This is a genomic window from Clostridium sp. C8-1-8 (assembly GCF_009928445.1).
Lineage (GTDB): Bacteria > Bacillota > Clostridia > Clostridiales > Clostridiaceae > Clostridium_AR.
This window is the reverse complement of sequence record NZ_JAABNO010000005.1, coordinates 1-115,343: the sequence shown is the minus strand read 5'-3', so window position 1 is coordinate 115,343 and position 115,343 is coordinate 1. Positions and strand designations below refer to the sequence as shown.

At 30.9% G+C, this 115,343-nt stretch carries 102 protein-coding genes, 4 pseudogenes, 1 riboswitch and 1 other annotated feature (1 of these 108 running past the window's edge); of the genes and pseudogenes, 20 read left to right on the top strand and 86 right to left on the bottom strand.

The window, feature by feature from the left end:
* The 4 genes from GXK57_RS07470 to GXK57_RS07455 all read right to left on the bottom strand — a co-directional run.
* Positions 1 to 702 carry the 5' portion of an ABC transporter ATP-binding protein gene (locus GXK57_RS07470; protein WP_160674142.1) on the bottom strand. The gene continues 1,188 nt to the left of window position 1, outside the view, so 702 of the gene's 1,890 nt are visible here — the first part of the coding sequence; its start codon is at positions 700 to 702; its stop codon lies beyond the left edge, outside the window.
* Between the two features lie 16 nt (positions 703 to 718).
* On the bottom strand, positions 719 to 2,458 hold the full coding sequence (locus GXK57_RS07465; RefSeq protein WP_160673801.1) for an ABC transporter ATP-binding protein: 1,740 nt from the start codon (positions 2,456 to 2,458) through the stop codon (positions 719 to 721).
* A 168-nt stretch (positions 2,459 to 2,626) separates the two neighbouring features.
* On the bottom strand, positions 2,627 to 3,058 hold the full coding sequence (locus GXK57_RS07460) for a MarR family transcriptional regulator (RefSeq protein WP_160673798.1): 432 nt from the start codon (positions 3,056 to 3,058) through the stop codon (positions 2,627 to 2,629).
* A gap of 372 nt (positions 3,059 to 3,430) precedes the next feature.
* Positions 3,431 to 4,381, bottom strand: a complete 951-nt coding sequence (locus GXK57_RS07455) for an alpha/beta hydrolase (protein WP_160673795.1) — start codon at positions 4,379 to 4,381, stop codon at positions 3,431 to 3,433.
* 414 nt (positions 4,382 to 4,795) lie between these two features.
* Between GXK57_RS07455 and GXK57_RS07450 the strand changes: the two genes are divergently transcribed.
* A complete protein-coding gene (locus tag GXK57_RS07450; RefSeq protein WP_160673792.1) occupies positions 4,796 to 5,653 on the top strand; it encodes a cation diffusion facilitator family transporter in 858 nt (285 codons plus the stop codon).
* A 99-nt stretch (positions 5,654 to 5,752) separates the two neighbouring features.
* Here GXK57_RS07450 and GXK57_RS07445 read toward each other — a convergent pair whose 3' ends face one another.
* From GXK57_RS07445 to GXK57_RS07385, 13 genes are all read right to left on the bottom strand, one after another.
* Positions 5,753 to 6,934: a serine/threonine-protein kinase gene (locus GXK57_RS07445; RefSeq protein WP_160673789.1), complete on the bottom strand. Its 1,182-nt coding sequence runs from the start codon at positions 6,932 to 6,934 to the stop codon at positions 5,753 to 5,755.
* Between the two features lie 385 nt (positions 6,935 to 7,319).
* Positions 7,320 to 8,315: an oligopeptide/dipeptide ABC transporter ATP-binding protein gene (locus GXK57_RS07440; protein WP_160673786.1), complete on the bottom strand. Its 996-nt coding sequence runs from the start codon at positions 8,313 to 8,315 to the stop codon at positions 7,320 to 7,322.
* 29 nt (positions 8,316 to 8,344) lie between these two features.
* Complete coding sequence (locus GXK57_RS07435; RefSeq protein WP_160673783.1) at positions 8,345 to 9,316, bottom strand: ABC transporter ATP-binding protein; 972 nt, start codon at positions 9,314 to 9,316, stop codon at positions 8,345 to 8,347.
* 4 nt (positions 9,317 to 9,320) lie between these two features.
* Positions 9,321 to 10,172, bottom strand: a complete 852-nt coding sequence (locus GXK57_RS07430) for an ABC transporter permease (protein WP_160673780.1) — start codon at positions 10,170 to 10,172, stop codon at positions 9,321 to 9,323.
* 5 nt (positions 10,173 to 10,177) lie between these two features.
* A complete protein-coding gene (locus GXK57_RS07425; RefSeq protein WP_160673777.1) occupies positions 10,178 to 11,131 on the bottom strand; it encodes an ABC transporter permease in 954 nt (317 codons plus the stop codon).
* A gap of 72 nt (positions 11,132 to 11,203) precedes the next feature.
* Complete coding sequence (locus GXK57_RS07420) at positions 11,204 to 12,778, bottom strand: ABC transporter substrate-binding protein (RefSeq protein ID WP_160673774.1); 1,575 nt, start codon at positions 12,776 to 12,778, stop codon at positions 11,204 to 11,206.
* A 676-nt stretch (positions 12,779 to 13,454) separates the two neighbouring features.
* A complete protein-coding gene (locus tag GXK57_RS07415; RefSeq protein ID WP_160673771.1) occupies positions 13,455 to 14,258 on the bottom strand; it encodes a response regulator in 804 nt (267 codons plus the stop codon).
* A 4-nt stretch (positions 14,259 to 14,262) separates the two neighbouring features.
* Entirely contained in the window at positions 14,263 to 16,059 is a 1,797-nt protein-coding gene (locus tag GXK57_RS07410) for a sensor histidine kinase (protein ID WP_160673768.1), read from the bottom strand.
* Positions 16,060 to 16,063: 4 nt separating this feature from the next.
* Positions 16,064 to 17,338, bottom strand: coding sequence for an extracellular solute-binding protein (locus GXK57_RS07405; RefSeq protein WP_160673765.1), 1,275 nt, complete (start codon positions 17,336 to 17,338; stop codon positions 16,064 to 16,066).
* A gap of 178 nt (positions 17,339 to 17,516) precedes the next feature.
* A complete protein-coding gene (locus GXK57_RS07400; RefSeq protein WP_160673763.1) occupies positions 17,517 to 19,103 on the bottom strand; it encodes a glycoside hydrolase family 43 protein in 1,587 nt (528 codons plus the stop codon).
* Positions 19,104 to 19,330: 227 nt separating this feature from the next.
* Positions 19,331 to 20,356, bottom strand: coding sequence for a sugar ABC transporter substrate-binding protein (locus GXK57_RS07395; RefSeq protein ID WP_160673760.1), 1,026 nt, complete (start codon positions 20,354 to 20,356; stop codon positions 19,331 to 19,333).
* Between the two features lie 94 nt (positions 20,357 to 20,450).
* Positions 20,451 to 21,458: an ABC transporter permease gene (locus GXK57_RS07390; protein ID WP_160673757.1), complete on the bottom strand. Its 1,008-nt coding sequence runs from the start codon at positions 21,456 to 21,458 to the stop codon at positions 20,451 to 20,453.
* A gap of 2 nt (positions 21,459 to 21,460) precedes the next feature.
* Complete coding sequence (locus GXK57_RS07385; RefSeq protein ID WP_160673754.1) at positions 21,461 to 22,954, bottom strand: sugar ABC transporter ATP-binding protein; 1,494 nt, start codon at positions 22,952 to 22,954, stop codon at positions 21,461 to 21,463.
* A gap of 446 nt (positions 22,955 to 23,400) precedes the next feature.
* Here GXK57_RS07385 and GXK57_RS07380 point away from each other — a divergent pair.
* Positions 23,401 to 24,804, top strand: a pseudogene (locus GXK57_RS07380) (glycoside hydrolase family 5 protein); the annotation flags it as partial.
* Between the two features lie 169 nt (positions 24,805 to 24,973).
* Here the strand turns inward: GXK57_RS07380 and GXK57_RS07375 are convergent.
* The 14 genes from GXK57_RS07375 to GXK57_RS07310 all read right to left on the bottom strand — a co-directional run bounded on the left by GXK57_RS07375 (position 24,974) and on the right by GXK57_RS07310 (position 39,462).
* The gene (locus tag GXK57_RS07375; RefSeq protein ID WP_160673748.1) at positions 24,974 to 25,240 is read right to left on the bottom strand and encodes a hypothetical protein; all 267 of its coding nucleotides are present in this window, start codon (positions 25,238 to 25,240) and stop codon (positions 24,974 to 24,976) included.
* 333 nt (positions 25,241 to 25,573) lie between these two features.
* Positions 25,574 to 26,074, bottom strand: coding sequence for a GNAT family N-acetyltransferase (locus tag GXK57_RS07370; protein ID WP_160673745.1), 501 nt, complete (start codon positions 26,072 to 26,074; stop codon positions 25,574 to 25,576).
* Between the two features lie 134 nt (positions 26,075 to 26,208).
* A complete protein-coding gene (locus GXK57_RS07365; RefSeq protein WP_160673742.1) occupies positions 26,209 to 26,832 on the bottom strand; it encodes a class I SAM-dependent methyltransferase in 624 nt (207 codons plus the stop codon).
* 16 nt (positions 26,833 to 26,848) lie between these two features.
* Positions 26,849 to 27,295 (bottom strand): MarR family transcriptional regulator, encoded by a 447-nt coding sequence (locus GXK57_RS07360; protein WP_160673739.1) that lies wholly within the window; start codon positions 27,293 to 27,295, stop codon positions 26,849 to 26,851.
* Positions 27,296 to 27,491: 196 nt separating this feature from the next.
* Positions 27,492 to 28,535, bottom strand: coding sequence for an ACR3 family arsenite efflux transporter (gene arsB / locus GXK57_RS07355; RefSeq protein ID WP_160673736.1), 1,044 nt, complete (start codon positions 28,533 to 28,535; stop codon positions 27,492 to 27,494).
* Positions 28,532 to 30,277: an arsenical pump-driving ATPase gene (arsA, locus tag GXK57_RS07350; RefSeq protein ID WP_160673733.1), complete on the bottom strand. Its 1,746-nt coding sequence runs from the start codon at positions 30,275 to 30,277 to the stop codon at positions 28,532 to 28,534. The genes arsB and arsA (GXK57_RS07350) overlap by 4 nt, the downstream gene beginning before the upstream one ends.
* Before the next feature lie 99 nt (positions 30,278 to 30,376).
* The gene (gene arsD, locus GXK57_RS07345) at positions 30,377 to 30,715 is read right to left on the bottom strand and encodes an arsenite efflux transporter metallochaperone ArsD (protein ID WP_160673730.1); all 339 of its coding nucleotides are present in this window, start codon (positions 30,713 to 30,715) and stop codon (positions 30,377 to 30,379) included.
* A 15-nt stretch (positions 30,716 to 30,730) separates the two neighbouring features.
* Positions 30,731 to 31,054, bottom strand: a complete 324-nt coding sequence (locus GXK57_RS07340) for a metalloregulator ArsR/SmtB family transcription factor (RefSeq protein WP_160673727.1) — start codon at positions 31,052 to 31,054, stop codon at positions 30,731 to 30,733.
* Between the two features lie 441 nt (positions 31,055 to 31,495).
* Positions 31,496 to 32,170: a hypothetical protein gene (locus tag GXK57_RS07335; RefSeq protein ID WP_160673724.1), complete on the bottom strand. Its 675-nt coding sequence runs from the start codon at positions 32,168 to 32,170 to the stop codon at positions 31,496 to 31,498.
* A gap of 92 nt (positions 32,171 to 32,262) precedes the next feature.
* On the bottom strand, positions 32,263 to 33,435 hold the full coding sequence (locus tag GXK57_RS07330; RefSeq protein ID WP_160673721.1) for a phosphoribosylaminoimidazolecarboxamide formyltransferase: 1,173 nt from the start codon (positions 33,433 to 33,435) through the stop codon (positions 32,263 to 32,265).
* Between the two features lie 132 nt (positions 33,436 to 33,567).
* A riboswitch (ZMP/ZTP riboswitch) is annotated at positions 33,568 to 33,647 on the bottom strand.
* A 632-nt stretch (positions 33,648 to 34,279) separates the two neighbouring features.
* On the bottom strand, positions 34,280 to 36,655 hold the full coding sequence (locus tag GXK57_RS07325; RefSeq protein WP_160673719.1) for a phosphoketolase family protein: 2,376 nt from the start codon (positions 36,653 to 36,655) through the stop codon (positions 34,280 to 34,282).
* A gap of 657 nt (positions 36,656 to 37,312) precedes the next feature.
* On the bottom strand, positions 37,313 to 38,383 hold the full coding sequence (gene buk, locus GXK57_RS07320) for a butyrate kinase (RefSeq protein ID WP_160673716.1): 1,071 nt from the start codon (positions 38,381 to 38,383) through the stop codon (positions 37,313 to 37,315).
* A gap of 407 nt (positions 38,384 to 38,790) precedes the next feature.
* Positions 38,791 to 39,000: a helix-turn-helix transcriptional regulator gene (locus GXK57_RS07315; protein ID WP_128213737.1), complete on the bottom strand. Its 210-nt coding sequence runs from the start codon at positions 38,998 to 39,000 to the stop codon at positions 38,791 to 38,793.
* A gap of 9 nt (positions 39,001 to 39,009) precedes the next feature.
* Positions 39,010 to 39,462, bottom strand: a complete 453-nt coding sequence (locus tag GXK57_RS07310) for a DUF2975 domain-containing protein (RefSeq protein WP_160673713.1) — start codon at positions 39,460 to 39,462, stop codon at positions 39,010 to 39,012.
* 420 nt (positions 39,463 to 39,882) lie between these two features.
* Here GXK57_RS07310 and GXK57_RS07305 point away from each other — a divergent pair, with 420 nt between their 5' ends.
* Positions 39,883 to 41,295, top strand: coding sequence for an MATE family efflux transporter (locus GXK57_RS07305; RefSeq protein WP_160673710.1), 1,413 nt, complete (start codon positions 39,883 to 39,885; stop codon positions 41,293 to 41,295).
* A 296-nt stretch (positions 41,296 to 41,591) separates the two neighbouring features.
* Here the strand turns inward: GXK57_RS07305 and GXK57_RS07300 are convergent.
* The 6 genes and pseudogenes from GXK57_RS07300 to GXK57_RS07275 form a co-directional block, all read right to left on the bottom strand.
* Positions 41,592 to 42,044: pseudogene (locus GXK57_RS07300) on the bottom strand (suppressor of fused domain protein); the annotation flags it as partial.
* 268 nt (positions 42,045 to 42,312) lie between these two features.
* Positions 42,313 to 42,465 carry a hypothetical protein gene (locus tag GXK57_RS07295; protein WP_160673707.1) on the bottom strand — a complete coding sequence of 51 codons (153 nt, stop codon included), beginning with the start codon at positions 42,463 to 42,465 and terminating at the stop codon, positions 42,313 to 42,315.
* 192 nt (positions 42,466 to 42,657) lie between these two features.
* Positions 42,658 to 43,722, bottom strand: coding sequence for a hypothetical protein (locus tag GXK57_RS07290; protein WP_160673704.1), 1,065 nt, complete (start codon positions 43,720 to 43,722; stop codon positions 42,658 to 42,660).
* Entirely contained in the window at positions 43,719 to 45,857 is a 2,139-nt protein-coding gene (locus tag GXK57_RS07285; protein WP_160673701.1) for a hypothetical protein, read from the bottom strand. Before GXK57_RS07285 ends, GXK57_RS07290 begins: the two co-directional genes overlap by 4 nt.
* Before the next feature lie 14 nt (positions 45,858 to 45,871).
* The gene (locus GXK57_RS07280; protein ID WP_160673698.1) at positions 45,872 to 48,652 is read right to left on the bottom strand and encodes a tubulin-like doman-containing protein; all 2,781 of its coding nucleotides are present in this window, start codon (positions 48,650 to 48,652) and stop codon (positions 45,872 to 45,874) included.
* Positions 48,653 to 48,678: 26 nt separating this feature from the next.
* Positions 48,679 to 50,982: a vWA domain-containing protein gene (locus tag GXK57_RS07275; RefSeq protein WP_160673695.1), complete on the bottom strand. Its 2,304-nt coding sequence runs from the start codon at positions 50,980 to 50,982 to the stop codon at positions 48,679 to 48,681.
* 333 nt (positions 50,983 to 51,315) lie between these two features.
* Between GXK57_RS07275 and GXK57_RS07270 the strand changes: the two genes are divergently transcribed.
* Positions 51,316 to 53,112 (top strand): DUF2207 domain-containing protein, encoded by a 1,797-nt coding sequence (locus GXK57_RS07270; protein WP_160673692.1) that lies wholly within the window; start codon positions 51,316 to 51,318, stop codon positions 53,110 to 53,112.
* 275 nt (positions 53,113 to 53,387) lie between these two features.
* On the opposite strand, the gene GXK57_RS07265 is transcribed toward GXK57_RS07270, so the two are convergent.
* The 6 genes from GXK57_RS07265 to GXK57_RS07240 form a co-directional block, all read right to left on the bottom strand.
* Positions 53,388 to 54,260 carry a CPBP family intramembrane glutamic endopeptidase gene (locus GXK57_RS07265; protein ID WP_160673689.1) on the bottom strand — a complete coding sequence of 291 codons (873 nt, stop codon included), beginning with the start codon at positions 54,258 to 54,260 and terminating at the stop codon, positions 53,388 to 53,390.
* A 96-nt stretch (positions 54,261 to 54,356) separates the two neighbouring features.
* On the bottom strand, positions 54,357 to 55,049 hold the full coding sequence (locus GXK57_RS07260; protein ID WP_160673686.1) for a GNAT family N-acetyltransferase: 693 nt from the start codon (positions 55,047 to 55,049) through the stop codon (positions 54,357 to 54,359).
* A 163-nt stretch (positions 55,050 to 55,212) separates the two neighbouring features.
* Positions 55,213 to 55,509, bottom strand: a complete 297-nt coding sequence (locus tag GXK57_RS07255; RefSeq protein WP_160673683.1) for a hypothetical protein — start codon at positions 55,507 to 55,509, stop codon at positions 55,213 to 55,215.
* A gap of 294 nt (positions 55,510 to 55,803) precedes the next feature.
* Entirely contained in the window at positions 55,804 to 56,196 is a 393-nt protein-coding gene (locus tag GXK57_RS07250) for a cytidine deaminase (RefSeq protein WP_160673680.1), read from the bottom strand.
* Between the two features lie 89 nt (positions 56,197 to 56,285).
* Complete coding sequence (locus GXK57_RS07245) at positions 56,286 to 56,783, bottom strand: hypothetical protein (RefSeq protein WP_160673677.1); 498 nt, start codon at positions 56,781 to 56,783, stop codon at positions 56,286 to 56,288.
* A gap of 458 nt (positions 56,784 to 57,241) precedes the next feature.
* Entirely contained in the window at positions 57,242 to 57,634 is a 393-nt protein-coding gene (locus GXK57_RS07240) for a GNAT family N-acetyltransferase (RefSeq protein WP_160673674.1), read from the bottom strand.
* 345 nt (positions 57,635 to 57,979) lie between these two features.
* On the opposite strand from GXK57_RS07240, the gene GXK57_RS07235 reads away from it, so the two are divergent.
* On the top strand, positions 57,980 to 58,984 hold the full coding sequence (locus GXK57_RS07235; RefSeq protein ID WP_160673671.1) for a phosphotransferase: 1,005 nt from the start codon (positions 57,980 to 57,982) through the stop codon (positions 58,982 to 58,984).
* Positions 58,985 to 59,267: 283 nt separating this feature from the next.
* Here the strand turns inward: GXK57_RS07235 and GXK57_RS07230 are convergent, their stop codons facing one another.
* The 6 genes from GXK57_RS07230 to GXK57_RS07205 form a co-directional block, all read right to left on the bottom strand.
* Entirely contained in the window at positions 59,268 to 59,696 is a 429-nt protein-coding gene (locus tag GXK57_RS07230; RefSeq protein ID WP_160673668.1) for an NUDIX domain-containing protein, read from the bottom strand.
* 339 nt (positions 59,697 to 60,035) lie between these two features.
* Positions 60,036 to 60,500 carry an NUDIX domain-containing protein gene (locus tag GXK57_RS07225; RefSeq protein WP_160673665.1) on the bottom strand — a complete coding sequence of 155 codons (465 nt, stop codon included), beginning with the start codon at positions 60,498 to 60,500 and terminating at the stop codon, positions 60,036 to 60,038.
* A 71-nt stretch (positions 60,501 to 60,571) separates the two neighbouring features.
* Positions 60,572 to 61,060 carry an NUDIX hydrolase gene (locus tag GXK57_RS07220; RefSeq protein ID WP_160673662.1) on the bottom strand — a complete coding sequence of 163 codons (489 nt, stop codon included), beginning with the start codon at positions 61,058 to 61,060 and terminating at the stop codon, positions 60,572 to 60,574.
* Between the two features lie 506 nt (positions 61,061 to 61,566).
* The gene (locus GXK57_RS07215) at positions 61,567 to 62,574 is read right to left on the bottom strand and encodes a DUF2628 domain-containing protein (protein WP_160673659.1); all 1,008 of its coding nucleotides are present in this window, start codon (positions 62,572 to 62,574) and stop codon (positions 61,567 to 61,569) included.
* A gap of 268 nt (positions 62,575 to 62,842) precedes the next feature.
* Positions 62,843 to 63,607, bottom strand: coding sequence for a phage replisome organizer N-terminal domain-containing protein (locus tag GXK57_RS07210; protein WP_160673656.1), 765 nt, complete (start codon positions 63,605 to 63,607; stop codon positions 62,843 to 62,845).
* A 983-nt stretch (positions 63,608 to 64,590) separates the two neighbouring features.
* A complete protein-coding gene (locus tag GXK57_RS07205) occupies positions 64,591 to 64,869 on the bottom strand; it encodes a hypothetical protein (protein WP_160673653.1) in 279 nt (92 codons plus the stop codon).
* 373 nt (positions 64,870 to 65,242) lie between these two features.
* Between GXK57_RS07205 and GXK57_RS07200 the strand changes: the two genes are divergently transcribed.
* Positions 65,243 to 65,662: a hypothetical protein gene (locus GXK57_RS07200; RefSeq protein ID WP_160673650.1), complete on the top strand. Its 420-nt coding sequence runs from the start codon at positions 65,243 to 65,245 to the stop codon at positions 65,660 to 65,662.
* 171 nt (positions 65,663 to 65,833) lie between these two features.
* On the opposite strand, the gene GXK57_RS07195 is transcribed toward GXK57_RS07200, so the two are convergent.
* On the bottom strand, positions 65,834 to 66,673 hold the full coding sequence (locus GXK57_RS07195; protein ID WP_160673647.1) for a class I SAM-dependent methyltransferase: 840 nt from the start codon (positions 66,671 to 66,673) through the stop codon (positions 65,834 to 65,836).
* Positions 66,674 to 67,213: 540 nt separating this feature from the next.
* On the bottom strand, positions 67,214 to 67,945 hold the full coding sequence (locus GXK57_RS07190) for an HAD-IA family hydrolase (RefSeq protein WP_160673644.1): 732 nt from the start codon (positions 67,943 to 67,945) through the stop codon (positions 67,214 to 67,216).
* 347 nt (positions 67,946 to 68,292) lie between these two features.
* On the opposite strand from GXK57_RS07190, the gene GXK57_RS07185 reads away from it, so the two are divergent.
* Positions 68,293 to 69,114 carry an FtsX-like permease family protein gene (locus GXK57_RS07185; RefSeq protein WP_160673641.1) on the top strand — a complete coding sequence of 274 codons (822 nt, stop codon included), beginning with the start codon at positions 68,293 to 68,295 and terminating at the stop codon, positions 69,112 to 69,114.
* Between the two features lie 38 nt (positions 69,115 to 69,152).
* On the opposite strand, the gene GXK57_RS07180 is transcribed toward GXK57_RS07185, so the two are convergent.
* The 4 genes from GXK57_RS07180 to GXK57_RS26995 all read right to left on the bottom strand — a co-directional run bounded on the left by GXK57_RS07180 (position 69,153) and on the right by GXK57_RS26995 (position 74,255).
* Complete coding sequence (locus GXK57_RS07180) at positions 69,153 to 71,552, bottom strand: valine--tRNA ligase (protein ID WP_160673638.1); 2,400 nt, start codon at positions 71,550 to 71,552, stop codon at positions 69,153 to 69,155.
* Positions 71,553 to 71,880: 328 nt separating this feature from the next.
* Positions 71,881 to 72,173 (bottom strand) — a binding site (T-box leader).
* Positions 72,174 to 72,513: 340 nt separating this feature from the next.
* The gene (locus tag GXK57_RS07175; RefSeq protein WP_160673635.1) at positions 72,514 to 72,840 is read right to left on the bottom strand and encodes an HIT domain-containing protein; all 327 of its coding nucleotides are present in this window, start codon (positions 72,838 to 72,840) and stop codon (positions 72,514 to 72,516) included.
* A gap of 51 nt (positions 72,841 to 72,891) precedes the next feature.
* Entirely contained in the window at positions 72,892 to 73,848 is a 957-nt protein-coding gene (locus GXK57_RS07170) for an aminoglycoside phosphotransferase family protein (protein WP_160673632.1), read from the bottom strand.
* Between the two features lie 221 nt (positions 73,849 to 74,069).
* Complete coding sequence (locus tag GXK57_RS26995) at positions 74,070 to 74,255, bottom strand: hypothetical protein (protein WP_347709084.1); 186 nt, start codon at positions 74,253 to 74,255, stop codon at positions 74,070 to 74,072.
* A 622-nt stretch (positions 74,256 to 74,877) separates the two neighbouring features.
* On the opposite strand from GXK57_RS26995, the gene GXK57_RS07160 reads away from it, so the two are divergent.
* From GXK57_RS07160 to GXK57_RS07150, 3 genes are all read left to right on the top strand, one after another.
* Positions 74,878 to 75,246, top strand: coding sequence for a GNAT family N-acetyltransferase (locus GXK57_RS07160; RefSeq protein WP_160673629.1), 369 nt, complete (start codon positions 74,878 to 74,880; stop codon positions 75,244 to 75,246).
* A 295-nt stretch (positions 75,247 to 75,541) separates the two neighbouring features.
* A complete protein-coding gene (locus GXK57_RS07155; protein ID WP_160673626.1) occupies positions 75,542 to 77,392 on the top strand; it encodes an APC family permease in 1,851 nt (616 codons plus the stop codon).
* Positions 77,393 to 77,529: 137 nt separating this feature from the next.
* Positions 77,530 to 78,012, top strand: a complete 483-nt coding sequence (locus GXK57_RS07150; protein WP_160673624.1) for a YfhO family protein — start codon at positions 77,530 to 77,532, stop codon at positions 78,010 to 78,012.
* A gap of 26 nt (positions 78,013 to 78,038) precedes the next feature.
* On the opposite strand, the gene GXK57_RS07145 is transcribed toward GXK57_RS07150, so the two are convergent.
* The 12 genes from GXK57_RS07145 to GXK57_RS07095 all read right to left on the bottom strand — a co-directional run bounded on the left by GXK57_RS07145 (position 78,039) and on the right by GXK57_RS07095 (position 88,019).
* A complete protein-coding gene (locus tag GXK57_RS07145) occupies positions 78,039 to 78,896 on the bottom strand; it encodes a hypothetical protein (protein WP_160673622.1) in 858 nt (285 codons plus the stop codon).
* Between the two features lie 465 nt (positions 78,897 to 79,361).
* A complete protein-coding gene (locus GXK57_RS07140; RefSeq protein ID WP_160673619.1) occupies positions 79,362 to 80,546 on the bottom strand; it encodes an ABC transporter permease subunit in 1,185 nt (394 codons plus the stop codon).
* Positions 80,547 to 80,548: 2 nt separating this feature from the next.
* Positions 80,549 to 81,451: an ABC transporter ATP-binding protein gene (locus GXK57_RS07135; RefSeq protein WP_160673616.1), complete on the bottom strand. Its 903-nt coding sequence runs from the start codon at positions 81,449 to 81,451 to the stop codon at positions 80,549 to 80,551.
* Between the two features lie 103 nt (positions 81,452 to 81,554).
* Positions 81,555 to 81,725 carry a cyclic-phosphate processing receiver domain-containing protein gene (locus GXK57_RS26335; RefSeq protein ID WP_202127695.1) on the bottom strand — a complete coding sequence of 57 codons (171 nt, stop codon included), beginning with the start codon at positions 81,723 to 81,725 and terminating at the stop codon, positions 81,555 to 81,557.
* A gap of 69 nt (positions 81,726 to 81,794) precedes the next feature.
* On the bottom strand, positions 81,795 to 82,211 hold the full coding sequence (locus GXK57_RS07130) for an NUDIX domain-containing protein (protein WP_160673613.1): 417 nt from the start codon (positions 82,209 to 82,211) through the stop codon (positions 81,795 to 81,797).
* A 333-nt stretch (positions 82,212 to 82,544) separates the two neighbouring features.
* Positions 82,545 to 83,168 carry a class I SAM-dependent methyltransferase gene (locus GXK57_RS07125; RefSeq protein ID WP_160673610.1) on the bottom strand — a complete coding sequence of 208 codons (624 nt, stop codon included), beginning with the start codon at positions 83,166 to 83,168 and terminating at the stop codon, positions 82,545 to 82,547.
* A gap of 22 nt (positions 83,169 to 83,190) precedes the next feature.
* Positions 83,191 to 83,328 (bottom strand): hypothetical protein, encoded by a 138-nt coding sequence (locus GXK57_RS07120; RefSeq protein WP_160673607.1) that lies wholly within the window; start codon positions 83,326 to 83,328, stop codon positions 83,191 to 83,193.
* A gap of 13 nt (positions 83,329 to 83,341) precedes the next feature.
* On the bottom strand, positions 83,342 to 84,154 hold the full coding sequence (arsM, locus tag GXK57_RS07115) for an arsenite methyltransferase (protein ID WP_160673604.1): 813 nt from the start codon (positions 84,152 to 84,154) through the stop codon (positions 83,342 to 83,344).
* A gap of 26 nt (positions 84,155 to 84,180) precedes the next feature.
* Entirely contained in the window at positions 84,181 to 84,618 is a 438-nt protein-coding gene (locus tag GXK57_RS07110) for a MarR family transcriptional regulator (protein WP_160673601.1), read from the bottom strand.
* Positions 84,619 to 84,758: 140 nt separating this feature from the next.
* Complete coding sequence (locus tag GXK57_RS07105; RefSeq protein ID WP_160673598.1) at positions 84,759 to 85,478, bottom strand: MIP/aquaporin family protein; 720 nt, start codon at positions 85,476 to 85,478, stop codon at positions 84,759 to 84,761.
* A gap of 27 nt (positions 85,479 to 85,505) precedes the next feature.
* Positions 85,506 to 86,591, bottom strand: a complete 1,086-nt coding sequence (locus GXK57_RS07100) for a hypothetical protein (RefSeq protein ID WP_160673595.1) — start codon at positions 86,589 to 86,591, stop codon at positions 85,506 to 85,508.
* Between the two features lie 135 nt (positions 86,592 to 86,726).
* Complete coding sequence (locus GXK57_RS07095; protein ID WP_160673592.1) at positions 86,727 to 88,019, bottom strand: RCCLKC-tail radical SAM protein; 1,293 nt, start codon at positions 88,017 to 88,019, stop codon at positions 86,727 to 86,729.
* A 296-nt stretch (positions 88,020 to 88,315) separates the two neighbouring features.
* Between GXK57_RS07095 and GXK57_RS07090 the strand changes: the two genes are divergently transcribed.
* The 6 genes from GXK57_RS07090 to GXK57_RS07065 all read left to right on the top strand — a co-directional run bounded on the left by GXK57_RS07090 (position 88,316) and on the right by GXK57_RS07065 (position 93,949).
* Positions 88,316 to 88,606 carry a metalloregulator ArsR/SmtB family transcription factor gene (locus GXK57_RS07090; protein WP_160673589.1) on the top strand — a complete coding sequence of 97 codons (291 nt, stop codon included), beginning with the start codon at positions 88,316 to 88,318 and terminating at the stop codon, positions 88,604 to 88,606.
* A gap of 221 nt (positions 88,607 to 88,827) precedes the next feature.
* The gene (locus GXK57_RS07085; protein WP_160673586.1) at positions 88,828 to 89,172 is read left to right on the top strand and encodes an arsenic metallochaperone ArsD family protein; all 345 of its coding nucleotides are present in this window, start codon (positions 88,828 to 88,830) and stop codon (positions 89,170 to 89,172) included.
* 24 nt (positions 89,173 to 89,196) lie between these two features.
* On the top strand, positions 89,197 to 90,942 hold the full coding sequence (gene arsA, locus GXK57_RS07080; protein WP_160673583.1) for an arsenical pump-driving ATPase: 1,746 nt from the start codon (positions 89,197 to 89,199) through the stop codon (positions 90,940 to 90,942).
* A gap of 36 nt (positions 90,943 to 90,978) precedes the next feature.
* On the top strand, positions 90,979 to 92,208 hold the full coding sequence (locus GXK57_RS07075; protein WP_160673580.1) for an ATP-grasp domain-containing protein: 1,230 nt from the start codon (positions 90,979 to 90,981) through the stop codon (positions 92,206 to 92,208).
* Positions 92,209 to 92,228: 20 nt separating this feature from the next.
* Positions 92,229 to 92,501: a hypothetical protein gene (locus tag GXK57_RS07070; protein WP_160673577.1), complete on the top strand. Its 273-nt coding sequence runs from the start codon at positions 92,229 to 92,231 to the stop codon at positions 92,499 to 92,501.
* A 134-nt stretch (positions 92,502 to 92,635) separates the two neighbouring features.
* Positions 92,636 to 93,949, top strand: a complete 1,314-nt coding sequence (locus tag GXK57_RS07065) for an MFS transporter (RefSeq protein ID WP_160673574.1) — start codon at positions 92,636 to 92,638, stop codon at positions 93,947 to 93,949.
* A gap of 235 nt (positions 93,950 to 94,184) precedes the next feature.
* On the opposite strand, the gene GXK57_RS07060 is transcribed toward GXK57_RS07065, so the two are convergent.
* The 3 genes from GXK57_RS07060 to GXK57_RS07050 form a co-directional block, all read right to left on the bottom strand.
* Positions 94,185 to 94,415: a hypothetical protein gene (locus GXK57_RS07060; RefSeq protein WP_160673571.1), complete on the bottom strand. Its 231-nt coding sequence runs from the start codon at positions 94,413 to 94,415 to the stop codon at positions 94,185 to 94,187.
* A 292-nt stretch (positions 94,416 to 94,707) separates the two neighbouring features.
* A complete protein-coding gene (locus GXK57_RS07055; protein WP_160673568.1) occupies positions 94,708 to 96,549 on the bottom strand; it encodes an ABC transporter ATP-binding protein in 1,842 nt (613 codons plus the stop codon).
* 2 nt (positions 96,550 to 96,551) lie between these two features.
* The gene (locus tag GXK57_RS07050; protein ID WP_160673565.1) at positions 96,552 to 98,387 is read right to left on the bottom strand and encodes an ABC transporter ATP-binding protein; all 1,836 of its coding nucleotides are present in this window, start codon (positions 98,385 to 98,387) and stop codon (positions 96,552 to 96,554) included.
* 589 nt (positions 98,388 to 98,976) lie between these two features.
* Between GXK57_RS07050 and GXK57_RS07045 the strand changes: the two genes are divergently transcribed.
* A complete protein-coding gene (locus tag GXK57_RS07045; protein WP_160673562.1) occupies positions 98,977 to 99,144 on the top strand; it encodes a hypothetical protein in 168 nt (55 codons plus the stop codon).
* Between the two features lie 308 nt (positions 99,145 to 99,452).
* Here GXK57_RS07045 and GXK57_RS07040 read toward each other — a convergent pair whose 3' ends face one another.
* The 9 genes and pseudogenes from GXK57_RS07040 to GXK57_RS06995 all read right to left on the bottom strand — a co-directional run bounded on the left by GXK57_RS07040 (position 99,453) and on the right by GXK57_RS06995 (position 108,230).
* Positions 99,453 to 100,232, bottom strand: a complete 780-nt coding sequence (locus GXK57_RS07040) for a nucleotidyltransferase domain-containing protein (RefSeq protein WP_160673559.1) — start codon at positions 100,230 to 100,232, stop codon at positions 99,453 to 99,455.
* Positions 100,233 to 100,237: 5 nt separating this feature from the next.
* Positions 100,238 to 101,470, bottom strand: a complete 1,233-nt coding sequence (locus GXK57_RS07035; RefSeq protein ID WP_160673556.1) for a crosslink repair DNA glycosylase YcaQ family protein — start codon at positions 101,468 to 101,470, stop codon at positions 100,238 to 100,240.
* A gap of 451 nt (positions 101,471 to 101,921) precedes the next feature.
* Complete coding sequence (locus GXK57_RS07030; protein ID WP_160673553.1) at positions 101,922 to 102,464, bottom strand: hypothetical protein; 543 nt, start codon at positions 102,462 to 102,464, stop codon at positions 101,922 to 101,924.
* A 47-nt stretch (positions 102,465 to 102,511) separates the two neighbouring features.
* Positions 102,512 to 102,964 carry a hypothetical protein gene (locus GXK57_RS07025; protein WP_160673550.1) on the bottom strand — a complete coding sequence of 151 codons (453 nt, stop codon included), beginning with the start codon at positions 102,962 to 102,964 and terminating at the stop codon, positions 102,512 to 102,514.
* Positions 102,965 to 103,105: 141 nt separating this feature from the next.
* Complete coding sequence (locus GXK57_RS07020) at positions 103,106 to 103,516, bottom strand: peptide deformylase (protein ID WP_160673547.1); 411 nt, start codon at positions 103,514 to 103,516, stop codon at positions 103,106 to 103,108.
* A gap of 342 nt (positions 103,517 to 103,858) precedes the next feature.
* Positions 103,859 to 104,025: pseudogene (locus GXK57_RS07015) on the bottom strand (IS3 family transposase); the annotation flags it as partial.
* Positions 104,026 to 105,060: 1,035 nt separating this feature from the next.
* Entirely contained in the window at positions 105,061 to 106,545 is a 1,485-nt protein-coding gene (locus GXK57_RS07005) for a hypothetical protein (RefSeq protein ID WP_160674136.1), read from the bottom strand.
* A gap of 302 nt (positions 106,546 to 106,847) precedes the next feature.
* Entirely contained in the window at positions 106,848 to 107,525 is a 678-nt protein-coding gene (locus tag GXK57_RS07000; RefSeq protein ID WP_160673544.1) for a hypothetical protein, read from the bottom strand.
* Positions 107,526 to 107,585: 60 nt separating this feature from the next.
* The gene (locus GXK57_RS06995) at positions 107,586 to 108,230 is read right to left on the bottom strand and encodes a hypothetical protein (protein WP_160673541.1); all 645 of its coding nucleotides are present in this window, start codon (positions 108,228 to 108,230) and stop codon (positions 107,586 to 107,588) included.
* 457 nt (positions 108,231 to 108,687) lie between these two features.
* Here GXK57_RS06995 and GXK57_RS06990 point away from each other — a divergent pair, with 457 nt between their 5' ends.
* On the top strand, positions 108,688 to 109,155 hold the full coding sequence (locus GXK57_RS06990) for a transposase (protein ID WP_347709085.1): 468 nt from the start codon (positions 108,688 to 108,690) through the stop codon (positions 109,153 to 109,155).
* A gap of 76 nt (positions 109,156 to 109,231) precedes the next feature.
* On the opposite strand, the gene GXK57_RS06985 is transcribed toward GXK57_RS06990, so the two are convergent.
* The 4 genes from GXK57_RS06985 to GXK57_RS06970 form a co-directional block, all read right to left on the bottom strand.
* Positions 109,232 to 110,356 (bottom strand): S8 family serine peptidase, encoded by a 1,125-nt coding sequence (locus GXK57_RS06985; RefSeq protein ID WP_160673538.1) that lies wholly within the window; start codon positions 110,354 to 110,356, stop codon positions 109,232 to 109,234.
* 161 nt (positions 110,357 to 110,517) lie between these two features.
* Complete coding sequence (locus tag GXK57_RS06980; RefSeq protein WP_160673535.1) at positions 110,518 to 110,715, bottom strand: ACP S-malonyltransferase; 198 nt, start codon at positions 110,713 to 110,715, stop codon at positions 110,518 to 110,520.
* A gap of 76 nt (positions 110,716 to 110,791) precedes the next feature.
* The gene (locus tag GXK57_RS06975; RefSeq protein ID WP_279285482.1) at positions 110,792 to 111,544 is read right to left on the bottom strand and encodes an acyltransferase domain-containing protein; all 753 of its coding nucleotides are present in this window, start codon (positions 111,542 to 111,544) and stop codon (positions 110,792 to 110,794) included.
* 68 nt (positions 111,545 to 111,612) lie between these two features.
* Positions 111,613 to 111,909 carry a hypothetical protein gene (locus GXK57_RS06970; protein WP_160673529.1) on the bottom strand — a complete coding sequence of 99 codons (297 nt, stop codon included), beginning with the start codon at positions 111,907 to 111,909 and terminating at the stop codon, positions 111,613 to 111,615.
* Positions 111,910 to 112,134: 225 nt separating this feature from the next.
* On the opposite strand from GXK57_RS06970, the pseudogene GXK57_RS06960 reads away from it, so the two are divergent.
* Positions 112,135 to 112,917: pseudogene (locus tag GXK57_RS06960) on the top strand (IS256 family transposase); the annotation flags it as partial.
* 84 nt (positions 112,918 to 113,001) lie between these two features.
* Here GXK57_RS06960 and GXK57_RS06955 read toward each other — a convergent pair.
* Genes GXK57_RS06955 through GXK57_RS06945 form a run of 3 tightly spaced genes read right to left on the bottom strand, consistent with a single transcriptional unit; the run spans position 113,002 to position 114,591 of the window.
* Entirely contained in the window at positions 113,002 to 113,181 is a 180-nt protein-coding gene (locus GXK57_RS06955; RefSeq protein WP_160674133.1) for a transposase, read from the bottom strand.
* Between the two features lie 15 nt (positions 113,182 to 113,196).
* Positions 113,197 to 113,481 (bottom strand): hypothetical protein, encoded by a 285-nt coding sequence (locus GXK57_RS06950; protein WP_160673527.1) that lies wholly within the window; start codon positions 113,479 to 113,481, stop codon positions 113,197 to 113,199.
* A 24-nt stretch (positions 113,482 to 113,505) separates the two neighbouring features.
* Entirely contained in the window at positions 113,506 to 114,591 is a 1,086-nt protein-coding gene (locus GXK57_RS06945; protein WP_160673524.1) for an ISL3 family transposase, read from the bottom strand.
* A gap of 436 nt (positions 114,592 to 115,027) precedes the next feature.
* On the opposite strand from GXK57_RS06945, the gene GXK57_RS26520 reads away from it, so the two are divergent.
* On the top strand, positions 115,028 to 115,165 hold the full coding sequence (locus GXK57_RS26520) for a hypothetical protein (protein WP_243156382.1): 138 nt from the start codon (positions 115,028 to 115,030) through the stop codon (positions 115,163 to 115,165).
* The last annotated feature ends 178 nt before the right edge of the window (positions 115,166 to 115,343 follow it).

The window sequence follows — 115,343 nt, the reverse complement described above, 5'->3', positions numbered from 1 at the left end:
GTGGCAAAATACTTTTACTACCTTTTGTCCTTCCATCATCTCTTCGATATATCCATTTACGGCACCTAAATCCTTCTGCTGAAGTCCAAAATACTTTCCACTTTTTGCTCCAATAATCTTTGTAGCATAAACTATTGCTATTATAGTTAGTATTTCGATAAAGGTAAGCGGTATGCTTATAAAAATCATAGAAAAGAATATGCTTACAACGGTTATAAAGGCTGATAAAAGTTGAGGAATACCTTGACTTATCATTTGCCTTAAGGCATCAGTGTCATTTGTATATAAGCTCATAATATCTCCATGGGCATGGGTATCAAAAAACTTTATAGGCAAAGTTTCCATATGGTCAAACATATCATCTCTTAGCTTTTTCAATGATCCCTGAGATATAATAATCATCATACGGCTATATGCGTAAGTGGATATAACTCCTATACCATAAATTGCCGCCATTGTGATAATTGCTTTTAGCAGCGGTCCAAAATCTCTTCCTGAGCTTTTAAGTAATGGTGCAATATAATCATCAATTAAACTTCTCAAGAATAAGGTTCCAACTACATTTGAGATAGAACTAATTATAATTGCTACGGTTACTAAGGAGAATAAAACTTTATATTCCTTAAGCACATAAACTAGTAATCTCTTTAGGGTTTTCAGAGAAATTCCTCTTTTTTTAATTTTTGTATGGCTACTTTTAATATCTTTTATTTCATTATTATTTTGACTCAACTGTCTCAGCTCCTTTCACTTGAGATTCATATACTTCACGGTATATGTTGTTGGATAAAATCAACTCTTCATGAGTTCCTATACCGTCAATCTTCCCATCATTAAGCACAATTATCTTATCAGCTTCTTGTATTGAAGAAATTCTCTGTGCAATAATTATTTTAGTGGTATTAGGAATAGTTTCTTTGAAAGCTTTTCTTATAAGGGCATCGGTTTTAGTATCCACAGCACTAGTAGAATCATCTAAAATAAGTATCTTGGGCTTCTTTAATAAAGCTCTTGCAATACACAATCTTTGTTTTTGTCCTCCTGAAACATTTGTACCACCTTGTTCAATGAAGGTATCATACTTATTAGGAAGAGCTTCTATGAATTCTTCTGCTTGTGCTTGCCTGCAAGCTTCTATCACTTCTTCCTCTGTAGCATTTTTATTTCCCCATCTCAAGTTCTCCTTTATAGTTCCAGAGAAAAGCACATTTTTCTGAAGCACCATAGAGACTTTATCTCTTAAGGTTTCTATATCATAGTTTCTTACGTCGACTCCACCAACTAGAACTGTCCCTCCTGTTACATCATATAGTCTTGGTACAAGTTGAACTAAAGTTGATTTAGCACTACCAGTTCCGCCGATTATACCTATGGTTTCACCTGAATTAATAGAAAGATTTATGTTTTCTAGCACTAGGTTATTAACGTCACTGTTGTAACTGAAGCTAACATTCTTAAAGACTATTGATCCATCTTTAACTTCATAAATAGGACTTTCACAGTTTCTTAGATCACTTTTCTCTTCTAAAACTTCTAATATTCTTTCTGCAGAAGACTTAGACATTATTACCATAACAAAAACCATAGATATTATCATAAGACTCATCAATATGCTAGTGGTATAAGTAAATAAGCTCATAAGCTCCCCAGTAGTCATAGACTTAGAAACTATCATCTTCGCTCCAAGCCATGAAAGTAAGAGAATACAGGCATATACAGAAAACTGCATTGCAGGAGCGTTAAGAATAATAACCTTTTCTGCTCTCATAAAATACTTATATAAAGTTTCTGATGCCTTATAAAATTTATTTACCTCATGCTCTTCTCTCACATAAGCTTTTACAGCACGTATACCAGTTAAATTTTCCTGAACACTAGCATTTAAAGCATCATACTTTTTAAATACCTGTAAAAAATAAGGATGTGCCTTAGTCATAATAAAGTATAGTAATATTCCTAAAAAAACTATGGCCCCTAAGAATATTAAAGAAAGCTTAGAATTGATATAAAAACACATAAACATTGCTGAAAAAAGCATAATTGGAGCTCTAGCAAACATTCTTATTACCATTTGGTATGCATTTTGCACATTGGTCACATCTGTAGTTAATCTAGTAACTAAACCTGCAGTAGAATACTTGTCTATGTTGGAAAATGAATAATCCTGAATATTGTAATACATTGCTTTTCTCAAATTTCTTGCAAAACCTGTAGAAGCACTGGCTCCATACTTTCCAGATAGAAAACCAAAGGTTAAGGCTAAAAAGGATGCTACTATCATTACTGTACCAATAATGCAAACGTAGCTTATATCGCTTTTCCCAAGTCCCCTATCTATTATCCAAGACATAAGTAATGGAATTATTACTTCCATAGCAACCTCTAAGGTTACAAAGAGAGGTGTCAAAATAGAATCTTTTTTGAATTCACCTACATACCTAACTAATTTTTTTATCATGTTTATCCCTCCTATTGTTAGAATTCTAACTATTACTCTAAAAAAAAGAAAACTTATGTTTTCTGCTATGCCTTTATCATATACATCTTGAAAGGTAGATGCGAAAAAAAGCTCGCTGAAGAAGATCGCTTCAGCGACTTTTTACTGTGACTTTTTTATATTATAATTTTAGTCTGCTATTTTATCTGATAATCTGTTTAAAAGTCCAATTAATATCTCAGCCTCATCATCATTTAACTCATCTCTTAAAGACTTTTCGAATTTGAGTATAAAATTATAGACATTTTCTTGAATCTCTAATCCCTTTTCAGTTAGAACTATCTTCTTTAATCTAGCATCCTCTTCAACGCTTACTCTTTTTATATATCCGTCCTTCTCCATTAGTTGTAGTATACTTGTTACAGAAGAACGTCTTATATTCAACTCTTCCTCTAAATCTTTCTGAAAGATATCCCTATTTTTTGATTCATGGTATAAAAAGCCTAATATTCTTCCCTGAGATCCTGTTATACCAAACTTCGAAGCCTCACTACCTATTCGTCTATTGATTCTGTTTGCAAAAATAGTAACTATTCTTCCGATATGTTCATCTCTATTCATAATCATTCTCCTAAGATTTAGTTAGATACCTAACTAATTTCAGTATAAGTAAAATTTATTTAATTGTCAATATATCAAATCTATATATCAGTTTAACTTTTTCCACTAATCCCCCACTATATTTAATATTATCTTTTATACTTAAATATATAATTTTAATATAGAAGGAGGTGATATCTATGGTAAAAAACTGCATAAACTGCAACATAAAAATTAAAAAAGCTTCTATAAATACTGGTTTAGAAAAAAATCATGCATATAAGTGTATACTTCATCCCATGAGAATGTAATGTTAATACACTTACTATGCATGATTTTTTAACATTTAAGGTATGTTTAAGAATACTATCAAAATTACTAACTTCCCCACTGCTATTTTATATATTTGCTCACGAACTCTTCTACCTTCTTTTTATAAGTGTACGGATCTTTAGCTAAAGATGCAGCATGAGTCGCACCATCAATTATAAGAAGGTCTTTATCAGTCTTGCAAGCATCATATACCTTGTGAACCATTTCTGTAGGTACAAAAGTGTCATTTCCTCCATGTATAAAAAGCATTGGAACTTTAGTCTTTTCTACTTGCTTTATTGCAGAAGCATCACTAAAGTTATATCCGGCTTTTATCTGAGTTAATAAACTAGTGGATGGAATGATAGGAAATGCAGGAAGCTTGTACATTCTTTTAAGCTCATATTCTAGCTGATCTTTAACAGAGGTATATCCGCAATCTTCAACTATAACCTTTACTTGCTCAGGAAGATTTTCTCCACTTACCATCATTACTGTTGCTCCGCCCATAGACACTCCATGAAGCAGAATTTCAGCATTACTTCCAACCTTTTCAATCATTAAGTTTATCCATTTTAAGTAATCCTTACGATCAGGCCAACCAAATCCTATGTATTTTCCTTCACTGGCACCATGTCCACGATCGTCTGGCATTAAAACATTATAACCTAAATCATAGTATATCTTAGCGTAATCACCCATACCCTTACCTCTAGAGCCATAACCATGAGCTATGATGGCAGTTTTATTGGTAGTAGTCTTAGCTTTTATATAATATCCTACAAGATTAAGTCCATCATCTGTCTTAATACCTACAGTCTCATACCCAGTATTATTAATCCATTGTTCTCCGCTGCTTACCTTAGGCTTTGCTCCTGTATTGGAAGCTGGCAAATCACTACTTTTGTTAAGAAAATCCTTACTGTTCCTTCCTATGGCTAAGTTATAAAAAAAGAAACTAGCAAAAATATCTGCTCCCAAAAGCAATACAACTATAATAGACGTTATTATAATTATGTGTTTTTTCTTCATTTAATTTGTCCACCTACTTTCATTGTCTCAATATGAAGTAATAACTTATAATGATATCTTAGATATTAATAAATTAGTTACTTATTTATTATAAGCTATAGATATGTCTAACTCCAAACAAAATATTAATAAAGATGAAATAAATCATTGCCAAATCTTTATGATTTTAATGTAATATAAGTTTGCTCATGCAAGAATTATTGCCAATTAAAGTATTTATTAAATAGCTGTAAATACTTAGTACAAATATAGTAGTTATTAGTGATTCACATTCTATATCAATAATACAGCTCATTATCAATTGATAACAACTAATAGTACTTAATCATTGATTTTTACTGATATATGGTATATTATGTAGTTAATGAATTTATCATTTGATAAGATTATTAACTATATTTGGAGGTATCTCAAATGAACAATAAAGTAAAAGTAGCTAGGTTATCTCTTATGTCAAATTCAATTTTAATAATCCTAAAATTAACTGTTGGAATTTTTACTGGTTCTGTAAGTATAATTTCTGAGGCTATACATTCAACTATGGATTTGCTTGCTGCAGTTATAGCTTTCTTTTCTGTAAAAATTTCTGATAAACCAGCAGATGAACTTCATCCTTACGGACATGGTAAAGTTGAAAATATTTCAGGAGTAATAGAAGCATTACTTATTTTTGGTGCAGCAATTATGATAATAGTTGAATCAATAAAAAAACTGATTCATTACAAAGATATTGATAATGTTGGAATTGGATTCTTAGTTATGTTTCTCGCTTCAATTATAAACTTTATTGTATCAAAAAAACTTTATAAAGTTGCAAAAGAAGAGGACTCAATTGCATTAGAGGCTGATGCTCTTCATCTACGAACTGATGTATACACTTCCTTAGGTGTGGGCATTGGACTACTTTTTATTTGGATAACTAAATTGAATTACTTAGACCCGATAGTTGCCATTCTAGTTGCATTGTTTATATTAAAAGAAGCTTTTGCTTTACTAATTGCTGCATTTAATCCTCTTTTAGATGTAAAACTATCAAATGAAGAAATTGAAGTTATCAAAAATATTATAAATAAATATTCATCTTTGTTTTGTAATTATCATGATCTTAAAACAAGAAAAGCCGGAAGAATAAAATATGTAGAAATGCATTTAGTTTTTGACGACAATACGTCAGTAAAAGCTGCCCACGATATATGCAATAAAATTGAACATGATATAGAACAATCATTAAGATATACTCAAATTATGATTCATTTAGAATCTCCAGAATAAGAGTTATACTTTATAAACCTTAAACACCTATGTATAAAGAGGAAACAAAAGTTAAAAATGGTAGATATAGAAAAAGTTCACTAAAGAATAGTGAACTTTTTATTTTTTCTTTTTACTATGCCCCTTCCCTTTCTGAGTATTAGAAAGGACTTGGGAATTATTCGAGTTGTGCTGATCTGTAACACTTGTATTCCCATCTTTTTTTTGGTAATCAGTATTAACTTCTGACTTATTTGATGCACTATCAGTCACTTGCTCTTTAGGATCTCTAGCTTCCTGAGCTTTGTTATTAGAATTATCAACACTTGTGGCATTATCTATAAGCTTAGAGTTATTAAGTTCATTTTCCTGTTGGTTCAGAAAATATAGCGATGTTAAAACTAATATCACTAATAATGGAATAGCTATAATGAATTTATTTATTTTCTTTGATTTAATATCTTTTGCTTCTTCAATTTTAGTAGTATCATTGTTAAGCAAAATTGAGGTCTTTTCATAGTAGTTATCATTAGATAGTTGTATTAACTCATTTCTTAGCTCTACCACAGAAGAATATCTATCCTTAATATTTACCTGAACACACTTTTGTATTATTTTAATTAGCTTTTGATCCACAGCTTTTCCGTAATTTTCATCAATTAAAGGTTCTGCACCACTAAAAGGCACCTTTTTTGTAACCATAAAATACATTACCATGCCAATCCCATAGATATCCGTTTGTATACAAGATTGCATTGCTCCATGTTGTTCAGGTGCCGCATACCCACTTGACCCCATTGAAACAGTGTCCGTATCCTTGTCAAATTTATAAATCCTTGAAATTCCGAAATCAATTAAGATAATACTATTTTCTTTTGTAATCATAATATTTGAAGGCTTTAGGTCTCTATATATAATAGCTGGCGTGAAACTATGCAAATATTTTATTATATCACATACCTGAAGAATTATAGCTATAATACTTTCTAGGTCACTTACGTCATTGCTATTTATATAATCAAATAATGTCTGGCCTTCCACATAATCTTCCACCATATAGATGAAATCCTGTTCATAAAATACGTCTATAACTCTAGGAATCCCTGGATTATTAAGTTTTTTAAGTATATTAGCTTCTGATATAAGATTCATATCTAATTTATCATTTCTCTTCGTTTCTTTAATGGCCCAAAGGTTATTAAGTCGTATGTTCTCGCATAAATAAACAGTCCCCATACCTCCTTTACCAAGAACTTTTATTATCTTATATTTATTATCTAAAACATATCCTGCAGCTAGCATAGTTTCCCCCGTACGAAATTCTTATTATAGTATAAATTAATTCTAAAAATATTAGCTAAACTTAGGTACTGCTACAAAAATGAATTTATCTATATACCTTTGTAGTATACTAATTTAACTTTGAATTTATTAACATATAATTAGAATATTTTTATCACTTATATAGTGTACGTATACAATTAGTATTTTTTAGGGGGTAATATATTTGTTATTTAATGAATTACATTCTAGACTAAGCATTCTTAGATTTTTTTAATAAGTATATAGGATGAAAATTTGTATCTCCTAGCAAAATTTCTTACCTATGTTTAGAAAATGCTGATACGCAAAAAACTTCGCTAAATAAAAACGCTTTAGCGAAGTTTTTACAATTAGTACAGTTCTACTAATTATTATTATTCAAATATAGGTGACATGCTACAGAGTGTCCCTTTTCAATCTCTATCATTTCAGGGGATACCTCTTTACATATAGGCTTAGCATAAGGACATCTAGTGTGGAATCTACAGCCTGATGGTATGTCCATTGGACTTGGGATGTCTCCTTCAATTATTTGTCTTTCTGATAACTTTGCTTTTTTAGGGTCAGCTACTGGTATTGCTGATAGAAGCGCTTTAGTGTATGGATGCAGCGGATTATTGTAAAGATTATTACTTTCCGATATCTCCACTATATTTCCTAAGTACATCACACCAATTCTATCAGATATATGTCTTACCATAGATAAGTCATGAGCTACGAATAGATATGTAAGACCCATCTCTTTCTGTAAATCCTCCAGCATATTAACTACCTGAGCTTGAATAGAAACATCCAAAGCAGAAATTGGTTCATCACAAAGTATAAAGTCTGGCTCAGTAGATATAGCTCTAGCTATACCTATTCTTTGACACTGACCACCACTAAATTCATGAGGGAACTTCTCCATATCACTTTTCTTAAGTCCAACCATTTCAAGTAACTTTTCAATCTTCTTTGTTCTCTCTTCTTTATTAAGGTTAGTATGTAAAATTAGTGGCTCACTGATTAGTTCTTCAACATTCATATTGGGATTAAGTGAAGAGTATGGATCTTGAAAAATAATCTGCATCCTTTTACGGTATTCCTTCATATCTTTCTTGTTAAGCTTTGATATATTATTGCCTTCAAAGAATATATCTCCAGCTGTTATATCATATAGTCTGGTTATGGACCTTCCGAGGGTAGATTTACCACATCCTGACTCCCCTACTAGTCCAAAGGTCTCCCCTTTTTTTATTTGAAAAGAAACTCCATCAACAGCCTTTACAACTTTTTTACTGCCTCCTATAAGACCGCTTTTTACAGGAAAATATTTTTTTAAATCTTTTACTTCTATTAATATTTCTTCAGAGTTATTCACTTTAATCCTCCTTACTATACTAAGAAAACTTATTCTGACAAAAAGCACATAGATCTATGGGTTTTTGAGTGGTTCTTATAACTTGGCATTGCATTAAAACATCTTTCCTCGGCATACTGACATCTTTCTGCAAAAGGACATCCTTTAGGTGGATTTAGTAAAGAAGGAGCTGATCCTTGAATAGGTTTAAGGCGTATCTTTTCTTCACCTTCTACCTTAGGTATTGAATTTAATAAAGCCTTTGTATATGGGTGCTTAGTTTCATAAAATATTTCTTCTGTAAGCCCTTCTTCCATTATTAAACCACCGTACATTACAGCAATTCTATTGCAGATATTAGCTACTACTCCAAGATCATGAGTTATAAGTATTATGGACATATCATTATCTTCTTTAAGTGCTTTTAAAAGCTCTAGTATTTGAGCTTGGATAGTAACATCTAAAGCAGTAGTAGGTTCGTCTGCAATTAACAGCTTTGGCTTACAAGCAAGTGCCATTGCTATCAACACTCTTTGTCTCATACCACCACTAAACTCATGAGGATATTGAGTTATTCTCTTTTCAGGCATAGGAATTCCTACAGCTTTTAATAGTTCAACAGCCAATTCCTTGGCTTCTTTTTTACTTACACCTTTATGTCTAACTAGTATTTCAACTATATGTTCTCCAACTTTTTTTAATGGGTTTAAGGCCGTCATAGGGTCCTGAAAGATCATAGCCATCTCTTTCCCATTGATCTTTCTCATCTCTTTACGAGATAGTTTTAGTATATCTTTTCCTTCAAAGTTGATTTCACCAGAATCTACTTTAGCATTTTCTTGAAGAATATTCATTACAGATCTCATAAGAACACTTTTCCCGCTGCCTGATTCTCCAACAATGCCGAGTATATCACCAGTATTAACCTGAAAGCTTACTCCTCTTACTGCTTGTATCTTTTTATCTTTGTTATAAAAAGTAGTTTTTAAGTTTTCAACCTTAAGAAGCTTTTCTTCATTCATAATGCTATTTTCCACCTCCTGAAGTTCTTGGCTCTGCAAATACTCTTAATACATTTCCTAATTTATTAAAGGAGTATATGGTTAAAATTATAAGTATTCCTGGCAAGATTGCCATGTATGGCGCACTCTGTAGATTAGTTTGAGCATTTTGTAGTAAGTTTCCCCAAGAAGACATTGGTTGCTGAATTCCTAAACCTAAAAAGCTTAGAGAAGATTCAGTCATTATGGCATTTGCGATACTTGAAGTTGAAGCTATTATTATTGTAGGAAATACACTTGGTATAATGTGTCTAAAAATTATATTTCTAGAGGATTCACCGATAGAATTTGCATATAGTACATACTCTCTTTGCTTTACAGAAAGAGTCTCTGCACGTACTAGTCTTGCAGTCTCCATCCATGAGAACAAGCCAATTACTATGATTATTGCTTGTAGACCAGGTTTTAAAAATATACTTACTACAGTAACAAGTATCATCCAAGGAATTGAGGATATTATATCAACAAATCTCATCAATAAGTTATCTATCTTACCTCCAAAATAGCCACTTATTGTACCAACTCCAATACCAATACTTGTAGAGATGATCATTGCAAGAATTCCGACAATAAGAGATACTCTACCACCATATATAGTTCTCGCTAAATAATCTCTCCCAAGTTCGTCAGTTCCAAAGATATGACTTGAGCTAGGAGTTTGTAATATAATTGCAGTATTTGTTGCATCAGGGTCCATTGGTAGTAAAAATGCGAATATAGAAATCAATATTATAAAAGCTAGAAAAGCTACTGAAAACAAAGCACTTTTATTACCTTTTAACTCATCTATAACGTTCTTTAATCTTATGCTTTTCATAGATCTTACTCCATTTCTTTTATTCTAGGGTCAACAATTGAATATAATATATCTGACAGTAAATTACCTATTATAACCATAGAAGAAGATAAAACTAAAATTGCCATAATAACTGGATAGTCTAGTCCGCGAACTGCTGTAACAAAATATGGTCCAACCCCTGGCCAACCAAATACAGTCTCAGTAATCATCGCTCCAGTTACAAGCATAGGCAATGCCATCCCTACCTTCGTAATAATTGGTAATAATACATTTTTACATATATGCTTAAATAATATTTCTTTTTTACTAGCTCCAAAGGCATTTTGTACCATTACATAACCTTCAGAAGTTTGTCCAATCGTTGAAGATCTTACATATCTTATAAGTCCTGGAGTATATGCAATTACTAAAACCAAACATGGCATTATATAATGAAGTAAAAAGTCACCAGCTGAGCCTTCGACTCCTATAGTATTCATACCTAATATAGGTAATAAAGCAAGCTTATACCCAAATATATAAATTAAAATCATTGCAAACCAAAAGGTTGGAGTAGCTATGCTTATAGAACAGAAACCATCTACAATCTTGTCTACAAATTTATTTTTGTTTGCTCCAGCAACTAACCCAAGAACTATGGATACCACTAGGGCAATCAAATAAGCTGGTAATACTAATATCATAGTAGCTGGAAGCCTTGCAGCTAAGTCATTTGATATTGCTTCATGCGTTACTATAGAATATCCAAACTGGCCTGTAACCATGCCTTTAAGCCATAAAAAATACTGAACATAGGCAGGTTTGTCAAAACCGTACTTGGCTTTTATTAGATTGACTGTTTCTTGAGGCATTTTTGGTGTTGTCATTGCATCAACAGCGTTGTATGGTGCTAATTGAATTAATGTAAAACATATTATAGTAATTATTAAAAGTAGCGGAATAGCCTGAAGAATTCTTTTAAGTATGTATTTTGCCACTTTATTCTCACTTCCTTAATTAATAAATTATACATGGAGAATATACATCCCCATGTATTGAAATTAAAACTCTTATTTATAGTAAAGCTTAGACATATCCTCAAAAGTATATACTGGTACTAATTGAGCATCCTTGATTCCATCTAAGTTAGAACTCATTGTAACTATTCTCTTGTTCTCAAGTATTGGATAGAAATAAGCATTGGCTTGTAATTTCTTTTGAACTTGATCATAGATATCTTTTCTCTTTGCTTCATCAGTCTCCACTCTACCAGCATTAAATAAGTCATCAATTTGCTTATCGTTATAGTGGCTGTAATTGTGTGAACTATCAGATATAAATAATGAGTTGAAAGTGTCAGGATCTATCCCCATGATGTATCCGCCAAGGAACATATCGTAGTTGCTCTTAGGATCCTTCATTTGCTTGCTTATAGCAGCATCTTCACCAGCAGCAAGTTCAACATCAATTCCAACAGCCTTTAAGTTTTGTTGAATTATAGCAGCTTCCTTTTGGTAAGGTACATTACTTCCTGGGTATCCAAGTTTAAGCTTTAAGCCTGATACTCCAGCTTTAGATAAAAGTTCCTTTGCTTTAGCTTGGTTAAATTCATACTTTTCTACATCATCAGTGTGATACTTACTTTCGTTTGGTAGGAAGGAATAAGCCTTTTTAGCATATTCTTCAGATCCAAAAGAAGCATTTATTAAATCAGTTCTGTTTAGAGCATAGAATATAGCTTGTCTTACACTTGCATCCTTAAGTTTTTCAGCGTTAGAATTAAGCACCATGTAAGCTATTCTACCTTCGTCATACTTGTAAGGTGTAAGGTTACTTCCCTTTAGAAGGCTATCTAAATCTCTTGACTGAACAGCTAGTGCATTTATTTCACCTTTTTGTAGAGAAAGCTTAGCTGTATTTGCATCAGGAATTACTCTAAATACAACATTTTGAATCTTAGCTTTACCTAAGAAGTAGTCATCGTTTCTAACCATCTTAACGTATTGACCAGCCTTGTACTCTTGTAGCTTATAAGGACCTGTACCTACAGGTTTAGCATTTTTCGCACTGTTTTCAAAGTTTGTTTCACCTTCATATACATGTTTAGGCATTATGAAGATGTTACCTAAAAGTTCCATGCCTGGAGCACTAACTTCAGGAAGTGTAAAGTTAACTGTGTAGTCATCTACTTTTGTAACTTGAACTGGCTTTCCGTTGAATATAAGCTGGCTATATGCCCAACCTGCATTTTTTTCGTTCAACATCTCATTATATGTAAACACAACGTCGTCAGCGGTAAACTTAACTCCATCGCTCCACTTAACATCTTTTCTAAGCTTTGCAGTGTAAGTTTTCTTATCTGCTGATTGTGTCATACTTTCAGCTAGGAAGTAATTAACTCCATCTACATTGTACATATATAATGGAGAATATAATGCCTTTATCTCCATAAGCCCATAACGATCGCTTGTAGTAATTACATTTACAGAATTACCTGGATCTCCATCAATACCATATACAAAGGTATCTGTTTTTGTTGCTGTAGTTGCTGCATTAGAAGCATTTTTTGTTGTGCCACAAGCAGTCATTAATAAAGCTGCTGTAGTTAACGCTGTAAGTAGCATTGATACTTTTTTAAGTTTCATTTGTTTTCTTCCCCCTTGATAAATTAAGTCAATACAACAAAACCTTAGATTAATTTCTTTAACATATAGATTTATAATTAATGAAGAAGTATTTTCTTTTTTACTGTATAACTTAACAAGTTTTTTAACCTATTAGATTACTAGGTTTAGCTAACATAATAGTTCAAAACTTCCCTAACAGCAAAAAATCCCCGTCTCCTTTTCAGAGACGAGGTTATAAACTTCGTTATCCACTCTGATTTATATAATAATACATAAAATCTAGTTAATGTATTGGTACAAACATACCGCAACGCTATATCGGGCGTTCCCGCTGAAGTCTACTTACTTTCAATTCAGAACTCAGAGATGCACTTCTTCTAAGCTTCCTCTAAAACCTCTTCCAGCCAAGGAGGTTTCTCTCTTCAGAATACTCTTAAATTACTCTTCTCTTCATCGTTTAAAACCTATATTTCTTATCTGTTTTGTATGAATTAATATTAATCCATAATCTTCTTAATGTCAACTATTATTGGATATTTTTTTAAATTAGTTATATAACAGTTAAAAAAGAGAGTTTCATCAACAAAAATATAATCGGTTTCAGTCGAAAAAATATACTCTTTTAAATATTACTAACATATCCATATACCATTTTATCTAAAATTAATTTCCCTAGAGAACAAAAAACTGATTCCTATAGAATCAGTTTTTTATATTCCTTTATTGAAAAGCCCGTATATTTTTTAAAACAAGTACTAAAATAATTTGGATCATGTATACCTATTTTTCTACCAATCTCAGAGGATTTTAAATCTGAATTTTTCAGCATATCCATAGCAATTTTCATCTTTACACTTATTATATATTCGGAAAAATTCATACCTGTTTTCGTCTTAAAAATTCTACTTAGATAACTAGAATTTACATAAAAAAATTCTGATACTAACTTTAAAGAAAGCTCATCATTTGAAATATTTTTAAGTATAAACTTTTTTATTTCTTCTATATTTAGAGATTTGTCTTCACAGTTATAATTTTCTTTTAAATCAACAATGGACCCGAAAGTGCTTATTCGATCCTTAATTTGATTATAATCCCTTTCTTTAATTCTCTCACTCAATATAGTATTTTTTAGTTTCAATATAGTACTTTTTAGCTCGTCATCATTTATCGGTTTAAGGATAAAATCACTTACCCCCACTTTTATTGCACGCTTTGCATACTCAAACTCATCGTAACCTGTAATTACAACAACTCTAACCTTATTATATCTTTCTAGAATATATCTACTCATGTCCAATCCATCTGTAGAAGGCATACAGATATCTGTCAGAATTATATCTGGAGTATTATTCTCAATCAAATTTATTGCTTCTTCTGCATTTGATGCCTCACCGATTATATCTATTCCGATTTCCTCCCAAGAAATACAGTTTTTAATAAGATTTCTAATCAAATATTCATCATCCACTGTGATTAACTTTAATATATCATTCATACTATTACTCCACTTCCTTCTGAGGTAAAGTTATAACTATATTAGTACCAATATTTTTTTCACTGGTGATAGAAAAGCTACATTCATCTCCATAGAAAACTTTTAGCCTTTCTCTGGTAGCTCTAACTCCAATACCAGAAGATGAACTTTCCAAAACATCTTTTAATTTTTCTGCATCAATGCCACAGCCATTATCTTCTACCGATAATTGAATAAAATCTAGTTTCAATTTACTAGAAATTTTAATAATTCCCTGCTCTTTTTTGTTTCTTAACCCATGATAAATTGCATTTTCAACTAAAGGCTGCAAAACTAATTTTATTATCTTAAATTCACTACAGCTTGGATCCAAATCATATATCACTTCAAATTTATCTCTATATCTTACTTTTTGGATCATCAAATAACTTTTAATGGTTTTTATTTCTTCATCGATGGTGATGATATCCTTGCCATTACTTAAACTTGTTCTATAAAATGTACCTAATGCCTTTATAACTTCATATACATTTCTATTCTCTCCAGATAGAGCTAATGAACTTATGGTATCGAAAGTATTATATAAAAAATGAGGTTTTATTTGTGACATTAGCACATCTAGCTCTGCCTTTCTTTTAAACTTCTCATCGTCTCTGATTTTATTTAAAAGAAACTTAATATGAAAAACCATTAAATTATATACGTCCTTAACCGCTCCAACTTCATCATTATAGGTTTCTATGTCCACAGTGTTGAACTCTCCATCCTTAACTGCCTTCATGGATGAATGTAGTTTTCTTAAAGGCTTAGTAATCATTCTGGATATTCCCAGTGCCCCAAAGGCAATTAAAAGTATATTTATAACTATAAATAATATAACAAAGTATTTCACATAGTTAGATTGCTCTCTCAGTTGACTATACTCACTTACACTAACCAGATTCCAATTGTTATTAGACATCTTTATGCTTGATATAATATAGTCTTTATTTTTTAATCTTTTAATAACAAACCCCTTATTTTCTGCATAAACCTTCTCTTTTTCTGCCTCATGCAATACTTGTCCATCAATATCAGGCTTAGTTATTATGTTGTTATTCTCATCTTCAATAATTAATTTCGTACCATACTTATTACTTACGCTTACTATAGAATCATAAAAGGCTTTTTCATTTATATTAATTATGAGAACTCCAATCTTTTCTTGAGTATTGATGTCGTTAATTATTCTTATAAAGGATACATAGGATTCGTAACTTCCTTCTTTATTGTGAAATAAACCTCCCCCATTTAGCTTTAATACAAAGCCTCCATGCTTGTCTAATACCTCCTTATACCACTTCATATTGTTTATATCATCCACACTAAAGGTTTTAAAGGTATTATTTTCAGAATAATACTTATTATTGTAGTTATCTAATATATAAATAGAGGCTATATTAGGATTAAAATTAGTGAACTGGGTTAGGTATTTATTTAGATTATACTGTGTCTCTAAATCGCTTTGTATATCTATGTTTTTCAAGTTATTCTGAATATCATCACTAGACACTATCATTTTCGATGCATTCGAAACATTATCAATTATTAAATTTGTACTTGCTTCAGTTGTATCTAGAGCTTCGAAGGAACTTTGCTTTAATTTCTCAGTGTTATAAGTTCTATTTATATGTTCATAAATAAAAGTAAGAGCAAAAATAGCAACTATAAAAAGTATTGAAAAATATATAGCTATTTTTAAACTTATCTTTGAATTTAAATATTTACTCTTTATATTATCTAATATGAAACCAAAGCTAAACCTAATTGACTTATCTCTCATAATCTTAATGTTTTTCCTCCAAGTTTTTCATCTCATTGGCAAATTGCTCGGGACTTATCTTTTTTTGAAATAACTTATAGACAAGTTCCTTATGTTTATTGCCTTTCTCCTCTCCTAAATAGATATCCCAGTATAGAAGGTATTTTCCACTTGCAGTAAGGTTTCTTAGTTGTTTTGAAAGCTTATTTACATTGGTTTCATCACCAGTATATTTCCAAGCAGGTAAGCCCGATCCAAACTCATAGTACCTATCTGAAATAGTCTTACATAGATATTCCAATGCCTTTACAGCCTGTTCCTTGTATTTAGTTTCACTGTTTACCATTAAAAAATCTGCTGGACCTCCAAGAAAATCATCTTCTCCTTCTGCACTTTTGTTCATCAATGGAAATGTCTTGACTATTACTTTATCTTTGATTGGAGAGTTATCAGCCTGTATTTCACCTGCAAGCCAATTTCCAGTATAATACATAGGTACTTTTCCTTGCTTAAACAGTAGCTCTGATTCATCCCTCATCGCCTTTAAGCTAAATTCATCAAAAGCTCCAAGGTCAACTAACTGCTTTAATCTCTGTGCAGCTTTTAAATATAAATTGTTAGTATCACCGCTGGATAAAGCTTTTTTACAACCTTCCATACCACCTTCTCTTAGGGCTAGAATATCGTAATATAACATGCCTGTCCATTTGTCCTGTTCACCTACTAACAATGGCGTAATTCCATCATTTCTAAAAGCGTTAACTGCCTCTAGAAGTTCATCATAATCGTTAGGTATTTTTATATTAGCTTTCTTAAATAATTCTTCATTTAAATAAAAGGTACCAACAGAAAAAGTTAGTGGTAACCCATAAACTTTATTCTTATAGGTAACATTGTCTAGCATATTTTCATTAAGTTGATTTGTGATATCCTTATCTAAAAACTTATTAAGCGCCAGAACTCTTCCAGAATCAATCATAGGTTCAGAAAAGCCTCCACCCCAAGAATAAAAAATATCTGGTAGCTCATTAGTAGCTGATGCTGTTTTTAACTTTGTCTTATATTTTTCACTTTCCACACTCTCAACTTCTATTTGTACCTTAGGGTTATCTTTGTTCCATTTATTTATTACATCTTCGATAATAATCGAGTTATTATCCTGAGATTTTTGAGCCCAGATATGCCATAATTTCAAAGTAATCTTTTGAGTCTTATTTAAATCGTTTACTTTTTCCTTATCACAACCTATAAAGATACTTGTAAATATAAATATCAAGAAAACTGAAAGTAACTTTCTCATACATCACCTCTAGGATAATTTTTTATTTTCCTATATAAATAATACCATATTACAGATATATCACTTCATATTAAAATTTATATTTTCGAATTGCTACACTTAATTAACAAAAATCTCATGTTTCAATAAAGCAGATAATGGCAAGGATTTTAGTAAAAATTCCCTGCCACGTCTATTATCAATAAATTTCTTTATAAGTAAAGTAGTCAAAATCTGCTTCAAGATTCTGTCCAGTAGCATCTTGACAACACATTCCAACAAAAGCACCAGTAAAGAAGCCTTCGCCTCTAATATAGTCATCTGACAACTTGTTAGAATCAAAATATATTGGAATATCTGTCCAGTGCTTTTCATCAAAGGAATATAAGAATCTATACTTTTCCCGTCTAACCTCTACTTTAAAATGAACTGTTTCCACATTCTGAGGTACCACTATCTTATCCTGTTTTAATGGTTCAGAAAATTTAAAGTTGTCACATTCTATTAAATTAATTACCTTTCCAAGTTCTTCATCCATTGTGATATTTATATATACCCAGTTTTCAGTGTTGTAATAGCATACAAGACCAGCCATTTGCTGAAAACTTGATGGATTAAATTGCAACCCAGTTATAGCATCAAAATTGAAGCTTTGCCATCTTCTAGCTACATGTGCTTGGAGGAATTTCGAGGTTAAAGACTGCTTCCCTCTTAGTCTTAGATAGCCTTTTCTTTCTTTTAAGGTCATTACAAACTGGTCTAACGGAACTCTCAAAGTTTGAAAATTAATATTTAGTTCTTCCTCATCAAAATCATCCCTTATAGGATAATTAGGTTCCCATTTAACTTCTTCTATTCTAGGTGCCTCTACATATAAAGAAGGTTCTCTTCCGTTAGATACATATGGCCATCCATCTTGCCATTCAATTTTTTCAATGGCTGTTTCTCTTCCCAAAGGACAGCAGCCTCTTTCTGTTAAAGGCCTTCCTACTAGGTGAGCCAAGTACCATTCATCGCTGTGAGTATGAACTAAAGAAGCATGGCCAGCCTTTTGCAAAGGGTTAGTTGGAGAATTCCAGGAAGTTAAAATTGGATTTTCTGGATGTAATTCATATGGTCCATCAATATTTTTCGATCTAGCAATTGTTACTGCATGTTCATACTTAGTGCCGCCTTCTGCTACCATCAAGTAATAATATCCATTTATCTTATAGATATGTGGCCCTTCAGTAAGCTTAATTTCTGTACCTTTAAATATAAGCTTAGGTTTCCCTATTAGTTTTTTCTCTTCTACACTATACTCTTGAAGGACTATACCATAAAATTGATGATTTCCTTCTCTATGATCCCAAACCATATTGAGTAAGTATTTCCTTCCGTCATCATCGTGAAATAATGATGGGTCAAACCCAGAACTATTTAGAAAAATAGGCTCACTCCACTGTCCAGTTATGCTATCACTAGTAACTAAGTAATTTAGTGAGTCCTTCCATATTCCTGATAACTGCTTAACATCAGTATATATTAGCCAAAACTTATTATCATAGTATGATAGGCACGGTGCCCAGATACCACCAGAATCAGGATCTCCACTCATGTTTAACTGGCTCAATCTATCCAAAGGTCTTTTTATCAAATTCCAATTTTTTAAATCCTTAGAATGATGTATCTGCACCCCCGGAAACCATTCAAAGGTCGAAGTAGCTATATAATAGTCCTCCCCACATCTACATACTGATGGGTCTGGGTTGAATCCTTTAAGAATAGGATTACTTATTTTATTCATATTAAAACCTCCTTTTCATATCTCCTGTACTTAATTGTACAACTATTGATTTTATTTTATCTAGTCTATATATTGGCTATGTTTAATAATATTGCTGAAATTCAGTAGTTATGAGATATATGCTATATGAGCATGCAATTATCCAAAATTCATCAAAATATCATATGATTGACCACTGAATTTCAACAGGGTATTTTAACAAAATCTAAATGATAAATATAGTTATATTATTTTGTTTCTGTGGTGAACTGTTTTTGCTTCTCTTTACCATAGTCAACAATTTTGTCTGCTGGTACCCATTTAACTGATACAGGGTAATTTTCGTCAACCTTTTCTCCCTTTATCTTCTTATCTAACACATCAATTACAGTCTTTCCGATAGAATAAGAGTCTTGGTCTACTATTCCTGTTATTAAGCCAGTAGATATACCATTTTCCCAAGTTGGAGTATAATCAAATCCAAAGTGATATATTTTACCAGCTTTATTCTGTGATTTGATAGCTTCCATAACTCCAGTATCAGGACCTTCAGAACCTAAAGAGAACACCGCAACCATATCCTGATTAGCAGTTATCTGTCCTTCTAGCTGCTTTTTTGACTCTGCAGCTTGATCATTGTCTTGAATTGGTTCTAACCAGGTAAAGCTCTTAGCGTCATCTCCCATAATCTTTTCAAAACCAGACTTAATGCCTGCTTGTCTATATGTCATAGTAGTTTGAGTCAAATTTACTGCAGCCATAGCTATCTTACCGCTTTTAATGCCTTTATCTTTGAGGTATTGAGCCCCTTGCTTTCCTAATTCTTCTCCAGCTAATTTGTTATCTGTACCAACATAAGAAGTTCTATTACCTTTAGTCTTAACATCAGCATCAAAGGTTACTACTGGTATATTAGCATCCTTTACTTCTTTGATTTTCTTATCAAACATATCTGGATCCATTGGAGCTACAGCAATACCTGCTGCACTATTTTGTATGGCTTCATCTACGAAACCTAAATGCTTTTCATTTTTTTGTGGTTCATTGGAAGGTGAAGTTTTAAAAACCAACTCATACCCCAAAGCTTTCGCTTCATCTTGAGCAGCCTTCTTCATTGGTGACCAATATGCTCCTGTATCTACTATCGGAACAAAATAAAGTGTCTTTCCTTTTCCTGCTGAAGCTGAAGAAGCTTTATCCTTTTGTCCACATCCTGCCAATACACTTCCGGTAACTAATAGCGCTGCAACCACAGCAATAACTTTCTTTTTCATTATAATTTCCCCCTCATATAATTCTTAATTATTTAAATAAATGGCTAACTTAGCCAAATAAATTAATAGCTTAGCTTAAAGGATTTGTAAGTTACTATCCTTTTGCCTTAAAGGTACTTCTTTTTCTGTAAAAGTCTATAATTACCGCAACCACTATAATAGCTCCAGTTACAGCCTTTTGTATAAAGGTATTAACACCTAAGATAGCAAGCCCATTTTGGAACACCTGAATAGTTAGTATACCAACCATTGCTCCACCTATAGTACCAATACCGCCTCCAAACTGAGCACCTCCAATGATTGCTGCTGCCATTGCAAATAAATCTATACCATCTGCTTCACTTGGAGCGCCTACATTTAAGCTTGACATAAGCAACAAACCTGCAAGAGCTGCAAAGATACCTTCAATTACATATACCTTTATAAAGTGCTTATCCACATTTATACCTGACAATCTAGCCGCTTCTTTATTTGATCCAACGGCATAACTATATCGGCCAAATCTAGTATTCTTCATTACAAAAGCCATAATCACTGCTAGGATTATAAAGATAACTGTATTAGAATGTACTATTCTAGCTCCAACCGTTGTGTTTGCAAGGCTATAAAACCAATCTGGTACACCTTTAATATAAATTCCGTTTGTGAAGAATAATATTAAACCTCTTATCAAGTAGCTTGTACCCATAGTTAAAATAAAAGGCTCCAGTTTAAACTTGGTTATAAGAAATCCATTGAACAATCCCCATAAGCCACCTATAGCTAAGGAAAGTATAATAACAATTACTGGATTTAATCCCTGTAGTGACAGATAGGCTGCGGCAGTACCAGAAAATGCTGCGATTGCACCAATAGAAAGATCTACACCTCCAGTTATTAACACCATGGTTATTGCCACAGTTATTATGCCAACTGTAGGTATTTGTCTTAAAAAGTTTCCAATGTTTGCAGTACTTAAGAACTTGGGACTAATGCCTGAAAAGGCTATGATTAACACAACTAAAACTAAGTAAATAGAGTATTTTAGAAGTAATTCTCTTGCATTCAAATTGGATGATTTCTTTGTTAATAAATTTGATTTTGAACTAACTTTTTGATCCATATTTAATTAGCACCTCCAACTGTAGCTAATGCCATGATTTTTTCTTGACTAGCTTCTTCTCTGTTAAGTTCACCAGTAACTTTTCCTTCACACATTACATAAATTCTATCTGACATACCTAATAATTCTGGAAGCTCCGAGGATATCATTATTACTACCTTACCTTTTCTAACTAAATCATTCATTATATGATATATTTCAGCTTTAGCACCTACATCTATCCCCTTAGTAGGCTCATCAAAAATAAATATTTCTGAATTAGTATTTAGCCACTTAGCTAGTACTATTTTCTGTTGATTTCCACCAGAAAGAGTTCCAGCCAGAGCATCAAGATTTGAAGTCTTTATAAGTAGCGCTTCTCTAAATTTCTCTCCGGTCTGTCTTAATGCCTTATGATTTAATAAAAAGCTTTTTAAATTGGTAATATTGATGTTATCATTTACACTCATAACTAGAGATAAGCCTTGCTTTTTTCTATCCTCAGTAAGCAAACATACACCATGCCTAATAGCATCTTCCGGTGACTTTAGCTTTACAAGCTTACCATTTATCTTAACGTGTCCTTTTCCAATCTTATCCGCTCCAAAGATCAGCCTCATAACTTCTGTACGTCCAGAACCTACTAAACCAGCAAACCCTAAGATTTCACCTTTTCTAGCCTTTATGCTAATGTTCTTTATTCTCCCAGTAGTATCGCATAAGTCCTTAGTCTCTAGAACTACAGGCCCTTGAGGGAAAATCTCTTTTGGAAATAGATTACTTAAGGATCTACCAACCATCATGTTTATCAGCTCATCTTGACTTATGTCCTTCACCTCAGCACTCCCTATATAAGTACCATCTCTAAGCACAGTTACTCTATCACAAATATCAAAGATTTCCTTCAATCTATGTGATATGTAGATAGCAGATACCCCTTGACTCTTTAAATGATTAATAACATTAAATAAGCTAGTAACATCTTTATTAGAAAGTGATGTAGTGGGCTCATCAAAGATGATTATCTTAGCATTTAAGCTTATAGCTTTAGCTATTTCTACCATCTGCTTTTTTGCGGTCTCCAAATCTGAAACAAGATCTGTTGCCTTTATATTAATGCCTAATCTCTCTAATATAAGCTCTGTATCTGAATATAGTTTTTTATAATTCACAATCCCAAGAGCCTTGTTCTTGTAAGGCAATCTGCCCATAAACACATTTTCAGCTACTGTTAAAGCTTCTGACAGGTTTAATTCCTGATGTACAAATCCAATTCCAAGCTCTGCTGCCTTACTTGGAGTGATGAAACCACAATCATTATCCTCAACATAAATTTTTCCTTCGTCTTGTCCATGTACTCCACCTAATACCTTCATCAGTGTAGATTTACCTGCTCCATTTTCTCCTAAAAGACCATGAACCTCCCCCTTTCTAACCTCTAGGTTTATTCCCTTTAAAGCATAAACTCCAGGAAATTTTTTGTGTATGTTTTCCATCCTTAAAAAAATCTCACTCACAAATTACCACCTCATCCCTCTACAAAACGTTTTCACAAGCTAATTTTAATGCATTGAAAACGTTAAATATATATAATAACTTTACTTCTACCTTTAAAATCTTTACTTCTTAAAGTCATATTAAAAAGTGTACTTATAGACATAGTGGCCTTATATATCACTTCCATTTTTAATTGTATATTCTTAAAAATCTTTTTGTAAAAATTTTACTTATTAATGTTGCAATTTTATACTAGCGGTGTTAATATGTAATTAATTCCAAATATTATAAGCATTTTTTGTATAAATCCATCATTTTATATAAAGAGTTTAATTAAAGGCTTTAATCAGGAGTATTGTTGAAATTAAGTGGTTAATAAGGAGATGCATCGGATGACTGACCACTTAATTTCAACACGATATTTTAATAAAGCCTAATTAAAATTTATTTAAGGGGGAAAAGTTTAATGAAAAGATTGAAAAAGTTCATTTCTCTAATCGCTGTTGTTTCAACAATTGTAACAACCTGCTCCTTTAGTAATGTGCAAAAAGTAAAAGCTGCTGACAACAATAATGACGACTGGCTTCATTGTGTTGGTAACAAGATTTATGATGCCAATGGCCATGAGGTTTGGCTTACTGGCGCCAATTGGTTTGGTTTTAACTGTACAGAAAACGTATTCCATGGTGCTTGGTATGATGTTAAGGATACCTTGACCAACATTGCTAACAGAGGTATCGGATTCTTGAGAGTACCAATTTCTTCTGAGCTACTCTACAGCTGGATGATTGGAAAACCTAACCCTGTGTCTAGTGTTACTGCTGCGAATAATCCTCCATATTATGTGTGCAATCCCGATTTTTACGATCCAACTACCAAGGGTGTTAAAAACAGCATGGAGATATTTGACATAATAATGACCTACTGTAAGCAGTTAGGTATTAAGGTTATGGTAGATGTCCATAGCCCAGATTCAAACAATTCAGGGCAAAACTATCCTCTTTGGTATGGAAAGACTACAACTACCGCTGGTGAAATAACTACAGATAAATGGATAGACACATTAGCTTGGCTTGCAAATAAATATAAAAATGATGATACAATTCTTGCTTTTGATCTTAAAAATGAACCTCACGGCAAAAGAGGCTACAGTGCAACTGCACCTACAGATATAGCTAAATGGGACAACTCCACTGATGAAAACAATTGGAAGTATGCCGCTGAGAAATGCTCAAAAGCTGTACTAGCTGCAAATCCTAAGGTTCTAATTATGATAGAAGGAATTGAGCAATACCCAAAGACTGAAAAAGGTTATACTTACAATACCCCAGATATTTGGGGGGCTAGTGCTGAGCAATCTCCTTGGTATGGTGCTTGGTGGGGAGGAAACCTAAGAGGAGTAAAGGACTATCCTATAAATGTTGGTGCCTTAAACAGTCAAATAGTTTATTCTCCACATGATTATGGTCCTTCAGTTGCAAGTCAAAGTTGGTTTGATAAAGACTTCACTACCCAAACCTTACTAGATGATTACTGGTATAACAGTTGGGCATATATAAATGACAAAGGAATTGCTCCACTTCTAATTGGTGAGTGGGGAGGCATCATGGATGGAGGAAAGAATCAGAAGTGGATGACTCTTCTTAGAGATTATATTGTTAGCAAGCATATAAATCATACCTTCTGGTGTATAAATCCAAACTCTGGAGATACTGGCGGACTATTAAGCTATGACTGGAAGACCTGGGATGAAGCTAAGTATGCGCTATTAAAGCCAGCATTGTGGCAAACCTCCACTGGAAAATTCATAGGTCTTGATCATCAGATACCTCTTGGAGCTAACGGAGTATCTCTTAGTCAGTATTACGGAAATAAGTAGTTATGATAAATAAAAGAGATGATAAAAAAAGATGGTTACTTAATATACTTAGCTAAAATTTTATCTGTGGCTCATCTTTAGTTTTCTAAATAATAAAATAACCTGACACTAATAAGAATTTAATGTCAGGTTATTTTACCTTATGAGAATATATATAGTTCTATGCATTTATTTTATTTAGAAACCACATGCAGGTATCTTTTATATACTTAAGCTCTATATCTTTTTCTGTATTGTTAATTGTGCTTTTGCAGTTGAATAAAATTACATTCTCCATATTACTCTTTGTTTCATCAACTCTCAATATCTTGTTTACTGTAAAAACAGTATAGCTTTCATCCTCTGAAAACACTCTAAATCTCACTGGTATAACCTTTCCATCCTTATTAAAGGCTGCCACCATTTCTATGCTCTTATTTAATATCATATTTCTCACCTCAAACTCTAATCAATAATATTATATAAGAACACACGTTCTAGCGTCAATATGTTCTATAAATTTTTCCTGTTGACAACTCGAATCTAGAATATAGATATGAGAAGTTATACCGAAAACATTGGCAAAGTATTACTGTTAGGCTCTATTAAAGTAACGTATAGAGATTAAACATATCTTATTTTTTTATTATGGATGTAAGTTTTTGCTCTTTGACATGTTTAAATCCTATTATCTTGGTTATAATATAAAAAGCCTAGCAAACACACAAAAACACCCATGAAAAAATTAAGTAAAATTAATTGTTTCATGGGTGTTTCCATTTTAATCAATTCCTGTAACTTTGCTTCTCCTCTCCATAAGCATTACATCATGCCACTTTCCGCTTGGCATCTTAGCAACGTTTTCTCTTACTCCAATTTCTCTAAAACCACATTTCTTATGGAGGCTTATACTTTTAGTATTATCTCTGATGATTCCAGAATGTAGTGTCCAAATGCCATTTTCTTCAGACTGTTTTACTGCCTCCATCAATAAAGCAGTTCCGAGTCCACTTCCTCTGCTGCTTTCACTAATGTAAATACTCAGTTCTGCAACTCCAGAATAGCATGGCCTGCTAGAAGTTGGACTTATAGCTACCCAGCCTAACACTTCATTGTTAAGACGAGCCACTAACCTACAAAATTTATGATGTGCTTTATCCCATTCTTCATAAGTAGGCACTCCGCTTTGAAATGTAGCTATTCCTGTCCTTATACCTTCTAAATATATTTCCTTCACTTGCTCCCAATCTGATGGTTGCATTTCATCTATTTCATATTCCATTTTAATACTCCTTCTTAAATAAATTTACTAAGAGCACAACTTACATTTCAAAGCATACTTAAGCTTTAGAATAAGTTCTGAAAATGCTAAAATATAGTTTTTTAAGCATAGTAATTATATAAATTATATATACTTTACTTTTCACCATAAGCCACAAAAATACTTATACTAGCTTTTTCGCAGCCACAGCTTGAAGCAGCACAGCAATTTCCTCCAACACAATCCACAAAAACATTTTTTAATCCTGCTTCTATGAACCAATTTTCTATAGCTTTGCGATCAAACCCCATCCATCTATCGTGCTGTTCAGTTACTAAGAAGTCAAATTTATGTTCGTCTAAATCAGTGACTACTAACTTTCCACCTGGTCTAATTATTCTTACCATCTCTTTTATTGTTGCTAGAGGTTCTTCTACATGATGTAAAAACATATTTGCCATGGCATAGTCAACTGCTTCACTTTCAACTGGTAGTTTTTCAGCTTCTCCCTGACGGCATTCAACGTCTCCAAAAGAATTAAACTTTTTCTTAATCTCTTCCAGCATTTCTTCTGACCTGTCTACTGCTATAACCTTTAGTCCCTTCTTTAGCAAGCCTTCTGTGATAAACCCAGTTCCAGCCCCTATATCTGCTGCAAGCTCACCATTTTTTACTTCTGCAACTTCATATGCTTTATCTCTAACTTCTTCGGTAAAGAATTCTTCTCTCATATTATCCCATTGGTTAGCTACTTCTTTAAAGTACAACTTACTATCCATATACCCATCTCCTTTACTATTCACAACATTCGCTTTTATCTATGGCAGTTAAAATCATCTCAATGCTTTCTAATACCTGATCCTTTTTACCTTCTGGAAGATTATCATAGATTTTTTTAAAATATAAATTCATATCCTCTTCGATTTCTTCATATAGCTTCTGCCCTTTATCTGTAAGTGATATAGTTAGATACCTTCTATCTTGTGGATCGATATCTCTTTTAGCTAAGTCATTTGAAACAAGATTGTTCACAGTTCTGCTCATTGTACTATTCTCAAGATTTAATACTTCTGCTAATTTGTTTAAGGAAATACTATTAGCGCGTCCTATTTCAACCAAAGCATGACATTGAGATATACTTATACTACAGCAAGAAAAACCATTATCCTCTAAAATTCCAAGTTTCCTCTCTAGTCCTCTTATAAGTTCTCGTAGCTGATTTGAATTATTTGTCAAGTTCATAAATAATTACCTCCTGTAATCATTGTACTATGCAATAGTTGCAAGTTGCAACTATTTTTGATAATTTTTACAGCAACTTTTATCTAGGCGATCTTTTTACAGGAATCAAGCGCAATGCAAGTTAAAAGTACTCTCCTAAATTTAAAAAACGCAAAAATTTAAGGAAAGTTATACAACTTCCCTTAAATTAATTATACTAAGACCTATTAAAATATCTTTTTCTCCAATATAATGCCACGTTAACAAGACCAATCATAACAGGCACCTCTACAAGTGGACCTATAACTGCAGTGAAAGCTTCTTTCGATTCAATACCAAATACAGCAACGGCTACAGCAATAGCAAGTTCGAAATTGTTACTTGCAGCGGTAAATGCTAAGGTTGTAGTTTTCTTATAATCTATACCAGATTTATAACTTATAAAGAAGGATGCAGAAAACATGATTACAAAGTATATCAAAAGTGGAACTGCTACTTTTAAAACTTCTAATGGTAGCTGTACAATATACTGACCTTTATAAGTAAACATAACTATGATTGTAAATAATAACGCAATCAATGCCAATGGACTGATTTTTGGTATAAACTTCTTCGTATACCACTCTGATCCCATCATTGGTTCTAATATTAATCTAGTCAGCATTCCTAAAGCAAAAGGAATTCCTAGGTAGACCGCCACAGATCTAGCAACTTCACCCATGGAGATACTAACTTTGTACCCATTGAGTCCAAATACCGGTGGCAATACAGTAACAAAGATATAGGCGAAAACTGAATAGAATATGACCTGAAATATTGAGTTAAAAGCAACTAATGCTGCTGCATATTCACTGTCTCCATCAGCTAAACTATTCCAGACTATAACCATTGCTATACATCTTGCAAGTCCTATCAGTATTAATCCAGTCATTAAAGCTGAATCCGATCTTAGAAAAACCATAGCAAGTATGAACATCAACACAGGTCCTATAATCCAATTTTGAACTAAAGATAAGCCTAATACTTTTGGATTTTTGAATACCTTTCCTAGTTCTTTATAATTTACCTTTGCCAGTGGTGGATACATCATAATTATTAATCCAACTGCGATAGGTATTGAAGTACTTCCAACAGATAGATTTGATAACACTTTTGATAATTCCGGTACTGCCCAGCCTAAGGTAATCCCTAAAGCCATGGCAAGAAAAATCCATAATGTAAGATATCTATCAAGCAACGATAGTTTTAATTTACTTTTCAAATAAACTCACCCTTTTTAACAATGTTTTTTATTTCTTCACTTTTCCATTCTATAACTGCATATTTACCATTGGAGATATCATTTACTTTATTAATCCAATGGACTTCATTATTTGCTTTTACCCTTAAGATATCATTGGTTGTATTTGCAGCATACAAACTTGAGTTGACAGCCCACCATTTGCTGCTTATTCCAGCACGACTTAAGTCTTCTTCTAGTCTCATTGCTTCATAAACTGGTGTAGGTTCTGCCAAAGTTACAATCACAACTTCGGTTTTACTTGAATCTCTAAGCTTAGGTAATAGTTTTTTAACAGCTTCAGGAGTATCCCCTTGTGATCTAGATATTTCTTTATTATAGCTTTCTGTAGAATCTAAAAGCAGAAGAGTATGCCCTGTTGGAGCAGTATCTATAACCACTACCTCATCTTCAGATCTTTCAACTATCTCAGCAAAAGCTCTAAAAACAGCTATTTCTTGTGTACATGGCGATCTTAAATCTTCTTCAATATACTCTATATCTTCCTCAGTCATAGTTTCTCTAGCTTTACTTAATACTTCTTCTCTATACTTTTCAAGCTCTTTCTTCTCATCTATGTTGCTCAAGGTTAATCCTTCGCTGCCATCTACAACAAATTTAAGATGCGCTGCAGGATCAGTAGTGGTAAGATGAACTTTTTTACCTTTTTTAGCTAGGCCTAATGCAATAGAAGCTGCAATAGTAGTCTTACCTACACCTCCCTTTCCCATGGTAAAGATAACTTTCTTATCTGAAGTATCTAAATCATCAATTATATCTTTTAAAGCTAGCATCTTATCTGCTTTAAGCTTTTCTTTATTCAGCTCAATTTTATCTTCCACCAAAAAAGCTCTTACATTGTCTAATCCAGTAATATTGTAAGGTCTTAGAGGAATTTCATAGGTCTTAAGATTTTTTAACCCTGTTGGGATATTCTTAATAGCCTGTTGTTGTTTTATATATATACTATTTGATAAAGTATCATCTACATGTTTAAGAACTCCATTTATGATTAATACTTGATTGTTAACACCTATTTCTTTGAGCTCACTGGCTGCTCTTTCTGCTTCCATCAAAGGAGTGTTCTCTGGTCTTGTTACTAATATAAGCGCAGTTAATTTACCATCAGACAGTGTTTTTACTGCATCTTTATACACTTCTTTCTTATCTTCTAAGCCTGCCAATTGACCAAGACAAGAGGCACCATGGTTACTTTCACTTATGAAATTGCTCCAAGCAGAAGGAAGCTGAAGCATTCTTAAAGTATGTCCTGTTGGCGCTGTATCAAATATTATATGATCAAATTCTCTTTGTATATTTTCATCAGTTATAAAGTTTGTAAATTCATTAAAGGCAGCAATTTCAACAGTGCAGGAACCAGAAAGCTGCTCCTCCATATTTTTTATAACCACCTCTGGAAGTTTACCTCTATATGGACCAACAACACTTTCCTTGTATTCATTTGCAGCATCAATAGGATTAAAATTTGCCACCATAAGATTAGGCACTTCTTCTATCTTAACCCCTTTATTGTTTAATTCTCTATTAAAAACATCCTGAAGATTTGATGCAGGGTCTGTGCTAACTAACATAACTTTCTTTCCTTGATCTGCTAAAAGCATAGCAGTAGCACAAGCTGTTGAGGTTTTACCAACTCCACCCTTGCCAGTAAAAAACATATATTTAGTTAATTCTATCTCTTTTGGATTAAATAGCTGTGACATATTTAATCCTCCTTTCCTTTTTTAAAAAATATTTTATTATGGTTTATATTAACGATTTATGTGCATGCATAAATCGTTAGTTAAACAACAACTATTAAACTATCTCTTTTTAATTTGGAGTTTTAGATAATTTTCAGGAATATCTAGCATTTCACAAAATTCTTCATTAGTTGGATAAGCCTTGGTTTTTACAACTGCTCCATCAACCATTGTAACAGGTAAAATATCTATACCATCACTATTTAACATCTCATTAATTTCTTTATTATCTACAAAAGCTTGAGGGTTATTAGTAAGATTATATCTCTCCACTATAATACCTCTGCTCTTTAAGTTGTTAAGTACAGTAGCTACTCTCAAAAGCTCTGGATCAATACTTGGGCCACATACTCCTGTTGAACAACACATAGCTGGATCAAAAATAACCATTTTTTTCATAACATCTATCTCCTTTTATTTACACTGGCATTTAGCCTTGTCTTTACATACACAATCATCAGTATCAGTTATTAGGTTCATAATAAATAACATCAATTTATTACAATTCTTATTATTTAAAGAATAATGATTCCATTGGCCTTCCTTACGACTATTAATTAGACCACAATCTATCAGCACTTTCATATGATGAGAAAGTGTTGGCTGGGTAAGATCAAAATGTTCAAGTATATCACAAGCACATTTCTCACCACAGGATAAAATATCGATTATTTTTAACCTGTTTGGATCTGAAAGTGCCTTAATTATCTTTGCATTTTCATTGTAATCAAGCTTCAATTTATCACCTCATATATTGATATTCATCTATATATTGATATTCATCTATATATTGATATTCATCTATATACTAATATATATATTATTCATAAACATGTCAATTGTTCAGTTATAAAAACATATCTAAAAAACGAATTGATATATATCTATATATAGCATTATTTTATTCAAAGGTTACAAATTAATTTAGGTAGTATTTTAGAAGTTTTCAATGTTATTATGTTTACATATAAAAATGTACGATTGGTGACAAAACTTTCATTTCATACTATTACTAATAAGCAGAACAACCCTTAAGCACTTCATCTATATCATTAAAAAAAGGTTAAAAAAATAAAATTCCTATTAGAAAATAGATGTAAGTTATTTGTAGCAATTATATATACTAGTCATAAAATATAAGGACTATATTTCTTATAAATAAGAGATATAGTCCTTATATTATTCATTTTGGCAATTTATAGTGTCCCATACTATCTGTTGGATAAACTCAGCTTCTTTTTTAGGAATATCATAAAGCACCTTGTCATTTAACTTAATTTCATTTGGTAAACCTATAGGGCTGCTTTGTAATATTACACTGTAAAATGTGCAAGCTATCAAGTAGGAACCAGTAGGATTAGCATGTTGTCCATCAATATCGTATAATTCAAGCTCTGGCTTTGAAGCTAGAGCCTTCTGCCAAGCTATGCCAGCTGGACAAAGCAAACCATTAATTTCTTTAGCAAATTCTATATATGCTTCTGTCATTATCTTTTGATTTTCCGGTTTAGCCTTTTCAGCCCATGTCATGTAAGCAATAGGAGTAGCTTCAGTTTTATTAATGAATTCATAAATTGCTTTTCCATCTCGAAGTAATGTCTCCTTCCCACCTTCAAAAGGATGTGCTACTTGCTGCATAACTACAAAATCATAATTACCATAAAGAATATTAAATCTTATTTCTGGCTCATCCTTATGCTCTCCTAAACTTTTTCCTGGTTGAGCAATCATCACTGGTTCAATCCTATGACTTGAATCCGATTGCTCTGATAGATATTTAACCATATAAGCCATATCATTATAATAGGTATGGCTATTGCCAATAAAGAGCACCTTGTAAGTATCTTTATTCATAATATTACCTCCAAAACTTATATTCAGACTTTACTGAAAATGGAATTCCTACAGCAACTATAGTTAATTTCAACAACTTTTTTAAACATAGCCTAATGATGAAATAATCTTACATTAGTAAATGCCATCGCTATATTGTATTTATCACAGGTTTCTATAACATTGTCATCTCTTATTGATCCACCAGTTTGTGCAATATAAGCTACACCGCTTTTTACTGCACGTTCTATATTATCTCCAAAAGGGAAAAATGCATCTGAGCCTAAAGCTACCTCCTTTAAATTCTGTAACCATTCTTTCTTCTCTTCTTTAGTTAATACATCAGGCTTCTCTGTAAAAATATTCTGCCAGGTTTTATCTGATAATATATCCATATAATCCTCTGAAATATAGATATCTATGGCATTGTCTCTGTCTGCCCTTTTTATACCTGGTTTAAAAGGAAGATTTAAAACCTTAGGATTTTGTCTTAAGAACCAGGTATCAGCCTTATTACCTGCCAATCTAGTACAATGAATTCTAGATTGCTGCCCTGCTCCAATACCAATTGCCTGACCATCTTTTACATAACAAACAGAGTTAGATTGAGTGTATTTCAAAGTTATAAGAGCTATAATCAAATCTCTCTTTGCATTGCTTGGCAATAGCTTATTTTGAGTAGGCAGATTTGTTAATAAATCCTCTGATATTTTTACATCATTTCGTTTTTGCTCAAAAGTCACTCCATATACCTCTTTTGTTTCAATTTCTTTAGGTTCATAGTTTTCATCAATCTGTATTATTAGATAATTACCTTTACGCTTGCTTTTTAATACATCTAATGCAGCATTAGAATATGCTGGAGCAATAACCCCATCTGAAACTTCAGTGGATAAAAATCTTGCTGTCTGCTCATCGCATTCATCAGATAAAGCAACAAAGTCACCATAAGAAGACATTCTATCAGCACCTCTTGCCCTAACATATGCAGTAGCAATATCAGATAACTCTGTTTCATCAACAAAATAAGCTTTTCTTAATACTTCTGGAAGTCTTACCGCTACCCCAACTCCAGCTGGACTAACATGCTTAAAAGAAACTGCAGCTGCAAGTCCAGTAGCTACTTTTAATTCCTTTACTAACTGCCATCCATTCAAAGCATCTAATAAATTAATGTACCCAGCATTACCATTGATTATTTTTATAGGAAGGTCTCCTTCCTTAGCAAATATTCTAGCTGGTTTTTGATTAGGATTACATCCGTACTTTAACTTTAATCCCTTCATCTCTAACATACACTCCTTTTCTTACATTTTTTTATGTTTATCCTAACTAGCTTTTATAAAACCTTGATATTGCTAGATTTAGATAACAAAAATTTATACTTTATTAAACAATAAAAAAGCCCACTATCCGGACTTTTCTGCCCAGACGGTCGGCTTTTTAGTTGTTATACTTCATGTGGTTTATTCCACTTCCGTCAGTCGTATAACCTATATGTAAAAAATATCATTATATTATAAAAATGTCAAACTGCTCTCATTTATTCTTTTAGGTATACTTAGGTTCTATTACTAATAATTTTATTTTGCAATCTAGCTTCAAACAATATATAAAAAGCTTAGTTTAGACACTTTCCGTATTTATTCCTATGCAACCTACTAAAACATAGGAATACATTATAATTAATTATCCAGTATTTCCCAGAAAATATATATTATAAAATCCATTTGTTTAGTTTTCTAAAGTCCTTCATTTTCTATTTTAATATTTATATACCTAAATTTCCATACCTGACTGAACTCCCAAAATTAAAAATACCAATGGTATGCTCTTCAATTACCTTAAAACTATAGCTTTCAAGGTAAAAAATATTTTCACATAAAAAAACACGCTACACTGCCTTACACAATAAAACATTCGCTGAAGTGGCCCTTTTAGGCGAGTCACTTTAACATCTGTTTTTTAATGGATATGAAGAAAATATAGCAGACGAATTTAACCTAGAAATCTGCTCTAACTTCTTTTATTCATAGGTTTAATTAATATTTTTTATACTTTCATTAACAACAAAAAGGCGCTGACGAACACAATGTTCATCAACACCTCTTTTTACTTTAAAGCTCTATATTATTTAAGACCTTTCCATGTCCAGTTAGCTATTTCTGGAAGATCTATTCCATTTGCATGTACAAACTTAGTATGAGTGTCTAATTTTTCGTTCATTTCTTGTATAATGTAAGCTCCCTTGTTACCTAATTGTGGTAAGTGGTAGATTGCATCCTTAACAAGGTTGAAACGGTCTAATTGGTTCATAACACGCATATCGAAGCCAGTTGTGATTTCACCCTTATCTCTGTAACCATGAACAGAAACATTGTGGTTAGCACGCTTGAAGAATAAAGTATCTACTAAGTTTTCATAACCGTGGAAACCGAATATTATTGGCTTATCTTTTGTAAAGATCATATCGAACTCTGCATCAGATATACCATGTTCATAAGTTTCTGGAGATTGTAGCTTTAATAAGTCAACTATATTTACAAATCTTATCTTTAATTCTGGAAGATAATCATGTAATAATTGAACAGCAGCTAAACCTTCAAGAGTTGGAGTATCACCAGCTGTTGCAAATATGATGTCAGGTTCTTGACCCTTGTCAGTACTTGCCCATTCTACTATTCCTAAACCGTTGTTAACTAGATATTCAGCTTCATCAATAGTAAACCATTGTTGTCTTGGGTGCTTTGAAGCTGTTAATATGTTAACTTGGTTAGTGCTTCTTAGAGATTTATCAAATGCTACAAGTAAAGAGTTAGCATCTGCTGGTAAGTATTCATGGATTAATCCAGAATTCTTGTCAGCTAAGTGTCCTAACATACCTGGATCTTGGTGAGTATAACCATTATGGTCTTGTTGCCAGATATGAGAAGTCATTATTAAGTTTAATGATGCTATCTTAGTTCTCCAAGAAATTTCTTCACATTGGTTTAACCATTTAAAGTGTTGTGTAACCATTGAATCTACAACACGTAGGAATGATTCGTAGCTGTGTATGAAACCATGACGACCAGTTAATAAGTATGCTTCTAAAGCACCTTCAGCTATATGCTCACTTAACATAGAATCTAATACACGTCCATCTGGAGCTAAGAATTCATCATAAGGTTCGTTGATTTCTCCAACCCATTGACGGCTTGTTTCTTCAAACATTGCATATAAACGGTTTGAAGCAGCTTCGTCTGGACTGAATACTCTGAAGTTACGTTCCTTTTTGTTTAATTTCATTACGTCACGTACATAGTTACCTAAAACTAGCATATCTTGTGCAACGTTCTTGCCTTTTTCTGAGTTGTCTATAGCATACTCACGGTAGTTTGGTAAACGTAAGTCTTTCATTATGTTTCCGCCGTTCGCAGCAGGGTTGCAAGCCATACGTCTGTTACCCTTAGGCATGATTTCTGCTATTTCATCTACTAACTTACCATCTTCAGTGAATAATTCTTCTGGACGGTAACTGTTCATCCAAGCAGCGAAATCATCTGCATATTCCATATGCTTTCTGTCAAAAGGAATTGGAACTTGGTGAGCACGGAATGAACCTTCGATTGGGCTTCCGTTTAATTCCTTAGGACCTGTCCATCCTTTAGGTGTTCTGTTAAGTATAACTGGCCACTTAGGTCTAGACATATCATTGTTTTCAATTGCATTTTTCTTTATAGTTAATATCTTTTCGATAGCTTCATCCATCTTTTCAGCCATTATACCATGAGTTAATTCAGGATCTGTACCTTCAACAAATATTGGATCCCATCCTAAACCTTCAAAGTACTTTTGTAATTCTTCATCAGTCATTTTAGCCATTATTGTAGGGTTACTGATTTTGAATCCGTTTAAGTATAGTATTGGTAAAACAACACCATCTGTAGCAGGGTTTATAAATTTGTTTAATTGCCATGATGCAGCTAATGGACCTGTTTCAGCTTCACCATCACCAACAACTACTGCAGCTATTAGATCAGGATTGTCTAATATAGCTCCATAACCATGAACTAATGAATAACCTAGTTCTCCACCTTCATGTATTGAACCTGGAGCTTGAGGAGTTGCATGTGATCCAATTCCACCTGAGAAGGAGAATTGCTTGTACAATTTTGATAATCCTGGTATGTCTTGAGTTATTTCAGGATATATGTCGCTATAGCTTCCGTCTAAGTAAGAGTTAGAAACCATAACTTGTCCACCGTGACCTGGACCTGATATGTATAACATATTTAAATCATATTTATTAATAACACGGTTTAAGTGCGCATAAATAAAGTTTTGTCCAGCAATTGTACCCCAGTGACCAAAAACAGCATTTTTTACATGTTCTGGCTTTAGTGGTTCCTTTAGTAAAGGATTGCCCATAAGATACAATTGTCCAACTGATATAAAATTAGCAGCTCTCCAATACGCATCTACCTTTTTAAGATAACTCTCAGAAGAATAATCAAAGTCTTTCATTCTATATAATCTCCTTTATATATATTTTTTCACTAGCAAACTTAATTTAATTGCTTCATGAAATTATTAGCTAATTTAAATGTCGATGATAATCATTAAATGTACGTACAATATATAATATACTAAGTCTTAAAAGCTAGTAATTACCATCGACAATATTCTAAAATAAATAAATTCATTGGTTTGAATTCATTTTAGAAGCATGTTTAAATAATATCAATTTTCCTTTGATGCCTTGTGACCGCTACATGTAAGTACAATATAGTTGATTTTCACACAAATCATCAATAAAAAAGGTACAACTCTTGTTCATTATTTAACAATATTATAATAATGCTTTTTAGCATAAATTTCAATAGATTTTACGAACTTTTTTATATAAATACAAATCTTTTTAGTTTTATCTAAAATAAATCAATAATAATGGAACTGTTTACAAAGATCGATTACATATTTTTCTAATTACATTTTAACCCATTTGTTACAACTTTAACAATAAATTTATTCTACAAGTGCTAATATAAGCAATACAATTAAAAATAATGTACGTACATATATTCTATATCTTTTTTGTTAATTTCTTTATATCGGTATATTCTAATTTTTCAAAATAAAAAGAAGCAGCCTGCTATTAGACCACTTCATGCTTTGCTGTATCTATTTATATTCTTTTACCTCTTCTTCTTTATTAAGCACTCTAAGTACTCCTTGAGCCAGAGCAAGCATCTCATCTTCTCCTGGATAAACAATAACTGGGCCAATAAATCCTACCTTCTCTTTAATTAGGTTTACCATAGGCTTTCCGTAAGCCATACCTCCAGTTAAAATGATAGCGTCAACTTTTCCATTAAGCACTGTGGCAGCTGCGCCTATTTCTTTTGCTACTTGGTAACCCATTGCATCATGGATTAGTTTTGCATTTTCATCTCCTTGTAAGGCAGCTTCTTCCACAGCTCTTGCATCATTAGTATTAAGATAAGCTACAAAACCGCCTTTTCCTGTTATCTTCTTTAAGATTTCCTCTAGCGTATATTTTCCACTATAGCATAGTCTAGCTAAGTCTCCAGCCGGAACTCCACCACTTCTTTCTGGCGAAAAAGGACCATCTCCATCCAAAGCATTATTTACATCCACTATCTTTCCGTTTTGATGTACTCCTACTGAAACTCCGCCTCCCATATGAGCAACAATAATATTCAGCTCTTCATAGTTTTTAGAGTTTTCCTTAGCATATCTTTTTGCAACAGCTTTTTGATTTAGTGCATGGAAGATGCTTTTTCTAGGAAGCTCAGGGTTTCCTGATATCCTTGCTATATCTTCCATCTCATCAACTACAACCGGATCTACTATAAATGCTGTTTTGCTTATAGAATCAGCTATTTCCTTTGCTATTATTGCACCTAGATTTGATGCATGCTCACCATTTACTCCCTCTTTTAGGTCTTTAAGCATTTTATCATTTACTGCGTAAGTCCCACTAGGAATCGGCTTTAGAAGCCCGCCTCTTCCGACTATTGCATCCAATTCTTTTACTTCTATATTATTGTTTTTTAAAGTGGTTAGTATAACCTCTGCTCTAAAGCTTTTCTGTTCTAATACAGTTTTAAATTTGCCTATTTCCTCAGATGGATGTCTAAGAGTTTCGCCAAGTATCTCTTTTTCATCCTCAAACACTGATATTTTGGTTGATGTTGAGCCTGGGTTTATTATTAATAATTTATAAGCCATAATATTCCTCCGTTAATCTTATTACCTTATATTATTAAATTTTTCCTACAATACATCTTTTTATACTATCAAAATGCTATTATTGGAATGACAACTAGTTTCTTATAACTATATAAGGAACTTTCGCGGAGCAATCAGTGGAAATTCAGAAGAAAATAAGATGACTCCCGTAATTACTGATATATTATTCAGTAGTTATGGGAGTCGTCTATAGATATACTACTTCATATTAAAACTTATATTTTCAAATTATCCCTTCAGAATCCAGAGTAGTTTTGAAAATAGATTTTGGAGTGAAGTGGTACTTCTTTATATAGTATGCTTATGAAAAGATAATATATAAAGGCTTTAGTTAAAAGCTAAGTTTAATAATATTACTTAAATTCAGTGGTTATATAACTTGTAGTTTATGTATCTTCTCTATATTCTAATATATCACCAGGTTGGCAGTCCAAAGCCTTACAAATTGCCTCTAAAGTAGAGAATCTAATAGCTTTTGCCTTTCCATTCTTTAGTATAGAGAGATTTGCCATAGTAATGCCCACCTTTCCTGTAAGCTCTGTTACACTCATTTTTCTCTTAGCCAGCATTACATCAATATTAATTATAATTGCCATCTTATCACCTCAGACTGTTAGATCATTTTCTGTCTTTATGTCTATTGCCTCTTTTAATAGTCTTTGAAGTACAGCAGCAAAGACTGAAACTACAATTGATACAAAGATAAATATTAGCGGCAATGCTAATAAACCAGGTGCATCGTCTCTATCTGCTATAGGATATATAAAAGGGGCCATTACTGCATATATACCACTGATGGTTAGTGCACTATATTTTATATTCTTCAAGGCATTTACAGATAGCTCCGAGAAAGCTTTATTCTTATCTATAAAGCTTAGTAGCCTTAAAGCTTGATAAAGTGCATAGTAAAATGGTATCGCCGTAGCATACACTCCGATTATTATACCATGAGGAAGATAGTTTATAAATCCAGGCAACCAAAATATGCATAGGGCAAGCACTGGAATTCCAATTAAAATAACCGCTATCTTTAAAAGAATTGTCGAATATCGTTTCATAAAAGCCACCTCTCTTTAAGTTATAAAAATAATATAACATATTTCTTATTGTTTATCAATAAACTTTTATTGTATCTATCCACTGTATTGCTCAAGCGTGATATATTAAGCTTATCCACTAAACATTCAATTAATGCGGAGCTTGTTAGTAGTACATGATTTTAATACGTTGCTTTACAGAGGCAATATGCAAAATTCTGAAGCTAAACACTATCTGTATCTTCCAAAACTTCCTCTCCTACGACATATCACCTTAAGAAGTCATATATGGCTATCTTACCCAAATAAGTCTAAATTTCTACTATGCTCTATATTTGAAGGTACTATTATTTGAGTCTATACTTAATAATGGTTTATTTTACACACTGTATATAAGTACTAAGACAGTAATTACTTAACTGAAAGCTGGTGAAAATAGATATGAAATTGAATTTTTTACATCAAAACACTGAGGAAAGACGTGACTTAATCCTAAATGGATCAATACTCTCAACTCTTTTCTTACTTTCAGTCCCTACACTTATGATGGGACTAGTTCAATCAATAATCCCAGTGATGGACGGGATTTTTATTAATAACATTGTAGGAACTATAGGTGCTAGCGCTATTACCTATTCGGGTCCTATTATAAATATGGCTATAGCTCTTTCTCAAGGTCTTAGCGTCGCTGCAATTGCTATAATTGGTCAAATGAATGGTAGAGGAAATTATAAGAAGGCAAAGTATGTTTCAACTCAGGTTGTTGTTTTTGCTTTTCTCATAGGAATAATAATGGCACCAGTGCTTTACTTCATAGCCTTTCCTATTTCTAGTAGAGTTGATCCACAAATATCTCATGACGTTTTTTTATATCTTTCTTTAAATTCCTTAGTATTGCCTTTTTTATTTCTTGAAGCAATATATAACTCTATAAAAAACGCCAACGGAAAGCCTGAAGCTACTTTCATTAGAATGATGCTGATGCTGGTTTTAAAACTAATATTTAATGTACTGTTTATCGCTGTTTTTCATTTTGGTCTTATAGGAGCAGTTATGTCCTCCTTTGCTTCAAACCTGCTAATTTGCATTTGGATGTTTTATGAGTTGTTTATTAAAGAAGGAGATGACAAGCTTATAATAAAAGGGTTCAAGTTTGATTTTAAGATTTTACTTAAACTAATCAAGCTAGGTATACCTTCAATGCTATCAAGCTTAATGCTTAGTTTAGGATTTTTTCTTATAAACAATGAAATTGAAAAATATGGAGCTATCGTTCTTACAGGACAAGGCATAGCCGGAAATATAACCTCTGTATGTTTCATTCTCCCATCAGCCTTTGGTTCTTCAATAACCACTATGGTAAGTATGAATGTAGGTGCTGGGCAAAGTGAAAAGGCAAGAAAATCCTGTTTTCAAGGCTGTATAGTCAGTGCTATTACAGCAGCACTATTGATAGCTATAGTTGTACCATTATCTCCATACCTAACAGTTTTATTTACTAATAATTCTGAAGTGCTTCAAATAGCTAACAAATCCCTGCATATCTACACTTATTCAGTAATAGGTTTTGGTATATGCATGGTTCAACAAGGTGCCTTTATAGGACTTGGACGTACAGGAATTCCATTAATAATGAGCTTCCTTAGAATCTGGCTTTTAAGATATGTATTTATTTTAGCTACAGAGCATGTGCTTGGATTTTATTCTGTTTTCTGGGGAAATTTATTCTCAAACTATATGGCGGCTATAATTACCACTATTTTGATCTTGAGAATAAAATGGGTATCTTCAATATCAAAAAAAGAAAATGAGGTTGACAATTCAAATAAGAAACTTGCTTCTAGAACAAGCTAAAATTATACCCTTAATGTAAGTATTGAAATGATAGCTATTTAAAGTACCGTTGTATAATTAAGTGGTCAGTGATTCGATGCTTTGATTATCATTAAGCTTGTCAAACAACTAATATTATTACTACTATATAAATAAAAGCTGTGCATAGTAAGGTCATCTAGTGAACTTACTACGCATAGCTTTTATTATTCTTTAGGAAAAGTCCAATACTAATTTTATTCTTTCTGCTCACTCTAAATTGCTGTTCTAAGCCCTTGAAGTACTATATTGGCTAAAAATAGTAGCTTACTAGACAGCTAGAAAAGACTCTCACGCTTATAATCTGTGCATTCTGAAACTAATCTATCAAATAAATCCACTACATTTAACTTCTTGTCAATAATAGCTTTCAATTCTGCATCCGTCACCCCTATAAGCTCAACAAACTGTAACTTTCCATTTGGAGTATTGATTTCTCCAAGCTTATCTAGATGTGTAATAAAACCTGCAATTAACGACTGCCCCTTAGGGTCCATGCCAGAAGTCTGCCCTGTATAGATATACTCATCTGGTTGAAATATCTCTCCTTCATTATAGGTTAATCTTGCTATAGCTTGAAGAATTCCACACATTCCTCGAATTGCTGCTTCTTCATCCTCTAATCCTCCCTTCTTTAACTTCACTGTTAATTCAAAGCCATAACCACTATATTCTTTATTTTTAAATTCTTTCTCATAAAGTTCTGATAGACCATATGTAACGAAGTGATAATAGGCTCCACTTTTTCTGTTTTTTTCTTAAACTTATCGAATATTCCCATGCTTGTTCCTTTCATATTTTAACTAAAAATTTCCTATTTTAAGTATTCTATAAGCTTACATATTTTCCTTTTATAGAACCTCAACAATATTCTTTATATTAATTTATTCTTTATACAAGCTAATTAAAGCATGGGATGACTGATCACTTATTTTCAATACGTTACTTTAACAGAGCCTAAGTAAAAAAGTATGCTAAGAATTAAAACTAGCATACTTTTTAATCATACCTCTCCAGCAGCCCTATTATTTTTTTGCAAAGCTCAGCATCTTTTTTAAGTTTTTCTTCTTTAAAAGGGATCTTGTTTTTTCTAAGTACCTCACAAGCTTTTTTATATAATACAACATCTGCAATATCTATTACTTTGTCCATACTTATCACCTTGGTATATTATTAATATATACTATGATGATTTAATACAGCAGTTACTAAAGAGTTCATATAACGAAACTTAATTTATACTTATTGGAAAATCCCCTCTTCTGGTGATTGCTTAGCATATATCAATTAATAGCTAAGTTGGTAACTCTATAAAGATGTACGGCTTCATTCCCAAATCTATTTTTAAAGCTCCTGTGGTACTTCCCCTACTATAAAGTCATTGTTTTCTCCTAACTGGCAGTAAAAATATTGCTTGTTATCACTGACATAATAATTTCCTACTAACTCATCTGCACCTTCTACTGCAAGAGCTAGTTTTCTACCTCCATCCTTTGACGGGATTTCAAGTTCTTTAACTTCTAGATTCATAGCTCTTAATATAGCAGCTGTGCAAAGGCCTAGAGAGTAATAATTACCAGCTTGTTTTACTATGGTTTCAGAAGGAGTTTGATTAGGTTGCTCTGGATGCTCTATTGAGTCGTCAACTTTAAATTTACTTATCAGTGAGCATACTGCAGAGATTTTGTGAAAGTTGTCTAAGCCATTATAGTCACATATAGCTTTTACTTCCTCACTAAAATCCTTAATGTTTTTTTCTATTTCTAACATAGTAGCCTTATCCTTCACTAGGTAACCTTCTTTCTTATTAAATCTTATATTAAAGTCTATAGGTTTCTTCAAGTCTAAGGCATCTAATACATAACTCCAGGATAAGTCCATATAATCTTCTTTGTTATCCACCACCAACTCTTTCTTCGAAATTCTTTCCTTAGGCTTTACTGCATTCTCTAGAGTTTTTCTGATTTTTCTAGGTTTTAACTCTTTAAAAATAAATACCAAACAAAGTACTCCTAACACTATGATTCTTATGTCTATTACTTCAAAATACCATTGCAGCAACAGTAAAACAATAATGAGAATTCTAGCTGTTATATTCATAGACTTTTGTCCTTTTGAGTACTTAATAAGGTTGTATTTACTTATATCTATGTTCTTAAAGATAAATAAACTTTTTCTTATTACATTGCTTAATAAGAAATAAAACAGTAAAAATATAAGCATAAAACTCACAACATAGATTGTAGGCGGCAAATAATCTGAAGATATATATAGCAAAAACTTAAAAGGAGGATTAGGATAGTTTTCTAAAAGATACTCTGAAAAATATTCACAGAAATTATACAACACTATATTTAAAGGAATAACATAAAAAAGTATAACTAAAAATAGTGCAATAAACTCTATCATATATATTCACCCTCCTTTATATTCATAAAAGGAGTAATGCTGCTAAGTTCCACTCCTAAGGTCAGCTTGATTATGGAAATACTGTTGGTGAAAATATCCGCTCCATCAACGCTTGATATCTCATAGCCATTTAACTTTTTGCTTATTATTTCTTTGGTAGCTTCTTTAAACTCTTTTGTGGCTAAAAACATCCTATGAAGTTCTAGATCTCTAGTATTATTATATTGTAGTAATTCTTTAGACTTAACTACTCCCTTATCTATCCAACTAGAAATTTCGTCCTTCAGATCTTCACCATATTTAAACTTTAAAAATTCAAAAAAGTCTATGGATATATAACTATTAGCCACCTCTCTTGCATATGCTTCTAAGATTTTCTTTATTGCTTCATAACGAAACTCAGTATAGTCTGAAAGCTGAGCCGAAAAGCCCAAGTATATACTACTTATGTCCTTACTTTGCAGCTCATAGAATCTTTTTCTATCTTCAAAGCTTAACAAGTTAGTAATGAGATTTGCTTCATAGTCCTCACTTTCTTTTGTTATAGCTTCAACCTCTAATCTTAGATTTTCGCAGTTTTCAATTCCTTCTGCTACTTCTTTAAGCTTTTCCTCAATTAGATCTATAATTGCTTGTTGGACCTCTGCTAACTTTCTTTCCATATACTGTTTAACTAAGATACCAGCATTTTTATAAAACTCATCTATATAAGTTTTAATAAAAGCCTTGAAATTCTTAACCTTATACTTGTAGTCTAGTAAAGTTAAAGAAACTATTAAGCTTATTAACAATAAAATATAAATTATTCGAAGTAAGTTACTCATGTGAGGAAAGAGCAAACTATAAGATGAATAAATCAAAAAAGTTATGAGTATAACTATCTTCACTATAAACCCTATATAATTAGGATAGTTATTTACCTTTTTCTTTAATTCTTCATTTAGATAACTTATATCCTTAGGATCTTTTGTTCCATGACCTGCTGATTGATTGTTTATAGTTTTCAATAGATTAAGTAAGAAATTCTGTCCTTGCTTTAGTCCATACTTTAAGGTTAATTCCTTTAACTCACTGTTAATTGAATTTTTAGCCTTGCTTATAATGCCTTTAGAGTTCTCATCTATTTTTCTCTTTATTTCTCCAAGATAGTTTTGTTCAAATATGCCTTCCCAGTTCTTCATTATATGAGGGTATTCCCAAATGTCTTCTGTTAAATTAACTTTTAACTCCTCATTAAACTTTAAGGTAGGTTCATCTCCATCAATTAGTGGCACTTCATTTTTAAGTTCCTTAATATGTGCGCTACTCTTAAGCTTTCTAAAACTATCATAAGAACTATAATTTATTTTCTTTTCAAAATTTATTATATGTTCAAGTAAATCACAGGTAAGATACTGTGAAAATTCCCTAAGAAGCTTGTCCTTTCTAACAGCTAAAGCTGATATACCAATGGTACCAACCTTGAAGTCGCTCTCATGCATCATTATCCTTTGATTAAAGTATGCAAGTGGCGGCTGTTTTGAAGGAATTATATTATAATATATCAAGTGAGAGCTTACATATTCTAGCTCCTCTTTTGAAATTCTAGTACCATCCTTTGAAATACTGTGGAGAAGATAAATCTTTGAATCAATTTTAATCATATTTTCTTGTTTTGTAATGAATTTAAAGACTTTAGCTAACTCATATACACCTTGAAGTCTTTCTTCATCCTCATAGAGCCACTCCTTATCAACTATTGGTATTATATATAATAGCACCCCTGAATTTTGGTGCTTATCTACATTACCGTAATTTAAAGCATAAATTGTGTCAACAAGGTCACTGGCTGATATTTCAGAACTATACATATCCCAAAGTAAATAAATATCTATTTTGACTTCTTCCACATTTTCATTTCTAACCTTATAGCCTAGATCCACAAGCTTATTAAGATTGGAAGCTGACAACAGCTTATTGTCAATGGTGTACTGAAGCTTTTTTTCTAGCTCCTCCAAGTTATCTATAGCGAAACCTTCTATTAGGTTCAAAAAATGTTTTGGCAGTTCTAAGAGCATACTATTTAAAAAATCAAGGGCCTTTTTCCCAGAAGGCCCTATGGAAATTACTAATGAAGGATTAAATACTTCATTCATTTAAAACACCTCTGTTATACTGATGTTTTATACTTAATTTTCTCATACGCAATAAAATCTTTCTCATTCACTTCATCTGAAACAAATTTTATCATATGCTCTTTCAACTGTTCCTTTTTGAAACTCTTTTCTATAGCTGCTATGAAATCACGGATTAATTTAACCAATTGCTTATCATCTGCTAATCTTTTAAGCACCTCTTCTTGAGAAGTACCCAAAATCAATTTTTTATCTATTGTTGCCTTATTTTCAGGGAAGCCCTCACATAGCTCTTTACTCTCCTCAAACTCTATACAGTATGGTGAAGTATATATATATTTGTACCCCTCATCATATCTAAGGTTCTTCACAAAATCGCCATCAACATTTATTATCACGCCATATGCAAGAGACAAATAATAGTCTTCCATAAGCTTTTCAGTGTCTAAATCCAAATCACTAAGTCCAACATATGCCTCATCCAGATGTAGTGGATAGGCCTTAGAGGAAAGCAACCTCAGATAGAACTGTTTGTAGTTTTTTATATCAGGAAGATATGCTGCACAGGCACCCATGGTTATGTGAATTACATCAATAGCATATGGATTTGTAGTTTCCACATACCTTGCTTGTCTGGATCTCTCCCCTGTTTGACTTCTTATCCAATTATCAATAGGCTCCTGTGGTTTTATTGTAAAGCCATTAGTAATATTCTCATCCTTAATTGCTCCAATATAATAACATTCTGTCCAAGAAACCTCTGGATTCTTCACTGCAGACCAAAAGGGTTTAGATAGTTTAGAGGTTATCTCTAGTTGTTCTTTAACGTAATCATTTATGCTCATGTCCATATTCTTAGCATTTTGCTCTAAGATCTCCATTATGTTGATTTTAGAATCAATCTTATCAAATTCTTTTTCACAGATAGCTAATAGTCTTTCCTTTCCTTCTCTTATAACCGAAATGATGCTTACTTCCTTAAACATTGCTGCAACCTTTTCTGTAAGGTTTTTTCCAAAGTTCTCGTTATAATAATGTTCATAGAACTCCCTAGTTATCATCTCTCTTGAAATAATATTGCCACCATACTTTTTATTTGCTTGATAGTTAATTTTGTTCAATCTATTATTAACCTGAGTAATAGAGGCGTTTATATCACCAATTACTGCATTAATATTTGCTCTGCAATCATCTATAATTTCTTCTGTCATATCATATTTTTTCTTATGAATTCTATATGCTAGCTCACCAAACTTCTGATCAATAAACTTGTTGAAGTCAGAGATTAATTTACCATCTACATCTCTCTTACCACTTTTAACTTTTTTATCTTTTATATTGTCCATAGAGTTTTCAATATTTGCCCTATCAATGGTACTTTTACCATTATAATCTGCATAGTTTTCATAATCACTAACAAGGCTCGCCTTTAGTTCCATAAGAATTTTATTTAAATTGTTAAGTCCATATTCTATAGCTTTTTCATTTATAAAGGACTTGATAAGCTTGCTTACTTGCTCTTTATTTTCCTCCAGATCACTTTTCCATTGAAGATATCTTTCATCACAGATATTCTCAGCTTTTTTTAGATTTGCTTTTTTCCCTATAAACTCACTATATTTCTTTCCACTATATCTATTACTTCCTCTAAAGTCCTTAAGCCTGTCTGTAATTTCTAAAGCTTCATTGATATCTTCTGCTAAAGCTTTAGCAGCTTCTATAGTGTTATCCTCCTCATTAGAATTGTTTATTTTGGATAATATCTCTGAAGTAAGTCTATAAGCACAATATCTTCTAAGATTCTCCACCGGTACTTCCATTGACGAAGAGGAAAAAGTACTAAAGTGTCTATCTCTTTTTAATACTGGATCCTTATCCTTACATATAAAATTAGCATAGTCAGCTCTTAGTTGAGATCCTAGCCTTGTACCTACCTCTTGGAAAAGCTGAAGAGAACATAAATCATAGATATCTTCAATGTTTGTTAACACTCCACCCATTTCATTCTTATTTTCAAGTAAGTAGCAAATATCAAAGATCTTCTTTTCAAGCTTTATCTCACCGATATTATTATAATTAAAGGAGTATTTTTCATCATCTGGATTGGTTATTGAAGACATAAAGAACTCCAATTCCTTTAAAGCAGCATAGCAATTTGCCTTACTTCTGTTTTGAGCATCCAAGTCAGAGGATAGTTTATCATCGTAACAGCTTTCTAAAGTAAATAATCCAATTATGTTTGTGTTATCTCTATTAAATACCTTTGATAGCATAACCGCTACATCTAAAAAAGTACCACAGCCTGTTCCGCCAGCCAAAGAGCCAACTACATATACTTTATGCCTGTCTATATTCTCCAGATAAGCTTCTCCAACATCTGTTAGTACCTTGTGCAGGTCAACCAGGTCATTTTTAGCAGTATTTAAAGTATCGTAAACCAGTTGTGCATTCTTAGCTAAATATAATCTTCCAATAGGTCTCATAAGTCCTGCTCCCTGATCTGTTGATGTGAAGAAATCAGGGGTTATTGGTGGATTTTTAGGAAGCCAATTAAAGTAAGGGTTGCTATAAGCCCAATCTAAGGTGGTCTTTACCCCCTCTCCAAATCTTAATTGACATTTTTCATTATTATCTATGTCATCATCCAAAAAGGATTTTAAGTCCGTATCAATAATCAAATACCTTATAGGCAGCTTTTTAGTGTTGTACCTTTTATCAAATAGCTTTTTAAGCCTTTTAATAACCTGAAAGCCTGTACCTCCTAGCCCAATAACCAGTGTGGGCATAATATCTTTTGGAACTTCCATATTATACATACTTAACCTCCACAATATAATAAATTTTACATAAAACTAACTCTAAGCTTTTCTTTTTTAATACTTAATGAAATTTCTACACCTGAGGTATAAGCTATTTCACTACCAATCTCCTCCTCGTTATATAGAATTTCTTGAGGTTCTGTGCCACAGTAATTAAATTTGAAGATAGCCTCCTTTTTAACTAGATACTCTAAGCCTAGTAAGAATTCAGGTTTGTCCTCTAATTCAAGAATGAAATAACCTATGGAACCTTCATCTACATCATCTAAACTGAAACTCCTAAGCCTGTTATTATAATTCAAATACATTGTATTCTGCTGTAAATTAATCGAAAGATTAATTGAAATTGACTTAGCTCCAACACTACAATCTATTTCTTTAGCAACGCTATATTCCTGAATATTTTTATTATAGGAGTTTCTTCCTATAATATATAATGCTAGGCAAATCAAAACTAAGGTAATTATAATTATTAATGGAAGCTTAAATAAGTTAAGATAATATAAAGCTCCAGACAGCACTATTAACCCTGTATTGAAATTATCTGTAACTCCAACCTCTTTATCTGTTTTGAAATAAATCTTCATATTTCTTGTGTTTTTTAGAGGAGTTATAGAAACTGAGATTTCTTTGGAGCCATTAGGTGTTACCTCAAAATCACCTATTTTATGTTTGTCTTCATCTAAAACTTCTACTTTTTCTTTATCATATAATATAACTTTATTTAGTTTTATATCTAGACTTATGGGTTGTCCTAGTTTATAGTTTCTCTTTGCCGCAGTAACTTTACTGATTTCTATAAGTGGTTTATCTATCACATTCACATTTTCATAAGGGAGATAATAGCTGAAGCTTTCATTGTTGACCACTCCATTAATGCAAGTAGTAAGCTTTACTGTGCCCTTTTTATTAAGTTCAATTTCATTTGAAAGAATTCCATTTTCAAGCTTTAAGGGATATTCTTTTTTCTCTGTACCATCATCAATAACCACAGTTCCACCTAAGGTGGCTACTTTGGTATTATCTTTAGGCTTTAGCTGAATCTTCAGCTTATCCCCTAGCTTTATATCTTTTGCTAATGCTGGTTCATAGTAAAAGGGAGGATAATCATTTACGTATATTACTAGCTCCTTAACCCCTACGATACCCCCATTGCCATCTGTAGCTATTAGAGTAATTGGATATTGTCCTGGCTTGTCCTTATTAAATTGATATTTAAAAACCTCACCTACTTTATTGTTAATATTCTCTATACTGTCTTGTTCCTTCTTCTGTAGGTAAATACCATCTAGTTTTTTATCACTATCTACGGTTATATCAAAGTTTAAAGGAATCCCTTTAGGTATATTTAAAGTGGTTTGAGTAGCATTTATGTTTATAGCTGCTTTACTCTTTATCTGAACGATCACTGAGTTTTTTGAAGTATCTTTACTATCTATCTTTAAAGTTTTATCACTATCCTTTTTTATTTTATATATCTTATAAGTCTCATCACTCTTGTCAGATGGAATCTCTTCACCATTTGAAGTAACACTAACTAAAGGTGATTTATTTTCACAAGAAGCTACCTTTATGACAACTTCATCTATCATGGAACTTAATTTGATTTCCTGACTTTTCTTATTCTCTGTATTATAGTTAGCTATGGTATAAAAGCCATCCATATCTCCAAGCATTTTACTAAAGGCATTGAATAGCTCAGCTGGATTTTCACAGTATAAGAAATCTCCATTCGTGTTAAAGGCTATGGAGTTCAATCTGTTCTGGTCCACATCCTTAGAAAGACCAATGGTATTAATCTTAATTTTTGAGGAATAAGCTTTTTTCACTAAGTCATTAAGCTCACTTATATGTTCTGCTGTAAGTCCAGCTACTGGGTCTTCTTTTCCGTCAGATAGCACAACAATGGATTTATCTCCAGATACTCCGTCTAACTGAGTTATAGCTTCCTTTAGTCCTTCCTTAAGATCTGTGCCTCTATCTTGAAACTTTATGGACTGTAAGAAACCTTTCAAACTTTCTCTTGTAGGTTTTTCATTAAGCTTTTTTGCATAGGCTAGATTTTCTCCAAAGCCTATTACATTTACGTTTACTTTTTCATTTAATGTATCCATAAGCATAGAGCCTGCTACTAAAGACAATCTAAAGGGGTCAGTTTGCTGCATGCTTGCTGATTTATCTATTAGAATGATTAGATTCTTTTCTTGAACTTGTTCTACAGCTTTAGCAATTTTTATTTTATTAACTATGCCAGCGTTACAGATAGCCAATGCAAAAGCTACAAGTAAGGCTATAATATGTAGTTTCCTTCTTTTACTTTCTCTCAACTTTCTCTCCCTCCCGAATAGATATACCTTAATATACTATTTAAGATTTCCTTATATTAGAACTAAAGCTAAGAAGAGAATCACCTATATATGTTGTCTATGTAATATTTTTACTGTATAGAAAGGTATAACTTTTCTTGCTATCTAAACCTAACAATATTAAGGGTTTAGAGCAGCTATTTAGGGTAACCAGTAAAAAAAATCATATTCGCCTGCCAGATTTTCCTCATATACATTCAGAAAGGCAGATGCGCAAAAAAATTCTCTAAAAAAGTTCGCTTTAGGGAATTTTTTACTGTAATATATAAGTATATTTACCATAAGGAGAAGATTATGAAAAAATACTTTAAATATCTAACAGTCTTTTTACTTTTTATATTTTTGCTACCAGTCCAAAATGCCTTTGCTGATACAAGAAGTTTTTCTATTGATAGTCTAAACATTGACGCAACTGTAAACACTTCCGGTGATCTTGCGGTTTCAGAGACCTATGAATATAACTTTAAAGGAGATTTTAACGGTATAACTAGAAAAATTAATTTTAAGGAAGCCTCTGGAGTGGACAATATTGAAGTTAGTATTTTAGACGGGTCCAATAAAGTGACCTTTAAAAACAATGATAGCAAAGAAAATGGTAGCTACTCCATAGTTACTGAAGGCACTAATAAGAAACTAACTATACATTCTAAAAATAGTAATAAAGTTGTGAAATTTAACATTAAATACAGCCTTCCTGGTGTTGCTACTAAATATAAGGATGCTGGAGAGTTGTATGGAACATTCTATGAAAACTCTTCTAATTTGGATATGAATAATCTTTCTTTAAAAGTAAATTTTCCATCAGGTAATGTGAAAGATGCAAAGTACTGGGGAATGGGACCTGCTTCTGGCAATTCCAGCAAAATAGATGACAACACTTTTTTATTCAAGGTATCAAAGCTAAATGCTGGCGAATATTTTGGTTGCCGTATACTGTTTCCAGCAGACTACCTTCAATCAGCTAAGAAGATAGTAAATGAAGATGCCTACGATAGAATTTATAATGAGCAAAAAAATAATGCTTACACTGAAAATAATAGTAGTAGCGGTAGTAATACTAACAACAATAATATTAATAATTCAGTCAATCCCCCAGATACTAATGCACTAAAAAAGGAAGATAGTAGCGCTATATTTGCTATTATAGGCGTAGTTTTATTTATAGTTGTAATAGTAGCCTACAAGGCAAAAGAAAGAAACGAGTTTGAAAAAGAATTAGAACAATATAGAAATACTGAGCCACCTTTCAATTCTGATTATTATGACTCAATACCTAGTGACCTTAGTCCAGCCTTAGTTACTTATCTTATAAATAAATCTATTGAAATTAAAGATATAATAGCAACCTTGATGGATTTATCCGTAAGAAATGTATTGAAATATACTAAGAACACTTATACGAAGAAAAAGCATATTTCCAAAGACACTGAAGAGATAGATTTTGTCTTCACTATAAATACCAAAGCTTTAGACGGTTGTTCTTTGCAAGAAAGACATCTAATCGAATGGCTTTCTTCCTATGGAGACTCAGATTCTATCTCACTAAAACATATTGAAGAACAAACCAATGATCGTGAAACAGCAAGAGAATTTAAAAATCTATTTGATAACTGGGTAAGCTTAATAGAAGAAGAAGCCTCATCAAAGCCTTTTTACACAAAGATTAGAAACCGTGAGGTATTAACCAATACCTATCACAATGAAAAATTAAAGTGGCTGGCTTTTAAAAAGTTTTTAGTTAATAGCATGAGTTCTGCTTCAAAAGATAGTTTAGACTTTGAGTTATGGAAAAGATATTTACCCTATGCCCTTGCTTTAGGCTTAGTAGATAAAGTAATAGATTTTGCTCCTAACATGATAAGTGAAGACTATCTGACCTCAGATCCTTTATTCTATAACATGCATTACCTTAACTTCATTTATTACGATTTCTTCGATAACTTTGAAGTCCAAATAAGAGAAAATACCACAGATAATAGCTCCAATAACTCTGGTGGCTTTGGAGACGGCGGTGGCTTCGGAGATGGTGGCGGTTTTACCTCTGGAGGAGATGGTGGCTCTTTTGGCGGCGGAGACTCTGGTGCTTTTTAGAAATTTTATAAAGCCAGTACAGCAAAGAATTTATTACCTATTCGATAATAAAAAGTTCACTGAAGTATCCTTTCTTCAGTGACTTTTTTGTGCATCAGCTTTTTCTAATGGATATAAGGAAAATCTATAAGCTAGTAGGTTTTATTTTAAATCTATCTTCTAACAAGCTGTCATAAGACTTTGATATCTCTAGGTTTAGCCAATAATAAGCTTTATAATTTCTAGAAATTATAAACAGTCCATAAAACTAGTAGCTTTTAGTTCTATGGACTGTTTTATTCTATGGTAATTACTTTATTAGAAGGATTCTTAAACATATCAACTAAGATAAAAGCAAAGACTGCTACTCTTAATGTATTTAAAATAATTAAATACATATTGAATTGGCCATTATTAATATTTGCTATCAACAGAACAGTATCATCCATTGTATGAAATAAAATCACTGCCAAAAGACTTCCCTTAGTACGATTATATAACCATGTAAATATGGTAGTTAGCCAAATTGTTTCTATAATATAAAAAGTGAAACTTAATACAAAACCTAAATTGCCAATAAGATAATTATCTGGCGTAATAGCAAACAAAGGTATATGCCAAACTGACCATACTATGCCTAAGATTACACTTGTAATAAAAGGATTTAATCTTCTTTGAAGTCTTGGTAACAAAAATCCTCTCCAGCCAAACTCTTCATTAACTCCACCACCAAAAAACATTATTGCAAAAAAATATAATATAATATAAAAAATTGAACTACCACCATTTGAAAATCTATAATTAATATTAAACTCATACTTGTAACCAATAACATCACAAATAAGTTTAGGTATAATAATTGATGCTATTGTAAAAGAAAATATAAATACATAATAGACTTTTTTAACACTATGTATTCTTAACCTATCAAATATTTCTCTTATACCACTTTTCCAATGAAGAAAACTTATAAGAGCTATAGCAACAACACTAGGCATAAACCCGCCTATTATATATAGAGGTGTATACATAGATAAATATATAGACTTTGTTATTAACCCTTTAGATGAGGCATATAAACATCCCCAAAAAAGATATGATAAACCTAACGTCAACACAATGAACGTTGAGATTTCATGAGCTTTAACAAGCTTTTTTAAGTTATGCATAATTTAAATTACCCCTTATATTAACTTGCAGCAAGTATTTCTTTAATACTACCATCATCTATCTTAACGATCTAATCATACTATGCTACATCATTACTAAAAAATCCAATATAACCTATCTTCTGAAATAGTAAGTCCTAGTTTCTTTTGCAACCCAATAGATTTTTCATTATTAACTTCAATTTGAGCAAATGGAACCAAGTCTTTATCTATAAGCATGTTTATCATATAACTTTCAATAATTTCACCATATCCTAAACGTCTGTATTGAGGAAATATCTCCAGTAGTCCCATGCTTCCTTCAAGATGTGTACCGATAAACCCTATTAGCTTTCCGTCTTTATATCCTCCAAATAGACTTTTATTCCTTAAAAGCTCTTTAATTTCATCCACAGACAGTTTGTCATAATGTTCTAGGATAACTTCTATTTGATTTTCTTCTAGTGGCTTTACTTCAATTTCTTCTTTAATTTCATGCTTAGCAGTACCTGTATAAACAGCTTGAAAGCACTCAAGCTGTTCAGTCAACTGGAATTTATTTAATATATACTCCACCATATATTTTTGATGTACAGCTATAAGACTGCATTTTGGTATTAAATTCAATAATTCGTGGCCCTTCTCGTAGCTTGTAACAGATATCATATAAGCCTTACTTTTTAGCTCTTTTATCAGTACTCCATCAAAGTCAGCATACAATATATCCGCAGAGCCACTACGTATTGGCTCAATCATCCCCATATGTAATATAGGATTTTGCATTAAATACTCAATTGCCTTCTCTTTCATCTTTTATCACCATCTATCTCTTTCTTTTAATAAAAGGCTATATTTTAATATGATGGTTAAATATAGCCTAAAAAAATTATAGGTGGGATTATCCACCTATTAGAATATTTTAATCAGGTAATACTCAACATATTAAATAAGTTGTTCCCTGTACTATTATTTTTTAGAAAGGACTTATAGCTCCAATAGGCAGCCAACCATTTGATCTTGAAAGTTTATCCATCTCCTTCAATACTTTATAAGCTCTATCACCAACAGTAACCTTTTCAATAAAAACTACCCGATAAACTCCAACAACTACATGTTTCAAAACAACTTGTGGAATTTTACCTTTGCTCAATTCACTTTGTCCATTCAATATAATGTCATCAATAATTTTGTTTTTAGGTTCGTATACTTCATTAAACTCATTTAATAAAAGTCTTGCTTGTTCCTCTATTTTTATCTTTTCCTTTTTCATAAATAATCACCTTACTATCTCTAAAATCATTTTTTTAATTATTGTTGCTACATATTATGAGTTACTATTGTTCTTTAGAGTTTCGTTTGATTGTAGTTTTTACAATATTTATTATAACATAATTTTCAAAATATCACACAATATACAAATACACTAACTTTATGTTTTTTAAGGTTTCTTTTTGATATAACCTTTTTCTCAATTTTTGCTTATTTTACCATGGTAGATTTGCTTGTTAGCAGGTTTTGTATCTTTAAAACTTTAAGCATATAATACTTAACTAATAAAATAAAACTACTTATATCTTGGATACTCTGGAAGCAACTCTATTAACCTTATTGTCCTTCCTTCATTATCAAGAAGCATCTCAATATTTTCAGCATCTACTCCAAGATGCATCATAAATTCTCTACAAGCACCACAAGAGGGTATAATCTTCCCGTCCTTATAAACCGAAACTACTTTATCAACCTCATTTTCACCATGTGTGAGCATTGTGGATAAGGCATTTCTCTCTGCGCACATACCTAAAGATCCATTGGTATCAATACATATACCAGTATAAATATTTCCTTTTTTAGTTAATACTGCTGAAGCAACGCTTCCTACCCACATTTTGCTTGATACCTCATGAGGATTTATTACATTCATTGCTTCTTTATAAAGCTTTTCCCATATTTGTTCCATATATTTTCTCCTTAAATTTTTATTTAAATATCCGATGACCGATTAATTTTAACACAGTCAAAAATAATAGTGATTTGACATAGTTTTGTCTATTGATTTTCATTTACATAAGCCCACTCATTATTAATACCTTTAAAATGCTTAGGAATTGCTAAATAAAATGTTTCGGGAATAACTTCTCCTTTATAAGTCCTATACCTTACGAAAGAACCATTTTTAAAATCATGTATTTTTTTAACTTCTGTTGATTCAAAATGATGTTTATACTTTTTACCAGCTATACTAAATACAACTAAGTACTTGCTTTTATCCAACTTATATTTTTCTACTGGTGCATTATGTGGCTGTTGAGCTTTTATTTCACATTCCATACTGTTAATTTTCTTTTTTAACACTATGCAGATAGCTACAGATAGTATTGCTATAATTATTCCAATTAATGAAACTTTGTAATACATAGCTCTATTATAATTAAAAAGAGATTCAACTCCCTTCCTACCTTTCGTCAACCCTATGAGCGGCATTCCAAATCCCATAGTAGCTATTATAGCAAAAATGCCAAATAAATTACTTAAAATCTTATGCACTTAATCCTCCCATTACCACAATCCTTGATTTCTTCAAATTTTTTCGGAAACTAATACTCCTTCTTACATCTACTGTAATATTTAACAATTGTTATTATATTTAATTATACAGTATGCAAAAACATAATCAAAATATTTCTAATAACTTAAACATAAATTCAATCTTTTACTATATAATACCTAAATTGTGTATAAGTATGATATGCAGTTGATTGTACTAATACAGTCTTACTTTTAATATAATATTTTTCTGCATTAAAGTACTCAGCACCTAAATCTTGTTATAGCTTTGCAACATTTTAAGACATACTCTTGTCAAAATATTGTGTTGAAGACATGTGTTTAAATCTACAGTACTTTAAGGAAATTGCAAGCTTAAAGAGAATTGAATTATTTTATAAATATATAAAAATAAAGGAAACACTCCGTGTCTCCTTTAAATTAATACAAAACTATTATTACCACTTAAATAATGAAATAAAACCCTTATTGCTTCTTGATAGGCCGAATTTAGAATAAAAAGCTTCTTCAGATGGTTTAGTTAACAATATGGGACTTAGATTATTTTCTTCAAGAAAATCCATCAAATTCTCCATAATCTTTGTACCAATTCCTTTGCCCTGATATTTGTTATGAACTAGGAATCTAAGTATATAAGCGTGCTTAATCCCATCAGAAAGTATCTGTACAAATCCGATAAGCCTATTTTCATCATCTCTTGCAGTAATCCAGCCCCACGACAGTTTTAGTGCCTCTTCTAGTTTTTGTGATGAGTTTAGCCCCCAACCTATGGATTTCAATAAGTTATTTAATTCATTCACATCAATTTTAGTATTTCGTTCGATTCTCATGTAATAAAACTTCTCCCCATAGTAATATTATCGCAATTTTAAAGGTATGTACTTAGATACAACCTATTTACACCATAATTATAGCATTTATTCCAAAAAAATACTTGTAATTAGACAAACTTAGGCTGCGATCCTTAAAATAGCATTTAATTAACTTTTCATTTTTTACTTGTTATATAGGACTATTATAGAAAGTTCCCATATAAAACTATTAATTACTGTTAAATATTTTCACTAGTCTCCAATAACTATTTGTTAAGCTGCATTCATTTTAGTATAATATTGTAAAAATACACTTGTATTTTATTCTGATTATTAATTTATCTAAGAGAGGTGAACTATATCTTGGTATCTTTAGATCAGCCCATTAATGAAATATTAGAAAAAGCAGAAAACTTGTACAATGCAAAAACAGTTAATAGAGAATTATTAGGTAACTCAGCAAATATGGTATTTGAACTTTCAACTGAAGACGCTTCACTTATAGTTAGAATATCTGAATACAGTGAACATAAAGAAAAACATATTAGTTTCGAATTAAATTGGGTAAAATATCTTTCCAGTAAGATTCTTGAAGTTGTAGCCCCTATTCTCAATACAAATGGCAATTTATACGAAGTAGTTAATATAAACAAAAACTCTTATATAATATGTGCTTTTGAAAAAGCAAAAGGGAAACTTGTAAACATAAATAACCCACATAAATGGAATGATAAGCTATTTTATAAGTTAGGAGAAATCATGGGAGATATACATAAAATCTCTAAAGATTATGCACTTAATAAGGATTACAGACCAGAATTTCAATGGAATGAAGACTTCGCATTTTCACCAGAATTTAATTTAATCAATGATAGTGAGGCACTTCAGGTATGGAATAATATAACTTCTCAATTGGAAAAGCTTCCAAGAACTATTGATTGCTATGGTATAATTCACAATGACTTGCATCACTTGAATTTTTTTCTTCATGACAACAGAATAAAAGTATTTGATTTTGATGATTGTGTTTGTAGTTGGTATCCAATTGATATAGTAATAACCTTATTTCAAGTGATCTCAACCATATCCTATAAAGAAACTGAATTAAGAAACACCTTTGGCAAACAATTTGCTTCAGCTTTCTTAAGAGGATATAAAACTAAGCAGGTTCTAGAAAGCTTTTGGCTTGATAAATTTGATTTATTCTTAAAGTACCGCAGAATATGCTCATATAAGTTTTTCAATGCACTGTTCTCAAATAATCCAAGCACTTCACATGTAGAGTACTTGAGCTGGCTAAGAAATGAAATTATTAGTGATAAGCCTTTTATAGAAATAAATTTTGAAGAATTGTACAGAAATTTATAAGAGTAATTTTCTCATAAAATTACTACTTAAATAATAGTTGAATAATGATTTTATTCAACTATATTCCACATAATTAAATAAATCCAAATATTACACATATAAATTACTTTTCTAAGTCTAAAATAATTTAATAAGCTTATGTAGCTTTGCTTTATAGATTTCAATATGAGGTATTATTTCTATGAAAAATTCTTATATCAAAGTTAAATTATATATTCTTAAATTCTCGTCTTAGAAACAAAATGAGTTTAAAAAATAGATTTTCGATTGAAGAATTTCATTTTTATAAATTGCTATGGAGAAATTCAATACTTTTATCAAATAAAAAAGGCTGAATCATAGGGTAAGTTAGATTAATCGGCATATCATTAAATAGTTTTACTTCTCCAATCTCTAAATCGGGTAAATGCCCTAACTTTTCTACTTCTCCATAGAAAAGCTGTCCAAAACTCTCTTTTCCATCTTTATCTACAGAATAAATGCAGATAGGATATAATTTATAGCTTTCAGCTCCAGTTTCTTCAACTAATTCTCTTGAAGCTGTATCATTAATGTCCTCAAAATCTTCTCTATGTCCACCTGGTATCTCCCAAGTTGATCTTTCTTTATGTCTCACAAATACCCATTTGCCATTATGTTTAGTTGAGATTACTGCAAACTTCAGTAGACTATCTTCAATAGTCCCTAAATCATAAAAATTAACTTTTAGCACTTCTATTCTCCTCCTCATACATATTTAACTACCTATAGGTATGTATTAAATAAATGTTGTTGATACTAACATGCTTTAAATATTTAACTTTTTATTCTAAAATCATTAAATATGTTCTCTTCTAAACAGCCTGTCTTTAAATAAGCTTTTCTTTGCTTGATCTACAAAGAAAAGTCCCACCCACATTTTTTGAATACATTCATATATACTACTTAAAACTAATATCATACACCATTAAATGCTTGTCTCAAGCTATTATCTAATATTGTGAATAGAATTTTAGAAGTTATATATTAATAAACTGTTTCTCTAAGTATTTCAATATATCTTAAAATAATATTAATGTTCAACTAACTTTTTCAGTTCTTCAAACCATTCTGGAAAGTAATTTCTATTATTAAGTTCCTTTAATAGAATTTTAAAATATTCTATATCTATTGAACTAAATCTATTATGTTCGCTTATAGGTATAAACTCTAATTTTTGAAGAGCTCTCATATGCGGCTCCTTGGCTAACTCTTCAGGTTCTGGATCATAGCCTATCAATGGGGTTTGATTTCCTATGTCAACTAAAAAAGTATGGTGATTTTCCTTATATTCATTTGTAAACTTAAAAATTATAGCTCCTTCACAGCCTGTCTCTTCTCTTAATTCACGGACAATAGCTTCTTCTGGAGTTTCACCTTTTTCGACTCCGCCACCTATAAAAAAGTGCCTGTACTCCTTTTCATTTACCATTCCAGCTCCAAAAAATACTTTGTTATCTTGAATAACAATAGCTTGAACTCTCTGTCTTTTCTCCATTTATACACCTCTAAAATATATTCTTTTATCATTGAATGTTTGATAAATATATTAATTATACATACAATCTATTAAGACTGATTTATTTTTTCCTTCAGATAAAATATTAGTCCAGCAATATCTATATCTGAGAATAGTTCCTTATTATTCTTAACCAAAGCATCCAACTCTTTAATGTCAATCCATCTAACATTTAAAGTGCAGTCGCCTTCTTCTTGTATTTCTCCAGTTACTTTACATCTAAAATATGCTCCCATTGAATCTACTGGGCCTTTCATAGTTTGATACACTGCAAAAGGCCTTAAACATTCCATAGAAAAGTCATAACCCATATCACTTGTATCTACTTTATTTTCCTGTCCTTCTATCTCTATAACATCAAGGCCAGTCTCTTCAAATACTTCTCGCTTTAATGCATCTACTAGTGATTCAAATTCATTTACTCGCCCACCTGGCAACTCTAGTTTTTCTTGGCCTGGTTTATTTCTTGTTTGTATAACAACTTCCGTTTTATTGTCAAAACACCTTTCAATAATCGCTCTTGCATTTACATGTATCATCTTCAATCAACCTTTCATATAAGTTAATACTTTTATTAATACAATTATGAAAAAAAGTTACTGAGGCTAAGGATATTAAAATAGTAATTAACTATGCCTTTAAACAATACGCCTCTTAATAGGCAACTTAGTAATTCCTATTTGATTTCCCCTTTCCTTCAACTTCTTCTTAATATAAAAGCACATACTCTAGTTCAGAACTTACTTAACTATTTTTAGCGCATTGACATTATACTAGGTAACCATAAACATAATAGCCTTACTAATAATGTAATTACATCAATATTTTTCTTCTTAAATTGTATCATAATATATTCTCTCTATCTATGTATGATTTACTCTACGACAATAAAAAAAGGAAATAAGCAAGTAATATTAAAATTAAGAATTACTAACTTATTTCACAAGATACTTCTATATTCGTTTTTAATAAAAAATCTATAAAATTACAGCTCTACATGCTGTTAAATGTTAGCTAGCATTGCTGTTTACAGAATACTTCTATATCAGCTTATACCCATAAAGCTGGTTCCAAATGTAAGGAAGTTTACTTTCCAAACTCCATCTTTCTTAACTAAATCCATATTGTACATTCTTGCTTCTTTTTGTACATCAGATCTCAATGAGTATTTAACCAAAGCCTTTTCCTTATCTATAATCTGAATATTTTCTACCTTGTAATACAAATTATAGGCTTGTCCATTAGATTTTTGATCTAAATTAGTAGCTGTTGCTATGGTTCTACTTAAACTATCGAAATACTCTTTATTTTTTTGCTCGTCTGAATTCTCAAGAAAACTATATTCCATTGTACCTTTAAAGTCATTTCCTAAAAATGCTGTGAGAAACTTATCAGAAGTGCTCTTTATGTCAGTTGCACTACTTGATTCTTTAAAAAACATATTACTTCCATATCTATTGAGATAAGCTTGATTGGAAAACGCAGCAATAACAATAGCACTAATTGATCCCAAATATATTATGATACAAATAATAAGGACTCCTAAACTTGTGCCGCCTTTTTTGCTTATCACTTGCTGTTTGTCCGAATACTTGCTGTTGTTTTTAATTGCAATAATCTTCCTTTTTGAATGCTCATAATACAATTTATCACTAAACAGCGCTAATAATAAGGATACTGCTATGTTCAATGGTAGTGTGTATTGATCTGGAATCAATTGTGTTATAACTCCTAATAAAATCCAAATACCAATCCCGTATAAATACATCTTTCTATACATTAACCACAAGGTAGCACAAAATAAGGCGGACCAGTTCCAGCCTATACTGGAGCTATTGCCAGGCTTCCTAAACTTAGACCATTTTTCATTACAATACTTATATCTTTTATTTCCAACGAATAGCCCTAATTCTTCACTTGTAATACCATCTGAATAAATATCATACCTATTCGAATCACTGCTTATAACTGGTATATCCCAAACTTGCTCTCCACAGTTATAGCAAATACTATTACCTTCCGTAATTTCATTACCGCAATTATTGCAGTACATAGCATATCACCTCATGACATCTTTATAGTTCCTTAATATCATTTTTGAGTCTAATCATCATTATTAACCAATTTCTATAAACTTTATTGTTAATTATTCTACAAATTTTAGTCGAATTATACGCAATCGCATCCTAATTATACACTACAGTTCAATATTTTACCATATATTTTATATATAACGATTAAACTTTGTATGTTTATACCAATTGTTTTCTTTTTCGCCCTGAAACCAAGATACTTTTCCAACTCATTTGTCTGGTTGCACATCACCCAAAGGACCATTCTGAAATAACCTTATCGCTATTTTCTAAAGGAGCTATTCCTTCAATTACATTTGTCATATCATCTCTAATTCCATCCTCTGAAATTATTTCCTCAGTGGTTTCAATATTCAAAGTAAGATCCTTCTTCTTTTTTCTACCAACTTTCCTCTTATTTATTTCAAAGGTCTTAGGGGTGTATTCTAGTAAATTATCCTTATTGTTTTTATCAGCTTCACTGCCATCAGTTAAAATTACCTTAGTATTAGTGGTTTTTATATCATCTACGACAGATTGTCCACAATTTCTTATTGCTTTATCAGTGTCTTGGTCAGTTTTCAAATCATATTTAGTATTTTCTACCTTATCAATAGAATCCTTGTTAATTTGAATATCAGTATTTTTCATATCATGATTTTCACTCTTATCTATTTCTTTTTCTTTGACCTTAATATTTTGATGCTTGGCAAAATTTTTCACCCTATATACATTTCCTTCAACGAACTCCATCATTTCTAGCTCTATAAACAATTCTAATGCCAGTTTAACTTGACTACTCTCTCTATTAAACTCTATTGCTAAAGTCTCCACTGTATAGGGGATATTCCTTGAAAGGAATAACTCACCTTCTAAATTAATCTTACCTGCCAGCATTACAAGTCTATTCCATATATAGTGAATAACATCCCTCTCTGGCTTCATATCAATTATCTTAAATTTAGTATCCTCATACATATCAACTCTAAACTTCACATATTTTCTTTCTCTCATATATCTCATTCCCCTTACTTTTTATTTCACAGATAACTTATTTTATCTTTCAGTTATTATATATGCTTTAGTAAGGTGAGATTTGGGAAATTATTAATATGCTTTTTTAAATTACTTTAGACATCAAAGTCATATTTTATAAAAGATATATCTATAACAATATTAGATAAGCTGAATTTATAGATTCTCTTTAATATTAAGAAATAGGCATGCTAGTAGAATGATAAGATCACTTATTCATTGGATTTACTTGATTGACTATACAAACTTTTTTGAAAAATAAACGTATATTTAATGAAAGACGAATAGAAAATTACTAATATAATTATTGGGAGTGGATTCTGTTGAGTAAAAAACAAATTTGCATCATAACAACCTTTACTATGGTCATTACAGTTATCGCATTATTCTTTCAGTGGCCGGAATTTTATAAAGGTTATAGTTATGATAGTTTTAATCTTACTATTTCAATAATATTTTTATTTGAATGGTTAATATTTAGCTTGTTCTTGGGTAAATCTCAGGAAAAAATTTACCGAAATTTTTTATTAGTTTATTGGTGTATAAATATTATTTCAGCTATAGGCATCTATGTTTTTCCTTATAGTAAATTAATTAAATCCTTCCTTTTCCCATTTTATATTTGGTACGGAGGCACTTTATATGGCTTCAAATATATATTTTTTCCACTAAGCATATCTATGCCAAGCTTAATACTTATAACATCACCATTAGGTATATTGTTTTCCTTTATAGGTTATTTTCTTGGTAGTAAGGCTTTAAAATAAGGCTCTGATAAAGAATTGTGTTGATAAACAAAAGAAAAATCAATTTTACTAAGGACGTATTTTTCTTGTATTGCGACGCAAAAAACACTCCAAAACTCAATTATGAATAATGCAGTGTTTAATTAATTATTCGGTTTTTATTTATGTGACGTTAAATGAGAAAATTATTCATTATTACAACTCTGTATACTGCCTTTACCTAATTACTAATATAAAAATTGCAACTAAAAAAATAAATATTACAAAGCATAATTTAAATATAGCAATTACTTTATTTTCTTTCCAATTCTGGATGGCTTGAATCAAAATTAGCAAACCCAGCAATGGCTCAAATACATTTATTGCAGTTTTCCAGATACCTAGAATCTGCATACATACTAATATTATTATACTTATGGAGCAAATAATACCCAGTACAGATAGCACTTTCCCACTTGTTTGTTTTTGACTCCATGCATTTGTAATTTTATTCATAATACCTCCTATATACCCTTATTTACTATTAGCAATTATTTACCTTTCTGACTTAATTTCTTGTAATTATATCATTTAAATACAACTAATTCCACATATTCTATAGTTATTTAAAGAATCTAATATTACTTTTCTCACTGCATTATTCAATTTTCAAAGAACATTATTCGTATTTTTAATTTTATAAGTTATGTCGCATTATTTTCATTACATACAATCTTTAATATGAGAATCAACATTATACTTTAACATAGCCTAAAATAAAAAATATTACAGTGTTTAAAAATATAATAAACCATCTTATGACTGTCAATTATAGATACTAAAGTATAAGTTATTATAATAAATACATAGAAATGGCTGGAGGTTTAAAATGAAGCAAAAGTATATTTATGTTATTACTGTATTGATACTAAGTGTAATTTGTATTTTCTTCTATTATCATTCAAGAAGCTCAATCCTCTATGAAAGAATCGATGTATATGCTGCTAAAGACTTTGACAAATCTACACAATACCCAATTTTATCTATCGCTGATAATAATGGCTTAGGTGAAGTTGCTAATATATTAAGAGAATCTAAAAAAATGTCTGGAGTCCTAAATGTATCATCACCAGACTATATATTAGAAATGCATTCCAATGATAAAAGTATAAATACTGTGTACTTGTGGATTAAAGCAGCTAGTATTCAAGGAATGTATATTTATAAAGACAATACAGAAACTGGATATGCCATTTCAAAGTCTGACACAGAAAAACTAAAGAAAATAATCCTTACTAGCCGTAAATAATATATCATTATTAGGTTTATATGCAAGAAATCACTTTTCTATTTAAAGTTAGGGCTATGTTTAAGAATAATGTAAAAAATAAAAGGCAATCTTTATGGATTGCCTTTTATTGGTCATATAACAATATTGTATATTAAGCTTACTGAAGATTATGCTTATAACCTACAGCTATCAATTATTTTTTTCTAACACATAAATTATATTCATTCCGCAATCTAGTGTTCCTTGCATTTTAGTGAAAGCAAGTTCTTTTTCTACAATAAGTTTCCAAAACTCTTTATCTTGCCTAGCATTTTCTACTGCAGAATCGCCAGCTTGCGTAAATAAACCAGCGGAACTTCTCTCTTTTATAGTAACAGGAAAGTCAGCAAATAGTTCATCCATTTCTGAACTTCTCATCATATGGACATAGTGCTTGCTTGGTACAGGATAATGCTCTTCATCCTGAATACCTGTATTAAATACCCACTTTGTAGCTTCAAGACCAAATTGGTCTTTTTCATACCTAATACCATCTAAATAATATAGTGATGCGCCGATAAAACTCATAGCACCTACAATCAATGTTCCGCCTGGCTTTAGAACTCTTAGCATTTCATTTATTCCGTCTTTTTCCTTATCTAAGAGATAGTTAATTACTCCACCAATACAAACGATACAATCAAAAGAGGAATCTTCAAAAATTCCCATATCAAGCACGTCTAATACACAAAACTTCTTGATTTTATCAAGCAATGAAAGCTCTTTCATTTTTGATTTATTGAATTCTATTTGATGTGCAGATATATCTCCTACAGTTAGTTCCTTGCACATCTTCACAATATCTTTTGTGTATCGTCCAGAACCAGCTCCTATTTCCAAAACCTTGTCATTATGATTGATATAACGGTTTAATATATCAAAATGCACATGGTAAAGAAGTTCTCCTTGTCCATCCTTTTCAAGACGAGTCCACTCACGGTCTCCATAATTATCATATCTGTTTTTTGGGATTTCGGGGTTGTAACTCATAAAAGCATCTCCTTATTGTTTTTAGATTTATAATAGGTATAATATCGCTTATATCGCTTTCACTCATATAACCACCACCTCTCAAAAAATAAATAATCTGTAGTTTTTATTATCCTACGATTACTCTTGAGTTAATTATACCAAATATGGATAATTAATGATATGAACTATATCCATTTTCTAAACTATTCTTGAACGGAACCAAAGTAAAAGCATACATTGCCTTTATTTATTAAAGCTATGTATGCTTGAAAACTTATTATATATTGACTTTTGAGTTATTTCATTTAATTACTGACATTACAAACTTAACTATGTTTTGTACTTAATATTAATTTTTATACCTTATCTTTTAATTCTATACCATTTTTCTCTAATCATATATTACCTCCAAATACAAAACATACTAATCATGGTTAATGTGATTATTTCTTATCTGATCTTATTACGAAACTGAACTTGAAATAATTACTTAGATACATAACATTTAAATTTTCATTTCAATTTTAAATTGCACATTTATAAAAACACTAATTAATACTATAAAATATCTTTTATATCCTGCCAGTTTTCGGCCTTAAAATATATCATATCTTCACTTGGCATATCACTTTCACTATAATAGTGCTTGTACCAAACCGGATATAAACCTACTGAACTTGATCCTTGTAAATCGCATATAACATCATCTCCAATATGCCATGCTTCTGCTGAAGAAATTCCAGCTTTCTGCAAAGCAATATTAAATAGATGAGGTTTTGGCTTAGCCACTCCATAGTCGGCACTTGATATAATAAACTCAAACTTGTTATATGGAAGTACTTCATCTAATCTACTCTTAATTATTGTGTCTTGAAACAGATTATTGGTAATTACAGCAGTTCTTATATTTTGCTCACTTAAAAAGCTCAAAAACTCTTGTACTCCTTCAGTAGCCTTATATAAATTGCAATGTTTCCAAAATAACTCTGCTGCTTCAATATAAGAAATACTAAGCAGTACTCCATTCTTCTCAAGTAAATACCGTAAGGTAACTGAAAATGGTATTTCAATAGATGAATTTAGTATAGCTTGTCTAGTATCCATATGCAGATCTCTCCTATATTCAGAGTACTCCTGTACTAAAATGGAGGAGGTTATATTATTATCATTTTTTATAGCCCTATCAAGTACTGCCTGGAATCCGCAATTCTGATTATGCATTTTTTCTTTCACATTGACAACAAGGGTATTCCCCCAATCGAAAAAAATAATTCTAGGATTTATTCTCATAATACACCACCTTTAAATTACCCTTTAGTAACTATATATTTTCATGATTATTTCCTAATAATTATATAATAGGAAATTTATATTTAGCTAGTAGTTTTAGATTCTTTTTAATTTAAGACCTCTTATAATCTGATGCTTCTATAAAATCAATACTGGAAGGCTATATAAATTTTCTTTTTAATCTTTCTACTTTATATACTAATAAACGTCACAATATACTTTACTTAACACTTATCAATTTCATTATATTGGCAAATGTTGAAGATTTGATTTATAATATAGATTAACAATAGTAAATTATGGTGAATCAAGGAATAGATGAATTTAAAAAAGGGAGATCTTTAACTATGAAAGCTGGCACTTTTTATTTACTTTTAAAAGATAGCTTAAAGAGTATTAGAAGAAATACTACTACAAGCATTTCTTCTATTATCACAGTAATGTTGTCTTTAATTTTATTGGAGCTTTTTGCGCTATCGGCATTAAATCTTAAAGTTGGAGTTGCTAGTGTCTATACTCAAAATGAAGTGCAGGCAATCTTAAAAGAGAATTTAAGCTTTTCTGATCAGCAAAATATCTATAATATAATAGATGAATCAAAACTTTCAACTAATATTACTCTTAGAAATGTTTCAACATCCACAGCTGTATATTTCATCAGAGTAAGTAGACCGGATGATATGGCAAAAATGATTTCTAAGCTGAAAGGAGTATCTGGTATAGATAAAATAACCTATTCACAAATAATTCCTATTAGAATAGTATCAGTTATTAACTTCATAAAGATAGCAGGTATACTACTTTTTGTTTTACTGCTCTTTGCAGTTTACTTTCTAGTTAGGCACTCAATGAAGCTTTCAATATATAATAGAATTAACGATATTACCATAATGCAATATGTTGGAGCAACAGATTGGTTTATTAGATTACCATTTATTTTTGAAGCAATAGTACTTGGCTTCATAGGAGCTGTTGCCTCAGTAGTAGCACTTTACTTTTCCTACAGTTATATATTTAAGCAGATAAAAATAATTTTAGGAAACACCTTTATTGAGTTTGTAAATCCATCTTTTATATTTCCAACCATGGCATTTAGTTTTATACTTATTGGAATATTGCTAACTACCATAGTTAATACATTGTTGATAAAGAAGTATTTAATAATTTAGAAACTCTTAAATAAGTATTTCTCCTTTAGCTTAGTATTTTATATTATCTCAATATGAAAGTCGTCACTTATAGTAAACTGGATTTCCTCAGCCCAGGTGCAGGCCTTAATATCCTTCAAGGTTTTCTCTAAATACTGTAGTTGTTTTATTGGAATATATATTTTTAAAGTATTTATTTTCTCCTTAAGTGACATGTTTCTTTCTGACTTATATCTTCTTACCTCACCAATTATCTGTTTAATGATTTCTCCAAAGTTTAATATAGTTTCATCGTTATTATCACTTTTCATATCCCACAGCATTTTATGAATTGAGATTTGATTTTCAAATTCTTTATAATATGATTGAAAAATTTCTTCTGTAATATGTGGAACATATATGGAATAAAGTTTCAGAATCTCCAAGAGTACTGTATAAATTGTATATTGCCCTGACAATCTCTCTTCTTTTCCATGTATCTCTGGTTTGTAAAGTCTGTCTTTAACTACTTCAAGATAATTATCACAAAAATCACTCCAAAAGAAATCATCTATCTCGTGCTTTGCAAGTCCTATCTCATAATGATTTAAATTATCTACTGCTGAAGCTTCTAAAACTTTTATTTTCTCAATGATCCATTGATCAATAGGGAGAAGTTCCTTAGGCTTATTACCATCAAAGTCCTGTAGCTGCATAATACAAAAACTTGCAGCGTTCCAAAGTTTAGTTAAGAACCTTTTTGAGATTTTAAGCTCATCTTCAGAAAACATAGTATCAGTTCCTAGCTTTGCTCCTGCAGCCCAGTATCTAAGTGAATCAGCTGAATGCCTTTCTATTAACTCCCTTGGAGAGGATGCTGCATTATTTTTTGATTTACTTATTTTCTCACCTTTCTTTGCCAATACAAATCCACATATCATTATGTCCTTCCATGGAACTCTTCCAGTATGAAATAAACTCCTTACAATGGTATAAAATGCCCAAGTTCTTATTATTTCGTGTGCTTGTGTTCTCATTCCCATTGGTATAAGTTTATCGCTGAAGTCATCTTTACTTCCCCATTTTGAATTAATAAGTGGAGAAAGGGATGATGTTGCCCAGGTGTCAAGTACTGCTGTTTCAGGTGTAAATTCTGTGCTGCCACAGCTACATGTTGTTGAAGGTTTTGCTTCCATTGGGTTTAATGGTAGCTCCTCTTCTTTTGCAAAAATAGCTTTACCACATTTACTACAGTACCATAAAGGAAATGGGATTCCAAAATATCTTTGTCTAGAAATACACCAGTCCCATTTTAAATTCTCTACCCATAATATATATCTATTTTTCATAGAGGCTGGATACCAGTTAATCTCATCCGCCGCTTGTAGGTATCTTTCCCTTTCACTTAAAATATCTATATACCACTGCTTTGAAGGTATTATTTCAATTGGCTTACCACATCTTTCATGGGTTGAAACTGTATGAATTAAACCTTCACTTTTCCTTAAAAGCTTGTTTTCCTTGAGCAGTTCTATTGTCTTCTCTCTTGCACTTATAACAGTCAAACCACTAATGAATGGTACATTATCTGATATTCTGCCATTACTTTCTATAACCTTTCTATAAGGCAGCTTGTGCTTTTCATACCATTCTGTATCTGTTATATCACCGAAGGTAGCACACATTACTATACCTGTTCCTTTATCCAAACTAACCTTTTCGTCTTCAAGGATAGGTATTTCATAGTTGTACAAAGGAACTAATGCCTTTTTCCCTAAATATTTCTTATACCTATTATCCTCAGGATTTATAAATAAACATACACATCCATACAAAAGCTCTGGCCTTGTAGTTGCAACAATTAACTCCTCTCCCTCTACTTTAAAAGATATATAGTTAAAGGCTGTTTCCTTTTCTATGCTTTCAAGCTCTGCTTGAGCTATAGAAGTCTGGCAGGTTGTGCACCACAGAACTGGTGATTCCTTGATATAAGCCTTACCACACTTTGCCATATCTAAAAATGCCTTTTGCGAAAGCTTCCTTACCCTAGGATTAATAGTTTCATATTGAAGACTCCAGTCTACACTAAAGCCCATTGCCATCCAAAGCTTCTTAAAATCTTCTTCGTATTTTTTAGTTGTTAAAAGACATCTTTCAATAAATTCACTTCTTGGCATAGTTGCAGCTCTAGTATTCTCTTCTTTTTCTACAAGTCTTTCTGTTGGAAGGCCATTATCATCAAAGCCAAAGGGATAAAAGACATTTTTACCCTGCATCCTATGAAACCTAGCTATAATCTCAGCTTGGGTATAAGAAAATATGTGTCCTATGTGAAGACTTCCACTTATAGTTGGTGGAGGGGTATCTATTGAAAAAGTCTCCTTATCACTTTCATAGTCATATTTATATATATCATTTTTATACCAATATTCTTGCCATTTTAGCTCAAATTCATTTGGGTCATATTTTTTACTTAACATTACTAATACCTCCTATTTTGCTTTCTCTCTAACTGCGCAATTAGAAGAAAAATAAAGTTTTGCTAACATCAGCATTTAGTGTTCTGCTTATACCAACTCACAGCTTTCTATGTGGGTAAGTAATAAAAAAGTCGCTGAAGCGACCTTCTTCAGTGAGCTTTTTTTGCGCATCTGCCTTTTCTGAACGTATGTGAAGAAATTCTGGCAGGCGACATAATTTTATTTTTTTACTGTTTACCCTAAATAGCTACTTAGAGGCCTTGATATTACTAGGGTTACATAAAAACTTTTTATACTTTCTTTAACAGTAAAAAAACCTTCATCCTATATAAAGGACGAAGGTTGAATCTCCGTGGTACCACCTAATTTTGTACAAATGCACACACTCAATATAGTACGGGCATATCGCCGATACTACTTCCCTTTTAACAGTGGGAATTCCGTTAGAACCTAATCGTAAAAATCGCTAATGCGACCTTCTTTAGTAAATTTCTAAAGAATAAAAACTTTCAGCCTAAAGCTCCGAGGCTACCTTCATTACATTTATCATGGGAAACTTCCACCACCATTCCCTCTCTTTATTTCAAAATTGTAATTACTCTTCCTCATCAATGCCATTATTTGTATTATATTAAATATAATATAAACAATTAAAGATATTGTCAACTATATTTTAAAAACAATTTATTTTTTAAGTCTTATCCATGTTATAACAAAAGCATATTAATTTTTTTAGTAATCCCATCAAAGTATCATATCAATAACTACTTTAGTCTCAATACAGTATTTTAATAATGCTTATTTTAATGTTATTATGCTTACTTATTATTAATAGTATTCTGAAAGTATAAATTATATTTTTAATAGTTTTCCTACTAATTCCATATAATTTTTACTAATTATAACACTATTTATAATAATACTTAGATTAATTTAAAAAGTTATGAGTCTCATTTACCCTCTATTTACGGCTGCCATAAACTAAATGCCAGTGAAGATGTTTTGAATCCTGATACTCTCCCAAATTGGTGATTACTCTACATGCTCCATGCTCGGACACAATATCTGCAGCAATTTTCTTTACTACACTAAGTAGTTCTAGTAGAATATGATTTTCTTCTTCAGTGATTGTAATCAAAGAAGATATATGCTTCTTTGGTATAACTACTATATGTTTTTCATAAGCTGGTCTAGTATGATAATAGGCAAGCACATTATCTGTTTCAAATACCTTTGTTACTTCTGTTTTTCCACTTAATACTTGTTCACAATAAAAATCACTTATCATCTTCTTATCTCCTTCAGTAAGTTTTGTTTTTACAATATTATGAGATTTACATCACAGCATATTAATTGTCATCATGATTTCTTCTTCAATTCCACTAAGCCAATCTACCGGAATATCTTCTCTATTTATTAGCGCTAACATTACTGCTATATCTGCTACTTTCGCTAGTCTATACCAGTCCTCAGGTAATTTATATAGACTCATTGCATTATATCCATCTGCAAAATATATTTTTACATTATCATCTATATATTCAGTATAACTATCTCTGGATCTAAAAAATTTGCCTATGTCATAATAAAAGGGCGAAGAAAAACAATATTCAAAATCAATAATCCAAATATTATCATTAAAATCTACAAGAATGTTAGATGGAATAAAATCACCATGACAAAATACATTTTTTTCAGCTATCTTACTTATCATATGATCATAGTTATTTATAAAATATTCTAAAGCTTGCTTTACTTTTGGATTTAAATGTTTCCCTGGTATTCCATTAAGAAAGTATTTGTATTGGTCTTTAAACTGTGTAATTTGTTTCTTGATGCCTAAGTCAACATCTAGTAATGCTGTATGTGCATATTCTTTTCTATGTAATCCCCCTAGCATTTTTCCTATGTTATAAGCAAGTTTTTCTGAAATACCTTTGTTTTTAGAAATATATTCTCTCAGTGATAATCCATCAATATATTGAAATATTGCATAAGTATAATCAACTAATATTTTACTTTTATCCAAATACAGTACTTCCGGAACATTAATAATGTTATGAGCGTACTTATATGCTGATATCTCTACATCACTATGATCATTGTTCTTAGGATATACCTTGAGCAGATATCTTTTATCATTAGTTTTAACCATATAGTTGCTTGTGCTCATTCCCTCTTCAATTGGAACTATGTTATTAACTATAAGTTGGCTATTATATTTAGAAAAAATAGCATAAATATCTTTGGAATCTAAAAATTTAAATTCAAATAGCCTTTCATTATTTTGTGTCATGCGCCACCCCATCTCTTGATATAGTTAATTATACCATATAATTACAGAGGATCTAAAGCTACGTCAATCTGTTTCTAAAATTAAAATAGGAGTATTAATTTACTTAATACTCCGTCTATGTAAAACTAAAAATATATATTCAGTTCTTTACTCATATAATCAATTATTCTTAAATAATATTAAGTAAATGTGAATTAAAATACTATACACGCTTACAAAGCTCATTTCTTATTAACTTTTTTGTCATTACTTTTAACGACTTTTCTTACAAATTCAACATCTATTTCGTTTATCTCTGCAATATATTCTACAGACAGGCCTTTACTATATTGTTTTAAGATAAGTTGCTTTGTAGCTTCTTCTCTTCCTTCTTCAATCTTTTCTCTATCTCTCTCTAATAAAGTCATAAACTCTACCTCCACCGAAATATCATTTTTAAATTCTTGCACTCTTTTATGAATATTTTTTACAAGATTTCCTTTCGAATGTTTTACTGTACATTCTGTCGAATCTTCTACATATTCTAGAAACTCTAATAACTCTTCATTTAAGTCATTAATAATTCCTTTTGTACTTAATATTATTTTTTGTGTCTCATCCTTTAATGCTATACTATTGTCTTCTAAGCATATATTTTCAAAGGTATATTTATGCCTTCCTGCTTCAAAGTAGTCAAATGTACAGATGGTTTAACTCTTTTAAAGTTTTACTCATATTATAACCTTATCCTAACTTCATCTTTTGTATTAATGATTAACAATATTATATCTAATTAAGCACTTTGTTTAAATATAATCTAGCATAATTATCTATTGGATTAACCCAAGATTGCCACTCGCTACTTTGTATTTATAAATCATTTATTTAAAACTAAGCTTTGTGTTCTATGATCTTTATCTATAACATCTATAAACTTATATATACCAATTCTTAAGAATTCTTAAGTAATCTTAAGTTACCTAGCTTTATGATATATGGCATTATATACTAATAAGAAATAAGCTATAAATTAATGCAAGGAGAACCCTTATGAGTTTAACAATAGAAACTATAACTAGAGACTTTAAAGAAATGAATAAATTAACAGATTCATATTGTGATTCTTTTCCAAAGCACGAACAATTTCCTATATGGTTTCTGCTTTGGAAGTCCAAAAAGAATTTTGTTGATTATTTAGCTTTTTATGATAACGATGTATTTATAGGTTTTTCATATTTAATTACAGATAAGGATTTAACCTTTGTTCTATATTTAGCTATAGATGAAAATATAAGGTCACATGGCTATGGAAAAAAAGTCTTGATGAGAATAAAAGAGAAATATCCTAATAATAAAATAATATTAAGTATCGAGTCTGTTGAAAAAACATCAATTAATTATGAACAAAGGATTAGATGAGAAAATTTTTATTTAAATAACGATTACAGATATTTGAATTATAGAATAATAGAAAAAGACTCTTGCTATGACTTTTTAATAAACGGGAAGTCTCCTTCAATAGAAGAGTGCAACTCATTATTTAAGAAATTTGCAGGAACTTTACTTTTTTTATTATTTAAACCAAAGCTAATCTATACAAGTGTTAAAAGTACTATGTGAAAATCTACCACTTAAATACTAGAAACTTTTTAATAGCAACTTTAGCTTCTAAAAGAAGCTGTGAATTTTGCAAAAAATATATGGAGGATTTTAAATGCTAAAGAAAATTACGGATTTACTTATTGGAGAACCTTTACCTAACGAAAGAAGTTCTCACGAAAGCTACAACATACCGTTTGGTTTATCAATTATGGCAAGTGATGCCGTTTCCTCAGTTGCATATGCTGCTGAAGAAATACTCATTGTGCTTATTCCAATAATAGGACTAGCCTCTTATTATTGGCTTGGATGGATTTCATTTATGATTATAGCTTTACTACTTATACTTACCACTTCTTATATCCAAGTTATAAGAGCCTATCCTCAAGGTGGTGGCGCTTATATGGTAGCAAAAGAAAACATCAGCTTAAAAGCTGGTTTAGTAGCAGGAGCAGCACTATTAATTGATTATGTATTAACCGTTGCTGTAAGTGCTAGTTCTGGAGTTGCAGCAATAATATCAGCCTTCCCTAATTTAAGTGAATACAAAGTTATACTGGCAGTTTTCATAGTAATTGTATTAACTATATTGAACTTAAGAGGTATTAGTGAATCAGCAAAAATTTTCAGTATACCTGCTTATCTCTTCATAGTAAGTATGATTTCCATGATAATCTATGGGATTGTTAAGTTTTATTTATATGGTGCTCCTACTCCTATGATAAATGAGCAAATAAAAGCTACAGGAGAATTAAGTGTTTTTCTTATATTAAAGGCCTTTTCATCTGGTTGTTCAGCTCTAACAGGTTTAGAAGCAGTGAGTAACTCTGTGCCAAACTTTAAAGCACCTGCTCAAAAGAATGCAAAGATTGTCATGATGCTTTTATCTTTACTTATTGTATTCATATTTGGAGGAATGTCAATACTTGCCAACTTATATCAAACTATACCTGTAGGATACCCTACCGTAATAGCGCAAATGGCTTATGCAATATTTGGACAAGGATTTATGTTTTACGTGATTCAGTTAGCAACGGCACTTATACTTATTATGGCGTGTAATACAGCGTTTACTGGATTTCCAATGCTTATGCATACTATCGGTAAAGATGGCTTCGCTCCAAGACAGTTCACTGTAAAGGGAAAGAGATTAAGTTTTTCAAATGGAATAGTTGCTTTAGCTGTAATTGCGTGTTTATTAATTGTTGCCTTTAATGCAAACAATCATGATTTGATGCCTTTATACTCAGTAGGTGTATTCCTTTCCTTTACACTTGCCCAATCAGGAATGGTTATACATTGGATGAAGTCAAAAGAAAAAGGCTGGACTAATAGAGCAATTATTAATGGCTTTGGCGCTATAATAACTGCTGGAACAACATTAATTATAGCTTATGAGAAATTTGCTCATGGAGCTTGGATGATTATTCTAGTAGTACCGATCCTTGTAGCTATTATGCTATCTATAAAAAAGCATTATACTAATGTTGCTGCTCAACTACAAATAACAAGAAGTGAATTAAAGAACTATAATTTAAATAAAGATCTAAGACATATAATAATAATTCCGATTGCAAGTTTAAATAAAGCTACTCTGGCTACATTAGAATATGCTAGAAGTTTGTCTCAAGATATTATAGCTCTCAATGTGTCTACAAATAAAGAAGAAATAGAAAAGCTAAAAGATAGATGGGCTGAACTTAATACAGATATATTACTTGTAACAAAATATTCAACATACAGAACCATAATCACCCCTTTGATTGATTATATCAATGTAATAGCTGATACTACAGATAAAAATGAAAAAGTAACGGTTATGCTTCCCCAATTTGTAACTCATAACAACTTAGGTGAAGTACTACATAACCATACAGGATTTATAATAAGAGAGAAACTTCTGCAAAGTGAAAATATTGTAGTATCAACTTATCCATACCATTTAAAAGATACCTCTACTATATAGCTTAGATATATAGTAGAACCTTTACTCCTATTCTAAACCAAATTACTTATTTTCATCTAGACTAGGCATAGAATATTTGCGATGAGGAATATTAAGTATGATTAAAAATACTTAATATTAAGGTATAGGAGGTTTTTATGGAACACTTTATATTCTTCGTTATAGCATGGGTAGCGGTTTTTATTGTATTACCCTTAGACAGGATAAAAGAATTACGTTACGTAGCCTTAGTATCTATATTGTGGATGCTTTTTGTAGATAACATATCTGCCTATTTAGGCTATTATAGTTATGAGCATATCCTATTTCCAATAGGAAGAGCATCACTTTTTCAACTTTTGGGCCTAGCGGCCATTGGCTTTCTTATGATTAATCTCATAGACGAAAGCTCGTTATCAAAGCTAATAGCTGTTCTAATAGTAGCCCTAGCTCTTGTAGCTTTGCAATACACTTATAGCCAACTAGGTGCTTTTTCCTATGGAAGCTTCGATTTGATGCTAAGTTTTATACATAGCGTAGCAGCATTATCAATTTTCACTTGGGCATCCCTTGCTATAGTTGGAGAGGAAAAGATATATCATAGCAATGGAAAAAGGATACGAAAATTTCATGTTAATTGAAAAAAGCAGCTGCTAGTTAGAAAATACTAATTATCAGCTGCTTTTAATAATATCGGTTTATGCCATATTGTGTACCTTTCAAGTAAGACAAAGGTAATAAATATAAGTATACGAATAGCATCGAAATAAAATAAATTCCATCCATTATAGAAATTCAAAATATGAGTATACACAAAAAGACTATCCATTATTATGGTTAAAATTAGCGGAAAGATAGTAAAATACCATTTCTTATGTGCAGTAATAAAAGCTGAATAAATTATAGCTAAACATAGCTGATAAGGAACACTAAATAAGATACTGTCTTGATATGGATTTTGAACAAATCCTATTCTAAAATGCTGCTTATCAAAAAGATTCTGAACTACAGATGCTCCTTGCAATAACACCCAGGCTGTCATAAAAAAGGTAAACTTTCTCAAAAACTTGTGATTACCTTTCTGCAGTCCATGAAACCATATCTTTACTATATTAAAAATTACAAAAGCTCCAGCACCGGTCAAATATAATTTCCACCAATGATGCTCATATGCTCCAACTTTTAAAAATAATACCTCAACAAGCATGTATGCAATTGCTATTAAAAAAATCCAAAATGCATTTAAAGAAAATACTGCTACGAAGATTGCTGTCCCTCCCCAAAAGAACCCATTGCATACAAGATGTCCTAAGATATCCTCTGCTATATAATCTTTAAATACACCAGGTTTATATTGATAGCTTCCAAATACAAATAACACTAGAACTTCACAGAAATAGGCCAGTGCTGAAAAAGCTAAAAACGCAGAAAATAAATCTAAAAAATTCCTTTTCTTTATCATGGAAACTATTAACAACGCTAAGCCAATTGCAATTACACAATAGTACCAAAATATATTAGGCATAATGCACCTCTACTAAAGAGCTCCTATATTGAAGCTTAATTTACCTGTTGAAAAATAACGGTTTCTCGGGACTTTCTTAGATATTAAAATTAATAGTTGGGTTAGGAACTCTATGTTATTTATTATTTTTGTAACAAAACCCTATAATTAGTTTCTGCTTATATAGTGAATCTTATACTGAATTTTTATAACTTTTGAAATAAAAAGCATCATTCTATATTTTTCAGTACTTGCTAATAAACCTAACTATATTCAAATATGCTCCTTAAGTAACATAGATTTTCCCATAAATCATTAAAGTGATGGTTTCAAAATAAGGAGTCCATTAAGCTTTGTAGGAAATGAACTTATTAATCAGTTTTAAAGGTGGCAAAACTATTAATCAAATAGTCTGGCCACCTTTGAAAGAAAATTATATTTGTACCTTTATATATTTTTAGAATTTATATTTATGGATATGTTTACTTATATTGCTTTCTCTTTTCTATTAAATATTGAAGTTCCAAGTAAAAAGAAGATAACAAGCTGTATTCCAATTATAAGAAAACTAGAGGCTATGGAAATGTTGGGATTCTTCATGGTTCTAGATAAGTCACCAGTTATTATACTTACTCCATCAAAATAACCGGCAAAAATCATATTATACAAATCTTTAATAGACTCGGAATTGCTTCTTGCTATAACATTGGTAAATAAACTTACACCTACACAAACTACAAAGTTTATACTTACAGATAATATTGAGCTTTTTGCTATAGTTGATACCATCATTATAAATCCACAGGCACATACCATAAATAACACTTGAAGTGCCATACCTATCAGTAGAACTTTCCAGATTGGCAATAGATACATACTACCATGTATAAGTGAAACACCATTTAATAAATCATTATGGTATCTTCCTCCAACAATATTAGGTAACTGAGGGTTCTCAAATCCCATCATTAATCCTAAAATTAAGAAATTTACTAATTCCACTAATAACACCGATCCTATAGTTAAAATATTAAGTGTAATAAATTTTGATAAGTATATTTTCACCTTAGAAACTGGGCGTACTAGTAGCATTCTTATAGTCATTGGATTGAACTCACCAGATATTGAATCTGAAATAATTACTACTACAAAAATTGGTATAAAAAATATACTCAACAATCTTATAACATTCATAATTAAATTAAATGCTTTATCGTTATACCCACTATAAATTGGTTCCATATTTTTATCTAAACATGTTTGATACATTTTCTTACTTATTTCTAAGTTTTCCTTATCATCTGCCTTGCCACTGACCAAATTTTTAATCTTGCTATCAATATCTGTTATTTTCCTTTCAGTCAAGGCTTTCCATCCTAAATCCTTATTGTCAAGTTGAAACTGTAAATCGTTATTAGCTGATTCTATATCCTTGATTTTATTTTGAATATCCTTCTTTTCATTTTCATTGTTACTTTTATCAAGATTTACTTTCAAGTCATCAATAAATTTCTGATTTTGTTTAATTCTATTTTCAGGTGTTGAATCTCTTCTATTATTTAAAGCATATAAATTGGCAAAAACCATTACTAGTACTAGCATAAATAGCATTATTATTGTTTTCTTTTTCTTAACTTCTTTTAATATTTCATTTTTTATAAGCTTGTACATTTTTATTTCCCTTCTTCTCTCAATAGATCAAAAAATTCTCTTTCAAGATTCTTTTTTACTTCGCTTATATAATATATGTCAATATTTTCAGTTACAGCTAATTTAATTACATCGTTTATGCCATTTTTCCTCACCGTCAAATAGATATTGTGGTCGCTTATATTGCACTCAAATATATACTCTTTATTCTTTAGTAAATCATACACTTCATTTATTCTTGAACATCTTATAATATAATCCTCGTACTCTTCTTCGCTACCCATGATTTTTTCTTTAATAATATGTCCATTATTTATAAAAATCACTTTCTGGCATATATTCTCAATCTCAGATAATATATGTGAAGATATAAATATAGTACATCCCTCACTGTTTATGTCTTTAAGTATATTTCTAAATTCTACTATCCCCTGTGGATCCAACCCATTAGTAGGTTCATCCAGTATTAATATCTTAGGGTTCATTATAATAGCTTGAGCTAATGCTAATCTCTGTTTCATACCTAGTGAATAAGCTCTAACCTTCTTATCTAAACTATGAAATATTCCAGCCTTTTTAGCAGCTTCAATTAAGTTTTCTTCAGTTAAGCTTTTATACATGTTGGATATAATTTTTAAGTTTTCTCTTCCTGTTAAATACTCATAAAAATAGGGAGTTTCAATTGTGCATCCTATTTTCTCTAAGGCTCGTTCTCTATTCTTCTTTACATCATACCCCATTATGGTCACATTACCTTTAGTTGATGGAATTAATCCTACCATTATCTTCATCAAGGTACTCTTGCCTGCACCATTAGGTCCTACAAAGCCAATTATTTCATTTTCTTTTATTGTAATATTAATATTATCCAAAGCTCTTTGCTTTTTGTAATCCTTATATAAGTTTTTAACCTCTAAAACATTCATAAATACCCTTCTTTCTAGAACTATTACTGGTTAAAAGCTACAGGTGATTATTATTTATTATTAAGTTGTATACCTATTCTCAGTTATTGAATAATGAAATATCTCAATATCCTTGACAATCCTCTCCCATATCATGATCTAAAGAAAGTAAATCTACTATATTGTTCTCTAGATAGAATATAGCCTCTTCAAATGTTCTTGCTAAAATAAATCCATCTGGGCAATCCCTTAAGTCATATACATAAAGATTAATTATATTCTTCTGTACCATCATAATAATACCTACCTAACAAATAATTACAATCTTGAAGTCATATAAACTACAACCTTAGCGATATTTATATTAGCTATTATCATTAGCTAGCATATTACTGATATCCCAGTTTTCCATCCTAGTTTTATAAACCTCATGCATCTTTTCGAGATTTGCTTCATTAAATTCTAACCATTCATACCTATCATGTTCATCAGATAATTGTAAACTGCCAGCTTTTATCTTGCATAAGAATATAACTCCAGTTATCTGATAATCCGTTGCAATGAAGTTCCAAGTATCTATTAATCTTATTGGTTCTACTATAAAGCTAGTCTCTTCTTTAACTTCTCTTATTACAGTTTCCTCAGCAGTTTCGCCGAACTCCATTCTTCCACCTGGAAGTTCATATAGATTATGTTTGGCTATACTCTTGTGTAGAGCCAAATACTTACCTTCACAAAATATAAGAGCCTTTGCTGCAAATTCTATTTTTCTAGTATCCATTTCAACAATCCTCACTTTTCCTACTATTTTTTAAGAACAGATAGGCCTCTGTTCCAATATTTCGTATAACTTTTGCTTCTATCTATTATAACAACGCCTTTTACTGAAACCTTTATTTGATCAAATTCATCAGGAATCGGCTACTTATACTTTATTCTATAAATAGGAATAATTTCCTTCAAGGAGGTGTATTTTATATGCATTTTTCGATTTTATCAAAATTATTACATCAAATAAGAAAGACTATATATTCACATATAAAGAATATACAGTCTTTCTTATTTATAACTTATTCCATTTTGAGCTGATTAATTTTCATACTTAATATTCTAATTATTTTTCACCATAAGCTACAAAGATACTTATACTTGCACTTTCACATCCACAGCTTGAAGTTGCATTACAGCTTCCGCCTACACAATCAACAAACACATTTGATAATCCTGCTTCAACAAACCAATTTTCAATATCTTTTCTATCAAATCCCATCCACCTATCATGATGTTCAGTTCTTAAAAATTCATGATTGTGATTATCTAAATCTGTAATTACAAGTTTTCCAGAAGGTTTTAGTATCCTTACCATTTCTTTAATAGCTGACAATGGATTTTCTACATGATGAAGATACATATTGGCCATTGCATAATCCACTGTGTCATTATTGATTGGAAGACTCTCCGCATCACCTTGGCGATATTCTACCTGATTATATTGATTAAATTTCTGCTTCATTTCTTGAAGCATCTCATTAGATTGATCTACTGCTATTACATTTAATCCTTTTTTCAAAAGACCTTCTGTTATAAAACCAGTTCCAGCTCCTATATCGGCGGCTAATTTGCCTTCTTTCACATCTGCAACTTCATAAGCCTTATCTCTTACAGATTCTGAAAAAAAATCTTGCCTCATGTTATCCCATTCTTTAGCTACTTCTTTAAAATAAATTTTACTATCCATCTCATACCACTCCCCTTATTACCTAACAACAGAATTCATATTTATTTCCTATATTTTGTTTACACTCAATTTTGCAGAAATCACTCATAATTTTACTCTTACTGGTATCTTGTGCAAATCCTATTAAAGCAACAACACTTAATAATCCAATTATAATCATAATAAATTCCTCCCTATTTACGAGCCTTAATGTAAGCACCAGCGAAAGCACCATCGATCACATCTAAATATGCGGGATTTTTTAGATCTTCTTTTCCTTCAAGAAACGTACTTTCAATTATAGATTTGGTATAAACATGTGCTGGTTTTACTTCTATATCTTTAAATCCAACCTTTTGAAGAATGTCTTTGTACTCTTTAGAAGTAAGTGTTCCGCCTAAGCACCCACACCACATCCCTGCTTTTGTCTTAAGTTCATCTGGAACTTCTTTCATAGTAATAATGTCTGCAATTGCTAATCTCCCGCCTTCTTTTAGCACTCTAAATGCTTCTGAAAGTGCTTTTTCCTTATCTTCTGATAAATTTATTACGCAATTAGACATTATGACATCCACAAATTTATCATCTAATGGTATATCTTCTATATATCCTTTCAAAAACTCTGCATTCTTTACCCCCATTTTTTCCTTATTATCATTTGCTAGTTTCAACATTTCATCAGTCATATCAAGTCCATATACTTTTCCACTTAGCCCAACATGCTTAGCAGCCATTAGTACGTTAATTCCGCCACCACTACCAAGGTCAAGCACAGTTTCACCTTCTTTAAGTTCAGCAAAAAACACAGGATTAGCGCATCCCAAGGATGCTTCTATTGCTTCCTTAGGCAAATCAGTAAGATTCTCTTTACCATATATGAAAGAAGTTTTACCTCCCTCACTACAACATGAATTGTTTGAGCAGCAACCATTCGAATCTCCACTATTTACTTTTCTTGCAATACCTCCATAGTATTCTTTTACTTTACTTTTAACATCAAATTCCATGTATAATGCTCCTTTCATTATTCACATCATTTACTTCTATTTATAGATTCGAGAAGAATTTCAACACTTTCTAATACTTGTTGCCTCTTATCAGCAGGTATTGTTTCATATATCTTTTTAAAGTACAAATTCATTTCTTCTTCAATCCCTTGGTAAATATCATGCCCTTTATCAGTAAGTGATATAGTTACATATCTTCTGTCTTGTTGATCAATCTCTCTTTTCACTAACTCATTCGCTACCAGATTATTTACTGTTCTACTCATAGTGCTATTTTCTAAGTTTAATAATTCAGCTAGTTCATTTAATGAGATGACTTTTGTACGACCTATCTCTACTAAAGCATGACACTGTGACATCGTTATTTTACAATATGAAAACCCGCTATCTTGCAGAATTCCTAACTTTCTTTCAAGCATTCTTATTAATTCTCTTAACTTCTTTGGATCATCCATAAAAACCATGTTTAATCCCCCTTCACAACTATTGTATCATACAATAGTTAGAATATACAACTATTATTTTGATAAATTTACCATATATTTTTTATCAAAAAAAGATACCAATACATACGAGTATTAGTATCTTTTCGATTTAGTATTAATTAAATTTCGTTATCTAGTGTCTTATATATTATTTCATTATTCACTAGTGTTTCAGACTCACTTTCATCATTACCAGTTGCGCTATAAATAGTTGTTCCAACTATAGCTCCTGCTATAGGGGCTACTATATAGACCCAAAGATCTGTATAATTTCCTGATACAATTGCAGGTGCAATTGTACGAGCTGGGTTAAATGATCCGCCTGAAATAGGTCCAGCAACTAAAGCTCCGATAAATATAGTTAATCCAATAGCAAAAGCTCCAGTAAAATCATCATCTTTTGAACTTGAACTCACCCTCATTATTACGTACATTAGTAAAAATGTAAAAATGAATTCAACTATAACTGCTATTATTGAAGAATTTCTTATATTATTAGCTGGAATGGTAGCTCCCATTGAACTTATATTTCCTAATAATATCTTTAACACAAAACTAGCTAGTGTACCTCCCAAGACTTGACTAATAATATATGGGATTACTTCGCTACTCTTAAACTTACCACTAAAGCTTAACGCTATAGTGACTGCTGGATTAAAATGAGCACCTGATGTATTTCCAAATAAATATATCAAAATGAATATTATAAATCCAAAAGCAAATGATATACCAACTGATCCAAGTGCATTATTATTGATTGTATTCACCATGATTGCACCTGTACCTATGAATAATAGAAAGAATGTACCAATAAATTCTGAAACATATTTTTTATACATATAATCCGCCTCTACCCTCGCTATATTTTAGCAATCACAGCCACAATCACAAGCTGTCGCACATGCTGTTTCTTCTTTTGACTCTGCTACGCCTACTATTCCTTTGGTAACATGAATGTCTCTAATTTTAGGTGTATTGCAATCAAAAAGCTGAGCAGTTTCTTCTGGGACGTCTACATAACTTGGTACATATATAAATTGATCTTTATATGGATTTCTACTAACAACTCCGTAAGTTTTTGAGCACACCGCAACACGTTCACCACGTACGTAATGGTGTCCATCATCATCAAATACTTCTTTCCAAGGTCCTCGATAAATAACAGCTTGGCCACAATCTAAGCAAGGTCCTTGCTTTCCTTTATAAGCAGATATTACAAATTCTCTTAATTCTACTTGACCTATAACCTTTACAGGTAATTCACTTCTAGATTCAAACTGTATTCCATGAAACCCTATCTTATCCATTATATCTATAACTTCTTTCTCTAATGGAATAGTTCTAAATTTGAGTTCATTAATATTTATAGGTAGTAAATGATTGCATGGTTCATCTGTAATTATCAATCTCATTAGTATCTTTCCGCCTTTTTCAAGGACTCTAAACGCTTCATTTACTACCTCAGTAAACTTATCGGAATCTAATGTATTTACATCTGTATCTATAATTACTGTATCAACTGAGTTATCAGATACTAATGGACTATTTCTTTTTTGTTCTTCAACGCTTAATTGCAATATTTTATATGCAGCCAAATCTATTGTTGGATTAGTATTTAGATAGCTACTAATTAAGTTTATATTCGTTTTCAAATCATAATTTTCGGCGGTTAACACTTCTAGATTTGCAGTGTCAGATAATCTATTTCTAATATCATTGTTCTTAGTAACTATTTTTATGCTACTTTCTAGATTGGGATTATCTAAAAATTCTTCTGGATTATGAGAGCATAAAATCACCATTTTTTTTGATTCACCCAATGTCGTTTTAATTATATTTAAAGATTTTTCAGATTTCATGCTAATTGAGCTTAAATCAAGTTCAGAATCATGCTTAGCTACTACACTAAGTATAGTATTCTCAAGGTTTTTTACTTTTGAATTTTTTAACATACTTACGCCTCCAAGTTTTATTCTAATTATAGATATAAGAAATTTTATTTATATTTATAAGCAATGAAAATAGTCTCAATATTTTAGTTACATTCATTGCATTAACTGTAACTAAATTCATATATTAATTTAGTATTAGCATTTTAAGCAGCATCTTTTAAATATTCCTTCTTCCACTGGAGTAACCATTCTATTATAAACTTCATCAACTCTAGGATCTGAATGCTTCCATTCATAATTAAACTCATGTTCTATTAAATCAAGATCCTGGATTGATTTTTGCTTTAATAGAGGTGAACCTTTATATATGTGAAGTCTTGTTTCATACTGTATTGGATCGATTATATCGTCTAAGTTATTCTTATTTACAAAAGTCTTGAAGTCTATTAAGTTTTCCAACTTAATCCATGGATTAAACATAATAAAAGTAGGATTTATCTTTATACTAGTTTCTTGTAAAAATCCTAATGCTTCTTCTATGTCTTCCAACGTGATTTCCTTAGCTATCTCATCAACAACTTCTTCACATGGAAATTCAACTGCAGTTGTAATAAATTTAACTCCTAGGTCAGCCATTTCAGCAATAATTTCTTTATGCTCATTAATATGATCTATTCTTGTTGTAAAGTCATAAGTAAGCTTTGGAAACTTACTGTGAAGTGTTCGTATTATATTTATTCCATGATATTTGGAATTGAAAAAGTCTGCATCCATAAAAGTTAGGTGTGTCATTCCTTGTTCAACAAGATTTGTTACATCTGTAATTACTACGTCTTCTGGAATTATATGAACTTTTCCTTCGTATGACGCATACACTGAGCAATATAGACATTTATGATGACATCCACGAGTAATTTCAGTTCCACCTATTATCTGCTTACCACCACATAATTTATCAATCTGATCTTGTGGATATTTATATAGTGGCGGTAAAGTTTTTCTATTAGGAACATAGAAGCTATCATCCTCTTTTTCACTACAGCACCCAGTTTGAGCCTTCGATAATACTGTAGGCAATAAATCTATTTCATTTTGCTCTAATTTATTAGCCAACTGCACTAAAGTATCTTCCCACTGCCCAACTATACAGCTATCACTATATTTGGGTGTAAGTCTATTTGCATTTATTGAAGCATATTGACCAAAGAAAGTAACGTGTACGTTTTTATTTAACTTCTTTACTGTTTTAGCAATTTCTATGCCTGAAAATAAAGCGTCAAACAAAGGTATAGATATAGCTACTAACTCAGCATCACCTAATATATCTTCTCTGATTCCTTCTACATAAGTATCAAGTATTGTGGTATTAAACCCATTTTCGATTAATGCTGAATAAGCTGTTGCTATACTTATAGGCTGATATCCTCCTTCAAAATTTGATACAAGTAGCACCTTTAGTTTCTTCTCATGATTTTTTTCGTTACACATTGTCTCAAAACCCCCTTTTATTTTTGTTTGTAATGGAATATCGCAAATTATGCAACATATTTTTCCCAAAAAAACTAACCAATACTATATTTTTACAATTTGTTATCCCCCTAAACATTGCATGAAATCAAGCTTATAATATGGTTAAAAATATTTTTTTCAAAAAAACATTTAACATTTGTTAAAAAACAAATAAAACCACGGGGTTTATTGACATATCCATATTTTGTCTGTATTATAGATTCATAGATATATAAGTATATAATTATATTTTTATACTGTTACGAGGTGTTATTATGAGCAATTTGATAAGTCTTAATAGACTTGAGGCTACTTTAAAAATTTTAAGTGATAAAACTAGGTTAATAATTCTGTATAGGCTCAAGAATAGTGAACTTTGTGTTTGTGATATAGCAGAGACACTTGGGATTAGCCAACCTGCAGTAAGCCAACATTTGAGAAAAATGAAGGATTTAGAAATAATTCAAGAAGAAAAGAGAGGACAATGGAGTTATTATAAAATAAATCAAGATAATGTATTGAATGATTTGATACAAGATATAATAGACAAAGTTGAACTAGAATGATTTTTGATTTGAGATATGAAAAATTTAATTATTCTTTTTATTTAAATTTTCATATCTCAAAAAATAAATCAATTCCCTATTGACACACCTTTTTCCATGTTTTACTATTAATTACATAAGCATATAATTATATGGTTATACGAGAAACATAAAAACCATATTTTTTTGCCCCTTATATAAGTATATGCTTATATGATTATAATTCTAAGGAGGATACTTTTATGATATCAGTTGAAATTTTCGAAACAGTAACTTGTTGCTCAGGAGGGTTAGATAAAGAACTTTTAAGAGTATCAAGTGCAATTAACAATCTAAAACAAGAAGGAATTGCTATTACTAGACATAATTTATCTAAAGATCCACAAGCCTTTATAGACAATAAAATTATCAATGAATATATCCAAGCTAATGGTATTGAGGATTTACCAATAACCATTGTTAATGACAAAATAGTTAAACTAGATCAATATCCAACTCTTAGTGATTTTAGTGAGTGGTTTGAAATAACAATAGACGCCTCATCTGAAGAATCATCAGGAGAAGGCTGTTCTTGCGGTTGCAAATAACGTTCATACTAGGGAGGAAATTTTATGTATAAACAATATAAAGCCATTGATTTGTCATTACCTAAATTCATCTTTTTCACAGGTAAAGGTGGCGTAGGCAAGACTTCTACAGCATGTGCTACAGCAGTGACTTTAGCCGATAACGGAAATAAAGTTTTGATTGTAAGTACTGACCCAGCTTCTAACTTGCAAGATGTATTTAATATAAATCTAAGCAGTGTACATCAACAAGTAGAAACAGCTCCTAATTTATTTGTAGTAAACTTAAACCCTGAAGAAGCAGCAAGAAAGTATAAAGAGTCAATTGTTGGTCCATATAGAGGCAAACTTCCAGATGTAGTTATAGCTGAGATGGAGGAAAAATTATCTGGTTCATGTACACTTGAAGTTTCAGCATTTAATGAATTTTCAGATTACATCACGAATGATGAAATACAAAAAAAATATGATTATATAATTTTTGATACTGCTCCTACAGGCCACACACTCAGATTATTAGAATTACCTGCTGCATGGAACAAGTATGTAAATGAACAAGATACTGAAAACTTAAGTGTAGGACAACTTTCCGGTCTTCAAAGCAGAAGAGAAGATTGCAAAAAAGCTGTAGATACGTTATCAGATCCTAATATGACAAAGATGATTTTAGTTTCAAGGGCAGAAAATATACCTTTACTTGAAACCGCGAGAGCTCTAAAAGAATTAGAAGAGCTAGAAATAAGTAATTTCACAATAGTTATCAATGGTTTAGTGAATAGCGGAAATGACAGCATCTCTGATAATTTTTATAAAAAACAGCAGATTGCACTTCAGAATATACCTGAGGAATTAAAAAATATAGAAACTTTTTTCATCCCACTGCGCTCTTACAATATTAGCGGAATAGATAACATCCGCATGATGCTTAAAGATGATCGTATCAAAGATGTAATTATAAATCAAGATGAATTGAATCTTAAGGGTTTAAAACATTTAATTAATGATTTATATAATTCAAAAAAGAAAGTAGTATTTACAATGGGTAAAGGTGGAGTTGGAAAAACTTCAATAGCAGCTGCAGTCGCATTAGGCCTATCTGAGAAAGGTGCAAAAGTTCATTTAACAACTACAGATCCTGCTGACCATTTACAATATATTATTCAACAAGACAGCAAAATAACATTAAGTAAAATAGATGAGAAAAAGGTTCTTGAAGAATATAAGAGCGAGGTTTTATCTGAAGCTGAGCAAACAATGAGTAAGGAAGATATTGATTATCTAAAAGAAAGCTTAAAAACCCCATGTACACAAGAGATTGCAGTATTCAGAGCGTTTTCAAAAATAGTTGAAAAAGCTGATGATGAAATTGTGGTAATTGATACCGCACCAACAGGTCATACATTACTTCTTCTAGATTCTTCTGAAAGAAATTATAAACAAATCGAAAGTTCCCAAGTAGAAGTCCCTAATAGCGTTAGAAAATTGCTTCCTAGATTAAGAAATAAAAATGACACTGAAGTTATTATTGTGACACTGCCTGAAATAACTCCAATATATGAGGCAACAAGGCTAGAAGAAGACTTAAAACGTGCTGGAATATTCACTAAATGGTGGGTTATAAACTCAAGTTTATTGTTAACCAATACAAAAAATGACTTGTTAAGAGTAAAGGCTTCAAGTGAATTACAATGGATAAATAAGACCATAAATTACACAAACAATAATTGTGTCATAACACCTTGGATAGCCGATGACATTAAACAAAGTATACTTCATGAGTTAATAAAATAAAATGCTTTCCCACTATTATATGTTTGGAGGTTAACTATGAATAACAAAGAAAAATATGTTTTAGTTGTAAAACTGATGAGCAAAGGAAATGAATTTGAACTAATTAGAGAGTTAGGCTATAAAATAATATCATTTTCTACAGAGTTAAGCATAACTGAAGCATTACAAGTTGATGTACCCGTTGAAGTTAATTTAAATGATGAAACGGCAGTCTTAGAAAAAGCTAAAGAATTATCAAAGAAATATAATATTGCAGGTGTGTTTACTCTTAATGAATATAGAGTTCCATTATGTGCACGTATAAGAGAAGTTTTAGGAATAAAATATGGAATTTCTTACGAAGCAGCTTTTAAATGTAGAAATAAGAAAGAAACACGAAGAGCTCTATCTGATACAGGAATTAATTCTGTTAAATATAAATTAATTCATTCTGTAGATGAAGCAATAATCTCACTTACTGAAATTCCTTTACCAGTCGTTATTAAACCGTCAAATGATGCAGGAAGTAAAATGGTATACTGCTGTCAAACACTTGATGATGTTCGTTCAGCTGTGGAATCAATTCTAAGTTGTGCAAGCAATCTAGTAGGCCAAAAACTTGATGAAGAAATTATCTTAGAAGAGTTTTTAACTGGTCCTGAATTTAGCGTTGAAACCTATACATTCGATAAGGAAACTAGAATAATAGCTATTACTGCTAAGAAAGTGCTATCCCCTTTCTTCCCTATTGAAGCAGGACATACTGTGCCTGCTAACCTTGATGATCATATTGTTAAAGAAATTGAAGCTGTTGTAAAAGCTGCAGTTTCAGCGTTAAAAATTGATTTTTCCATTACGCATATTGAAGTTAAATTAACACCAACTGGTCCTAAGATAGTAGAAATCAACGCACGACCTGGCGGAGATAACATTCCAACACTTGTAGAAATGGCTACTGGTTTTAATCTTCATAAAATTGCGTTGCTAATATCATTGGGGCTTCCAATAGATAATGTTATTCCAAAACAACCTGAAGCTGATTCAGCTTCCATTCGATTCTTAATGTCACACGCTGACGGACGAATAGAAATTGATAAACAACTAATCATTTTAGACAACCCATCAGTAACTCAAACGAATATAACTGTTTCAGATGGAGATTTAGTTGAAAAAACCACTAGCAATTACAATAGATTAGGTTATTTCATTGTAAAAGGTACTAATACTAAGCACGCTGAAGATATAGCTGAGGATTTACTAAGTAAAATTAATATAAAAATAAGTTAATTATTTAGGAGGATTTTAATATGAGCGAAAATTCAAATGCATGCCAATGCTGTGGCGATGCAAAAAAAAATACTTTAACAGAACGTGAGAAACTATTAATAAATTTAGCTTATCACTTTGCAGTTAGAGATACTGTTTCTATAAAACAAAGCATTGTAGCTGCCAAAATTGCAGGTATAACTTACGATGAAATAAAAGAACTATGTTTAATCACCGCAGAAAACTCAAAAGAAAGTATTTTATCTATAATTGAACTAAATAACAAAGTAAATTCAGCTACTTGCTGTGTATAAACATCTGGATTATTAGTTATTTATAGAGTTTTAGATTGCAATATTTATGGTGTTATAAGGTTAGTACAAATACTATATTATAGCACCATAAAAAATAATATCATATTAATACAATATTATATGGAGGTTCTTTAATGAGCGATAACAAAAAGGTAGAAGCTAGTTTTTTTAATATGTCAAAGGAAGTTAAGTTGATTATGCTTGCAACCTTAATCACTAATATAGGAAATGGTATGTATACTATAGCTGTGAGTAAACTAGTGTACGATAAAACTAATAGCGCAATGGCTTTCGGTGGAGTAATGATACTTCAATATATCGTTATGTTCTCAGTACAGTTTTTATCAGGATCTTTAGTAGACAGAAATAATCCAAAGCACGTTTCAATCATTTGTGATCTTATAAGCGGATTCTTAGTTGTAAGTAGTGGTCTAATGGTTTTCTTCACAAATATAGGATTATTCTACCTATTCATTGCTGTAATATTTTTGAATATAGTTGCTCCATTTTTCAGTTCGGCTAACTTTAGTTTAGTTCCAATGGTCGTAGAAGATAAAACTAAGCTGTTAAAAATGAACGGTTTAATAACTACTCTATTCCAAGCTGGTCAGTTACTAGGATGTGCTTTGGTTGCTCCAGTAATATACTTTTTTAATCCTCAGACAGCATTAGTTATAGACGGAATAACGTTTTTCTTGTCAGCTTTATTTATAAGTTTTACTACCGTAACTAATGTTGAAGTTAAAAAAGATAATAGTAAAAATATCGGCAAGAATCTATTGAATGATTGGAAAGAAATAGGCAGAGCTATGAAGCAAGAAAAGAGTTTTGCTGCACACTTATTCATAGCATCAGGCGACTATCTTTCGATCAATTTCTTTAATGTAATGCTCGTACCTATGGTTACACTTTGGTATAAAAACAATAGTTTTTATATATCTCTTTATGATGGAGGCTTCGCAGTTGGAGCAATGTTGATTGCCACATTTGTAGTAATACTATCAAAGAAAATAGGCACTAATAATTCTGCATTCATAGGTCTTTTTGTTCAAGCAATTATATTCGGACTAATGATATTAAGTAGGAATCCATTAGTGACATTTCTTATTATACTTATATTTGGAGCGTTAAACTCCTTTTCTGTAGCGATTTTCACATCTAATCTTCAGCAACGTTCTGTTGGCCCTATTAAGGGTAGAGTTGGTTCAATAAAGAGTTTTATTGTATCTTGCTTCTCTATCGTATTGATACCAATCATATCTAAATTACATGATATCTCGATAACTTATGGATTAGCAGCATCATGCGGGATTATTTTAACCTACTCGTTAATATCATTTTTATTCGGTAGAAAGTTTGCTTTTGGAGATGACTATTTATTAAAAACTGTGGAAGTAGATAATACTCCAAGAATACAGAAAAAATTAGATATGGCTGAAAACTCTTAATAGTTTATGTATTTCTATAATATATAACTATTTAATGAAAACTATACAAAATGAGGGATATTTTCAATACAGAAAATATCCCTCTTAATATCTATAATACTTAAAATCAACTCACTTTTGTAAAATACTTCTTCCTCCAATATAAAGCTACCTTAACCAATCCAAACTTCTAATCTCCATAGCTGAGATTAGAAGTGTTAAATACGATTCGTGTAATATATTAAGCTATTAGTTTTTACTTGTGAGAACTTTTATTAAAAATCATATCAGGCTTGTTCTTGTTTAGTGGATCACTTAAAAATAGAAATGTAGTATTATAGTTATTAATAAGCAACTGTTCTTTAAGTATGTCTTTTCTAAATGAATTTTCATCAACTACTAATCCTATTCTTTCCTGATGATCCCCTTTAATCATACTCATCATTTCAATTTCTAAAACTTTTATTTTTTCTCCTGTTAATGTCATTAAAGTATCTCCTACTTTAACAATACCTTTATATGTGCCAACTATCACTCTTCCACGGCCTTTAATATCAAATGCATCTTAAACCTTTAATACAAAATTATTTTCCATATATTTTTCCTTCATATCCTTTCATATAAACTATCTACATTGTTCTTCCTAAGTTTTAGTTAGTTACTCTTTATTCAATTATCAATAAGGAAATTATTATGTAAAACTCCCTTATAAATAACTTTATAGAATTTTATTCTCAAACTTTCATATTTAAATCAGTTAAATGATGCTATTTACATTTTTAACTTACTTGTATATCTTCAGTTTTATTTTTATTATTTGACATGTAATAATGCGCTTGCTTTTTAAACATTTTTGCATATTGTCCGTCGAGCTCCATTAGTTCATCATGGGTTCCCTCTTCTATTATTCTTCCATTATCAAACATATAAATTTTATCTGCCATACGAGTAGTAGATAAACGATGAGAAATGAAAATAACAGTGCTATCCTTTGATGCAGAAAACATATTTTGATTTAATTTATATTCTTCCATAGGATCCAATGCACTTGATGGTTCATCTAAAATTGCAACACCAAATTTTTTAGCTACAAGTCTCAAGTATGCTAATTTCTGATTTTGTCCTCCGGATAAAACTATTCCATTGTCATCAAATTCTCTAGTAAGTTGTGAATCAATACCAAATCTATCCTCGTTTGCACCATCGGAAATACCGTAAGCATCTAAATATCCCTTAATCAGATACTGGTCCTCATCATTAACACGATTCATCATTATGTTTTCTCCAATAGTACCAGCATAAACTTGAAAGTCTTGAAAGATTACCCCAAACTGATTGCGATAATCTTTTATATCATAATCTTTGATATTTTTTCCACCATATATAACTTCGCCTTCTGAAGCCTCATACAAATGTAAAAGTAGTTTTACAAAAGTGCTCTTTCCCGCTCCATTATGGCCTACAATTGCAATCTTCTCTTTTGGCTTTATAGTGATATTGATATCTTCCAAAACATTTTTTCCGCTCTCTTCATATCTGAAAGATAAATTTTTTATTTCTATTAGCTTTGGTTCATATTCTTCTAGCTTTTCTCCTGTAGCTTCTTCTATCTCACATCTACATTCCATAAATTCGCGAAACTGTTCTGCAAACAAACTAATCTTCTGCAATTCAAGTATCTGAAAAGCAAAACCATTTAAGGTATTATAGGTCTTACTATTTGCTTCATTGAGAGCACCTAGACTACCTATTTTGATTTTCTTTGATATCATTGAATTGTAAATTAGTAGAGAGGTAGGCAAGTAGTAAACAAGACCAGTCAACCCAATTACAGAATTTATAATACTTACAAATAATAGTTTTATACCATACTTTTTAGCAAGCTTCTGTTCGTCTTCCACAGCTTTATTAAACATATTAAATAGTGGATTTTTTATTTCTGTTAGCCTCATTTCTTTTGCATAATCTACTTGATAAAATACTCTAGTGAAATAGGCTTTCCTTCTTTTGATAGGATCCATTTCTAATGACATTGCATATTTCATACGATTTATGTTAAAGCCTGCGATAACATTAACAATGCACGCCATAAATGGGAAAATCGCCATGATTGGATTTATTATTGAAATAATACTAATAAGACTGACTATGCTGGCAATGCTACCGGTTAAGTATATTATAAACTCAATACACCTTACTACCTCAGAATCTCCTCTTTCCGCTGCTCGTACGAAACTATCATAGTATTCTGCTTTATCATAGGATATTAAATTAATTTTTGCCGCTTTTTTTATAATTTGTCTTTGTACAATTCCATTTACCTTAGTTTGTCTAATATCATTATATCTTCTCAAAATCACTGAGATTACATTTGATATTCCTCCTAACACTGCCCCATAAAAGATTATAGTAAATAACGTTTCATTAAAGGATCTTTTTAAACTAATACTATCTATCATATACTTGTATAACATAATTACCAACACACTATCAAAGGCCTGAATTATAAAGTTTAATACAATATAGAAAGTATAGTATTTAGGTTCTAAACGAAAAGTATATCTTAAAATATAGCTAATATTTTCCCACATACTCCTTAAGTTTAATTTTTTCATTTCCATTGTTACCCCTCCAGGACAGTATCAGTGTAATTTTGTGCTTGAACCTGATACAACTCAGCATACTTTTGATTGTTTTTCATTAGTTCTTCATGGGAACCTTCTTCTATTACCTTTCCATCTTCAAACATATATATCCTATCCGCAATCCTTGTAGTAGAAAGTCTATGAGAAATAAAAATTACGGTTCTATCTTCTACAGCTTCCATGATATTTTGATAAATATTGAATTCAGATATAGGATCTAAGGCACTAGAAGGTTCATCAAGAATTACGATATCGGCATCTTTGTTAGCAAAAACTCTTGCTATTGCTATTTTTTGTAACTCTCCACCAGATAGCATCTTTCCAGCGTTATCAAATTCATGAGTTAAGGTTGTATCTATTCCTTTTGGAAATTGTCTAACTTTATTATCTAGTCCAACATTTTTAAGTGCTTCTAGAACTACTCTTTCATCATCTTGTCCAGATGCTTCTTTCATTATTATATTTGTGGAAATAGGTAAAGCATATATCTGAAAATCTTGAAAAATGGTTGCAAACTTTTTTCTATATTTACTTTTTTCTATAGAATTTATGTTCTTAGAATTGTATACAATTTCTCCAGCATAATTATCATAAAGACCCATGATTAACTTTACTAAAGTGGTCTTTCCTGCCCCATTATAGCCGACGAAGGCTATTTTTTCTCCTTTACGAATCGTAAGATTTAGATCCTTTATTACATATTTATCTGATCCAAGGTACTGATAATATAGATTTTTCAGCTCCAAAGTATTAAATGGTTCTATTCTATCTGAAGTTGACTGTTGATCTCCAAGGTCTTCTTCTTTAATTTGAAGAAACAATTTTAAGTTCTCAATTGATTTACCACGGCTAAACAGTTCTATAGATCCATTTAAAAATGAAGCTATACCATCAGTAACATCAAATATTGCCGCCATTATAGCAGCATATGCTCCTATAGAGAACTTATGTAAAACTAAAATTTCATAAGTTACATATATGCTTGATAAAACAAACATTATTGTTCTAAGTACAATGCTATCATATATATCTAATAGGATTAGCTTTTTGTTATACTTCTTTATAGTATCGCCAACAGAATCGTAGGCCTTCCTATGAACGTCTAGCAAATAATTTTTTATAGGAAATAATCTAAGCTCATTAGCGTATTTTTTCTCATAAAATACCTTCTTGCAATAGTTTATTTTTCTTCTATACTTGGTCATTTCATTATTTTTATTTAATATTGTGGTGCTTTGTATTTGACTAATAAAAATACTATTAATAAGCGGAAGGATTGAAAACACCATTAATATTGGGTCAAACCGAACAAGGATGATAATAAGTGAAATAACTCTTGCAAGGTTTGCAGTAAGTTCTGATATATTTCTTATTAAATCCTCTGCAGCTACTTCGGCTTCCTCTAGAGCTCTTGAGTACTTATCATAGTAACTTGGACTTTCAAATTCACATAAAGAAACACTAGCTGCCTTTTCAATTACTCTTTCATATATATATCTATATAGTCTTGGCCTACTTTTCAAAACATAATAATCATAGAAGGCATTAAAAAAATGAATTATTATTTGAAATATGATTAAAATAGTAAAAAAAGTCATAACAACTTTAAATGTACTTCCATTCTCAATACTATTAAATAAATATTGCAGAAAGTATACAAAGAAAATAACGTTAAACACTTTTTCAATTACAGCTTTAACTACGGAGATCAAAAGTCTGTTAGGAGCTCCATTATTTATTAAACCTATCATATATCTTATGTTTTCAATAGTATTAACCCTTGTTGTTGTGGTATCATTGTTCTTATTACTCATTTTAACTCTCCATTCATAGTTATCTAGTTAGTCTTTAGCAACCTTCTTTGCTTGATATATAGTCTTATGTATTATATATTCACAATTTCCAACAGAAAGTGAATTTATATCATTCCTCATTATATTAGGTATTTTCGTCAAATAATTTTATTAAATTTCCCATTAATATATTTCATAAGAAAACATTTTCATAAGCAGTTATTTTATAAGTCATCATATTTATTTTTAATTTAACCTAGCACTCTTAAAGTTGTATTAGATTATTTATGCGGTAATTAGGATATTGGGATTTAGTTCCGTAGAATACAACACCCTAACATTTACTGTAATAATCAACTATATTGTTCCATGTTATGATATCATTGTCAATAAACTTACATTTTTATAATAAGTTTTGGATTAATTGTAAAAAAGTATGATTTAAGTTGTAACTTTTTATAAATCGTAAATAAGAACTAAAATAATATATTAATAATTCACCAGCAGCATAGTTATTGGAATATTTTTACTTAAGGTGATATAATTACAAGTAATTATATGATGATAGGTAAGATATTATAGATCAATTAAAATTAAGGAGTGATATTTCATGGGATTGATGACAGACAGAGTATTAAATAGGTTAGATGCTTTGGAAAAATACTTAAATACCTTGGAACTGAAAATTGATTCTATTGCTAAAGAAACTAATTCAATAAAAAATATTGAGTTACAAATAAACGAAATAAGACAGGATATAAATGAATTAAAGAAATAACTTAAAGTAAGTCATTACTAATGGTCACAGAATATTCCAAATTGAAGTCAAATCAATAAAAAAGCAATTATTAATTAAAACACTGCAAAACATAATTATATATAATGCAGTGTTTTGATTTGTCAGAGTCTTTAGATAATTTTGCGTAAATAAGTCGTATGGAAGGTTACAGGAATATTCTTATCTCTAATAAAATTAATGAATTCAATTTTTTGTAAAATTCTATATTCTGTATAATATCTCCATTAATATATTCTTAAAGTATAGTTGTTTTCATTAAACATTGAACTCTCCATGAATATTAACCTTTACCTTTTAGCTATATAGTGATTCCTCTCCGATACCAAAGTATCACAGGCTAACTGTATAACATCACCTAACTCTTTTAGCCATCTCTTATTTTCATCTAATTTAGCAAGAGCAGGGTCAAGTCGTATTTCTATAGCTTTATTTAAATAATCTCTCCAACTATAAGCACAGCTATCCATTATCCATTTAGCTGAATTTGTTTTCCCAGTAACATTGGAGCTTTTAAGCCAGTATATTGATTGACTTATTAGAAACAGCCAGTCCACAGAGTGAATATCCTCATCTGTAGTTTTAGCATACTCTCTTATGGTATCAATCATGTGGTTTACCTGGCTTAGCATTTCTTCATCACTTGGATCTGGAAGTTCATTCCTTAATTCTTTACCGAAAATTAAATACCCTTTATGCATTAATCCTTTAAGAGAGAACCCAGATAACCCATATCTTTTATTCAATCTATCCTTTGAGGTCCCCCAATATATTATATTGGACTCAATATCATTATGAATTGCCTTATGTGAAATTACTTCCCCCTCTAAAACTGATAGGTAGGGATGATTTAAGATCTTATATTCACTTCTAAGTAAAGAAAACTTTTCAAAGTCATCTCTTGTTATTATCTTATCTGCTATTATAAAAAAGTCTAAATCACTGTATCCAATATGAAAATCATCATAAATTGCAGAACCGAAGCAATAGGCAGACATTATACTATTGTTTAAAATTACATTAGCTTTATCAACAAATTCTTCAAGAGCTTTTAATGCTTTATAGTCCATTATTCTCACCTTTTGCCCTTATTGTTAGCTAATTTTGTAATTTTCTCGTAGGATTCAGCTGATAAACCTCTTGAATTTAAAAATCCACAAAATCTATTGAAACAATCCATAATACTATCTATAATTTCCTCAGTAATTATAGTACCTTCTTCCCACCACCAATTTTTTATTACTAGCTCATCATTGCCTCTATGTACTTCAGGCTCAAACCTTGCTATTAATTTGTCACCATACAATACTGGTAATACATAGTAACCATATTTTCTTTTTTTGATTGGAATATAAACTTCCCAGCTATATTCAAAATCGAAGATATCTTTTACTAATTTCCTATCCCAAAGTAAATTATCTAATGGAGCTAAAAAGTTAACTTTACTTTCATAGTTATAGTCTAGTAGCTCTAAAATATTTGAATCCTCTGATCTCATGTAAAAATTCTCATTCAATTCAGGAACATTTACTTTTATCAATTCTCCCTCTTCATACAGTTCCTTCAATAATTCTATTCTTAATTCTTTGTCAGAAACAAAATGTCCTAGCCACCCGCCGCCATTTCTGTCCCAATAGATTCCTATGCTTCCTATTCTTCTTTTAAAATACCACTTATAGAAGCTCTTATCACTATCAAAGGGCTCTTCAGCTTGTAAAACCTCACTTGGAAGTATATTCTCTATTAAGTCATACACTTTCTGAACATTTCTTTTTTCCTTTATACCTATAGTTCCAATATTGAACATATAGTCCATAGCAGCACTAGAAAGTTTTCTATGTCCCCAACTACCATTTTCTGCTCGGCCTAAATCTATTTTACCTGGTAAGGAAGGTCCATTTTCAGCAAGAAATTTCTTAATAGTATTAACATACTCAATTGCTTCACTGGAATTACGGCGTGCAAGGATAACTTCTATTTCTGATTTTTTTCTCATTCTCAATCTTTTAAAATACGGCCAATCCTCTGTACAATAAACTGACATCATTTTATCCCAACCATCGATTAAAACTCTATCTTGGTACATCAATTTATCTAACATATCTGTTTTATAATTATCTATTCTTGATTGAAGCATAAGGTCAATATTTCTTCCTACTACATTTAAAGGGTCATATTGCATACATCCTACTCTTTTTACATAAGCTCTAATACCATCATGTCCTTGAAATGCTTTTGGATAACTTAAGCCTTGATATATTACTAAAAACTTTCTTAATTGTTCTTTCGATAAATTTATTGTTTTCATAGTATCTCCTACTTTTAAAATTTTGTTCTTATACAAAATTAGCGGAAACCTAGATAGATCTCCACCACTTGTACTTTGAAAATACATATATAACTTAAATTTGTCCGTTATTTAAGCAAACAAAGTAATCATCATATATCATGAATTTTTTATTGATTGGGTAGTATCCCTTTTCTAATAATGAAGCAGTCCTTTCAGTGGCATCAGGAATAGCCTTTGTTAAAATATGCTCTACATCAAATGCCTCATAGAAATTCTCGTTAGCAATGTCTAATATATAATTTGTTTTTACCTATTTACTTAATAAAGGCTCTGCTAAGCAATCGGTTCCATTTCACCTTATTTTATTATACAAATTATTTTGAATATCTTCAAACATTTAACATATAAATTATACTTTTGGTGAAAGCTTTCTTGTCCACTATTGCAGCTTCACTTAAGCCCTTCATAATTACTTTTGATATTTATTTACCAGCTCCACTAGATAACATTTTAAATCTTCAAAAGGTACTTCATCACCAGATGCTCCCACAGAAGCATAAATTTTAATAAAGCTCGGAATACCATCTTGCTCTGACGTATCACAAAAACGTTCACCTTTATTGTAATAATCAAGAATCATACTTTCCTGTAATTTTTCATCATAAAATTTCTCTAAAATCATTTTTATTGTTTTTTGTGGTTCAACTGCATAACTATAAGAATATTCCTCAGTCTCATAATAAGACCCAAAAACATATATAAAATCAACTTTTCTTTCAGCAAATCCAAAAGACAAGGTAAACACGCCTTGTTTTTTGCCTCCTGTATAAGGCACAAGATTTTTCAAGCGATTAGCTATATCTAACATGGTTGTTTTCTCTGCTAAAAATTTTATATATTCATTATGGGGATTACAATCATCCCCCATACATACACTATTACGGTCAAAGCATACTTTCACATATTTAGCTTCCAATATATTTTTTACTGTCCAATTTATTAAATTGTGCATTTAATAATACTCTCCCTCTAATATTAAGTTGTTGAAGTTATATTTGATTAATCCCAATCAAAACATCCATCTAGACAGGAAGTTTTTGAGCTCCCGCATTTGGGACATTTTATCTCAACAGTCTTTCCATTGTCTTTTGCTAATATTATTCCTTTTTCATTTCGAATATCTATTGATTCTAATGGATAACTACAATTTGAACAAACATAATTTGCTTTATGTTCCCCATGGCTATACTTTATAGAATAATAGTATTTTGAATATAATTGATTACATTTTAAACATCTATATAATCTTTCTTCACTGGCTTCCACTTGAGCCTTTGTATCTTTCATTATCTCAGAAATAAGTTTTCGTTCTTCTTTATCTTTTACAAAATGAGATAACTTAGCTCCGTCACTGTTAAATACATATTCAGGTAAATAATTAAATCCAATACCTAAGAAAAAAACCTTCTCATAATCACATTCTTCACACTTTATCTTAATTGACCAACCCATATTAACCCCTCATAATACTATGTAAATTTTATACTCTATTTAATTTCAGGCAACAAACTTTTTAAATGTAGTACAACAAAAACTTCATAGTATACTCAAATAACAAGCTCTTTTATTGTAATTGATAATTTAATTATTCAATTAGATTATTATTCCTTCAAAATGATCCATTTCATGTTGGATTATCTGAGCTGTAAATCCAGTAAACACTTGCTTTTGCTTCTTAAAATTTCTATCAAGATACTCCACTTCAATCATTTCATATCTCTTTGTTTTTCTAAATCCAATTAAAGATAAACAACTTTCTTCTGTTTCATAAAGTTTATCCTTCTTTAATATAACTGGATTTACCATAGGTACAATAAGGCTTCCTACAGTAAATACCAGTATACGCTTTTTTACTCCAATCATGTTGGCAGCTAAACCAACACAATGCTCTAAGTTTGCTCTTAGAGTATCTACTAAATCATCAATTACTGTTATATCAGCTTTAGTTGCAGCTTCTGATTTTTGTCCTAAAAACAATACATCTTTTACAATTGGTCTTATCATAATTTACCTCTTTATCAATTATATTTTTTAAATAAGGTTTTATTTTTTAATATGCAATATACCCTTATTAAATAGATTTTTTTACTATATTCTCTCCTATAATTACATATAGGCTCTCCACTAATACCAATGTTTAACTCAATAAATTATAACATAAACTAATGAAAATATTAAAACTCCATATGAAATCCTACAAAGAGTAAGTAAGAGTAATAGATCTAGAATAGCTTATGAGCCTAAGTAGGAAGAACTTATGAATAAACTGACAAATGGGAACACAGCAAGAAAAGAAGGTCTAAAACAAGGGCTTGAACCTATAACAATATTTTGGACACATTTTTCTTAGCTAGATTTTCTAGCTAAGTTTTCTTTCATTTGTGGTGTATATAGCCATGGATTCTTTTTCTGTTATACCAAGACTCAATAAAAATAAACAAATCTAACTTGGCACTTTCATAATCATAGTATTTTACACGGTTAACTCGTTCTTTCTTAAGTATTGAATGAAATCCTTCTCTTTTCTTTATTTTAAAGTGTTCGGCTTTCTGTGTCTACAATATTATACTAACACCAACCATCATTAGTATTTAGATTAGGACAACTCATAGATAATAATACACAGTTACCTTATATTATAAGTTATCAGCAACTTAAGGGAAAAAATGTGGAATATCCTTGGAAATTATATATTAATCAGCCGTAAAAACAAAGCCAAGCTGTACTTTGGAATGAACTATAAGAGGAAACGTTATATATAATATGGAAAAGTCTAGGTTTAGACCAGATATCTTGATTAACTTCTTAAGATTAAAAAGGGTAGAAGTGAACAGTTAGAATATACTGAATTTTTAGACTCTCATAAAGTATCCTGCTATATCGTGCAAAATGGAGAATGTGTAGTAGAGCAAACTATTGATGTACCAATCTCAGTTTAATATAAAATTTTCATTTAATATAATAGTAGTACTTACGATTAAAGGAATCCTCATATAAGGTTTATATGAGGATTCCTTTGTAATTTCTGACTTTGTTTTAAGTTTTAACAACTTAGTTTCATTTTTAACGACTTTGTTTCAGTTAAACATAACTGTATGTTTGTAAAAAAGTTTGATCAAAACAACGGAATAAGTTCTAGTGTTTTACTGTCTTTAATGCAGAATTATCAACTGTTTAATATTGCATAACAAAAACCAGTAATTTCAATGTCTAATAAATCCTCTATTTAACTTCTATTAATATGAAGTAACATTGATTATCGCTTCTTCAGTTTACGAAATGTTTGTAAAACTACTCGTCCTAAACTTTTTATTTTTATCCATTCTAATATACTTCGTATGAATTTTGTAGTTTTTAACACAAATATAATCTATGTCATTCCCCTTAACATTGGACTAAATCCGAATTAAACACTTGCTTTTTTTAAAGATAAATCAGGACCGCTAATAAAATGTGTAGTTCTGACTATAATAATTTTGTAGCAATATATACATTTAAAGAACTTTATAATTTTTTATTGTAATTTCTGAATCTCCTTAATAATGTATCTATTTCATACTATAAGAAATTTCTATTGCTTCTATTCGTCTTGCTTGACCAACTGTTCCTGCTATACTTCCATTAGAGCCTGAGATCCACCCTACTCCGTCTACATATACCTTGTAATTAACATTATAAAGCGAGCTATCTGATCCGGTTAACCATATTTTTATAGCTTCAAGTCTCTTGGATTGTCCAGTTGTACCTGCTGTCGCTCCATTAGAAACAGTTCCCATCCAGCCAATGTCTTGTACATGAGCACTATAATTAACGTATACAGCTGAGTTTAGTACTACCGACATAGAAACAGCCTCTAATTGTTGAGGAGAACCTAAATATCCTGAAGTACTGCCGCTTCTAAGCGTAGGCCCCCAACCTATATTAGAAATATGAGTTTTAAAATCTAAAAATCCAGCATAAGTATAGCTATGATCGTCATGAATATGCATTCTTTCATCATGTCCTATTCCATTAAACCAAGAGCAATTATAATGTCCATCGCTTCCCAATTTTCCATTACAATAAACATTCGTTCCTAAAGTATTCATTGATTTATTTTGAACAGCTTCAACTGCACACTTTTCACTGTCATAATAAATTGCTTCGTATATTGGATTACCCAAGGCTATTATTCCATACCCAATTGATAATGCACAATCTGAATTAACGTCATTAGGAAAATTTTGTGCCGAATTTAGAGTTGTATCTGCTTTATTGCATCCTACTATACCACTCGGTGTTGCAAACCACATATTTAAGCCATATCCATTCAAACCGTTCCCAGTTGATGGAAAATTATCATATCTTCTATTATACAGATTATCAAACTGTCCAAAATCAGAAGTATAATACCCAAAATATGATGGCAATATAATACTTTGTGCATGTACCATGCTTTCACCCATTCTATTTATTGCATCATTAATTTGCTTACTTGTTGATGTAACTGTTACGTCTGTTTCTTTTGTAGTATCTTTACTTTTACTATTATCAAAATTATCACTTGTTATATCTATTTTTGCAGAGTTAAACTGATTTCCTTGGTAATATAAATCAACTTTATGTTCTCCCACAGTAACTGAATCCAAGGAATAATCGCCATTTGCATCACTAGTAACCTGAGCAGTATCATCCACAACTATTTTACAATTTGGTAATTTTATATCAATTGTCGATGAACCATCTTCATTAGTTTTTAAGAGCTCCTTAACATTAAAATTTTTAGATTCGCTGAGCTCTTTTTTAAGTAATTTTAATTTATCCGAATCTGTAGTAGTTGAGATTTGATCTTCAATATACTTTTCGCCTGTTACTTTAGCATGATTAAGCCAGTTATAAACTTGATTTGTTTCTGATTTTTGAAACAAATATTTTAAATGCACAGATCCATGAACGCGCTTATTATCTGTTTTAGCAAATGCAATAACATTTAAAAACATAAATTGCGAGGCCACTATTATTGTTAAAACAGAAGATAATATTTTCTTTCTCATTTGAAACTACCCCTTTTAATTTCTTTTTTAATTAATATAATGCTTCTTAGCCATTTCCCCCTTGATAACAACTATCTTTCATTAATTTTCTATATACTACCCTTTACTGGAATCATTTTGAAATAAATCCTTTCTAGCACATTTTTTCACGTCATTATCTTATACTTAATGATTAATAATTTGCAATATATTCGTATATAATACAAAAGCTTTCAACCTAATTGAGAATAACTTGTCCAAATTACTGAAGATTTTTTACTTAATAGATAACATTTATACTTTATTTATAAAAAAAATTGATTTTATTTTATATACTTCCCAAATTCATTTGTTACTTCGATGTATCTATCTCCAGCTAAACGACAATAGTACTTTCCATCCTTTGTTATAGTCAAGTATCCTCTATAAGCAATTCCTTTATATTGTGGTGATACAAAATACAATACATATGACTTGCCATCAAAAGGACCAGATAGTTTTTTTTCATCAGCACTATTTGTAATAATATCAACTATTTTATTGACTTCTTCACTATCCTTAATTGTTTTTTTTGTATAATGCTCATTGTCTTCCAATATTTTTATCTCATTAACACCAAAATCTGATATTTTAGGAAGCTCTACAGAATCCTTCTTACAGGCCCATATTCCTCTCCCTCCTGGCTCTTCAGAATCATTTACTGCTATCCATTCGCTAGTTTTTAATCCTTTAATTTCATAAACATCATAAAGATTTTTATTATTTCCATCGGCAACATAACCTACTTTTTTCCCTTTATCATCTACAGAAAGAACTTTCACAGGTGAATAGTTTTCTCCATTAAGTGAAATACCATCCATATTTACTCCCTTTTCATACTTAATTAGATTTGTGTTATTATTGTTAATATAATACACTCCAATACTAATTAATATAATTACAATTAAAATAAGAGCTGTTGATAACGATACCCATTTTAATCTTCTATACTTAATAGACATATTCCCTCCTTAATTTGTAAATATCTCGAATATATTTGCGTAAAATATTACTTTAGTTAACTACATCATATACTTTTCTAGTTCATGACCTATTTTCCATGCTTTTTTATTTACTGTATCAATAATAAAGCAATTTTCTGATACATCATGTACAAGAAGATATGAATAAATTAAACCGGGATATTTTTCAGATTGAAATTCCAATTTCTTAACCATTGCTGCTGACTTAGGTTCATCAACTATATTTTTTTCACACATGTCCACAGTAGTTTCCTTTATAATATTACTATCGTTTAAGATTATTTCTTTATTGGAATTTGTATCCCTAATTTTGATTTCACAAGGCTGAAATTCATTTATATCTAAATACGGTGCATTTTGTTCTTTGTATATTATCCCTATTCCTTCATCAAATAAACATAACCATTTACTCTCGTCCTGTCCACTGACTTGAAAAACTTGCTTTTTCAAATCAGTTATTCCACACTGCTTACCTAACGTTTTTGGTATTATATTAACTGGCTGAGCACGAAATAATTTACTATCGTATATCAGACCATCTCCTGTTTCTACATATTTATTAATACTAACAATTAAGTCTTTTGTATTAGCTTTATTATAATTTATGATCTCCTTAATAGAGAAAATGGCTATTAAGATTATTGAAAATACTATAAATGTCATATACTTTTTACTTTTGCTCATTTAATTTTTATCCCCCTTGTATAATCAAGTTGTAACATTTGATAGAAAACTATTTATCTTTCTAACGAACATTACACTTCGTATTTACTTAAAATATTCTTAATTTACTACTTTGCCTACGCCCCGATAGTAAATATGCATTTCATATATTAAATAGTTTTTTATTTCAATTCCTAAAGAAATCTGACCAAATTAAATATATTTTAGTATAATACTCCTGAATAGAAGATAGATGTAATCCCATTGGGAGGTTTTAGAACCTATACCCGCAAATTAGCGTATCATTCCATCAGGTAGAATTCTATGTTTAGCTGGTTTGGTTTCCCTTCTGGAATTACCAGTGTCACAAACAAGTTTATAAGCTATTTGATAGATTGGAAGTTCTATTCTATCTCTAAATTTTATTTTAAAGAAGATATATACAATGTCTAAATTTTTTACTAGTCCTGTAGTTTGAATTGATGTTTCAGGTGACTCTTCATATGCTGCAATTCTCGCACCGAATGGTGACGTTTACAAGAAGTCTTTCAACATAAAGCATGATCTTAATGGTTTTATTAAACCCAAACACCTAGTAGCTTTCTTTGATATTAATAGCTCAGTTAACGAGTCAGATAACTTGGAAGGTGATGACAACAAAATTTCAAAAAGAGGAACTAGAATCGGTCGAAGAGCGTTATATGCAGTTGCATTAGCGTCTATACGTAACAATCGTAATTATCTTCCTATAAATAAAGTTCTTTTAGACTATTATCAAATAAACATAAAAGGCAAAAATCCTAAAATCGCTCTAGTAGCTATAATACATAAAATTATTAACTATATTTTTGCTGTTCTCCGAACTCAAACGGAGCTTGAGCAAAGAGATCCTAAAATACATAAACAAATGTTTTTAGAAAATAGCTCTTTAAGCAAGATCGCTTAATCACATTCCAGTTTTTGTAATCTTTCGTGTTTTGAAATGGTTTGGTTGCTACGTCATTTTTTATAAAAACTTATTTTTAAAAATTGACTTGACTATTATTAGCTGGTCTAACATAAATAAATCCATGTCCCTGTTCCTTATCTGAACTAGACAATTTTACACATTGTTTTTCCAATACTTCAATAATTTCTGCTGGTAATTTTTCTGAATGTTGTTGCATAATTAATGCTGCTATTCCAGTCAATACTGCGGAAGATTCAGATGTTCCACTAGAAATTGAATAAGTGTTTTTTTTGTTAAGTTTTTCACCTGAGCTTGGTTTATAATAAATATCACTTTCCAAAGAAAGTATTCTGTTTCCAGGTGCAATCAAGTCCGGTTTTATCGTCCCATCTTCATTAATCCAATGATCGGAAAAGTCTGCAATACTATATTCAAATCTTGAATTTAAAATTGTATCACTTATTGATCCGACTGCTAGTACCTTATTACTAATTGCTGGTGAATAAACTATTGATTCATTATTATATAAATTTCCAACTGAGGTTATTACAAGGATTCCTGAATCATATGCTTTCTCAACAACATTAATAAGCTTTTGGTTCTCATCTTCATTTCTAATAGCAACCCCTAAAGACAAGTTTAATATTTTTATATTATATTTGTCTTTATTATCTATAACCCAATTTAATCCATTAATTAAGGTACTAATTCTAGCACTATTATCTCTGTTTAATGCTTTTACTATCACCAGATTTGCATCTGGTGCCATTCCTATGCATTCCTTATTAGAATAGCCATTTCCAGCGATAATACCTGCTATTGATGTCCCATGTCCACTATCATCATAAGGGTCTGTTAAGTTATTTACAAAATCTTTAAAGGCAATAATTCTATTATTAGGTTTAATTAAATCATCGTGTATATATACTCCGCTATCTACAACAGCTACTGTTACTCCCTTGCCAGTGACACCTTCCTCATGTACCCTATCTACTCCAACCATTTTTGCAACTTCTTCCAATGTAGAGTAGTTATTATTAGATAACTTAGATTGAGAATTATAGTCTGCCTTTTGTGAGTTCTTTCTCGTATTTGTATCTACCTTATTATTAAGTTTATAAATGGTGTTAAAATATACGGATATAACAGATACTACGAATATAAATACTATAATTTTACTTCTATTGCACGGTTTCAACAAATAAATCTCCTCAAAAAAATTATGTTTTATAGTAGTGTGCTTTTTTAATCAACTCGTTATAAATTAAGCGAGATTTTAATAGCAATTTATTGTCGCTTTCTAATACTGGCACTTATAACTTTACTTGTTTATAAACACATTAAAATTATTATTGCATACTATAAAAAAAAATAAATTTTTACTTGTGTATATTTTGTATTACTTAGCTTATTCCCTTCATCATTAAACCATAGATCCTTAATAGAAGAATTTAACACTCCATCAGGAATTTTCACATATTCACTAAATTCATCAAATAAATCTTTACCAATTCCTTTATACTGTGAGCCCTGACCTGGAAATCCATATGTTTTCAACCTTATATGTTACTTCCCATATTTATCTACTAATTTACTTACATTTCTATCTTTTGTGAATGGAGATAACATTGTCTCAGTATAAGATTTTCATTTTTCCACGAACAACATTCCACAAATAATTTTCATCTACTTCTTTTAACATTCCCCCATAATAACATGAAGCAATTTTAATACTACTTTCATTAATGCTAGTGTTTTTAACCACTTTCTTACACTCTATTTCTGCTTTATCAATATATTTAGAATGAAAAGTATATTTTACAGGTAGTTTCATGTAGACTACTGAATTATCTTTCAAAAAATTAATAATTTTATCATAATTTTTAGAACAACAAGAGATGATATAATGATTATCATAATTTATTGCAGCTATTTCACTATTACCACACAATTCTTTATTTTCATAATAAGAATGATAATCATCTAAAATAGAAATCATATTACCATAATCACACTTTTCTATAATTATTTGAGCTTGTCTATTTACATATTTTATTGCATAAACATATGATATTTTTCCTGATACAACTAAAGCTACAATTTTACCTAAGCTGATTCCTACAACATATTTTGGAGTAATTCCTTCTTCAATTAATAATTGAGCTAAAGAATACTCTATCATGAAAATAGCTAAGTGAGAAATATTTAAATCATTCAAGTCATCACTCATTTTTTTATTGAAATCATAAATAAATTCAATTATAGATTTATTGGCTATTTTCTTAACCTTATTGTCTAACTTCAACATCCATTTTCTAAATACTGGATAACTCTCAAATAGTTCTTCACACATATGATAATATTGAGAGCCTTGTCCAGAAAACAAAAATATATAGTTTTTTCAAATCATCCCCCCCCCAAAAAATTACCCATCGATAAAAATCCTTTATTAATCTACTTGAAATCAAATAAGTTCCTTTGTTTTTTTCTCATACGAAACCTTACAAAACCTTCTTCATCATCGATTTGGCAATAAACATTATTTCTTAATACAAAATTAAATTCACAACCAGGTTCCTTATTATATGAATGACCTTGATAAACTAAAATATTACTATTAACTAATCCTTTTAGTTTTTTTATACTCTCAAACATACTATAAGTGTTCCGTCCTAATTCATCACATTTCACTGCACATTCAATAAAAAAAGTATCTCCAGTAAATATTGAATCTTTCACTAAGTAACACATACTACCCACTGTATGCCCATGTGTTAAAATACACTTAATACCTATATTACCTAATACCTGGATCAATGTCAATATTTTGGACACATTAAGTCGAACTAAGTAAAATATTATTTAGTTAAGAAAGGATGTGTCCAATATTGGAGAGTGCAGAAGGTACAACCAATAATATAAAAACATGATTGTAGATTTATACAAATCTGAAATGAGCTAAGTAGCGAATATGGCATTGCAAAATTAACAATTAACGGCTGGATTAAAGAGGAAAATGAAGATTTTAGAATAGCTATTAAAAGAGTCTACGATGATAATAAAGGTATATATGGTGCTCCTAGAATTCACCATATACTTAAAAATGAATGTTATAAAGTATCCTTAAATAGAGTTCAAAGACGTATGACTGAACTTGGCCTTTTTGCGATAACTATAAAAAAATATAAGCCTTACTCAAATAAGAAAGTATTAGATGGATTTGAGCCTAGGATAGTTAAGAAATATGAAACTGTATGCAACGAGCTTGATAAAAAGGTAATTGGCCTATACGCACGAGGAATGTCTGTTGATGACATTAAATCTGAAATAGATGAACTTTACGGGGTAGATATATCTCCATCAATGATATCGAAAATTACCGATAAGGTAATAGATACAGCGGTGGCTTGGCAGAATAGGCCTCTAGAAGAAGTATATCAAATAGTGTATATGGATGCTATACATTTTAAAGTTAGAGATGAGCATAAAATTGTTAGCAAGGCCGCATATATTTGCATGGCGTTAGACTTGAAAGGCTACAAAGATATTCTTGGAATATGGATAGGTGAGCAAGAAGGAGCTAAGTTTTGGCTATCAGTATGCAATGACCTAAAAAATAGGGGTGTCAAAGACATACTTATAGCCTGTATGGATGGACTAAAATGCCTGCCCGATGCTATAAAAGCAGTTTTTCCCGATGTCAACATACAAACTTGTATAGTTCATCAAATAAGGAACTCCATAAAATATATCGCTTCTGTAGATTGTCAAGTACTTTTGGTTCTCTCGCAATTTTGGTGAAGTTATAATATAGTGTACCAAGCCGGAAGAAACACTGTTTTTCTATCCAGTGGTACCCTGAGAATGTAGAATTTTACTCCTTAGAAGATCAAAGTTGCACCTTCCATAGCTTGTGCGCTTTATGCCTTTAACCTTGTTCACCATTCCTTCAAGAAGTCCATTATTATATTTACTACTTATGCTATTTTTAACTGATTCAATATCATTCTCTATTCCAGATATATATGAACTTAACTCTTAAATATTAAAATCCTTAGCTTTATTTATCCAGGTTTCTAATGTGAGAGAACTACCTTTAAATATACTCTTGAAGTCATCAATAAGATTCTTCAAATCTATTAATTCAGGATATGTTCTACTTAAGATTTTAAGTGTATCAACATCAGTATTACTTAGGTTTTCTGAGTTCTTACAGATAGCCTTAATTACTAAGCTTGAATTAATAATATAATTTGTCTTTGTATTAACACTACTGTCTGCTAGGTCAATTACAGAAGCTCTTTTTATACCATTCTTACTCATATATGAAGACAAGTATGAAAGAGATCATTTATAACCTAATTTACTTATTTCATGTAGAATTTCCTTATGTGTTTTACATTGCTTTAGTAACTTAATAATATAGCTTTTATATTTATCAAGTTCGCTTCCTCTTTTTATTCCTTGAGGCCAGTATATAGATTTTTCCGATTTTAAATATCCATTTATAGTGTTTTTTGACATGGAATACTCTCTAGCCAGTCCCCGTATGCTTGCTCCAGATTGATGCTTATACTTTATTTCTTTTATAAACGCCCATTTAGCTTTGATTTTTTCATCTCTTATAGTTGCCTTGAGATTATTTTTATCTTCTATAACGGCATCAATAATTTCCTCTTTATTCTTTGGTATGACCAAGTTTGTAGGGTATTTTCTCTTAACATATCTATTTATGTTATCAAGTAAATTCTTCACTAAGTGAAATTTATCTGACACTTGAAGAGCATTTGGAAGTGCCTCAGTAATTGCGCCTGCATATGATATTGAGCCATCTCTACTGACTAGTCTGATTTGTGGATATTTCTTTAACCAATCTGCTACTGCTGCTTTATTCCTACTTGGCAATATATCTAAAATAATTCTTTTATCCATATCACAAATTAAGGTACAGTACTTTTTTCTCTTTTTAAATGCAAAATCACCTATACCTATATTTTTAACTGAATCATCAATTGTAGCTGTGTGCTTGGGTAGCTTTCTTATTAATCTTAATATAGTATCATGAGAGATGCTTATACCTAGCTTTTTCATAATGCATGATAATTTTTCAGCACTAATTATCAAAGCTAAGAATGTAATTAATTCAATAGCTTTATTAGTTATTCTTGCGTATGCGGACGCAAAGGGTAATCTTTCAGTAAAGATTTTCTGGCTACAACTAGAAAATCTACATTTAAACTTTCTAACAATAATAGTTATATTTTTAGAAAAGCCCTCTAAAGATCCATCAGAAGGTTTTCTAGTATACTTTGAATGTTTGCTCTTTGATATTGTTCCGCAACGTGGACAGCAGCTTCCTTCGGAAGTACTTTCGGCTATAATGTGGATAACGTTATTCTCATCAAATTGATGCAGTATCTTAGTATCTTTCAAATTAGCATCTCCAAACATAGTTTTTAATCTATTATAAGTGAAAATCTATGCTGGAATCATTGAATAATAGTTTCCAATAAAAGTATCACCAAAATTGCGAGAGAACCAAAAGTACTTGACACTCTACAATCATTTTTATGTAATTTAATACTTACAGCATCCACATGATGATTTCTTCTTAAACTTTTTATATATGGTGAACACTGAAAAAACCACTAATCCTATAGTAACTAAAACTTCAATAATCAATGATGTCACCTCCAAATAATATGATTTATTTTTTAGATAATATTTTTATTTAAGTATCTAAATTAATCTCTATAAAATATATCTTATTATTTTTTTGTAAAGATAATATGAAGAATTTATCCGAGATATCTCTAATGTACTCTAATTATTTGGTGTTAGTATAAAGTATTAGACACATTAAAAAGACATGATAGTAGATCTATATAAATCTGGGATGAGCTTAGCAGAGCTAAGTAGCGAATATTGCATTGCAAAATCAACAAATAACGGCTGGATTAAAGATGTAAAAGAAATTAAAGTTGATGTTAATGAAGTTATGACATAAAAAGAAGTTAAAGCCTTGAAAAAAGAAATGGCAAGGTTTAAAGAGGAAAATGAAATATTAAAAAAGCTATGGACATATTTGCAGCGAAAAATTAGATATATTAATAGAGATTATAGATAGCAATGTAAGCGTAAAAGAATCGACGCATGGAAAAGGAAAATATCAAATGATAAAATAA

What these genes read in the sequence shown, in the direction of transcription:
- GXK57_RS07465 (WP_160673801.1), bottom strand. Translation starts at nt 2,458, where the DNA reads ATGATAAAAAAATTAGTTAGGTATGTAGGTGAATTCAAAAAAGATTCT.
- GXK57_RS07460 (WP_160673798.1), bottom strand. Translation starts at nt 3,058, where the DNA reads ATGAATAGAGATGAACATATCGGAAGAATAGTTACTATTTTTGCAAAC.
- GXK57_RS07455 (WP_160673795.1), bottom strand. Translation starts at nt 4,381, where the DNA reads ATGAAGAAAAAACACATAATTATAATAACGTCTATTATAGTTGTATTG.
- GXK57_RS07450 (WP_160673792.1), top strand. Translation starts at nt 4,796, where the DNA reads ATGAACAATAAAGTAAAAGTAGCTAGGTTATCTCTTATGTCAAATTCA.
- GXK57_RS07445 (WP_160673789.1), bottom strand. Translation starts at nt 6,934, where the DNA reads ATGCTAGCTGCAGGATATGTTTTAGATAATAAATATAAGATAATAAAA.
- GXK57_RS07435 (WP_160673783.1), bottom strand. Translation starts at nt 9,316, where the DNA reads ATGAATGAAGAAAAGCTTCTTAAGGTTGAAAACTTAAAAACTACTTTT.
- GXK57_RS07430 (WP_160673780.1), bottom strand. Translation starts at nt 10,172, where the DNA reads ATGAAAAGCATAAGATTAAAGAACGTTATAGATGAGTTAAAAGGTAAT.
- GXK57_RS07420 (WP_160673774.1), bottom strand. Translation starts at nt 12,778, where the DNA reads ATGAAACTTAAAAAAGTATCAATGCTACTTACAGCGTTAACTACAGCA.
- GXK57_RS07415 (WP_160673771.1), bottom strand. Translation starts at nt 14,258, where the DNA reads ATGAATGATATATTAAAGTTAATCACAGTGGATGATGAATATTTGATT.
- GXK57_RS07410 (WP_160673768.1), bottom strand. Translation starts at nt 16,059, where the DNA reads ATGAGAGATAAGTCAATTAGGTTTAGCTTTGGTTTCATATTAGATAAT.
- GXK57_RS07405 (WP_160673765.1), bottom strand. Translation starts at nt 17,338, where the DNA reads ATGAGAAAGTTACTTTCAGTTTTCTTGATATTTATATTTACAAGTATC.
- GXK57_RS07400 (WP_160673763.1), bottom strand. Translation starts at nt 19,103, where the DNA reads ATGAATAAAATAAGTAATCCTATTCTTAAAGGATTCAACCCAGACCCA.
- GXK57_RS07395 (WP_160673760.1), bottom strand. Translation starts at nt 20,356, where the DNA reads ATGAAAAAGAAAGTTATTGCTGTGGTTGCAGCGCTATTAGTTACCGGA.
- GXK57_RS07390 (WP_160673757.1), bottom strand. Translation starts at nt 21,458, where the DNA reads ATGGATCAAAAAGTTAGTTCAAAATCAAATTTATTAACAAAGAAATCA.
- GXK57_RS07375 (WP_160673748.1), bottom strand. Translation starts at nt 25,240, where the DNA reads ATGATATTAAATAAGAGCATAGAAATGGTGGCAGCCTTTAATAAGGAT.
- GXK57_RS07370 (WP_160673745.1), bottom strand. Translation starts at nt 26,074, where the DNA reads ATGGAATATGAAATAGATGAAATGCAACCATCAGATTGGGAGCAAGTG.
- GXK57_RS07365 (WP_160673742.1), bottom strand. Translation starts at nt 26,832, where the DNA reads ATGGATAGTAAGTTGTACTTTAAAGAAGTAGCTAACCAATGGGATAAT.
- GXK57_RS07360 (WP_160673739.1), bottom strand. Translation starts at nt 27,295, where the DNA reads ATGAACTTGACAAATAATTCAAATCAGCTACGAGAACTTATAAGAGGA.
- arsA (WP_160673733.1), bottom strand. Translation starts at nt 30,277, where the DNA reads ATGTCACAGCTATTTAATCCAAAAGAGATAGAATTAACTAAATATATG.
- arsD (WP_160673730.1), bottom strand. Translation starts at nt 30,715, where the DNA reads ATGAAAAAAATGGTTATTTTTGATCCAGCTATGTGTTGTTCAACAGGA.
- GXK57_RS07335 (WP_160673724.1), bottom strand. Translation starts at nt 32,170, where the DNA reads ATGAATAAAGATACTTACAAGGTGCTCTTTATTGGCAATAGCCATACC.
- GXK57_RS07330 (WP_160673721.1), bottom strand. Translation starts at nt 33,435, where the DNA reads ATGAAGGGATTAAAGTTAAAGTACGGATGTAATCCTAATCAAAAACCA.
- GXK57_RS07325 (WP_160673719.1), bottom strand. Translation starts at nt 36,655, where the DNA reads ATGAAAGACTTTGATTATTCTTCTGAGAGTTATCTTAAAAAGGTAGAT.
- buk (WP_160673716.1), bottom strand. Translation starts at nt 38,383, where the DNA reads ATGGCTTATAAATTATTAATAATAAACCCAGGCTCAACATCAACCAAA.
- GXK57_RS07315 (WP_128213737.1), bottom strand. Translation starts at nt 39,000, where the DNA reads ATGGCAATTATAATTAATATTGATGTAATGCTGGCTAAGAGAAAAATG.
- GXK57_RS07310 (WP_160673713.1), bottom strand. Translation starts at nt 39,462, where the DNA reads ATGAAACGATATTCGACAATTCTTTTAAAGATAGCGGTTATTTTAATT.
- GXK57_RS07305 (WP_160673710.1), top strand. Translation starts at nt 39,883, where the DNA reads ATGAAATTGAATTTTTTACATCAAAACACTGAGGAAAGACGTGACTTA.
- GXK57_RS07295 (WP_160673707.1), bottom strand. Translation starts at nt 42,465, where the DNA reads ATGGACAAAGTAATAGATATTGCAGATGTTGTATTATATAAAAAAGCT.
- GXK57_RS07290 (WP_160673704.1), bottom strand. Translation starts at nt 43,722, where the DNA reads ATGATAGAGTTTATTGCACTATTTTTAGTTATACTTTTTTATGTTATT.
- GXK57_RS07285 (WP_160673701.1), bottom strand. Translation starts at nt 45,857, where the DNA reads ATGAATGAAGTATTTAATCCTTCATTAGTAATTTCCATAGGGCCTTCT.
- GXK57_RS07280 (WP_160673698.1), bottom strand. Translation starts at nt 48,652, where the DNA reads ATGTATAATATGGAAGTTCCAAAAGATATTATGCCCACACTGGTTATT.
- GXK57_RS07270 (WP_160673692.1), top strand. Translation starts at nt 51,316, where the DNA reads ATGAAAAAATACTTTAAATATCTAACAGTCTTTTTACTTTTTATATTT.
- GXK57_RS07265 (WP_160673689.1), bottom strand. Translation starts at nt 54,260, where the DNA reads ATGCATAACTTAAAAAAGCTTGTTAAAGCTCATGAAATCTCAACGTTC.
- GXK57_RS07260 (WP_160673686.1), bottom strand. Translation starts at nt 55,049, where the DNA reads ATGAAAGAGAAGGCAATTGAGTATTTAATGCAAAATCCTATATTACAT.
- GXK57_RS07255 (WP_160673683.1), bottom strand. Translation starts at nt 55,509, where the DNA reads ATGAAAAAGGAAAAGATAAAAATAGAGGAACAAGCAAGACTTTTATTA.
- GXK57_RS07250 (WP_160673680.1), bottom strand. Translation starts at nt 56,196, where the DNA reads ATGGAACAAATATGGGAAAAGCTTTATAAAGAAGCAATGAATGTAATA.
- GXK57_RS07240 (WP_160673674.1), bottom strand. Translation starts at nt 57,634, where the DNA reads ATGAGAATCGAACGAAATACTAAAATTGATGTGAATGAATTAAATAAC.
- GXK57_RS07225 (WP_160673665.1), bottom strand. Translation starts at nt 60,500, where the DNA reads ATGGAGAAAAGACAGAGAGTTCAAGCTATTGTTATTCAAGATAACAAA.
- GXK57_RS07220 (WP_160673662.1), bottom strand. Translation starts at nt 61,060, where the DNA reads ATGATACATGTAAATGCAAGAGCGATTATTGAAAGGTGTTTTGACAAT.
- GXK57_RS07215 (WP_160673659.1), bottom strand. Translation starts at nt 62,574, where the DNA reads ATGTACTGCAATAATTGCGGTAATGAAATTACGGAAGGTAATAGTATT.
- GXK57_RS07210 (WP_160673656.1), bottom strand. Translation starts at nt 63,607, where the DNA reads ATGAGAGAAAGAAAATATGTGAAGTTTAGAGTTGATATGTATGAGGAT.
- GXK57_RS07205 (WP_160673653.1), bottom strand. Translation starts at nt 64,869, where the DNA reads ATGAATAAAATTACAAATGCATGGAGTCAAAAACAAACAAGTGGGAAA.
- GXK57_RS07200 (WP_160673650.1), top strand. Translation starts at nt 65,243, where the DNA reads ATGAAGCAAAAGTATATTTATGTTATTACTGTATTGATACTAAGTGTA.
- GXK57_RS07195 (WP_160673647.1), bottom strand. Translation starts at nt 66,673, where the DNA reads ATGAGTTACAACCCCGAAATCCCAAAAAACAGATATGATAATTATGGA.
- GXK57_RS07190 (WP_160673644.1), bottom strand. Translation starts at nt 67,945, where the DNA reads ATGAGAATAAATCCTAGAATTATTTTTTTCGATTGGGGGAATACCCTT.
- GXK57_RS07185 (WP_160673641.1), top strand. Translation starts at nt 68,293, where the DNA reads ATGAAAGCTGGCACTTTTTATTTACTTTTAAAAGATAGCTTAAAGAGT.
- GXK57_RS07180 (WP_160673638.1), bottom strand. Translation starts at nt 71,552, where the DNA reads ATGTTAAGTAAAAAATATGACCCAAATGAATTTGAGCTAAAATGGCAA.
- GXK57_RS07175 (WP_160673635.1), bottom strand. Translation starts at nt 72,840, where the DNA reads ATGATAAGTGATTTTTATTGTGAACAAGTATTAAGTGGAAAAACAGAA.
- GXK57_RS07170 (WP_160673632.1), bottom strand. Translation starts at nt 73,848, where the DNA reads ATGACACAAAATAATGAAAGGCTATTTGAATTTAAATTTTTAGATTCC.
- GXK57_RS26995 (WP_347709084.1), bottom strand. Translation starts at nt 74,255, where the DNA reads ATGACTTTATTAGAGAGAGATAGAGAAAAGATTGAAGAAGGAAGAGAA.
- GXK57_RS07160 (WP_160673629.1), top strand. Translation starts at nt 74,878, where the DNA reads ATGAGTTTAACAATAGAAACTATAACTAGAGACTTTAAAGAAATGAAT.
- GXK57_RS07155 (WP_160673626.1), top strand. Translation starts at nt 75,542, where the DNA reads ATGCTAAAGAAAATTACGGATTTACTTATTGGAGAACCTTTACCTAAC.
- GXK57_RS07150 (WP_160673624.1), top strand. Translation starts at nt 77,530, where the DNA reads ATGGAACACTTTATATTCTTCGTTATAGCATGGGTAGCGGTTTTTATT.
- GXK57_RS07145 (WP_160673622.1), bottom strand. Translation starts at nt 78,896, where the DNA reads ATGCCTAATATATTTTGGTACTATTGTGTAATTGCAATTGGCTTAGCG.
- GXK57_RS07140 (WP_160673619.1), bottom strand. Translation starts at nt 80,546, where the DNA reads ATGTACAAGCTTATAAAAAATGAAATATTAAAAGAAGTTAAGAAAAAG.
- GXK57_RS07135 (WP_160673616.1), bottom strand. Translation starts at nt 81,451, where the DNA reads ATGAATGTTTTAGAGGTTAAAAACTTATATAAGGATTACAAAAAGCAA.
- GXK57_RS26335 (WP_202127695.1), bottom strand. Translation starts at nt 81,725, where the DNA reads ATGATGGTACAGAAGAATATAATTAATCTTTATGTATATGACTTAAGG.
- GXK57_RS07130 (WP_160673613.1), bottom strand. Translation starts at nt 82,211, where the DNA reads ATGGATACTAGAAAAATAGAATTTGCAGCAAAGGCTCTTATATTTTGT.
- GXK57_RS07125 (WP_160673610.1), bottom strand. Translation starts at nt 83,168, where the DNA reads ATGGATAGTAAAATTTATTTTAAAGAAGTAGCTAAAGAATGGGATAAC.
- GXK57_RS07120 (WP_160673607.1), bottom strand. Translation starts at nt 83,328, where the DNA reads ATGATTATAATTGGATTATTAAGTGTTGTTGCTTTAATAGGATTTGCA.
- arsM (WP_160673604.1), bottom strand. Translation starts at nt 84,154, where the DNA reads ATGGAATTTGATGTTAAAAGTAAAGTAAAAGAATACTATGGAGGTATT.
- GXK57_RS07110 (WP_160673601.1), bottom strand. Translation starts at nt 84,618, where the DNA reads ATGGTTTTTATGGATGATCCAAAGAAGTTAAGAGAATTAATAAGAATG.
- GXK57_RS07105 (WP_160673598.1), bottom strand. Translation starts at nt 85,478, where the DNA reads ATGTATAAAAAATATGTTTCAGAATTTATTGGTACATTCTTTCTATTA.
- GXK57_RS07100 (WP_160673595.1), bottom strand. Translation starts at nt 86,591, where the DNA reads ATGTTAAAAAATTCAAAAGTAAAAAACCTTGAGAATACTATACTTAGT.
- GXK57_RS07095 (WP_160673592.1), bottom strand. Translation starts at nt 88,019, where the DNA reads ATGTGTAACGAAAAAAATCATGAGAAGAAACTAAAGGTGCTACTTGTA.
- GXK57_RS07090 (WP_160673589.1), top strand. Translation starts at nt 88,316, where the DNA reads ATGAGCAATTTGATAAGTCTTAATAGACTTGAGGCTACTTTAAAAATT.
- GXK57_RS07085 (WP_160673586.1), top strand. Translation starts at nt 88,828, where the DNA reads ATGATATCAGTTGAAATTTTCGAAACAGTAACTTGTTGCTCAGGAGGG.
- arsA (WP_160673583.1), top strand. Translation starts at nt 89,197, where the DNA reads ATGTATAAACAATATAAAGCCATTGATTTGTCATTACCTAAATTCATC.
- GXK57_RS07075 (WP_160673580.1), top strand. Translation starts at nt 90,979, where the DNA reads ATGAATAACAAAGAAAAATATGTTTTAGTTGTAAAACTGATGAGCAAA.
- GXK57_RS07070 (WP_160673577.1), top strand. Translation starts at nt 92,229, where the DNA reads ATGAGCGAAAATTCAAATGCATGCCAATGCTGTGGCGATGCAAAAAAA.
- GXK57_RS07065 (WP_160673574.1), top strand. Translation starts at nt 92,636, where the DNA reads ATGAGCGATAACAAAAAGGTAGAAGCTAGTTTTTTTAATATGTCAAAG.
- GXK57_RS07060 (WP_160673571.1), bottom strand. Translation starts at nt 94,415, where the DNA reads ATGACATTAACAGGAGAAAAAATAAAAGTTTTAGAAATTGAAATGATG.
- GXK57_RS07055 (WP_160673568.1), bottom strand. Translation starts at nt 96,549, where the DNA reads ATGGAAATGAAAAAATTAAACTTAAGGAGTATGTGGGAAAATATTAGC.
- GXK57_RS07050 (WP_160673565.1), bottom strand. Translation starts at nt 98,387, where the DNA reads ATGAGTAATAAGAACAATGATACCACAACAACAAGGGTTAATACTATT.
- GXK57_RS07045 (WP_160673562.1), top strand. Translation starts at nt 98,977, where the DNA reads ATGGGATTGATGACAGACAGAGTATTAAATAGGTTAGATGCTTTGGAA.
- GXK57_RS07040 (WP_160673559.1), bottom strand. Translation starts at nt 100,232, where the DNA reads ATGGACTATAAAGCATTAAAAGCTCTTGAAGAATTTGTTGATAAAGCT.
- GXK57_RS07035 (WP_160673556.1), bottom strand. Translation starts at nt 101,470, where the DNA reads ATGAAAACAATAAATTTATCGAAAGAACAATTAAGAAAGTTTTTAGTA.
- GXK57_RS07030 (WP_160673553.1), bottom strand. Translation starts at nt 102,464, where the DNA reads ATGCACAATTTAATAAATTGGACAGTAAAAAATATATTGGAAGCTAAA.
- GXK57_RS07025 (WP_160673550.1), bottom strand. Translation starts at nt 102,964, where the DNA reads ATGGGTTGGTCAATTAAGATAAAGTGTGAAGAATGTGATTATGAGAAG.
- GXK57_RS07020 (WP_160673547.1), bottom strand. Translation starts at nt 103,516, where the DNA reads ATGATAAGACCAATTGTAAAAGATGTATTGTTTTTAGGACAAAAATCA.
- GXK57_RS07005 (WP_160674136.1), bottom strand. Translation starts at nt 106,545, where the DNA reads ATGAGAAAGAAAATATTATCTTCTGTTTTAACAATAATAGTGGCCTCG.
- GXK57_RS07000 (WP_160673544.1), bottom strand. Translation starts at nt 107,525, where the DNA reads ATGTCTATTAAGTATAGAAGATTAAAATGGGTATCGTTATCAACAGCT.
- GXK57_RS06995 (WP_160673541.1), bottom strand. Translation starts at nt 108,230, where the DNA reads ATGAGCAAAAGTAAAAAGTATATGACATTTATAGTATTTTCAATAATC.
- GXK57_RS06970 (WP_160673529.1), bottom strand. Translation starts at nt 111,909, where the DNA reads ATGTGTTACTTAGTGAAAGATTCAATATTTACTGGAGATACTTTTTTT.
- GXK57_RS06950 (WP_160673527.1), bottom strand. Translation starts at nt 113,481, where the DNA reads ATGAGTAAGAATGGTATAAAAAGAGCTTCTGTAATTGACCTAGCAGAC.
- GXK57_RS26520 (WP_243156382.1), top strand. Translation starts at nt 115,028, where the DNA reads ATGATAGTAGATCTATATAAATCTGGGATGAGCTTAGCAGAGCTAAGT.